Genomic DNA, 115,343 nt, shown 5'->3' on the forward strand with positions numbered 1-115,343 from the left:
AACAAGTGAAAATTCTTGTTTCACCTAAATAATATATAATAGAAGAAAGTAGCCCTTTTCTAGAAATAGAAAAGGGCTACTTTTTTTCTATACTGAAAGGTGATAGACTTTCCTTTAACTAAAGGTATTTTTGTTTGGAAGGGGAAGTCCAATGCTTTCATTTATGTTGACATTGAAACGGATGTTAAGAGCCTGTTTACGAGCATGGAAAGATAAAGAGTTTCAAGTGTTATTCGTATTAACAATTTTGACATTAACATCGGGGACGATTTTTTATAGTACAGTTGAAGGATTACGTCCTCTTGACGCTTTATATTTTAGTGTGGTCACGTTGACGACTGTCGGTGATGGGAATTTTAGTCCGCAAACTGATTTTGGAAAGGTATTTACGATCTTATACATATTTATCGGGATTGGATTAGTGTTTGGATTTATTCATAAATTGGCAGTTAACGTGCAACTGCCAAGTATATTATCGAAAAGAAAAAAAGAGTAGAGCGGTTAATCGCTTTACTCTTTTTTTACATTAGTTTAGAAAATTATTTGCAGTAGCTTAACAATACTTTATTACAATGTAAGTGTATTCATTCATTACATTCACTATGTATAAAGTTATAGTAATATGAACATTTGCATATTTTAATTTATTGATAGAAATTTTGTGAAAGGTGGGATATTCTAGTCATAGGTTAACCGGAAGACATCATAGGATCCTAAAAAAATATGAACAATAATTCAATTATAAAATGGAGGATTTCAGATGAAAAAGAAAGTTCTTGCTTTAGCAGCAGCTATTACGTTAGTAGCGCCATTACAAAGCGTTGCATTTGCTCATGAAAACGATGGAGGACAGAGAGTTGGAGTTATTCCGCGCTGGTCTGCTGAAGATAAGCATAAAGAAGGCGTAAACTCTCATTTATGGATTGTAAACCGTGCAATGGATATTATGTCTCGTAATACAACACTTGTAAAACAAGATCAAGTTGCACTATTAAATGAATGGCGTACGGAGTTAGAGAACGGTATTTATGCTGCTGACTATGAAAATCCTTATTATGATAATAGCACATTTGCTTCACACTTCTATGACCCTGACAATGGAAAAACTTATATTCCATTTGCAAAGCAGGCAAAGGAAACTGGAGCTAAATATTTCAAATTAGCAGGTGAGTCATACAAAAATAAAGATATGAAACAAGCATTCTTCTATTTGGGGTTATCTCTTCATTATTTAGGGGATGTAAATCAACCGATGCATGCAGCAAACTTTACAAATCTTTCGTATCCACAAGGGTTCCATTCTAAATATGAAAACTTTGTAGATACGATAAAAGATAATTATAAAGTAACGGATGGAAATGGATATTGGAACTGGAAAGGTACAAATCCAGAAGATTGGATTCATGGAGCGGCAGTAGTTGCGAAACAAGATTACTCTGGCATTGTAAATGATAATACGAAAGATTGGTTCGTGAAAGCAGCTGTATCACAAGAATATGCAGATAAATGGCGCGCTGAAGTTACACCAATGACAGGTACGCGATTAATGGATGCACAACGTGTTACTGCTGGATACATCCAGCTTTGGTTTGATACGTACGGAAATCGTTAAATATTTGAAAAAGGTCAAATCTCAGAATAGAGTATTTGGCCTTTTTATCACTACACAGTACATGGAGGTATGAAACGTGAAAGGTAAATTGCTAAAAGGTTTACTTAGCTTTGGTATTGGTTTAGGAGCTTTATATAGTGGATCTTCAGCTCAAGCAGAAATGTCTACAAATCAAAATGATACGTTAAAAGTAATGACCCATAATGTATATATGTTATCAACGAATTTATATCCAAACTGGGGACAAAATGAGCGTGCGGATTTAATTGGGGCAGCGGATTATATGAAAAATCAAGATGTTGTTATATTAAATGAAGTATTTGATAATAACGCTTCGAATCATTTGTTAGGGAATTTAAAGAAAGAATATCCAAACCAAACAGCGGTATTAGGTCGTAGTAACGGAAACGAATGGGATAAAACGTTAGGTAACTATTCATCTTCGACCCCTGAAGATGGCGGTGTAGCTATTGTAAGTAAATGGCCAATTGTTGAAAAGATTCAATATGTATTCGAAAAAGGCTGTGGACCAGATAACTTATCAAATAAAGGATTTGTATACACAAAAGTTAAGAAAAATGATCGTTTTGTGCATGTAATTGGGACTCATTTACAAGCTGAAGATAGTATGTGTGGAAAAACTTCGCCAGCATCTGTACGTACAAAACAGCTACAAGAAATTCAAGAGTTTATTAAAAATAAAAATATACCAAATAACGATTATGTGTTAATTGGTGGTGATATGAATGTGAATAAAATAAATGCTGAGAACAATAGTGACTCAGAGTACGCATCCATGTTCAAAACATTGCACGCTTCTATTCCATCTTATACTGGACATACAGCAACTTGGGATGCGACGACAAACAGTATTGCGAAATATAACTTCCCCGATAGCCCTGCCGAGTATTTAGATTATATTATTACAAGTAAGGACCATGCTAATCCATCGTATATAGAGAATAAGGTGTTACAGTCGAAATCGCCACAATGGTCTGTTACGTCATGGTTCAAAAAATATACATATGCTGAGTATTCTGATCATTATCCAGTAGAGGCGACTATTTCTATGAAGTAGAGTTGCCTTAAAAAAGTTTCTTCGTAAAGAAGAAACTTTTTTTATTTGAAAACAGGAAAATCATTCTTTCTTTCCAATATGTATAAGACATATATAGAAGAGGAGAGAAAAATGTGGATAGAGGAATTTTTAAGGAAGTCCCATTACCGTGTGCATTTTTAGATGAAGTGGCTTTAGAGAGGAATATTCAATCGATTATAGAGTTAAGTGGAGATAAGAAGATTCGTATAGCGAGTAAATCATTACGCTCTGTTCCAATTATGAAAAAGATTTTAGCTGCAAATAATCGGTTTCAAGGTATTATGTGTTTTTCTCCTAGAGAAGCTTTGTTTTTAATTGAACAAGGATTTAATGATTTATTGCTCGGATATCCTGCTTATGATGAAAGAGCTTTATATGAAATTAGTTTGCTAACAAAGCAAGGGCTCATTATAACTTGTATGGTGGATTGTGAAGACCATATTACTTATCTAGAAAAAATTGCTGAGAAGTCTAAAGGGTGTTTTCGCGTTTGTTTGGATATTGATATGAGTAGTCGTTTTTTGAAATTTCATTTTGGTGTAAAAAGATCCCCGGTAAAAGATGTGCAGAGCGCTTTGAAAATAGTAGAAAAGGTGAAGGGCTCATCATATTTAATACTAGATGGTGTAATGGGATATGAAGCTCAAATTGCCGGGGTGGGGGATCATATACCGAATCAATGGATGAAAAGTAAAGTGGTTTCGTATTTAAAGAAGAAATCAGTGTTAGAAATTAACGAAAGAAGAGGGAATATCGTAAAAGAAATACACAACTTGGGCATTGAACTAAGGTTTGTAAATGGGGGCGGAACGGGAAGTATAAAAACAACCGTTCAAGATAAATCAGTGACAGAGATTACTGTAGGATCCGCTTTTTACTCTCCTAAACTATTTGATTATTATAAAGAAGTGAAATTTCAGCCAGCCGTTGGATTTGCTTTACCAGTTGTGCGTAAACCGGCTCCGTTTATTTATACTTGCCTAGGTGGCGGATATATTGCCTCAGGTGCAGTTGGTAAAGATAAAGAGCCTGAGGTTTGGCGACCGGGTGGTGCAAAACTATTAGCTTTAGAAGGTGCTGGTGAAGTGCAAACGCCAATTTTTTATAACGGTGAGGAACGAGTGGATATAGGAGATTCTATCTTGTTTCGTCATAGTAAAGCTGGAGAGTTATGTGAGCGTTTTCCTGGTTTGTATCGCATTAAACAAGGGGAAATTGTTGGAGAGTATTCAACATATCGGGGGGATGGACAATGCTTTCTATAAAGGGACAAAAATGGAGAAATTGGACAGGGAATGTAGAAGGAACACCGCATTATACGATGTATCCAAAAAGTATACAAGATGTAGTAGAAGTTGTGGGGCTTGCACGAAAAAAAGGAAAGAAAATTCGTGTTGTCGGTTCAGGGCATTCTTTTACACCTCTCGTGCAAACGGAAGAAATTTTAGTTTCTTTAGATGAATTGAAGGGTATTGGGAATATTGATGCAGAGAAGATGACTGTTGAAGTGTGGGCGGGAACAAAGTTACATGATTTAGGGAAGTTACTTCAGGAAAAAGGTTGTGCGCAAGAAAATTTAGGGGATATTGATTCACAATCTATTGCGGGAGCGATTAGTACGGGAACTCATGGGACGGGTGTTACATTTGGGAGTTTATCAACACAAGTTATAGAGATCACGGCAGTTTTATCAACAGGTGAGAGTATAGTTTGTTCAGAAACCGAAAACGCCGAATATTGGAAAGCATTTCAGTTGTCGCTTGGAATGCTAGGTATTATTGTAAAGATAAAATTGAAGGTTATCCCAGCGTATTCTCTCGTTTATGAAAGCGAAAAACAGTCATTAACTACTGTAATGAACAAGCTAGAAGAATATAAGAAGAATCGTCATTTTGAATTTTTCGTTTTTCCTTATTCAGATGAAGTGCAAGTGAAATTTACAAACGAAACAACGAGTAAAGAAAGTGATTTGAAATGGCATAAACTAAAGGTGGAGTTACTTGAAAATAGGATGTTCTCTTTGTTATCTAAAGGGTGTAAATGGTTTCCTTCTATAAGTAAAGGAGTAAGCCGATTATCAGCTAAGGCTGTACCAAACACGAAAATAATTGGCGTAAGCTATGAAGTGTTCGCTACATCACGTACAGTTCCATTTTATGAAATGGAGTATAGTGTTCCTTCAAAGTATATGAGGACTGTTGTAGAAGAAATTTCAAATCTTATTGAAAAGAAAAAGTATAAGGTACACTTCCCTATTGAATGCCGTTATGTGAAAGGTGATGATATATGGCTCAGTCCAGCGTACGGAAGAGATTCAGCGTATATTGCTGTTCATATGTATAAAGGTATGAAGTATGCCGCTTATTTTGGTGAAGTGGAGAAAATTTTTCTAAAGTATGAAGGGCGCCCACATTGGGGGAAAATGCATACGTTAACGTACGAAAAATTACAAAATATATATCCAGAATTGCATTCGTTTCTAAAAATGAGGAAGTCACTAGATGAAACAGGAATGTTTTTAAGCCCTTATACAGAAAAGTTATTTACGAGTATGAAAAAAAGCTGACAAATTATTATTTGTCAGCTTTTTTAAGTGTAATTGCATTTCTTGTATGACTAATACGCTCGTAAAATAGTAATTTATCACTGCTAAATACATGTAATAAAACATGAATAATAAATAGCCCGTTAATTACAAATTGGAATAACAGTATAACTAGTAATACTAAAGGCTCTGTATGATTTAAAATAGAGCTACTAGAAAGAATGTAATTGATTCCACCTAAAATGAAATAGAATATACCATAACGAATGAATAATTCCTTCATTGTAATATGTTCTGATTTTCCTTTAACGTAAATACGAAGCAATGCTTTCCCAATTGTTTTTCCGTTCGTAAAGTATGGAATGATAATAAAGTAAATTAAGATTGAACATGCAATGAAAAGGAGTTCGTATACATTTGTATAAGATTGGATGTTAGAAATAAATAGTGAGTTCCCTTTGTTTTTAATGAAAGGTACAACGATAGATAAGAAAATCCAATCAATTTGCATAGCAATGAGACGACGAACGAATCCAACTGGTTTCGTTTCTAAATCAATATGACTATCTAACTCGCTCGCTTTCGGAAGGAAGTACGTAAATATTGGTGCGATAATAAAACCAATGATTCCTCCTAATGTATTTAAAAACAAATCGTCTATATCGAATAGGCGATAGGCACAATTATATATACCGTATAATCCAGTCACCTGTGTTAGCTCGAAAAATAGTGAAAGACAAAAAGAAATACAAATAGTCTGTAAGAAACTACGTCGGAAATAATAACGTAAGTAAATACCGAATGGAACGGTTAATAGAACGTTAAAAGCAACTTGTAAAAATGCAGATTCTTTTAATAACAAGAAATAAGTAGTTGGTTTCGTTAAAATTGCCGATGTATGGTTACTAATCTCTTGTATGAAATAAAATGGTGAGAGTTGCATATGCTGTGTATTAGCGGGTTGTAGGCTACAAGTATCATACGTTTGTGGTAACGGCAAAATAACAAGAAAATAGGCATTTAATAAGTAAAGTAATAATGAGTATAAAATAAATGAGCGCCATTTATTTAAATAACCGTATTTTCGATAATTAAATATTAAAAAAGGAATTAATAGAAACATTGCTAAAATAGGAAATAAAATAAAAGCTGTTTTTACTGGAAATAAATATGCAGTCAAAATGAAGCTCCTTTCAATGAAATTTCGTTTATCATTATAGCGCTTAAAAGAATTTAAAACAAAGTTGAAATAGCTCGAAATAGAAAAAATTACAAATTTTATCGAAATTAAGTTATATTAAATCTAATATAAGGATATTGTGATTGTATAAGTTGAGAGAGGGTACTAGATATGCGATATGAGCTTTTTTCGGTAAGCGGGGATCATATTACAACTTTTGAAAGCACATGGCGTTTTCAGGAGGGGGAACAGATTTTTGTTCATGATGATAATACAAAACGAAATTTTATTATTATTCGCTTAACACATGATTTATTTCAAAAAAATACACATGTTATTCGCTTGTATTGTCAGGAAAAGAAAGTTTATGCATAAGGAAAAACCTCTTACTGTATGAGGGCAGTAAGAGGTTTTTTATCCCGCTATTTGTGGGCAGTAAAACTCCCACCTCAAAATTCAGTTGGAGCAAAGAAGTTAGGTGGGAGCCCTGCTGCCCGTAAACGCCCGATTGGTGCGGGCTAATAATCAGTGGGGGATGAACAAAACCCCCACTGATTAAAGTTTCACTTTATAAGAAAATGATAGTTAGCACACCTACGATAATACAGTAGAAAGAGAAATATTTTAAATTTCCTTTTGCCATAATGTTCATAAACCATTTTAATGAAATATATGTCATGACAAATGTTGCGATGAAAGCAACAATATAAGGTACAAATAATGTATCTAAATTTGGATCGTTTGCAATGTCTGTAATACTTAACAATAAACCACCTAAGCTAACAGGAATGTATAGTAAGAATGAGAAGCGAAGAGCTGTTTCTTGCTTCATACCAAGTAACATTGCTGCTACGATTGTAGCACCTGACCTGCTTATACCAGGAATTAGTGCGCAAGCTTGTGCTAATCCGATGATGATTGCATCTTTCATAGAAAGATCGCCATCATTTTTACGTCCACGTAAGTTTCTAATAATCCAAAGGCCGATAGCAGTAATGAGAAGGGAAATCCCAACCATCTTCACACCTTTTAAGTACTGATCGATATAATCTTTAAATAAAATACCAATAACACCTGCTGGAATGGTTGCAATAACAAGGTAAATAATAAAGAAGAAATCTGATTTTGCGTCTTCTGCTCTTGTAAATATATAAGATAGACCATTCTTCGTTAGACGAATTAAATCATTTCTATAAATAAGTAATACAGCTAATAATGAAGCTGAATTAACAAGTAGTTCGAAGCTAAACCCTTCTATTTTTAGTCCTAGCAAATGCTGTGCTAAAACGAGGTGACCGCTTGAAGAAATCGGAATTGGCTCTGTTAGCCCTTGGAACAGACCAAGAATTAAATATTTTAAAATGTAGTAAAATTGTTCCATAATAACCTCCTTGTTTATTAGTCGAAAGAAACAACTTTTCCATTATAGCAAAAGAGAGGATGAATATTGAGAAGAAATAAATATTCGAAATATAATAAAAATCCCTTATACCGGTATAAGGGATTTTTATTATTAATGAGAAGATACTGTTTCTTGAAGACTTTTAGTTAATTGAACATCGACTTTTTCAGCATCATGAATGTGATTCATAATAGTAGTATTTAATTTTTGGAACATTTGCTGTGTATTTGCAAATTCTCGTAATATATCATCATTACAAGATTTTTGGTTTTCGATAGCTTTAATAACATTTGTAGCGCCACTTTGTAATGTTTGAATCATTATTAAAATATTTTCAATTCTAGCGTTAGTATCGGCGCTCATTTCTACACCTTCATCAACTAAATGTAAATTATCTTTTGTATTTTCGTACGCTTTTTCAATTTCCTCTTGGATTTTTTTCGTTAAATTGCCAATGTTTTTTGTACTCTCCGCTGTGCTTTCTGCTAGTTTTCTTACTTCATTGGCAACAACAGCGAATCCTTTTCCATGCTCTCCAGCACGTGCAGCTTCAATACTTGCATTTAACGCTAATAAATTTGTTTGCGCAGCAATGTTTTGAATTACTTCTACAATTTGCTCGATTTCTTTTGAGCGTTCACTTAAATGATTCATACTATTAGACGTGCGCTGAGATTGTTCACCTAATTTATTAATTACAATGAGTAAACGGTGAACAGATTCTTTTCCTTCATTAGAGCAATCGATAATTTCTTCAATAGACTGAATTAAGCTTTGTTCTTTTTGTAACATTTCACTATTTAATTCATTGGAATGTGTCGTACGTGTTGAAACATTTTCAAAACATGAGTTTAATTGTTGAATTAAATTTTGGAGTGTATGGTGCTGGTTATTTACAAGTTGATGCTCTTGAACAACGCTTTTTACACGGTCGTGGATAGAAGAAATAGTCTCTTGGTTTTCAATATCTTTTTGTTTTAATTCTGTTTCTAGCTCTTGTATACGATTTTCTAATTGATCAATTTTATGTTGGAGTGCTTTCTTTTGAGTAAACATGTATTTATCTCAACCGCCTTTAGAAGTTATATTTTCTCTATATTTGGATTTTAGCATCTTTTATAATTTTTAAATATAGGAATTGTTAAATATTTAAGAATCTATTACATTTTATTCATAATTCCCTTTTTTTTGTCATGAAAAATAAACTGTATTTAATGGTTCTGTAAACAAACTGTAAAATAAATCATGTATAACTGTATAAGAAGGGAGTCGGATTATGAACTATTTTAAGCGAATCAGTAGTCTAGTATTAGCAGGAATTATCGTTCTTTCTAGTACAGTCGCTGTAAAAGCAGAGTCAAACGACGAGAAACTTAACAACATGCAACAGCAATTGCAGCAAAACGATGCAGATATGCAGAAGAAAGAGCAAGAGAAGCAAGCTGTTAGTAAAGAAATTCAAGGTATCGAAAATGAACTACATAATTTAAATAATACAATTGCAAAAAATAAAGAGGATCAATCTGCTATTCAACGTAAAATCGATGAAACACATAAGCAGATTGAACAAAAAAAGAACGAAATTGTCGTTTTAGAAGATAAAGTCCTTGCTCGTAAGGATATTATGAAAAAACGTATGGTTTCTGTTCAAAATAGCTCAAATACGAGTTTAGTAGTAGAAGTTGTTGTAGAATCAAAAAACTTTGCTGATTTCATACAACGTATGAATGCGGTATCTACAATTTTAGATGCAGATAAAGAAATTTTACGTCTACAAGAACAAGATCTTCGTCAAATTGAAGAAGATAAAAAAGAGATTGACGAAAAAGAAGCATCTTTAGTAGTAGATAAACAAAAATTAGCAAAAGCACAAGCTGATTTGCAAGATAACTTGAAAAAACGTCAAGATAACTTACAAACAGTTCAAGCTAAATATAATCAGGTTGCAAGCCAACTTAATTTAGCAGCAGAAGAAAAGGCTAAAATTGAATCAAATATGAAGGCAGTACAAGAAACAATCGCTCGTGAACAAGAAGCAGCAAGAATTGCAGCGGAAGAGCGCGCAAAAGCTGAAGCAGCTGCAAAGGCTGAGCAAGAAGCTTTAGCGAAAGCGCAAGCGGAAGTTGCTGAAAAGCAAAAGCAAGAAAAAGCTAATAAACCAGCTGAACCAGTTGCTAATAATAATTCGAAAGTAGAGCCTGAACAACCTAAGGTAACTGCTGGCGGAAAAGAAATGTATGTACACGCAACAGCTTATACAGCAGATCCATCTGAAAATGGTTATGCAGCAGGTCAACAAGTATATTCTGCATGGGGACCGGGCGGTAAGCCTTATAACTTAACTGCAAATCCAGGAATGAAATTAATTGCGGTGGATCCATCTGTTATTCCATTAGGATCTACTGTAAATGTTGAAGGTTATGGAATTGCAATTGCAGCAGATACTGGTGGCGCGATTAAAGGTCACAAAATCGATGTTTTAATGCCGGATAAAGCTTCGTCTAGTAATTGGGGCAGAAAAAATGTTAAAGTTACAATTTTAAACTAAAACGTAATCCAACTTTACAATACGTAAAGTTGGATTTTTTTTGTAAAAATAATGTTAAGTTGAGTTTACATTTTGTTAAGAGTAGCATACAATAATGGTAAGAGGTGGTAAAAATGACCATTTTAAACAGGGTGAAGGAATTAAGAGCTCGCTTTAATTTTTCGCAAAGTGTATTAGCAGAAAAGGTTGGGGTGACGAGACAAACGATCGCTGCAATTGAAAAAGGGGATTACGTTCCTTCATTGTTACTAGCATTGACGATTTGTGATGTATTCGAGTTAAAGATGGAAGATGTGTTTGTTTTAAATAAGGAGGGGGAAGAGGATGAATAGAATTGGTTTTTCTTATATCGTAAATGTACTTTATACGGCGCTAGCATGCTGGACATTTGTTGAACTTTATAATGTGGTCACAGAGCTCGCAGATATAATTAAAAACGAGAAATTCCCATTTGAAGTATGGTTTAATGGAGTACCATTCGTTTTATTATTTATTGGAGCTATTATAGTTACAATTTTTTATAGAATGCAAAAGAAAAAATACAAGAATTTATCCTTTTGGATGTATCCATTATTGTTTCCGTTAGAAGATGAACGTGAAAAAGCGATTACGGAGAAAGCTTGTCGAACAACTTTTGTTTCGTTATGGTATGTGTTACCTTGTGCAGTTGGATTTTTAACTCTTTCTCCTATTGTTAATTTATATATTCCAGGGTATCCGCTATATATTGCATTTGGTATTTTCTTTATTCAAATGACAGTCTTCCACGTATCCCTATACAGAAATAAATTAGTCTAAAAAGAACCCTTCTTGCATTAGCAAGAAGGGTTCTTTTTCAGCTTACACTTGTACATATAGCAATATTGTCTTATCATTTTATATAGAGTAAGATTTTGTAACGGAAAGGAATTGTATATGAATAAGCAAAGAATTTATAGTATAGTAGCAATCCTTCTATTTGTTGTAGGTGGTGTATTAATCGGAAAGCCATTTTATGATGGATATAAGGCAGAGACGAAACAGACAGCGAATGTACAAGCTGTTCAAAAGATGGAATATGAAAAGCACGACACGGAATTTGTAGATGCTTCAAAAATTAATCAACCAGACTTGGCAGAAGTAGCGAGTGCATCGTTAGATAAAAAACAAGTAATCGGTCGTATTTCAATTCCGAGCATCTCATTAGAACTTCCTGTTTTAAAAGCGTCGACTGAAAAGAATTTATTGTCAGGTGCGGCAACTGTAAGAGAAAATCAAGTAATGGGACAGGGGAATTATGCGCTTGCAGGGCATAATATGTCAAAAAAAGGTGTTTTATTTAGTGATGTATCAACTTTAAAGAAGAACGATAAAATTTATTTGTATGACAATGCAAATGAGTATGAGTATACTGTTACCGGTGTATCTGAAGTGACTCCTGATAAATGGGAAGTTGTAGAGGATCATGGGAAAGATGAGATAACACTTATTACATGTGTATCTGTTAAGGATAATTCTAAGCGTTTTGTTATTACGGGTGATCTAGTAGGAACAAAGGCGAAGAAATAAAGAAAAAAGAAGGTTCACTCTTTAAAGAGTGAACCTTCTTTTTTTATCCAATGTTAAGAAACAAAAGAATATTTTAGTTGGTATTTAAGTATTTTTCTATTTTTGTATAATAAAGTAATGATTCTAGATTTTGGGAGGAACAAAAGTGAAACAGCAAGTAAAAAAACTTCTTTTAACAACAAGCGTAGCGTTATTGGTAGCGCCAATTTCTGCTTATGCACATCCAGGACGTACAGATGCTAATGGTGGACATACGTGTCGTACAAATTGTGAAAAATGGGGATTGCAGTACGGGGAATATCATTATCACAATAAACCAGCTTCTAGTAGTGGTACAACGAGTCCAGCCCCTAGCCAAAATAATAATGGTGCTGTAGAAGCTGAAAGACAAGCAGAAGCACAGCACAATGCGGAGGCAGAAAAACAACGTGCTGCAGAAGCACAGCGTAAAGCAGAGGAAGAGAGACAGCGTGCTGCAGAAGAACAACGCAAAGCAGAAGAAGCACGTAAGGCAGAGGAAGCGCAGCGTAAAGCTGAGGCTGAAAAGGGACAAGCTGAAGGGCAAAAAAACGGTGAGACAGATTTTAAAGCAGGAAAAAACAATGCAGAAGGACATGTAGCTGGAAAGTCAGATGCATATAAACAAGTATTTACAACTACTTATGCTGCGGCATGGTCTTTAGAAGAACAGAAAAAAGCACATTTTGAAAAAGGTAAAGATCAAGGGTTAGCACAAGAGGCAATGGACGATAGTCAAATTACTCCTGAGTTTAAGGTGAACTTTGCAGAAGGTTTCCAAGTAGGTAATAAAGAGAGAACCGAAAAGATTGAAAAAGAACAAGCGGAACTTGGTGAAAAGGCTGGTAAAGAATTAGCTGAAAAGAAACCTGGAAATACTGAAAAGGATACATATGTGAAAGCATATGAAACCGCGTATGAAACAGGATATAAGTCTGCCCAAAAAATGGCGAAAAAAGCTGGATATACATATGCATTTGAAAATTATGATTTGAAAGTTCCTGCTAAGTATGAAAAACACGAATCATTAAAGAAATGGTTTACGGAAGGATTTAAATCAAATAAAAAGGCAGCAGAAATCCGAGAAGAAGGATATAAAAAAGGAGATAGCTGGCTTTCATTTTTCTATAAAAACTTCGTGCCAAGTGAATATAAAGAGTACAAAAATCTGTATGAACAAGCAATAGAAAAAGGTAAAAAAGCATAAAAAAAAGATGAGGAATTTTTCCTCATCTTTTTTAATCCATCCATTTCACTAATTTCTTAGAAATTAATAATAAAACACAACCTAAAATAATTGCTGCAGCTCCGATTACTGTAAATACTTCAGCATATCCAAGTGAAGTTGTGAAGCTTGCAAGCTGTCCGCCTATAATGTTGGCGATTCCTGAGCTTGCTAGCCATACTCCCATTAATAAAGAAGCAAGTTTTACTGGAGCAAGTGCGCTAACCATTGATAGTCCAACAGGTGATAAGAATAACTCACCTAACGTATGGAAAAGATACGTAAAGACGATAAATAGTAAGTTTGCTTTTTCTGTAATGTTATGTTCATCACTACCTGTTTTTAATGTAGCGATAACAAGAATGATATAACCGATACCGAGTAGGATCATACCAAGTCCCATTTTTGTTGGGATTTTTAAATCCCCATTTTTTCTAGTTGCAAGTTTTGCCCATAATGTTGAAATGACTGGAGCAAGTAAAATAATAAATAACGGATTGACCGATTGGAACCAAGATGTTGGAACTTCCCATCCGAACACAGAGCGGTCTACAAATTTGTTTGTATATAATGTTAACGAACTACCAGCTTGTTCAAATCCAGCCCAGAAGAAGACAACAAAGCATGTTAAAATGACGATAACTGTTGTACGTTGTTTTTCTTTTTTTGTTAACGGTGTATTTCCTACTGTTTGTTGTCCAGCAGCCGTTTGCAAATCGCGAGTTGGTTTTTTACCGATATCACCAAGGAAGCGATTTGATAGTGTTGTAAATAAAATTTGTCCAATGATCATTCCGATTGAAGCGGCTAAGAAACCGTAACGGAATCCGTAATGAACAACACCGTCCACTGTTGTTTTAAATAAATTTTCTGATAAAAATCCGCAAACGAGTGGAGCTAAAAATGAACCGACGTTAATACCCATATAGAATATTGTAAATGCACTATCACGTTTTGGATCGTGCTCTTCGTATAATTCTCCAACAAGTGTAGAGATATTCGGTTTGAAGAATCCATTACCGATAATAATAAGCGCTAATCCGAGGTATAGACCGGCTTGGTTTTGCAAGGCAAATAGTGTAAGGTTACCGATTGCCATTGTTATACCACCAATTGTGATGGCTTTTCGTTTACCTAGAAAACGGTCTGTTAAGTATCCACCGATCAATGGTGTGAAATAACAAGCACCAGTATAAAATCCGTAAATAGAGAGTGCCCAAGCGGGACTAAACCCAAGACCACCACTTACTAAAGCTGTTGTTAAATATAATGTTAATAATCCTCGTAATCCATAGTAACTAAACCTTTCCCACATTTCTGTAAAGAAGAGTAAGTATAAACCGGGAGGATGTTTCTTTTTTCTTTGTTGTTCTCTTTCTAGTTGCATCGTTGATTCCATGTGATTTTTCCTCCTGACACAAACAAAAAACAAAGTTAATAGTTTTGTATATTTAATATTTTACTTTATTAACTATTAAAAGTCAATAAAGGTTGATTTTTCAGAAGAAATTGGAAAAGGGAAGTAGATATAGAATGGGTGTTTCTTTTGTGGTAGACTATGGACTATGTTTTCTTTGTAAGGAAGCGGATTATCGCGTTTTTCCTACGTGTGGAATAGATCTCATGCGAGATGAAATTGAAGAAGGAGAAAGAAATGAAATTGTTACAGAAAAAAGAAATTTTGCTTATTAGTCTTATGTTATTCTCTATGTTCTTTGGAGCGGGAAATCTTATATTCCCACCTTTCCTTGGATACGAAGCGGGAGAGCATGTGTGGATTGCATTGCTAGGTTTTATTATGTCAGCAACAGGGCTTCCGATATTAGGTGTTATCGCTATTGCGAAAGCAGGGAGCTTTCAAACGTTAGCGGGCAGGGTTCATTCTTCATTTGCAATTATTTTCCCATGTATTGTGTACTTATTTATTGGACCAGGTCTTGGTATACCACGTGCAGGAAGTTTAGCTTTTGAAATGGGACCAGGTCAGTTGTTCCCAGAAGCGGGTAGCGTAGTTTTGTTATTGTACACGGCTATTTTCTTTAGCATTGTTTACTGGTTAAGTTTATCTCCGTCCAAATTAATGGGCTTGTTTGGAAAGGTGTTAAAGCCTTTATTATTATGTATGATTGCCATTATATTTATAAAAAGTATGTTTACATCAGTAGGCGGTGTGAAAGAGCCTACAGGAAATTATGGACAAGCTCCTATGTTTCAAGGATTTTTAGATGGTTATTTAACGATGGATGCATTAGCGGCTTTAATCTTTGGGATTGTTATTGCAAATGCTCTGCGTGCAAAAGGTGTAGAGGATGATAAAGGTTTAGCGAAATATATGAGTATTGCTGGTATTGGAGCAGGGCTTTTATTATCTATTATTTATGTCATTCTTGGATATGTTGGTTCAATTAGTGGTTCATTGGGTACATTTGATAACGGTGCGAAAGTGTTAGCACAAGTTATGACGACATTATTTGGACAAGGTGGGTTAGTTTTATTAGGCCTTATTTTTACTGTCGCTTGTCTATGCGTTTCAATCGGACTTGTTACGTCGTGTAGTCAATTTTTCGCAAGTGTATTTCCGAAAGTATCTTATAAAGCTTGGGCATTTATATTAAGTTTTGTTAGTATGGTTTTAGCTAATTTAGGATTAACGCAAATTTTAAAAGTATCGGTACCGATTCTTGGATTTATTTATCCAGTTGCACTAACGCTTATTATTTTAGGGTTATTCCATAAGTATATTGGGAAGTATGTATACGTATATTCGGTAACGATTGGGCTCGTAGCGGCATTTAGTGCGATTGATGTTTTAAACAAAAGTGTACTGATGAATAAATGGACACCACTACTAAAAATGCTTCCGTTTTATTCAGAAGGTGTAGCTTGGATTGTTCCGGCATTTGTAGGTGTCTGCCTCGGTGTAATTGTTAGTATTGCTATAAATAAGAAGAAATAAGTAAGAGGTGTTTTCCTATTTGGGAAAACACCTTTCTTTTTTGGGAAAAATAGTATTGAAAATGAATAGACTAAGAGTATGATAAAGGTAATTGGTAATATATAGGTCAAGTGAAAAATCGATGATGAGGGGGGATTGTATGAAGGAGGATTTAAATAAGAAAATAGAAGCGCTCGAAACGGCAATTGAAACGATGCAAGAGACACTTTATGAATTGAAAGCGAAACAAAGAAAAATAGAAGTAGATAAAGTTCAACAAAATGTTAATAAGGAAAAGAAAGAATATATTGAAGCAGTAAGTAATGAAAAGTTACAAAAAGATGTTGTTAAGAAGAGGGAGTCCATGCAAGAGCCAGAGGTGAAACAAGTAGATATATCTGTATTTAAACCAGAACCATTTAATATTATAAAGTTTTGTCAAACATGGTTACCACGCATATTTGTCGGTATTATGCTACTTGGCGTTATTTGGTTATTTAAAGCAGGGGTAAATGCCGGATTGTTAACACCAGCGATACGGGTTGTGTTTGGCATCGTACTATCTGCCGGTTTGTATTATGTAGGAGATATACAAATTAAAAGAAAGCGGCAAGCGTTAGGGTTAGTATTAGCTGGAGGAAGTATTACGGGAATTGTTTTAACAACGTTTGCGGCACATTATTTATATGAATTTATTCCTGCAAGTATTGCGTTTATTTGCAACATTATATGGGTTATTTCAGGGATTTATTTAGCGAAAAGATATAGATCGGAATATCTCGCTATTTTCGTGGCGGTAGGAGCATTTTTTGTTCCTTTCTTGTTAAATAGTACGACTCCTAATACGTATATTTTCTTTAGTTATGAGACGATATTAACAATTAGTCTATTATGGTATGCATTGAGAAACCGTTATAAGTACTTGTATATGATTTCTTATGTTGTGGCGGCAATTGTCCTATTTGTCTTCTTTGCTGTTATGTCAATATTAGTAGAGAATGTGCAAGTACAGTTAACAGTTGTATACGGCGTAATTCATTTACTATTATTTTGGCATATGTTTTCGGAGAGAAGTTTTATACAAGAAGCAAGGTTGGCGATATTTAGTGCGAATGCAGTTTTCTTTATTTTAGCCATTTCTCAAATTCCTGAATTTACAACGTGGGGATTAGTTATAAGTGCATTCGTGCATGTTGTTATGTTCGCACTTGAATATAGGAAGAATAAACATTCTGTATTTACAAATCTAATATTTGGCTTTGCAATGGGGTCATTTAGTTTAGCGATTTTATACGAGTACAGTTTGGTGAATGCAGCAATCGTATTATTGTTACAAGGTTTCCTTGGTATGGTTACTGCTATTAAAGTAAAGCAAAATATTAAATTATATGTAAGTGCAACGATTTATGCGATTGGAATGGTGCAGACGATTTTTAGCCCGTTTGATCATTTCATTTCGGCAGGATTTGTCGCTCATATTATTTTGATAGGAACGTTCTATTATTGCATGAGACAAGCGAAAGAAGTGTTAGCGAGTTTTGGTAAATATGTTTATTCGATAGCGCTCTACTCGTTAATGGTCATTGTATTTATTACAATTACTAGAATCGGTGAAGTTCTTTCTACAGATGGAAGTATAATTAGCGTATCTGTATCGTTATTATGGATGGTATATGCGTTATTTGCAGTTTGGTTTGGCCGTTATAGACAGATGAACGAAATATTATATGCTGGATTAGTCGTATTAGTAGTAACAGTAGGGAAGTTATTCCTTCTCGATTTACCAGAGGTGTCGATGATGATTAGGGCGGTGTTATTCTTAATCGTTGGTAGTATAGGTATCGTTATTTCAAGAATGTTTTTCTCAAAAGAAGAGAAGTGAAAAAAAAGGCAATCCATATGTGGATTGCCTTTTACTGTACTTTACTTCTTACCAATCGTTACAGTTTCACTATATTTCGCTGTCGTATTTTGACGTAGACGAAGTGTTGCTTGTCCAGTTGTATTTGGATCAAGTTGTACATTCACAATTTTTTCAGCAGATCCTTGGTTATTTGTGATGAAAGAGAATGCACTGCTATATCCGAAAGAAGATGGCCAAGTGCCATTTGTATTTTGAACTTTTGCCACCTGTGTTCCGCCAGTTGTGAAGATACCTAAAGAATAATTATTGTACGTTGTATTTGGTAATAAGTTATTTACTTGAATCTTCAGTTGGAACACCTCATTGTTTGGTAGAATGCTAGGGTGCGTAATTACGTAATCACTCGTTGTCAATGCACCGTTATAGCCGTATGAACCTGGTTTGAAAGTATTTGTATTGAACCACTGGTAACCTTGACTTGGTGCGCTCCAAGGTTCTGGTTGTGGTTCTGTTGATAAACTTGGTTGTTCAAATGTTTGTAGAGCTGTAGGTGCATCAAGCTGTAAACCACTCACTTGATCTAAGCTTGTAAATGTTTCTTGCTTCGCTAACCAATTCACGATGTTTTCTAATAGAACAGCATCGTTTTCTTCTTTATAACCATCATAAGTTTTCTTTGATTGACCTGAATCTTCACGAACATATTTTGGCGTAGCATCTTCAACAGGAGAAGAATCACCAATAAAGGCTGCTTTTCCAAGGCCAACTTTCGAAATAGCAGCATAAGGACCCTCTGCAACGCCACCACCGTTATAAACGCCGCTATCAACAGCGTTATTCCATTTTGATGGATTTTCTGGAAGATATACAAGGCCTTTCGCTAGTTTTGGATTTGTAATCGCAAGAGTAGAGCCGGCATGCATTGCTACAGATGAAACGCCAGTTGTAATTCCGAATGATTGTGCAGGTGAGACAATATTTTTAGCTGAAACATCACCAAGTGCGTTATAGCGGAAACGAATACCGAAATTATCGGATAGCCAATCAGAGCTTTCGACTCCTTGCATAGCCTGTGAATTTACTTCGTCACTAGACATGCCTTTTGCTGGATTATCCCATGCACCGCGTCTATAGCCATTGAACACTTCTGAGGAGTCCCAGCGGTTTTTATTACGATCTGCATTATAATGATCGGCAATGAAGAAGATACTTCCGCCATTTTTTACGTATTGTAACATTGCATCTTGTTCAGATTTTTTGTAAGGAATATTGGCTTCTGGAACGATAAACACATTGTAGTTTTTTAAATCTTCGTATGTAATAGGTGCTGATTTACGAAGTTCTTTTACATGATATCCGTTTTGGGCAATGCCATTTCCGAAATCAGAAAAACCGCCATCAATAACCCAGTCAGCTGTCCCGGCAGTTTGACCGTGCGTATTATCGAATAATACTTTTTTCCCATTGTTTTGATTTGCAATTTTCGCAGCAATTTCAGGAGCTGGATCTACAGAGCTTTCGGCATAAGTAGATGGAACATAAGCGCTTCCTAAACTGATTGTAATTGCTGTTGCTAAAGAAAATTGAACCCATTTTTTATTCTTCATAGAAGAATCCCCCTAATAATAAATATATGTGCTTTAATAATGTAATTTATTTTTCTGTAAAAATAAAGATAGAAAATATTAAATAGTGTAAAGATAACGTTAATTAGATTGAGAAATATTTGTGTGAATAATGAAAAAATCTCTCCCTAGTAAAGTAGGAAGAGATCGTGGATTTAACTAATTTTTGAATTAGATGATTCATCAAGTTTATGGAACCCTTTCATGTAATACACGATAGCCAAGCCAATAAGCCAAATTGGACCGACGATTAATGCGATTCGTGTATCTTCTGAATAAGCCATTATACCTAGTACAAGTACAAGGAAGCCGAGTGAGAAATATGAACTTAATGGGTGTAAAGGCATTTTATATGTTAGTTTTTCCTTTTTATTAGATTGTAATCCTTTACGGAATTTAATTTGAGCGACTAATATTATACCCCAAGTCCAAATTGCGCCGAAAGTTGAAATACTAGTTAACCATGTAAACACTTTTGCAGGAACAAGATAGTTTAATATAACGCCAACGAGTAACACGATTGCTGTTGCGATAATTCCTTGACTCGGAATACCATTTTTATTTAAACGACCGAATCTTTCGGGTGCTTTCTTTTGTTGTGCTAATGTAAATAGCATACGGCCTGTACTAAACAAACCACCGTTACAAGATGAAAGAGCTGCTGTTAAAACAACAAAGTTAATAATGCCTGCTGCCTTTGCGATACCAATTTGCTGGAATGTTAGCACGAAGGGACTTCCTTTTTCGCCAAGTTCGTTCCAAGGGTAAATTGCCATCATAACGAATAGAGCTCCAACGTAGAATATTAAAATTCTCCAAAATACATTATCAATTGCTTTTGCGAGTGTCTTTTTCGGATTTTGAGCCTCACCAGCTGTAACTCCGATAAGTTCGACTCCTAAATAAGCGAATAATACCATTTGTAAGGAAAGTAATAATCCAGAGAAGCCATTTGGGAACCAGCCCCCATGTTCCCAAAGATTTGAAATACCAGTTGCAACGCCGCCATTTCCAAATCCGAATAGAATAATACCAAAGCCAATCACTATCATACAGATAATTGTGACAATTTTGATGAGAGCAAACCAAAACTCAAGTTCTCCAAATACTTTCACAGATAAGAAGTTGAAAGCACTCATTAATAAAAGAGCTAGTAATGCCCAAGTCCAGCGCGGGATATCAGGGAACCAGTACTGCATGTAAATGCCTGCTGCTGTAATTTCCGCCATACAAGTAACAACCCATAAAAACCAGTAATTCCAGCCTGTAATATACCCAGCTAGTGGGCTGATGTAATCATTTGCATATTTACTAAAAGAGCCAGCAACCGGTTGTTCAATTGCCATTTCTCCGAGTGCGCGCATAATGAAGAAAATAACGAGTCCGGCGATCATATAGCCTAGTAAAATAGATGGGCCAGCTAGTTTAATAGCGGAAGCTGATCCTAAAAATAGTCCAACGCCAATAGCTGAACCGAGAGACATTAAAGTAATATGCCTTTGTTTTAAGCCACGGTTTAAATTTTCAGATTTGTTTGTTTGCTGCATAAGAAGAATACCCCCTGTAGAGTGAACAATATTTGAATGAATCCACTAAATATTTAACTATTTCAAATTATAAAACATTTCTATCTGTTATGCTACAAAAATAATCATAATACACTGTACTACATCTGTATTTGTCAGACTTAAACTTAAAATTCTAACTATTAGAGAATATATTGACTCTTCTTTTTATTGATTGTTAAGATTAAGTATTACATTTTCTCACATACTAATAAGAAAAGAATGTGTGATAATAATTCAAGTGTAGGAAGGGTACATAAGTATGTTTCAATTACAAAAGTATAACACTTCTGTGAAGCAAGAAATTTTAGCTGGCATCACAACTTTTTTTACATTTGCGTATATTCTTGTCATCAATCCGAAAATATTATCTGATGCAGGTGTACCATTTGATCAAGCATTTACAGCAACTATTATTGCGACAGTTGTTGGAACGCTATGTATGGCGTTTTTAGCTAACTATCCAATTGTTATTGCTCCAGCTATGGGAATGAATGCATATTTTGCTTATTCTGTTGTTCAACAGGCAGAGGGGATTACATATGTCATTGCGTTTTCGGCAGTATTTGTAACAGGTATTATTTTTCTTTTATTATCTTTCACCTCGTTTAGGAAAAAGCTAATTGTCGCAATTCCTGACAGTTTAAAACATGCAATTGCAGGTGGAATCGGATTATTTATTGCTTTTATTGGATTGCGACTTTCGGGTATTATCGTTGACCATCCATCTAACTTAGTTACAATCGGAGACTTTCATTCACCGGCTGTTATTTTAACAATAGTTGGTTTAGTGTTAGCGGCGGTATTAATGGTATTACGTGTTAGTGGTGCATTGTTTATTAGTATGATTGTGACAGGGATTATTGCTTTCTTTACAGGGCAATTAAAGTTTGAAAATAACATTGTCGCAATGCCACATTTACCAGAAGGAATTATTGTTTCAAACCCTATCAATGCATTTTCAGATGTAATTCAATACGGTTTATATGGGGTTATTTTTTCATTCTTACTTGTACTTTTATTTGATACAACAGGTGCGTTACTTGGTTTAATTAAACAAGCAGGTTTAAATACAGATAACACTGAAAAGCGCTTTGGTAAGGCGTTCATTGCAGATGCAATTGGAGGGACGACAGGTTCTATCTTTGGGACAAGCCCGACAGCAGCGACAATTGAATCGTCAGCTGGAATTGCGGCAGGTGGTAAAACTGGATTGACAGGTATTGTAGTAGTTTGTTTAACGATTATAACGGCATTCTTTAGCCCTGTTATTGCTTCTTTATCAAATGTAGCGGCTATTACAGCCCCATCACTAATTATAGTAGGGAGTTTAATGGCACAAAGCATTCGTGATATTAATTGGGATGAGTTTGAAGATGCATTACCAGCATTTTTAATTTTCGTTGGTATTCCGTTAACATCTAGTATTGCGAATGGAATTGCAATCGGATTTTTAGTGTATCCAATCTTAAAGATTGTGAAGGGAAAAGGGATGGAAGTACATCCGTTACTATACTTATTTACAATTTTATTTGGATGTCATTTATTCTTATAATATAGATATAGAAAGAGGGCTTCTTATGAGAGGCTCTTTTTTTGTGTATAATAAAGTGAAACTATAAGCAGTGGGGCTTTTGTTTATCCCCACTGCTTATTAGCCTTCACCAATCGGGCGTTTACGGGCAGCAGGGCTCCCACCTAACTTCTTTGCTCCAGCCGAATTTTGAGGTGGGAGTTTTACTGCCCACAAATAGCGGGATAAGGTGAAAATTAAACCGAATTTGTAAAGTATAAATTACTTAATGACATATATATGTTACAATAAAGATAGAGGAGGAACATGAATGGCTGTAAGTAAAATAAAAGTCGCGCGTGTTCAGTTAGATTTAACACAGCAACAATTAGCAGAAAAAGTAGGCGTTACAAGGCAAACGATTAGTTTAATTGAGAAGGGGAAATACAATCCGTCTTTAGATTTATGTATGAAAATTTGTTATGCGGTAGATAAAACATTGAATGATTTGTTTTGGGAGGAAAAGGAGTGATAGGGTGAAAATTGTGAAAGATGAACGTTTAATGATAGAAGGGTTAAAACATATTAGGCTAGCTTTCATCTTACAAAATATCGTCATACTAGGTGTTGTCTTTTACCGTTACGTCTTGCAAGGGGCAGGTTATGAAAGTGTTTCGGATTTATTAATGATATTTATGGGCGGGATAGTAGTTATTAACTTCTTAAATTTAAAACATTCTGTAGAGGTATATGAGCATACGGGGGGGGTATCACGTAGTTACTTCATGAAACTATTATTAATTCCAGTAGGGATTGTTATTGGGATTTTAGCTATTTGTATCATTGTAACACCGGATATTTCGATAAAGGAAATTAGTATAACAGGACTTATTATGTTTGCTTGCTTTTTAATTCCTAGTTTGTTTATATACATATATATGAAAAAAATAAAAAGTGAAGATGAAATATAAGAAAAGCTTTCTGCAATATGCAGAAAGCTTTTCTTATATTTCTTTATACATTACTTTATGGAGTCCTATTGGATCAATCTCGAAGATTTCACCATGCTCATGGAAACCTAATCCTTTGTAATAATCCGCTACGGTAATTCGGGCATTACACCATAGAATATTTGCTTCGCGTTCTTGGAGGACTTGTTCAGCTTTACGGATTAAGGAAGTGCCAGCATGCTGGTTTCGGAAATTAGGTAATGTTGCCATTCCTCGTAGACGATAATGGGTACCAGCTTGTAAGGCAGGGTATAGTTCTTTTGAAAAGGAGGCGATGCTAACAAGTTCATCATGTAGAAATGCACCTAAGTGGAAGGAGTCTATTTCGTAATCTGAATCGTATTTACAATATTCTAATGATTGATTGGGACGCAAAATCTTTTGGCGTAATAAGTATGTTTCAGATGCATCAATATGTTTCACTGTAATCATAATATCATCCTTTCTTATAAGCCTTTTTCTATAAGTTGTAAGAAGAAATATGCGGGTGCGACGAGAAGTCCTAGTATGCTAGCGGTTCCGAGAAGGAGTGAAAGTAAGAGACAAAAGTACTTAATTCCATTCGATTTTTTCCATCCGTAGCTACAAATTTCAATGCTAATACCGATGAGAATAATGGCGACGAGTACTTCTGCTAATAATAAGAGAGCTAAAGTTGAAATAGACATAATGTTATTCATCCCCATAATACGTGATAGTAACATTTTACCATATGAAAATGAAAAAATGCCCCTCATTTATGTGAGGGGCATTTTTCTACTCTAATATATTTTTCATTGTATCAATATGTTCTTTTGAACCCGTTACAAGTAAAGTATCGCCATGTTGTAACTTCGTATCACCATGTGGTATTAAAGCTTTATTACCGCGGTAAATTTGAATGACAAGTACATCACCTAAAAACGGAAGGCGACGAAGTGCTAAGCCGTTATATTTATTACTTCGTAGTTCAACCTCACGTACTGTTTCATTTGCTGTTGTAATTAAGCGAACGAGACTCGGTTTATCAATAAGTGCACGTAATAAAATACGTGTAGAGTTAATAGTCGAGAATACAGCGATATGTTCTTGAGTCGCTTTTTCTTGTAGAAGGGGATCTTCTACACTTGCGATGACGTGTTCAACACCTAATTCTTTCGCGTGTTCTGCTAATAATAAGTTTTGTTCATCATCACTTGTCGCAACAACAATACGGTCTGCTTCGAAAGCTTTTTGCTCCATTAAAGATTGAATAGTAATCTCATCTAATTTTACAATAGGGAAGTCATGAGATTTCGCTTCCTCATCATTTATTTTATTATGACGTATCATATATAGTGTTACGTCATAATCTTCACGTTTTAAATCAAGTGATAGCGGAAGGGTAATTCTGCTTGCACCAATAATAGATACTTTCGGTTTTGGTGTTTCCACTTTTGGAAACATCTTGTTAAATAATATAGGTGCAAAAATACAAGTAATAACTGCGCTTAAAATAAGAGATGCTGATAAACTTGGGCTAATGATGCCTAGCTTTTCACCGATTTGTGCAGCGGCAATAACTAAAGAAAGTGTTGATGTTAACAAAATAGCACTTCCGAGTACGATATTACGTGGGTACCATTTTCGTAAGACGAGTGATGGCAACAGTTTTGAAATAAAGAGTCCCACAATTAGAATTGGAATCATTAGCATACTAGAAGGCTCTTTAAAAATAGACCATACTTCTAGATTTACACCAACCATTACGAAGAAAATAGGGATGAAGAAACCATATCCGATGGAATCAAGCTTTTCAACCATATCTTCATTTGGTGATAATAAAGATACGAGTACACCTGCTAAAAAGGCTCCCAAAATATTTTCTGCCCCAACAGATTCAGATAATCCAACTAATATTAAGATGAGTGCAAAAACAGCTCGTGTATCAATTTGTACACTACCGGCTTTTAGGCTTTCTAGGTATGGAATATTTTTAAAACGTCTTGCGACAAAGTAAATTACAATACCAGCACCGAATAGAAGAAGTAGAAGCCACATGCTTTGGCCACTTTCGGAATTTAATCCGACGAATACAGCGAGTAAAATCATTGTAACTAAGTCTGCAATAACAGCGACTAATAAAATGATTTGCCCGATTGCGGTTTTTCCTAAGTTATTTTCTTTTAATGTTGGTACGACAACACCTAAGGAAATAGTTGAAATAATTAAAGTCATGAACATTGCATTGTCGACGAATCCTAGCCAGACGAATATTAATGATAGGGCATAAGATAAAATGAAAATAAATAAGAAGATAATGCTTGCTGCTTGGAATGTGTTTGGTTCGTTTGTCGTATTCTTTTTCCCTTTTTGCTTAAAGATCGAAAAGTCAATTTCTAAACCACTTAAAAACATTAGGAAGATAAACCCTAGTGTTGATAAGACTTGAAGCCACATATCTGGCTCAATGATGTTAAATCCACTTTTACCTACAAAGATTCCTGCGATAATTTCTGCAACAACGACAGGAAGTGCTTTTAATTTAAAGCGCTGTAACAAAAGGGGAACGAAAAACGCGATTGCGACGACAACCATAAGTGATAGAATAGAAGAATGATGTTCCACTGCGTTCTCTCCCTTCAAATAAATATAGTACCTATTTAGCCATATAATAGGTAGAAAAGCAACGCGTATGGATTCGATTTCATAAAGAAAGAGTTTTCTTAACATTTGTCATAATAAGTATATTTTTCATGATTTTGTTGTTAATTCCGTAATGTGGATGTAATAGGGGAGAGAATAAAAAAAGACTGCTGAGGAATCCCAGCAGTCTTTTCATGCAAATTACATTGAGAAGAAAATCCATACAGTAAGACCAACTGTTGCAATTGCAACGAAGAAACTGTATATCATTGTAAGAATTTGAATGCTTCCTTCTCCTTCTTTTAAGTGCATGAACATAATTAATTGTAATAACGCTTGCGCAACTGCCATGATGATGATAGTTGTTAATATCGTTGAAAGTGGCAGGTTTGTGTAAAGTGCCACGTATAACGCTAGAAACGTTAGTGCAAGCGATAAAATAAATCCGAAAACGTGTGACCATGGGAATCCGCTATGCGCATTTGCTTGATTGTTATTTTGATCCATTTACGCCACCATCCCGTTCAAGTAAACTAGTGTGTAAATAAAGACCCAAACAAGATCAAGGAAATGCCAGTATAAGCTGATAATAAATACTTTACGAGCTGTAACTGGTGTTAAACCTCGTTTTAAAATTTGGATAATAACACAAGTTGCCCAAATGATACCACCTGTTACGTGGGCACCATGCGTTCCAAGAAGAACGAAGAATGCAGATAAGAAAGCACTTGTTTGAATAGTTGCGCCTTCACCAACGTACAAAATGAATTCTTCAATTTCAAAGAATAGGAAGCCTGCACCTAAAAGTAAAGTCAGGATAAACCAAGCTAACATTCCTTTTTGATTGTGTTTACGCATTTCGTGAATTGCGATACCACATGTAAAACTACTTGTTAAAAGTAACAGTGTTTGAATTAAAAGTGTTTTAACTTCAAACAATTGCGCTGGTGTTGGGCCATCAGCCGTACGACCAGCAAGGACTAGATAAGAGGCGAAAAGTGTTGCGAACAGCATAATTTCAGCCCCAAGAAAAATCCAGAATCCTAGGATATTCAATCTGCTTTGTTCAGATTGATATTCCAAAGGTAAGCTTTTATCTAAAGCCGCCATGTCATTTCACCTCTCATGCTATATGTTCTGTTTCTTTAATTTCTTCAATGCTTACGTAGTAGCCATCATCATAATCGAATGAACGATAGATTAAGCAACCTAAAATACCAATACCACCGATTGCTGCAATCCAGAACCAGCTAAATACTAATGCAAAACCTGCAAGACCGAAGAATGCAGACATAATAATAGGCACACCAGAATTACTTGGCATGTGAATTGGTTTTAATTCATCTGCTGTTGGTGTAATTGTTTCTCCGCGTTTTTTCATGAACCAGAAAGCATCAGCTTCTTTAATTTCAGGAAGTTTCGCGAAGTTGTAATGTTGTACAGGAGAGTGAGTTGCCCATTCAAGTGTACGGCCATCCCATGGATCTCCAGTTGTGTCACGTTCACCGTGACGTGCACTCCAAATTACGTTGTAACAAAGAATTACGAATCCGATACCCATCATTACTGCGCCGACAGATGCGATTTGGTTCAACCAACCCCATCCAAGGCTTTCAGAGTAAGTGTACATACGACGAGTCATACCATCTAAACCTAGGAAGTACATTGGGAAGAAACAGATGTTAAATCCGCTCATAAAGATCCAGAATGTCCATTTACCAAGGCGTTCATTTAGCATATGACCTGTCATTTTTGGATACCAGAATGTGAATCCAGCAAGCATAGCGAATACTGTACCTGCGATTAATACGTAGTGGAAATGAGCGACTAGGAAGTAGCTGTTATGGTATTGATAATCAGCTGCTGCCATTCCAAGCATAACCCCTGTAACTCCACCAACTACGAAGTTTGGAATAAATGCCAATGACCAAAGCATTGGAACTGTAAAACGAATACGTCCTTTATACAGCGTAAACAACCAGTTAAATATTTTAACACCGGTTGGAATCGAAATCGCCATTGTCGAAATCGAGAAGAACGAGTTAACCGCTGGACCTGCACCCATCGTGAAGAAGTGATGAAGCCATACGACGAAACTTAGTAAAGAAATTGCAACCATTGAGTATACCATCGCACTGTAACCGAATAGACGTTTACGTGAGAATGTACTAATGATTTCAGAGAAAATACCGAATGCCGGTAAAATAACGATATATACTTCAGGGTGACCCCATACCCAGAACAAGTTGGCCCATAACATTGGCATACCGCCGCTCGCCATCGTAAAGAAGTGAGCATCAAATAGACGGTCAAATGTCATTAATGCAAGAGCTACTGTTAATACTGGGAAAGCGAAAATAATGATTACACATGTAATTAAAATAGACCATGTAAACATTGGCATTTTCATTAATTTCATTCCAGGTGTACGCATTTTTAAAATAGTAACTAGGAAGTTAATACCTGTCATTAACGTACCAAGACCTGAAATCTGTAAGGCGATTGCGTAGAAGTTATTTCCTACACCAGGAGTAAACTCTGTACCCGCCATTGGGAAGTAAGAAGTCCACCCAGCGTCTGGAGAACCACCGATTACGAAAGCGATGTTGAATAACATTGCTCCAATAAAGAATAACCAGAAACTTAAAGCATTTAAGAACGGATATGCAACGTCACGAGCACCAATTTGTAATGGTACAACGACGTTCATTAATCCTAGAACGAATGGCATCGCCATGAAAAGAATCATAACTGTACCATGTGTTGTAAAGATTCCGTTATAGTGTTCAGCGTTTAAATATGTTGTATCTGGGAATGTTAACTGGGCACGAATCATTAAACCGTCCATACCACCACGGAATAACATTATAACGGCAGAGATAATATACATGGTTCCTATTTTTTTATGGTCAACAGTTGTTAACCATTCATCCCAAAGCCATCTCCATTTTTTGTACTTTGTTAGTACGAAAAGAATCGCTAATGTCACAAGAACGATAGATGCGTCAGCTCCGTAAATAATCGGGTCACCTGTGACAAAAAATTCATCAAGCTTCACTGTGTTCACTCCAATCTGTTGGAATAATAGCTATTATTTTTTGTTTTTGTAGTAGTTGTAATCACAATATTCAAGTGATTTTGGATCTACATAACTTAAGTGATGACTAGAGAATGTCATACGACCAACTACACCAGGTTTAACAATATCGTTGTACTTATCTTCTGTTAGTTTAGGAGCAGTTTCTTGTACTTCTTTTACCCACTTGTCATACTTTTCTTTTGTTTTTGCTTCAACTTCGAACTCCATGTGAGTGAATCCTTCACCAGAGAAGTTCGAGCTACGACCTAGGTAAGAACCTGGTTTGTCAGCTTGTAAATATAAGTCCATGATCATGCCATCCATTGTATACTTCATACCACCAAGTTCTGGTACCCAGAAAGCATTCATTGGACCTACAGAAGTCAGTTTAAATTGAATTGGTACACCAGCTGGGATGTTTAAATAGTTAACGGTTTCAATTTTTTCCTCCGGGTAACTAAATAACCATTTCCAGTTTGCAGATGTAACATAAATTTCAACTGGTTTAATATGTTTGGACTCTTGCGGAACCTCTTCCGAAGCATAAGTTGCTTTAACTGTTGGAATCGATAATGCGATAACGATAATAACAGGAATAATCGTCCAAATGATTTCTAATAATGTGTTACCGTGTTGATCAGGTGGCTCATAGTCCATATTCTCTGGTTTTTCACGATAACGAATCAAGATGACTGTAAACAAGATGAATACAATTGCGATAATTAATGACATAAGCAAGAATGACCAAACAATTAAATCATACTGTGCCTTTGCAACAGGTCCTTGCGGGTTTAATACTGCTAGTTTTTTATCACAGCCACCGAGGAACAGAACTAATGATAACGGAAGAAGCGAAGCCAACTTCCAAAATGCTTTCTTTAGTTGCACGATTGAAAATCTCCTTTCTCCTTGGATTGAAACTATGCCAATAAAACAATATAAACCTATTAATTTATAGTTGGCAATAGTTTTTATTATATTGTTAAAAAATAGACACAAATGCACGCTTTTTAAGGTGAATATCATTTGTAACTTGATAACATTGTAAACTATTTTCCAGATAAAAACGTTATTGTGAGAATTTTAAGATAAATAAAGTTATACCAACATATCCAATAAATAGAAAAAAATTATCTTATCATAAGGAAGATTACTGAATTTTTAGTATATTCAACTTGTTACCTAGGTTATATTTCTTTTTTGTTCAAATGTGACAACTTTCCGAATGTTTAATTTGGTATAAAATGTAGCAAATGATTATAAATGGAATCCCGCAAGACAGAGAAATTCTCTGATCTGGAATAAAGGCTAAACTAACAAATGTAAGGAAATTGAATGAGAAAGCTACGATTGGAACTATTGGATAAAGTGGTGTACGGTATTTTAAATCTGCTTGTTCTACTTGTTGATTCATATGCCCCTCCCCCCATATTTTTTTGTATGTGTTAATTAGATTTCATTCGGTACTTTTAATCATTAGCGGGGTGAAAAACATACTCGGTTTATTTTGTTGTGAACTGAGTATGTAAAGGAAAAACTAACTATGACTAAATACCTTAGAATGTTTATTAACATAGTGAAGGAAACGCGATTCTTTCACTATGTTAATAATTTTGTTGTTAGTAAAACGTTCTGAAAAAGCATATCATTTTTTCTTTTTATCGAAAAAATTAGAATTTTACGATGATATTTGTGAATAATAATTCACAGAATCTTTCTAGCAAACTAGTAAGAAGAAAGGTACAATGATAGAAGTTGCGCCTTTAAATAATTGATATAATGGAGTTTGGTTTATGATGAAAAAGTTAAAATATATTTTTATTTTCGGTATTATATTTGCTGTCGTGTTTTTTTTCGAGAAAGATAAAATTATGAGAAAGGCACAAGAATTACGGTTAGACCTTTTCTCTGAGATGAAAGAAAGTGCAATGATTACAGAGGTTCCGTTTATTAGACAGTTACCTGAATTACCTAGAGGTTGTGAAGTGACAAGTTTAGCTATGCTACTGCAACATAAAGGTGTACAAGTAGATAAGATGCAACTTGCTAGTGAGATTCATCGCGTCCCATTTGAACAAAATGGTTTGCATGGAAATCCTTATGAGGGATTCGTTGGAAATATTTATACGAAAGCTGAGCGAGGATACGGTGTATACAATCAACCAATTTTTAATTTAGCAGAAAAATATGTTCCTGAAAAAGTAATTAATTTAACGGGCAGAGACGTGCAAGATCTATATAAAGTAATTAGTTCTGGTTCTCCGATATGGGTAATTATTAATACAACGTTTAAACCATTAGCTGAAAGTAGTTTTGAAACATGGAATACGAGTTCAGGTGAAGTGAAAATTACATATTATGAGCATAGTGTTGTAGTAATTGGATATGATCAAAACTTTGTATACGTAAATGATCCTCTTGCAAACAATCCACGAAAAGCTGTTCCTCGTGCTGAATTTGAAAAGGCGTGGGAGCAAATGGGGAAACAAGCGATTACTATTTTATAAAGTGAAAAGTCATCTTGAGATGGCTTTTTATTTTTGAATATTTATTATAGAAAATTCTGAAGATTCTTTTAAAAGTTAACGGTTCACGCTATAATAACATTTAACTTGGTGAAGAAGGGGAGAAGAGAAATGGATGTCGCAAAGGAACTTGTTTTATCAAAGGATCAGTTGATTGAGTGGAGAAGGCATTTTCATAAGTATCCAGAGTTATCTTTTCAAGAGGAAAAAACATCTCAATTTGTATTCGACATACTTCGGAAAATCCCGTATTTAGAAGTCTCAAGGCCTACTAAATATAGTGTAATGGCAAGGCTAATTGGTAAGCATCCTGGTAAAACCATCGCGGTTCGTGCTGATATGGATGCTCTTCCTATTCATGAAGAAAATAAGTTTGATTTTATTTCTACATATCCAGGTGTGATGCATGCGTGTGGTCACGATGGTCACATTGCAATATTGCTTGGTGTAGTACATAAGTTGGTAGAGGAAAGAGAGAAAGTTAAAGGAGAGATTCGCTTTTTATTTCAACATGCAGAAGAAAACTTTCCGGGCGGTGCAGAGGAAATGGTCACAGCGGGAGTGATGGAAGGTGTGGATTACATTATTGGTGCTCATCTTTGGGCGTCATTAGAGGTTGGAAAAGTAGGGGTAATTTATGGTCCGGCGATGGCGGCACCGGACGTTTTTAAAATTACGATAGAGGGAAAAGGTGGGCATGCTGGAATTCCGCACGAAACAGTTGATAGTATCGCTATTGGTGCACAAGTTGTTTCGCAAATCCAGCAAATTGTATCTCGCCTCACGAATCCGTTAGATTCTCTCGTAGTATCTGTTACGCAATTTCATTCTGGGACAACCCATAATGTTATTCCGGAACAAGCGGAGATTGAAGGGACAGTGAGAAGTTTAAGGCATGAATTAAGAGAAGAAACAAGGAAAAAACTTGAAAGGATTGTAAAACATATTACAGAATCCTACGGTGCTAAGTATACATTTTCTTATGAGTATGGATACCGACCAGTTGTGAACGATTATGAAGTTACAGAGATTATTGAACATACGGCATTACAGCTGTATGGAAGAGAAAAGGTTGTTCGTTTACAACCAACGATGGCAGGAGAAGATTTTTCAGCATTTTTACAAAAGGCACCAGGGACATTCTTTTTTATAGGGGCAGGCAATGAAGAGAAGGGAATTATATATCCGCATCACCATCCTCGTTTTACAATTGACGAAGACGCATTACCAATTGGAGTGGAAGTCTTTGTATCATCCATTATGAATTTTATAAGTAAAGGAGAATGAGATGAAGAAAATACACGTGCTAGTACTTATTCCAGTTTTTTGTTTAGTGATTGGACCAGTATTTGCAAATTCGGTCACTCCTTACGTGCTTGGGATGCCATTTCTATTATTTTGGGTACTATTATCAGTGCTCATTACGTCTCTTTGTATGGGTCTTGTGTACGTATTCGACCCTGCTAATAAGGGGGATGTAAAATGACAGCATTACTTATCATTATTTTCTTCTTATTTCTAGCACTATTTTTAGGAATTCGAGCACAACGTGGGAAAGATATGAATTTAGAGCAATGGTCAGTTGGAGGAAGAGGGTTTGGAACTATTTTCGTTTTTCTCCTTATGGCAGGCGAAATTTATACGACATTCACATTTTTAGGAGGAAGTGGCTGGGCGTATAGTAAAGGAGCTCCTACTTTTTATATTTTAGGGTATGGTGCATTAGCTTATATTTTATCGTATTTCTTATTGCCTCCAATTTGGAAATATGCAAAAGAGCATAACCTCGTTTCGCAGTCCGATTTTTTTGCGAAGAAATATAGAAGTAAGACGCTTGGGATAATTGTTTCAATTATTGGTGTTATTTCTATCATCCCATATCTCGTTTTACAGCTAAAGGGGTTAGGGATCATCGTTTCGGAAGCTTCCTATGGAAGAGTGTCACCTGTTATTGCGGTATGGATTGGCGCTATTGTTATAACTATATATGTAATGGTTTCAGGTATACATGGTTCGGCTTGGACAGCTGCTTTGAAGGATATTATGATACTATTCATCGTTATGTTTTTAGGTATATATTTACCGTATCATTATTATGGAGGATTTCAGCCGATGTTCGAAGCTGTAGAAGCTGCGAAACCAGGGTTTTTATCTTTACCTGAAGAAGGAATGAGTATTTCTTGGTTTGTTTCTACTATTATATTAACGGCCCTCGGTTTCTACATGTGGCCTCATACATTTGCCTCTGCTTTCTCTGCAAAAAATGAAAAAGTATTTCGTAAAAATGCGGCAATCATGCCACTGTATTCTTTAGTTTTGCTTTTCGTATTCTTTGCAGGGTTTGCTGCTATATTACAAGTTCCAGGATTAAAGGGAGCGGATGTAGACCTTTCGTTATTCCGTCTTGCTCTTCAAACTTTTGATCCTTGGTTTATTGGGATTATTGGTAGTGCGGGGGTATTAACGGCGTTAGTTCCAGGTTCCATGCTTGTTATGGCCGCTTCCACACTATTGGCAAAAAATATTTATCGAACAATGGTGCCATCTGCTTCAGATAGACAAGTTGCTAAAGCTGCAAAATTATTTGTGCCTGTAGTAACGCTCGTAGCAGTATTGTTTACATTTAAAGGAGGAGAAACGATAGGTGCTCTTCTTTTAATGGGATACAGTATAGTTACGCAACTTTTCCCTGCACTTGTATGTAGTTTGTTTCCACGGCAGATTATTACGAAGCAAGGAGCGATTGCAGGAATGGGGATTGGGTTGTTAATTGTCGCATATATTACCTTATCTGGTTCAACTATAGCTACGATGTTTCCGAGTTTTCCGCAATATATAAAAGATTTAAATGTAGGTATAGTCGCATTGTTAATGAATATGATTGTGATGTTTATCGTTAGTGGATTCACGAAAAGTGTATCTATAAAGAAAGACAATATAATAGTAGAAAAGTAACCCGCGTGTTAGAGCTATCTTCGAAAAGAGATAGCTCTTTTTTGTATATATTTTCTTCTATTAGCGGAATCTAACTAAAAACTTGTTGAAAAGGAAGTTAGGTGGGGAAATTGTTAGAGCTAAAAGGTAACTTGTTTGAAGTTATGAAGGAAATTAGAGATGAGTTAGGTTCACCTAATGATTTAACAATTAGAGAAGTTGCTCTTGCTGGTAGCATTACACGTTGTGCGGTTGTTTTTTTATGTGGATTGACAGATAAGGATAATGTTTATAAATACGTAGTTCGTACACTTCAATATGAAGAAATACCAAATGAAGCAGCTGTGGTTCAGACATTGTTGGATCGTTTTATTTCTATTGCAGAAGTCGGTATGAAGACAACTTTTCCAGACATTATAAATGCGGTTTTAGCAGGAGATACAGTCATATTAATTGATAATATTCAAACGGCTATTGTTGTTAACAGTAGGGCTTGGGAGAAAAGAAGTCTAGAACCGCCAGTGACAGAAGATTTAATACGTGGACCGAGAGTTGGATTAAATGAAGATATTAATGTGAATAAAATGTTAATTCGCCGTGGTTTACGTGATCCGAAGTTACGGTTTCAATCTTATATTATGGGGAAGCGATCGCAGAAAGAAGTAACCCTAGTATATATAGAAGATATTATTAACCCTTACATCGTAAAAGAGCTAGATCGGCGTCTTCAATCAATAGTGACAGATGTCATTTTTGAGACAGGAACGATTGAGCAATTAATTCAAGATAATAATTTGTCTCCATTTCCGCAGTTTTTAAATACAGAAAGACCAGATAATATAGTGGCTGCATTGGCGAAAGGGAAAGCGGCCATTTTAGTAGATGGGTCACCATTTGCTCTTATAGCTCCACTAGTGTTTGTTGATATTTTTCAATCTGTAGAAGATCATTATGAGCGTTGGGTAATTGGAACGTTATTAAGAATTTTACGTATGGGATCAGGTATCGCTGCTGTTTTATTACCTGCCATGTACGTAGCGCTTGTATCGTATCATCAAGGGCTCATCCCATCTAAACTAGCTTATTCTATTGCGGGAGCGAGAGAAGGGGTGCCATTTCCTGCTTATATTGAAACCCTAATGATGGCATTAACGATGGAATTAATACGAGAAGCCGGGATTAGGCTTCCGAAACCGATGGGGCAAACAATTGGTATCGTAGGTGGTCTTGTAATTGGAGAAGCGGCAGTAAATGCGGGGATTGTAAATCCGTTTTTAGTAATTATTATTGCGGTTACCGCAATTGCTACATTTTCACTTCCTGTATATAGCATTACGATTACATTTCGAATTTTACTTTTCGTCTTCGTGTTAGCTGCAACTGCTTTTGGGTTGTACGGAATCATTTTAGCTCTTATTGCACTTGCGGTTCATATTACAAATTTAAAGAGTGTTGGGGTTCCGTATACAACACCTATTGCTCCTGCTTTTTATAAAGATTGGGAAGAAGAATTGGTTCGCCTACCAAAATCAATGTTAAAAGAGAGACCGGAATATTTACAAACAAAAGATTCTACAATACGTCCAAAGGAGCGAAAATAATTGAAACCATTTGAGTATGGCGATGAAGAGATTGGATCTCGGGAAATTGGCTTTGCGGTATCGTCAACCATTATTGGTATAGGGGCATTGTCTATGCCGAGAGATATTGCCGATCAAACTTTATTTTCGGACGGTTGGATTATTTTACTTTTGGGTGGATTGATATGTGCGGTTTTAGGTTGGTTTGTAACGAGGGTAGCTATTTTATTCCCAAAACAAAACTTTGTTCAATATACAAGTGCGCATTTGACGAAACCTGTTGCGTACACAATTAGTAGTATTTTAGTATTAACGTTTGCAGCTTTGACAGCATATGAATCGCGAATGATTGCGGTTATTTCACAAACATATTTATTTAGTGATACACCAATACAGCTATTGTCTTTCTTCTTCTTATTAGTTGTTATTTATGGAGTAGCAGGATCGAGAGCGGCTTTATTAAGGTTAAATGTTCTATTCTTACCAATTGTTTTAATTGCGATAGTGCTTCTTTCTTTATTGAATGTGAACTTAATGGAAATAGATAATTTACTACCGGCTTTTCAAACGAATGTCAGTCAGTATGCTGTAGGAGTTAAGAATTCTATTTTTACATTCATCGGATTTGAGGTAGCTCTGTTTTATGCTGTGTTGTTGAACGATAAGACAGCGAAAAAAGCGCCAATGGCAGTTGCAAAAGCGGTGATAGTAAACGTGTTGTCATACATTTTAATTTATGTAACTTGTATTAGTGTTTTTACGTATATGACAACACGTGGATTGACATATCCAACAATTGAATTAGGGAAAGAAATTGAAATTGGTGGAGGGTTTTTAGAAAGATTTGATGCGATTTTTTTTACTACTTGGATTATTACTATTTATAACACTACAGCAATGTATTATGACGTCGCATCTTTATTATTTTGTGCTATGTTTCCGAAAGTGAAGAAACATATTTTCATTTTTGTAAGTGCCCCGATTATTTTTATGGTGAATATGATACCTAGTAATTCGAAAGAATTGTCAAATTACGGGACTTATTTAGCTTGGATAGATATGGGGTTTGTCGTGCTAGCGCCTTTGTTAGTTTTTATTGTATATAAAATAAAAAGAAGGAATGGTAGAAATGAAACACCTTCTTAAAATTATAATGGTTATGGTTTTAGCTGGATCTATAAGTGGGTGCTCTGAGTTAGAAGAAATAGAAGAAAGAGGATTTGTAGTAGGTGCAGCTTACGATATTGTAAAGGCAAAGAAAGCAAATCCAATTATGAAAGGGACGTATCAGATGGTACTTCCCAGTAAGTTAGCGCAGCAAGGTGGACAAGGTGATGGAGATGGCGAAAATTATATTAATGTTAGTGCGAAAGCAGATAGTGTGTTTGAACAAATAAGAATTATTGCTAAAAAGATTAGTCGTACATTATTTTTTCCGCATATACAAGTAATTATTTTCTCTGAAGAATTACTATCGAAACCGTATATTTTACAAAATACGTTGGATGTATATATTCGTGATCATGAGATGAGAAGAAATATTCGTTTGTTTGTTTCTAAGAAAAATGCAGAAGCTATTTTAAAACAAAGTGCAAAGCCTGAAAATTTACCAGCGCAATACATTGATATGTTAGCTGAGCATCCTCCGAAAAATGCTCAAATGATCGAGGCTGCAAGAATTGGTGAGGTACAGCAAAAAATGATTGCTAACCAAAGTTTCGTATTACCTATTCTCGAACTAACAAAACAAGGGGTACAAATGAATGGGGCAGCGCTGTTTCGTGGGAAGGATAATAAGTGTGTAGGCAGTTTAAGTGGAGAACAAACATTAGGAATGAATTATATAATAGGTAAAAAAATTGGAGGTTTTTTTACTATCCGCAAAAAAGACCAGCTTATTACATATGAAATTCATAAGATGCACCGAAAGATTAAAGTATCTACGGAAAATGCTACAAAACCAAAGTTTAATATTCACTTATCTCTGGAAGGTACATTGGCTGAGTTGCACTTTAGTGATCATAAAAAGGTTTTGAATGAAAAGCGTTTAGAGAAGGATATTTCAGAGGAAATGGAGAAACGCATCCAAAAATCGATTAAGCTTGTTCAAAAAAAATATAAGGTAGATGTATTAGCATTAGGGGAAGTATATAAGCGACATAATTATAAAGAGTGGAAAAAGATAAGTAAGAATTGGGATCAAGGCGAAAATTACTTTAGTAATGCTGAAATTACTGTTCATGTTCATCCAACAATTGCACATTCAGGTTCAGCTTTACCGAAGAGAGTGAAATAAGGTGGTGGAAGTTGTTTACTGGATTGGGAATTAGTTGCACTATATTAATGGCGGTTCTTCCAGGGACTATATATTTTATTCATAAAAAACTTACAACGTATGGTGCCCAGCCGTGGAAAAAGGATGCGCAAAAAAAGAAACCTGAATAAGTTTCAGGTTTCTTTTTTGCACAAAGCATATGTTGAAGGGGGATACCTTCTATGTATACTTTGCTTATACAAGCCCTAACCAATGTACCAATTGTGTAGAGAGGAATGTAACAACAATGGCAATAACGGTAGGGATTGCGAACGATAAGAATGTCCATTTTGCACTTTTTGTTTCTTTATATATGTTAACTAGTGTTGTTCCGCATGGGAAATGAAGGAGTGAGAACAACATTGTGTTTAGCGCAGTTAACCAAGTCCAACCGTGTTCTAAGAATAGATTTTTAATTTGATTAAAATCATCTATTTCAGTTAAAGAACCAGTTGATAAGTAAGACATTAATAAAATTGGAATAACAATTTCATTAGCTGGTAGCCCAAGAATGAATGCAGCTAGAATAAAACCGTCAAGTCCTAGTAATTTAGCAAATGGATCTAGGAAGTTTACGAAATGCATAAGTAAGCTTGTGTCACCGACGAAAATATTAGCAAGTATCCAAGTTAATACAGCGGCAGGTGCAGCTACAATTACAGCTCGTTTTAAAACATATATTGATTTATCAAGCGTTGAACGTACAATTGTATTCCAAATTTTTGGTTTACGGTATGGTGGTAACTCTAACGTATAGTGAGTTGGAACGCCTTTTAGAGCAGTTTTTGATAAAACCCAAGAAACAGTTAAAGTTACAATAACGCCAATTACAACCATTCCAACGACAACGCCGGCAGTAACAAGTGTTTGCATGCTGCCTGTATATCCAGCAGCCATAAATAATGAAGCCATTAAGATTAATGTAGGCCAGCGTCCATTACATGGGACGAAGTTGTTTGTTAAAATGGCAAGCATACGCTCACGTGGTGATTCGATAATACGTGTTGACATAATAGCGGCAGCGTTACATCCGAACCCCATTGCCATAGTTAAAGATTGTTTCCCATGCGCGCCAGAGCGTTTAAATAAACGATCCATGTTAAACGCAACGCGTGGTAGATATCCATAGTTTTCTAATAGGGCAAACATAGGGAAGAAGATTGCCATAGGTGGTAACATAACGCTAATAACGGCTCCGGTACCACGGAATAAACCAAGTATTAAAACACCATGTAGCCATTCTGGTGCATGCATTGCTTGGAACCAAGATGTTAAATATCCTTCGACCCAGCCAAAAAATTCAGCAATCATCTCGGATGGCACGTTAGCACCGGCGATTGTAAGATAAAAAATAATAGATAAAATACCGAGCATAATTGGAAATCCCCAAATAGGAGAAGTGAAAATCTTATCTAATCTTTCTGAACGATATAATTTGTCAGTATTCGTATATTGGACAGCTTCTTTACATATACTTGCGGAGGTTCGATAAATATCTCCGACAATGTCATCTCGTATGTCCTCTTTTGAAAGTGTTTGTGCATGTTGAACAATATAGTCCAGCGGAAGAGCTTTACTGGCTGAGTGAGATTCCATTTATTATGACCTCCCTTACAAGTGGTTCGTTATGATGTTTTTGAAGTGCAGTTAAGAAATTTTTATCTCCATCTAAAATACGTAGCGCAATCCAACGTGCTGGATACGTATTGCCGAACACTTTATAAATTTGTGGTTCTAATTCTTGAATCATATTTTCGATTTTTTCATTATAAGTAATTTTAATTGGTGTTGGAATGATTTTTTTATTTGCTACTTTAGCAACGACGCTTAGTAAATGTCCGATACCAACTCGGTTTCGGGCTGAAATTTTAACTACCGGTACACCGAGTGATTTTGCTAATTTCTTTTCGTCAATAATGATTCCTTTTTTCTCCGCTTCATCAATTAAGTTAATACAAATGACCACATCGTTTGTCATTTCCATCACTTGGAGTGCTAAATTTAAATTTCGTTCCATTGCAGTTGCGTCTATAACAACTACAGTTACTTCTGGTTTTTCAAATATAATATAATCTCGTGCGACTTCTTCATCTGCCGAATTTGAATACAGTGAGTAAGTTCCAGGTAAATCTATTATTGTATATATATTTCCGCCATGCTTATATTCCCCTTCAGCCTTTAAAACAGTTTTCCCCGTCCAGTTTCCAGTATGTTGTTTTAAGCCTGTTAAAGTATTAAATAATGTACTTTTCCCGGTATTCGGGTTACCAGCTAACGCAATGCGATGGTTACTCATCTGAAATCATCTCCTATTAATACCCCGAAAATAAGGGAGCTTTCTTCACTACGCAGTGCAATAGTTGTGTTGCTTACTTGATAAGCGACTGGGTCTCCAAGTGGGCTGCGTTGTAATACTTTAATTGTCGCTCCAGGAAAAAAGCCTAAATCTAATAAACGTCGTTTCATAGTTCCTTCTAATTGTATCTTCTCAATTTGTACAAATTCCCCTGTTCTGAATTCGGAAAGGGGTTTAGTATTAGCCGATACCATAAAAGTTACCTCATCTCTATATTTTTAGTTTTAGTTTAAAAAGTTTCCTTAGGTAAACTTTTTGATACTAATATAGTAGACTACATTTAATGATGCTGTCAATTAGTACTTTAAAAATATTCAAATATTTTTAGAATTGTTCCAATTTATTGAGTTGTACCGAAAAATATTACTGAAATTCTTCTTAATGTAAATAAAGTAAGAGTGTAAACTTTTAAAAATATAGTGGATTTGTAAATATAGCTTTAACTTAAAGGGCAAAATAAAGAAAAATATTTACATTGGATTTACATTGTTAAGAATAAATTTACAATACTGCGTGTTTAGTGTGGGTTTTGTTGGCTTTTTTAACTCTAAATGTTGGGATGTCTAGCTTTTATGGGATGTTATCTCTATTTACTTAAACTTAAAAATTGCTTAACACTCACATAATATTGTTGTCCTACAATGAATTTGTGTTCGAAAGAAGATGAATTCGAAAAGTGATAATCCAAATGGGGGTACAAGACATGATTATGAAAAAGGGTATTAAATTTTCTTTAGCGGCTTTAGTTGTTGCAGGTGCATTAGTTGGATGTGGAAAAGCAGAAAGTACGGATAATAAGGAAGCTGCTAAAGGTAGCGATGCAAAACAAGAATTATCAGGTACGATTGCAGCGGCTGGCTCTACAGCTCTTCAACCTCTTGCGGAGGAAGCTGGAAAGAAATTCATGGAGAAAAATTCAAAAGTTTCTATTCAAGTTCAAGGTGGCGGTAGTGGAACTGGGATTAACCAAGTAGCATCTGGTGCAGTACAAATTGGTAATTCGGATGTTCCGGCTTCAGATAAAATAAAAGATGCTGAAAAAGCGAAAGAATTAGTAGATAACAAGGTAGCGGGTATCGCATTCGCGCTTGTCGTAAATAAAGATGTAAAAGTTGATAACTTAACAGCAAAACAAGTACAAGATATCTTCACTGGAAAAGTGACGAACTGGAAAGAGTTAGGCGGAAAAGATGAGAAAATCAATGTAATTAATCGTCCAGCTTCATCTGGTACACGTGCTACATTTGAAAAAACAGTTATGAAAGAAGCTAAAATTAATGATGGAACTGGTACAACACAAGATTCTAACGGTGCAGTAGAGCAAGCAATTAACTCTACTCCAGGTTCAATCAGCTATTTAGCAATGTCTTACATGGTTGGCGATAAAAAAGGTGCATTGCAAACTGTGAAAATTGATGGTGCTGAACCGAAAGTTGAAAACATCTCTGCTGGTAAATATCCATTCTGGTCTTACGAGTACATGGTAACTAAAGGTGAGGCAAAAGAAGCGACAAAAGCTTACATTGACTATGTAAAAGGTAAAGATTTCGAAAAACAAGTAGAAGATATGGGTTACATCCCAATGTCTAAATTAAATAAGTAATAAAATTTTATGGGGCTGGCTGCAAGGCCAGTCCTGTTCATTTCAATCTATGAAGTGGGGTCTGTCCTGTGATGAAGGGGAAAAAACAAATTAATTACGTAAAGAGTGAATATATAGGTAGATCACTTGTTACGTTTTGCGGTATCTTTATTGTTTTAATTACATTAGCTATTATTGCGTTTATTTGCGGCAAAGGAATTCAATCTTTCACGCAAAGTGGTATCTCATTTTCTGAGGTGTTAACTTCGACAAAATGGAATCCAAATGCTGATCAAGGTACGTATGGTGCTGTAATCTTTATTGTCGGTTCGACGCTTGTGTCGCTAGGTGCTGTTGTCATTAGTGCACCAATTGCTATAGCTCTTGCTATATTCATGAATTTAATTTCGCCGAAGTTTGGGAATAAAGTATTAAAGCCTGTTTTAGAATTATTAGTTGGTATTCCATCAGTTGTATACGGATTATTAGGGGTTACGATCTTGGTTCCTCTATTACGTGATTCGTTTGGTGGAGTGGGCTTTAGTTTAATTGCGGGTATTATTGTCCTGAGTATTATGATTTTACCTACTATTGCTAGTATTGCCTCTGATGCAATACGCTCTGTTCCGTTTGATTACTTGGAAGCTTCTTACGGTCTAGGATCGACGAAATGGCAAGCGATTAGCCGAGTTATTGTTCCTGCTGCAAAACAAGGGATTTTAACAGGTATAGTTTTAGGGTTAGCGCGTGCTTTTGGTGAAGCGTTAGCGGTTCAAATGGTAATCGGGAACACGATTAAATTACCGGAAGGAATATATAGTCCAACAGCAACGTTAACTGGTATTCTGACAATGGATATGACGAATACATTGAACGGAACAGCTTGGAACAATGCGCTATGGACGTTAGCAATGATTTTACTTGTTATTTCATTCCTGTTTATTTTAGTAATTCGAGCGATTGGTCAAAGAGGTGAGCGATAATAATGAATGCAAGAACGGTAAATAAAGTTTGGACAGGTATCTTTTATGCGGTTGCAGCTTTAGTTGTAGCTTTGCTGGCTTTTTTAATGTACGAAATTCTGCAAAAGGGATGGGGATTTTGGGATCCTAGTTTCTTATTCGGAGAACCAAGCAATACAAGAGCTGGTGGGGGAATTGGTCCACAGTTATTCAATTCTTTCTACATGCTTGTTATAACACTTATTATATCTATTCCTCTTGGATTAGGGGCTGGAATATATTTAGCGGAGTATGCAAAACAAGGTCGTTTTTTAAGTTTTGTTCGTTTATGTATTGAAACAATGGCGTCTTTACCTTCTATTGTTGTTGGACTATTTGGCTTATTAGTATTTGTTACAATGACAGGCTGGGGATATACAGTAATGGGTGGAGCTCTTGCTTTAACTATTTTGAATTTACCTGGTTTAACACGTGTTTGTGAAAATGCGATTTCTGAAGTTCCTCATAATGTAAAAGAGGCGAGTCTTGGACTAGGTGCAACGAAATGGCAAACAATTGCCCGTATCATTATTCCGTCGTCGTTACCACAAATCATTACAGGTATTATTTTAGCGGCAGGCCGTATATTCGGTGAAGCTGCGGCGTTAATTTATACAGCGGGTTTAACATCACCTATTTTAAATTCAGCAGCGGACTTCTCGAGCCCCTCGCATCCTTTAAATCCATTTAGACCAGCTGAAACGTTAGCTGTTCACATTTGGAAATTAAACTCTGAAGGGATTATCCCAGATGCGAAGTTAATTGCAACAAAATCTGCAGCTGTATTAATTATTATGGTATTACTCTTTAATATCATTTCTCGTTTCGTAGCATCTGTATTACACAAGCGTTTTACAGGAACGAAAAGAAAAAGTAAAACGACAAAGAAGGTAAAAGCGGCATAAATTGAAGGTAAGAACTCTCTGTTTATAAACAGGGAGTTTTTTTACGGCCATTTTGATGTTAGTAGGAAAAGAAGGAGAGTTGGTGAATAGGCAACTTGATATACGGATGTTGGGATGAAAGTGTTCTTTCTGCAAATGTCGGGATTTCCTGGATCAGGTAAATCGACACTTTCTAAGTATAGCGCTAAGTTAACAGGTGCAGTTATTGTAGGTCATGACCTCGTGAAATCAGCATTATTAAAATCATTAACGGCAAAAGGAAGTGAATCAACAGTTGTTGGGGGAGTCTCCTATTATATTGAGTGGGAACTGATAGGTTTTTTGTTAGAACAAGAACATAGTGTTATATTAGATAGTCCATGTCTCTATGATGGGATGGTTGAAAAGGGAATAGGTTTATATCGGAAGTATGGTGCTACATATAAATATATTGAATGTTATCTTAATAATATAGAAGAAATTAATCGTAGGTTACAAACACGTGAATATAAGATAAGTCAGTAGAATCAGAAGTAGCGTTTGAAAAAAGTGGCTAGATGGCAGTAAGAGACCCTCGAATGATGAATATCTTCTTGTAGATTCTGGTAAGCTACTAGAGCAATATGCCCCGAAAATAATGAGTTATATCGGTAGATAAATAAAAAGGCGTTATCTTCATTCGAGAAGATAACGCCTTTTAGTTTAAATATCAGGTGTTTCTGTAGAAGTACTTATTTTTCTGCGGGAGCGTCTTTTTCGCCCGATTTTATCTAATAGTTCATACATAACGGGAACGACTACTAATGTAAGAACGGTTGAGACTGCCAAACCACCGATTACAACGACGGCCAGACTTTTGGATACCATACTTCCTGCTTGAGATTGACCGAATAGGAGTGGTAGCATAGCGACGATTGTTGTTATAGCTGTCATAATAATTGGGCGTAATCTAGTAGATCCTGCTTCTAGTAAGGCTTCTCTTGTTTCCATACCGTTTTCCCGATTTTGTTGCACTCTTTCTATTAATACAATAGCATTTGTAACGACAATCCCGATTAACATTAATGCGCCAATCAATGAATTTACATCAACAGGTGTTTTTGAAATGATTAATCCTAAAATACCGCCGACAGCAGCTAATGGTAAAGAGAATAAAATCGCGAAAGGAGCACGTGCTTGCCCGAATGTGATAACCATAATTAAATATACAATTCCAATTGCAATCCCCATAATTTTGAATAAATCTGTGAAGTTCTCTTGCATAGACTCGGTAGCACCTGCGATATTTACTTTTGCTCCGGTAGGTAAATCTAAGTCGGCTATAGCTTTGTTTACTTCCTCGCTTACTTTACTTAAATCTTCACTTGAAGCTGCTGCAGTAATTTGTATCGTTTCTTTCCCATCTTTATGGAAGATTTCCGTTTGAAGTTGTTTTTCTGAAATAGTTGCAATGTCTTTTAAAGGAATTGGTCCGTTAATAGGTGAGAGTATGTTTGTGTTTAAAATATCTTCTTGTTTGTTAATGGATGCCTTTTTATGTTCTATCATAATAGTTGTCTTTTCATTATTGATTGAGATTTCCCCAATAGGAGATTTCTTCATAAGGAATGATACTTGTTGTGCTGCTAATTCTGGTGTTAAACCGAGTTGTTCCGCCTTTGTTTGATCGATATGAATTTGCCATTCTTTTTTAGAGTCTTCAATATTTGTTTTTACTTTAGAGAGAGCCTCGATACTTTTTAGTTTTGTTTCGACGATGTTAGCGGCCTTTTTTAAATTTGTTTCGTTAGTAGCGGTTACGTTAAATTGTAAGTTGTTTCCACCTCCGGAGTCAGAGTAACTAGTTTTTATATAATCGAGTTCAGCTGGTTCAAAAGCATTATGCTCTTTTTTTAATTCTTTAATATATTGGTCGATATCAGATCCTTTTTTAAAGACTACAAATATAGTTGCAAGATTGTTTTTAGTTGTCTGTCCCCATTGTGCATCTTCTGCGCTAGATCCCATTCGCAAAATAACATCTGTTACATCAGAATTAGAGAGTAGTTTCTTTTCGAAATCAAAGGCTTTTTGTTTTTTAGCTTCAGAATCATAATCGGTTGGAAATGTCATGTTAACGGATAGCATTGTATCGTCCTCAGACTTTATGTTCGCTTTCGGTAGTAATATGTAGGCTGCAATGGATCCTGCAAACAATAAAAAAGAAGTGAGTAGAATGATAAACTTATGAGAAAGAGCCCACTTTAATGTAGCGACATATCGCGGTGAAGAATGAGAATTGCGACGTTTTGTTTTTTTGAGTAGTAAAAAAGCCATAAGTGGAACAACTGTTAACGCAACGATTAAAGAAGAAAGGATAGAATATACAACTGCTAATACCATAGGTAACATTAGTTTTCCAATTACTCCCGATACGAGACCGATAGGTAAAAAAACGGCGACTGTTGTTAAAGTAGAAGAGGTAATTGCGACTGCGACCTCTTTCGTTGCTTCAAGAATAATATTTTTAGAGAAGGTTTCTTTTTGTAAACGCCGGAAAATGTTCTCGATGACAACGATACTATCATCGACGAGACGTCCCACAGCAACGGCTAAGCCACCAAGAGTTAGAATGTTAAGTGTGATGTTGGATTGATGGAGTAAAAATAGTGTTAATAAAATAGATAGCGGAATACTAACGACAGCGATGAGTGTTGTTCGGAAGCTGCGTAAAAAGATTAAGATAATGAGAGTTGCAGCAATTGCCCCAAGGATTACTTCTTTTCCCATACTAGTAACAGCATTTTCAACTTGTTCATGAGTTGAAGCTAGAAGTTTAATAGAAAACTGATCTTTATATTGCTTGCTTATATCTTTAATCTTTTTATCAATCTCTTTTCCAATTGCAACCGCGTTTTTACTCGGCTCTTTCATGATGACTAATCCTGTTCCTTCTTCTCCGTTTATGTGCGAGATTGTATCATGATGTTGTTTTAGTTCAATTTGAGCGATATCTTGTAACTTTACTTGAGGTGTAACGGTAATATTTTTAATGTCGTTTACATTTTTTATATCTCCGATGACCCGAAGGTTGTATTCTTCCTTATTAACGGTAATTGCTCCGGCCGGAGTGGAAGTTTCTTTTCCTTGTAAAACTTTTAATACTTGCTCTGATGTTACGTTTTTATCTTTTAGTTGGTTAGGGTCAAGTACGATGGATAATTCGGAAGTTGATTTTCCGAAAAACATAACATTGGCAACACCATCAATGCTTTCGAGTTGTGGTACGATTTCTTTCTCGATTTGTTTTTCGTCAGCTTTTGAAAATCCGTTCTGCTTTTGGATGGTAATTTGAGCGAGTGGAATCATAGAAGTATTTAATTGGCTAACTACAGGCTTAGTTACATCTTTAGGTAATTTAATTGTATTAATTGTTTTTTCGACTTCGCGTGCCGCGTCTTTCATATTTGCCTTTGATGTATATGCAATGTCGATGCGTGATAATCCCTCGTTTGTGGAAGAAGTGATGCCATCGATATGTTCTAAACTACGAAATTGTTTTTCAAGGGGATCAGTTACGTCCTTGGTCATCGTTTCAGCATCGAGCCCTTGAGATAATGTCGTGACAGTTATTGCGGGGTTATCGATGCTTGGTAAAAATTCCATAGGTAATTTAGAGCCGGAATAAACGCCAAGTATGGAAATGAGAAAAACCATGATAATAATAGCGGCTCGGTTTTTTAATGAAAATTTTGTTAACCTATCCATAAGATAATTCCTCCATTAGTTTATTTATAGTTTTGTGGGCACTTTCTTACTATATAACAAAAATTGGATATCTTTCATTAATTAAATGTAAAAAAATTCTAACAATAATCTTAAGTTAATATTTCGAGGGGAAGTTCGTTATTTGTGGAAGTAAAGTTCCTGATTGGCGAGAAAAAGCATTAATTAAAGTTTTGCTTTAGTATAGTGGTCTCGTTTTTTGTTACTCTATATTTAAATGGTTATTTGTCCTTCTTAAGTAGAACTGTGGTAATTGTAAAATTTAAAAAGGAGAGGACTAAAGGTTAGGAACTTATTGTGAAATACCGCCTGGTTGATGATAGTGTATAGTAACTTGTATACAATCAAAATGAATGTTTTCAGTAGAAAGGATAATGGTTCTTTCTATAGAAGAAAGTAGGATAGATAACTTTTTGTATTTTTTTTATAAAAAATACTTGTTATTTAAAAACCATGATGGTATATTAATAAACGTCGCTGATGCGGAAACGCAGAAAACGACAAAAAAGAAATTAAAAAACATAGTTGACATCGAAAAATGAAGATGTTAATATGATGAAGTCGCTTCTGAAGCGGCGGACAAGTTCTTTGAAAACTGAACGAAACAAACAACGTGAACGTCAATTTTTATTTTTAGATGCTAGACAAACTAACTTTATTGGAGAGTTTGATCCTGGCTCAGGATGAACGCTGGCGGCGTGCCTAATACATGCAAGTCGAGCGAATGGATTAAGAGCTTGCTCTTATGAAGTTAGCGGCGGACGGGTGAGTAACACGTGGGTAACCTACCCATAAGACTGGGATAACTCCGGGAAACCGGGGCTAATACCGGATAATATTTTGAACTGCATAGTTCGAAATTGAAAGGCGGCTTCGGCTGTCACTTATGGATGGACCCGCGTCGCATTAGCTAGTTGGTGAGGTAACGGCTCACCAAGGCAACGATGCGTAGCCGACCTGAGAGGGTGATCGGCCACACTGGGACTGAGACACGGCCCAGACTCCTACGGGAGGCAGCAGTAGGGAATCTTCCGCAATGGACGAAAGTCTGACGGAGCAACGCCGCGTGAGTGATGAAGGCTTTCGGGTCGTAAAACTCTGTTGTTAGGGAAGAACAAGTGCTAGTTGAATAAGCTGGCACCTTGACGGTACCTAACCAGAAAGCCACGGCTAACTACGTGCCAGCAGCCGCGGTAATACGTAGGTGGCAAGCGTTATCCGGAATTATTGGGCGTAAAGCGCGCGCAGGTGGTTTCTTAAGTCTGATGTGAAAGCCCACGGCTCAACCGTGGAGGGTCATTGGAAACTGGGAGACTTGAGTGCAGAAGAGGAAAGTGGAATTCCATGTGTAGCGGTGAAATGCGTAGAGATATGGAGGAACACCAGTGGCGAAGGCGACTTTCTGGTCTGTAACTGACACTGAGGCGCGAAAGCGTGGGGAGCAAACAGGATTAGATACCCTGGTAGTCCACGCCGTAAACGATGAGTGCTAAGTGTTAGAGGGTTTCCGCCCTTTAGTGCTGAAGTTAACGCATTAAGCACTCCGCCTGGGGAGTACGGCCGCAAGGCTGAAACTCAAAGGAATTGACGGGGGCCCGCACAAGCGGTGGAGCATGTGGTTTAATTCGAAGCAACGCGAAGAACCTTACCAGGTCTTGACATCCTCTGAAAACTCTAGAGATAGAGCTTCTCCTTCGGGAGCAGAGTGACAGGTGGTGCATGGTTGTCGTCAGCTCGTGTCGTGAGATGTTGGGTTAAGTCCCGCAACGAGCGCAACCCTTGATCTTAGTTGCCATCATTAAGTTGGGCACTCTAAGGTGACTGCCGGTGACAAACCGGAGGAAGGTGGGGATGACGTCAAATCATCATGCCCCTTATGACCTGGGCTACACACGTGCTACAATGGACGGTACAAAGAGCTGCAAGACCGCGAGGTGGAGCTAATCTCATAAAACCGTTCTCAGTTCGGATTGTAGGCTGCAACTCGCCTACATGAAGCTGGAATCGCTAGTAATCGCGGATCAGCATGCCGCGGTGAATACGTTCCCGGGCCTTGTACACACCGCCCGTCACACCACGAGAGTTTGTAACACCCGAAGTCGGTGGGGTAACCTTTATGGAGCCAGCCGCCTAAGGTGGGACAGATGATTGGGGTGAAGTCGTAACAAGGTAGCCGTATCGGAAGGTGCGGCTGGATCACCTCCTTTCTATGGAGAATTGATGAACGCAGTTCATCAATAAACGTTGACTTGTTTTGTTTCGTTCAGTTTTGAGAGAACTATCTCTCAAGTTTAAATGTATGTTCTTTGAAAACTAGATAACAGTGTAGCTCATATTTTTTTAATTTTAGTTTGGTTAAGTTAGAAAGGGCGCACGGTGGATGCCTTGACACTAGGAGTCGATGAAGGACGGGACTAACGCCGATATGCTTCGGGGAGCTGTAAGTAAGCTTTGATCCGAAGATTTCCGAATGGGGAAACCCACTATACGTAATGGTATGGTATCCTTACCTGAATACATAGGGTATGGAAGACAGACCCAGGGAACTGAAACATCTAAGTACCTGGAGGAAGAGAAAGCAAATGCGATTTCCTGAGTAGCGGCGAGCGAAACGGAATCTAGCCCAAACCAAGAGGCTTGCCTCTTGGGGTTGTAGGACATTCTATACGGAGTTACAAAGGAACGAGGTAGACGAAGCGACCTGGAAAGGTCCGTCACAGAGGGTAATAACCCCGTAGTCGAAACTTCGTTCTCTCTTGAATGTATCCTGAGTACGGCGGAACACGTGAAATTCCGTCGGAATCTGGGAGGACCATCTCCCAAGGCTAAATACTCCCTAGTGATCGATAGTGAACCAGTACCGTGAGGGAAAGGTGAAAAGCACCCCGGAAGGGGAGTGAAAGAGATCCTGAAACCGTGTGCCTACAAATAGTCAGAGCCCGTTAATGGGTGATGGCGTGCCTTTTGTAGAATGAACCGGCGAGTTACGATCCCGTGCAAGGTTAAGCTGAAGAGGCGGAGCCGCAGCGAAAGCGAGTCTGAATAGGGCGTTTAGTACGTGGTCGTAGACCCGAAACCAGGTGATCTACCCATGTCCAGGGTGAAGTTCAGGTAACACTGAATGGAGGCCCGAACCCACGCACGTTGAAAAGTGCGGGGATGAGGTGTGGGTAGCGGAGAAATTCCAATCGAACCTGGAGATAGCTGGTTCTCCCCGAAATAGCTTTAGGGCTAGCCTTAAGTGTAAGAGTCTTGGAGGTAGAGCACTGATTGAACTAGGGGTCCTCATCGGATTACCGAATTCAGTCAAACTCCGAATGCCAATGACTTATCCTTAGGAGTCAGACTGCGAGTGATAAGATCCGTAGTCAAGAGGGAAACAGCCCAGATCGCCAGCTAAGGTCCCAAAGTGTGTATTAAGTGGAAAAGGATGTGGAGTTGCTTAGACAACTAGGATGTTGGCTCAGAAGCAGCCACCATTTAAAGAGTGCGTAATAGCTCACTAGTCGAGTGACTCTGCGCCGAAAATGTACCGGGGCTAAATACACCACCGAAGCTGCGAATTGATACCAATGGTATCAGTGGTAGGGGAGCGTTCTAAGTGCAGTGAAGTCAGACCGGAAGGACTGGTGGAGCGCTTAGAAGTGAGAATGCCGGTATGAGTAGCGAAAGACGGGTGAGAATCCCGTCCACCGAATGCCTAAGGTTTCCTGAGGAAGGCTCGTCCGCTCAGGGTTAGTCAGGACCTAAGCCGAGGCCGACAGGCGTAGGCGATGGACAACAGGTTGATATTCCTGTACCACCTCTTTATCGTTTGAGCAATGGAGGGACGCAGAAGGATAGAAGAAGCGTGCGATTGGTTGTGCACGTCCAAGCAGTTAGGCTGATAAGTAGGCAAATCCGCTTATCGTGAAGGCTGAGCTGTGATGGGGAAGCTCCTTATGGAGCGAAGTCTTTGATTCCCCGCTGCCAAGAAAAGCTTCTAGCGAGATAAAAGGTGCCTGTACCGCAAACCGACACAGGTAGGCGAGGAGAGAATCCTAAGGTGTGCGAGAGAACTCTGGTTAAGGAACTCGGCAAAATGACCCCGTAACTTCGGGAGAAGGGGTGCTTTCTTAACGGAAAGCCGCAGTGAATAGGCCCAAGCGACTGTTTAGCAAAAACACAGGTCTCTGCGAAGCCGTAAGGCGAAGTATAGGGGCTGACACCTGCCCGGTGCTGGAAGGTTAAGGAGAGGGGTTAGCGTAAGCGAAGCTCTGAACTGAAGCCCCAGTAAACGGCGGCCGTAACTATAACGGTCCTAAGGTAGCGAAATTCCTTGTCGGGTAAGTTCCGACCCGCACGAAAGGTGTAACGATTTGGGCACTGTCTCAACCAGAGACTCGGTGAAATTATAGTACCTGTGAAGATGCAGGTTACCCGCGACAGGACGGAAAGACCCCGTGGAGCTTTACTGTAGCCTGATATTGAATTTTGGTACAGTTTGTACAGGATAGGCGGGAGCCATTGAAACCGGAGCGCTAGCTTCGGTGGAGGCGCTGGTGGGATACCGCCCTGACTGTATTGAAATTCTAACCTACGGGTCTTATCGACCCGGGAGACAGTGTCAGGTGGGCAGTTTGACTGGGGCGGTCGCCTCCTAAAGTGTAACGGAGGCGCCCAAAGGTTCCCTCAGAATGGTTGGAAATCATTCGTAGAGTGCAAAGGCATAAGGGAGCTTGACTGCGAGACCTACAAGTCGAGCAGGGACGAAAGTCGGGCTTAGTGATCCGGTGGTTCCGCATGGAAGGGCCATCGCTCAACGGATAAAAGCTACCCCGGGGATAACAGGCTTATCTCCCCCAAGAGTCCACATCGACGGGGAGGTTTGGCACCTCGATGTCGGCTCATCGCATCCTGGGGCTGTAGTCGGTCCCAAGGGTTGGGCTGTTCGCCCATTAAAGCGGTACGCGAGCTGGGTTCAGAACGTCGTGAGACAGTTCGGTCCCTATCCGTCGTGGGCGCAGGAAATTTGAGAGGAGCTGTCCTTAGTACGAGAGGACCGGGATGGACGCACCGCTGGTGTACCAGTTGTTCTGCCAAGGGCATAGCTGGGTAGCTATGTGCGGAAGGGATAAGTGCTGAAAGCATCTAAGCATGAAGCCCCCCTCAAGATGAGATTTCCCATAGCGTAAGCTAGTAAGATCCCTGAAAGATGATCAGGTTGATAGGTTCGAGGTGGAAGCATGGTGACATGTGGAGCTGACGAATACTAATAGATCGAGGACTTAACCATATAATATGAAGCAAATGTTATCTAGTTTTGAAGGAATATACCTTCAATAGTTTGGTGATGATGGCAGAGAGGTCACACCCGTTCCCATACCGAACACGGAAGTTAAGCTCTCTAGCGCCGATGGTAGTTGGGACCTTGTCCCTGTGAGAGTAGGACGTCGCCAAGCAAAAACGAGAGAATATAAAAAACTTATTGACTTTCTAAGTGAATCAAGTATAGTAATGTTTCTCTCGAATGAATATAGTCTGGTAATGATGGCAGAGAGGTCACACCCGTTCCCATACCGAACACGGAAGTTAAGCTCTCTAGCGCCGATGGTAGTTGGGACCTTGTCCCTGTGAGAGTAGGACGTTGCCAGGCAAAATGGAGGATTAGCTCAGCTGGGAGAGCACCTGCCTTACAAGCAGGGGGTCGGCGGTTCGATCCCGTCATCCTCCACCATATATGTCGGAGGGGTAGCGAAGTGGCTAAACGCGGCGGACTGTAAATCCGCTCCTTTGGGTTCGGCAGTTCGAATCTGCCCCCCTCCACCATTTCTTAATTATTGGGCTATAGCCAAGCGGTAAGGCAACGGACTTTGACTCCGTCATGCGCTGGTTCGAATCCAGCTAGCCCAGCCATTAAGAGCCATTAGCTCAGTTGGTAGAGCATCTGACTTTTAATCAGAGGGTCGAAGGTTCGAATCCTTCATGGCTCACCATTTTCTTAAAAAAATATGCGGGTGTGGCGGAATTGGCAGACGCACCAGACTTAGGATCTGGCGCCTTTGGCGTGGGGGTTCGACTCCCTTCACCCGCACTTTTAATAAAATATCTCATACATGTCTTGCGGAAGTAGTTCAGTGGTAGAATACAACCTTGCCAAGGTTGGGGTCGCGGGTTCGAATCCCGTCTTCCGCTCCAATTTTCAATATGACATGCCGGGGTGGCGGAACAGGCAGACGCACAGGACTTAAAATCCTGCGGTGGGTGACCACCGTGCGGGTTCGACCCCCGCCCTCGGCACCATATGCGCCCGTAGCTCAATTGGATAGAGCGTTTGACTACGGATCAAGAGGTTAGGGGTTCGACTCCTCTCGGGCGCGCTTTTATTAACGGGAAGTGGCTCAGCTTGGTAGAGCACCTGGTTTGGGACCAGGGGGTCGCAGGTTCAAATCCTGTCTTCCCGATTTTCCCAAAAATATGGGGCCTTAGCTCAGCTGGGAGAGCGCCTGCCTTGCACGCAGGAGGTCAGCGGTTCGATCCCGCTAGGCTCCACTTTATTTTTTATATGTCGGAGGTATACCCAAGTTCGGCTGAAGGGATCGGTCTTGAAAACCGACAGGCGGCGAGAGTCGCGCGGGGGTTCGAATCCCTCTACCTCCTCCATTTTTTTAAAAAAGTGGTTTAGTTACATATAAAAATGAATAAGATATTAATTTTTTCCTTCATGGAGGTATACCCAAGTTCGGCTGAAGGGATCGGTCTTGAAAACCGACAGGCGGCGAGAGTCGCGCGGGGGTTCGAATCCCTCTACCTCCTCCATTTATTTTTAAAACATAATATCGTCGCGGGGTGGAGCAGTACGGTAGCTCGTCGGGCTCATAACCCGAAGGTCGCAGGTTCAAATCCTGTCCCCGCAACCAATGGTCCCGTGGTGTAGTGGTTAACATGCCTGCCTGTCACGCAGGAGATCGCCGGTTCGACCCCGGTCGGGACCGCCATTTTATGTTGGCTCGGTAGCTCAGTCGGTAGAGCAGAGGACTGAAAATCCTCGTGTCGGCGGTTCGATTCCGTCCCGAGCCACCATTTTTTTATTTTTTTTATTTATGCCGGCTTAGCTCAATTGGTAGAGCAACTGACTTGTAATCAGTAGGTTGGGGGTTCAAGTCCTCTAGCCGGCATCATTTAGGGGCATAGTTTAAAGGTAGAACTGAGGTCTCCAAAACCTCCAGTGTGGGTTCAATTCCTACTGCCCCTGTAAATTATATGGGCCTATAGCTCAGCTGGTTAGAGCGCACGCCTGATAAGCGTGAGGTCGATGGTTCGAGTCCATTTAGGCCCACCATATATTCCGCAGTAGCTCAGTGGTAGAGCTATCGGCTGTTAACCGATCGGTCGTAGGTTCGAGTCCTACCTGCGGAGCCATGGCCCGTTGGTCAAGTGGTTAAGACACCGCCCTTTCACGGCGGTAACACGGGTTCGAATCCCGTACGGGTCATAAAAAAAGAGTCAGCATATTGCTGACTCTTTTTTATTATGTATAAGCCTCTTTTTATCACCTTATTTTCCTGAAATAAATAAAGGGATTTAGGAAAAGCTATGGTATGTATTAAAAGGAGGAGATGAAAAATGACACAAGTTAGAGAACTTATGAGTACTCATATCGTACATTGTACCCCATTAGACAATGTATATGAGGCGGCTGTAAAAATGAAGGAAGAATCGGTTGGATTGATTCCTGTTATTGAAAATAAACAAGTTGTTGGGCTTGTTACTGATCGAGACTTAGTTGTTCGTGGGATTGCTGAAAAACATCCTGGATCTAATCAAATTACAAATGTAATGACAACAAACATTGTTTCAGTTTCTCCAGATGATTCTATTGAAAAAGCTACAGAGTTAATGGCACAATATCAAATTAGACGATTACCGGTAGTTGAGAGCGGTCAACTTGTTGGGATGCTAGCACTAGGTGATTTAGCTATAAGACAATCAGTAGATGATCAAGCAGGGTTTGCTTTAAGTGAAATCTCGGAGCATACGGAATAAATTATGTATAAAGATCAGATACATTATTCTAGTATATATGGATTAAACTAATATGTTAGCGTGATGTATCTGAGACATTATATAATAAGTATAGAGTCAATATTTTTGACAGTTTTTTTAAATTTGTCATTCCTAATTTTTAATAAGAGAAAAAATGATATACTGAGAGATATAAGTATTATGAGAGATTTTGAATATAACAATATTTATTATTAATAATGTAATAATGAATTAATATTTCCTACATAGATAAAAAGGGAAGGGGAATTATATGAGGGCTGTACAGGGCGATCCAAATTGGAATTTGGTTACAGATACATATATAGAACCAAATAATTTCGCTGAGTTATTTTCTTTGCTTGTACCTTGTCATCCAAAAGGTGAAGGGAAAGAGCGAACTATATTAGTATGGAAAGAAAAAGAATTTTATAAAGAAGAAAATTTAGCTGCATTTATCGTATATGGCATGAATAAAGTAAAGAATTTACCGCAGTTTCATAAAGATGAAATTCCAACTCTAGTACGTATTCTTCGTTTATGTCAAGAGATTGGTTGGTATGAAGAGGCAAATGCTTTTATGATAGCCCAAGGACTAGATGAATTTGTCAAAACTTCATTGGAGTATGAAACATGGGATCTTTTGACGAAAGCAGTTGCTTTAAACTATTTAATTATTAAATATCGTATTGGTGAATTAACAGCTGAGGATGTAGAAATTTGGGATCGAGTTAAATTTAATGAGAAATGTATAACAAATTGTAAACATCTATTATCTCATAAAGAAGTATTGGAATTTACATTCTTTTATATGTGTAAGCGAGCGAAAACACTATCAAAAGAGCAATTAAATAGTGATATGATGAGTCTAGCAATGTATTGTAATACTTTTGTGTATGATTTATATACACATGACTTATTACGAAAGTATCGTAAGTGTACAGACTTCCTATCATATTATGGACCTAGTCAGGCAGTTTTAGCTTGTCAAAGAGCTGTACTTTCTCAAATTTCCGATCGATTAGACCCTTTAAAGACAACTCATGTAGATGATTATTTATATGTGATGAAAGAAATGATGGAGCATATGACGATAGGGGTAATGGATCGGTATGGTCATTTTATTGGAAAGTTACTATCATATGTACCGTTTTTCGAAATGATCCAAGTTCCACAGCATGCATATTATTGTGAAGAATTACTGTATATTTGTAAGGGAATTGAATACAAAGAAGAAATACTACGCAATTATATATTTATACAATTACATGATTGTTTACCATCATTCTTTAAACTATTTCTTAAAAATAAGCGTTATGCAACGATTCATGATATTCTTTTCTATTGGTGCGACGATGAACAAAGAATGAGCTTAGAGAAAAAATATAATCTTAGTTTTATTTATGAAAAATATGCTTGTGGATAAACCATATTTTACATATTAAAAATTAATATAAATTAAAAAGGATCTCAAGTTTATGTGAGATCCTTTTTTGTTAGGAAAGCAAGGAGAAAGTAACTAAGATAAGAAATAACATTCCATAAAGGAGAAGTTGTGCAGTATAACTTCCTTGTATACCAAAAAAAGTATTCATTTTTTCATATAAATTCAATATATATTTCATTGGATTATCTTTGAAAGATGGGTACACAGTGTCTCCTCTTTCTAAGCTTCTTGTTCATGTTTTTGGTTATTAGGAACATGAACGTATCTAGCTATGAATAATAAAACACCTATAAAGAATACAGGAAGTACGGTAGATAAATAAAAACCATTATTAATTATATTTGTTATAAGAGCACTCAAAAGAAAAATTGCATTATAAATATGGGCAATTTTTTGTTTTAGCCGCATTTGTAATGCTTCCATAATGATTTCTAAAGCAACAAAAGCAATAATAATAGATAAGAATACAGTGTTCGTATTATAAATGATTAAACAACAGATTAAACCTAAAAAGGCCAGGTATTCAATAAAGAGAGGTATATTGCGTGGCATATAATTTACCTAACTAAATATGGCAGTGGGTTTACTGCATTTGTTTTTTCAAAATTCCATTCCCCATTATGTAATTCAAAATGGAGATGTTGCCCATATGAATGACCTGTGTTTCCCATATGACCTACTAATTGTCCAGTTTGTACTTGATCACCAGCTTGTACAGTGCGATCCTTCATATGAGCATAAACTGTTGTATATAATTTCCCATTTATTTGATGGGCGATGAACACGACATTGCCGTAGCTAGCCGAATAATAAGATTTCACAACCTTACCCGCAGCAGCAGCTTGAATAGAGACATTTCCTTGTGCTGCTATATCTATACCATAATGCATTTGCTCCCAGCGCATATCAAAAGTAGAGCTGATTTTCCCTTGAGTAGGGAATTTGAAAACTGCTGGAATTGATGCAGGTTGAGCTGTTTTAGCTTGTGCTTGACTTTGATTTTGCACTACATAGTGTTTCGCTACATATCCGTATCCTGTGCCAAAACGAATTTTATACCAAGTACCTACCGTTTCTACTACTTGTACTTGTGTACCATTTTGTAATGAGCCAAGTAGAGTGCTACTTGTACTAGCATTGCTACGTACATTTAATTTTGGTGTTGCAACAGTATAAGAAGGAGAACCTTGTACTGTTACACCTTTTACTAGAGGTGTGGATCCATTAGATACAAATGTTTTTTGTACGTATCCAATTTGACCGTTATGTAATATTTTGTACCAATCCCCTTGTTCACCTTGAATGGTAATGAATTGACCATTTGGTAATATATCTAGAATAGAAGACTCTGTATTAGGTTCAGAACGAACGTTTAATGCGTTTGCATTTACGATATATTGATTTTTTGGTTGAACATTTTTTTTGAATAGAATTGCATCCTTTTTCATATAGCCTGTTTTGTTGTTAACAGATACTTTATACCAATCTTGAGTTGTCTCAAGAATAGTAACAGGGCTATTAAATCGAATGTTATCAATTATTGCACTGTCTGCATGGTTATTTTGATGTAGTGCAACGTTGTCAATTTTTACATATCCAGTTTTTACTGTAGATGGTTGCTTAGCAGCCGCTGTTTGTATATCGGATTCTCCCATAGAAGGAAGTAAAGAAGCAATTGCGATAGTAGTTGCTGTTAAAGCTGTAGCTTTCATATTCATGTAATAAAGACCTCCTCTAGTTGTATAGTTGTAATTTTATTATAGTATAAAGATATAATATATTGGTCGTATTCACATAAATGTAATATGAAATCAATAAAAATAATGTTAGAAGAGAGATTCGTATATAAATATTGTATATATCATTTGTGGGGTCGCATTTATATTTGTTTAACACATTAAGATTTAATTCGCAATTAAGAAAATTAAAACAGTTGATGATGTCTTATGGCGGTGTTATACTGACAGTGATAATTTTATAGTTTGCTAGGAGGGCTGGTGTTGCCAGCTGAGAGTAGGGCCGTAAGCCTTTGATCCTTTTTATTACCTGATCTAGATTATGCTAGCGTAGGGAAGCAATTCGGACACTAACAATGAGTCCCCGTTTCTTTGCGTATAGAAACGGGGCTTTTTTATTTGAAAATTTCATATTAACACCACTAGGGGTGCTTTTCGTGCTGAGAGAGGAATAATCCTTAACCCTTACAACACCTGATCTAGATAATACTAGCGAAGGGAAGTGGAACAACGAATAAATTATAATTTTATTTGCTGTAACCACTTCTTATATACAGAAGTGGTTTTTTTATTGAGATAAATAGATATATAGGAAGGGGAATTATTAATGAAATTTTGTGAAAGATTATTTGATACGGTGCAGCCTGTTTGGGAGAAAAGTCATAATCATCCGTTTGTAGTAGGTATGGGGGATGGTACGTTGGAAAAAGACAAATTCCAGTACTATATTATTCAAGATTATTTATATTTGTTAGATTATGCAAAGCTATATGCAATTGGGGTTGTAAAGGCAACGAATCCACAAGTGATGGCAAAATTTGCAGAGCAAATTGATGGGATTTTAAATGGTGAAATGACGATTCATAAACAATATGCAAAAAGACTTGGCATTTCTGCACAAGAGATGGAATCTGCGAAACCATCTGCTAAAAATTTAGCCTATACAAATTACATGATGTCTGTATCTCAAAATGGCACACTTGCAGAATTAATATCAGCTTTACTTCCATGTATGTGGAGCTATTGGGAGATTGGAAAGCGTTTAAATGATATTCCTGGAGCAAGAGATCATGAGTTCTTTGGAGAGTGGATTCAAGGATATAGTTCTGAAGAATACGGTAACCTTTGTATTTGGTTAATAGATTTATTAAATGAAATGGCAGTTGGAAAGTCAGAGAAAGAGCTAGATCGATTAGAGGAGATTTTCTTATATTCCAGCCGATTTGAATATTTATTCTGGGATATGGCTTATCGTAAGGAGATGTGGGGTTTTGAGGAGCAAGAACATACTACAGTTTCATAATGTTTCCTTTCATTATGATGAGAAACCAATCATCGATGAATTAAATGCTTCTATACAAGATAAAGAGTTTGTAAGTATTATCGGACCGAGTGGGTGCGGGAAAAGTACTTTGTTTCGCCTTATTACAGGCTTAGAAGAGGCAAGTACTGGACAGATAGAGCTGACAGAAACAAAGAGTCATTCTGTAGGGTATATGCCCCAAAAAGATATGCTCTTGCCGTGGAGGACGATTATTGAGAATGCGGCTTTACCGCTAGAGTGCCAAGGTGTGGAGAAGAAAGAAGCACAAGTAAAAGCGAAAGAACTGTTACATAAATTTGGTTTACAAGGGTACGAGAAAAAATATCCGAAAGATTTATCTGGTGGTATGAGGCAACGCGTATCTTTTATCCGAACTTTATTAACAGGCGGGAAGATATTATTGTTAGATGAACCTTTTAGTGCATTGGACGCTTTAACGAAGGCATCTTTGCAAGAATGGTTGTTTGAACAATGGAAAGAGTGGGAAAAAACAATTTTATTTATCACTCATGATGTTGAAGAAGCATTGTTTCTTTCTAATCGAATTTTGGTTGTAGAAAATCAACCGATAGCAACTTTAACTGAGCGAATTGTGCCGCTTGATCGTAACCGAACAAGAAAAGATTTATATAAGCCTGAAGTGTTAGCGCTTAAAGAAGAGATCCTTAGTATGTTACAAAGGCAGGTACTCGTATGATGAATCGCTTGAAGGAGTTATTACCTGCCCTCATATTAAGTGGAATTTTACTTGCTCTATGGGAAGTAGGCGCAAGAATTGTAGATGAGATGTACATTTTGCCATCACCTTCTGCAATTGTAATGAAGATATGGGCGCTGAAAGATATATTATTTACCGTTCATTTACCTGCAACGTTGTACGTCGTTTTAATAGGCGTTGTTATTTCTATCGTACTGGGCGTAGGGCTAGCAATGTTAATGAATGCGAGTACGTGGATGGAAAGAGCATTTTATCCATTATTAGTAGCTTCTCAAACAATCCCGATTACAGCACTTGCGCCACTATTTGTTTTATGGTTTGGATATACCATTTGGAGCAAGGTTGTTGTCACTGTCTTAATTACGTTTTTCCCAATTGCGGTAAATACGTATGATGGACTGCGTAGTACGAAGAAAGAATGGGAGGAGCTCTTAGTTACGTATGGTGCAACAAAAAAAGATATTTTTCTAAAGCTAAAGTTGCCATCTGCTCTTCCTTACTTTTTCTCAGCGTTAAAAATTGCAGTTCCGCTTAGTGTTATCGGGGCAGCAATTGGAGAATGGCTCGGTGCACAAGCTGGGCTTGGATATTTCAGTAAAAGGATGATGACGCAGTTAGACGGAGCTGGTGTATTTGCACCAATTGTATTGCTATCATTGTTAGCTATTTTTTTCGTCATACTTATTTCTATATTAGAAAAGAAATTCATTAGTTGGAGGAAATATTCATGAAATTATTAAAACGCATCTTTGTGTTTACATTATTAGTTGCAATGATTGCAGGGTGCTCGAGTAATTCAGCATCAGATAAGAGTAAAAAAGAGAAAGAAATAACGGTCATGCTTGATTGGTATCCAAATGCGGTGCATAGCTTTATTTATGCAGCCATTGAAAAAGGCTACTTTAAAGAAGAAGGAGTAAAGGTAAATATTAAATTCCCTTCTAATCCGACTGATCCATTAACGTTAGCTGCAGCAGGAAAAGTGACAGTTGGCTTGTATTATCAGCCAGATGTTGTTATGGCTAGAGCAAATGAACAAATTCCAGTGAAATCAATTGGAGCTGTCGTGCGTTCACCGTTAAATCATGTCGTATCGCTGAAATCAGCAGGCATTCAATCACCGAAAGATTTAGAAGGAAAAACAGTTGGATATTCTGGAACACCTTTAAGTGAGATGTATTTAAAAACGATGGTAAAAGAAGCTGGTGGTAATCCAGATACAGTGAAAGTAGTTGATGTAGGCTTTGATTTAGTGCCAGCGTTAATTACGAAAAAAGTAGATGCTGTAACAGGAGCATACATTAACCATGAAGTACCTGTTATGCGTCATGAGGGTCATGAGCCGGCGTACTTTAATCCAGCTGATTACGGTGTACCGAATTATCATGAACTTGTATTTGTAACAGGTGATAAAACTTTGAAAAAGGATAAAGAAGCATTACAGGCCTTTTTACGTGGTGCGAAAAAAGGATATGATTTCATGAAGAAAAATCCGGATGAAGCATTAAATATTTTATTAAATCACCAAGAAAAAGAAAACTTCCCGCTTGTGCCAGAAGTTGAAAAAGAAAGTATGAAAATTTTATTAGAGAAGATGGAAACGAAAGATGAGCCATTCTTATCAGATTCAAAAGAGTCTTGGGAGAAACAAAATAAATGGCTGAAAGACAAAGGAATGACGAAAGAAAGTGTTCCAGCTGATGAGTTATTCGAAAATATTTTAAAGTAGGCGAATGAATATGAAAAATGAGCTCCACGTAATCTCAAATGGCCATATGCCGTTCGAAGAGTTAGTGAATGTAGCGATGCAAATTGAGAGTGAGATTGATTATTTGCATATTCGTGAGCGTGAGAAAAGTACGAAGGAATTATATGAAGGGGTGGAAAGCCTTTTAAAAAAAGGCTTTCCGGCATCTAAACTTGTTATAAATGACCGAATTGATATTGCTGTTTTATTAAATGTCCCGCGTGTACAGCTAGGGTATCGAAGTACAGATGTAAGGTCAGTGAAAGAAAAGTTTTCGTATTTGCATGTTGGTTATTCCGTACATTCTTTAGAAGAAGCGATAGAGGCTTTTAAGAATGGGGCTGATTCGCTCGTTTATGGTCATGTATTCCCAACAGAGTGCAAAAAAGGTGTGCCGGCGAGAGGGTTAGAGGAAATTTCGGACATTGCAAAGAGCTTATCGATACCGATTATAGCTATTGGAGGAATTACTCCTGAAAATACAATGGATGTTCTTGCAAGTAAAGTAAGTGGAATTGCTGTTATGTCTGGAATTGTAAGTAGTAGTAACCCGTATAGCAGAGCAAAATCTTATAAGGAATCAATAAGAAAGTGGGCGGAAAAACATGTGTAAGAAGTATGATGTAGCGATTATTGGCGGAGGTGTAATTGGTAGCTCAGTTGCACACTTTCTAGCAGAAAGAGGGCATAAAGTAGCGATTATAGAGAAACAAAGAATCGCATCTGAAGCTTCGAAAGCAGCTGCTGGTTTGCTCGGTGTGCAGGCAGAATGGGATGAATATGATCCGCTGTTTGAGCTTGCTAGAGAAAGCCGTGCTATATTTCCACAACTTGCAGAAGTTTTACGTGAAAAGACAGGCATCGATATTGGGTATGAGGAAAAAGGCATTTATCGCATTGCCCAAAATGAAGATGAGAAGGAAAGAATTCTTCATATTATGGATTGGCAACAGAAAACAGGTGAAGATTCCTATTTTCTAACGGGGGACCATTTACGGGAAAAAGAGCCGTTTCTATCCGAGTCAATTATAGGAGCGGTATATTATCCGAAAGATGGTCACGTTATTGCACCAGAGCTTACGAAAGCATTCGCGCATTCCGCGGCATTTTCTGGAGCTGACATATATGAACAAACAGAAGTGTTTGATATTCGTATTGAGAATAATAAAGTGACTGGGATTGTTACGAGTGAAGGTGTAATCACATGCGAAAAAGTCGTTATCGCTGGAGGGTCATGGAGTACGAAATTACTACATTATTTCCATAGTGATTGGGGTACATATCCTGTTAAGGGAGAGGTTGTTGCAGTAAGAAGCAGGAAACCTCTCTTGAAAGCTCCTATTTTCCAAGAGCGGTTTTATATTACGCCGAAGCGCGGTGGCCGTTATGTGATTGGGGCAACGATGAAGCCTCATACGTTCAATAAATCTGTACAACCAGAAAGTATTACTTCCATATTAGAGCGTGCTTATACGATATTGCCTGCTTTAAAAGAAGCAGAGTGGGAAAGTACATGGGCAGGATTAAGGCCACAATCGAATCATGAAGCTCCTTATATGGGAGAGCATGAAGAAATAAAAGGTTTATATGCTTGTACTGGACATTATCGAAACGGTATTTTATTAAGTCCTGTTTCTGGTCAGTATATGGCTGATTTAATAGAAGGAAAGCAGGAGAATCATCTGCTAGATTCATTGCTTTCTAAATCGGTTTAGAAAGGGGATGGAAGTTTGAATTTAAAAATTAATGGTAATCAAATTGAAGTACCAGTGAGTGTGGAAACAGTAGCTGAGCTACTTACACATTTAGAATTAGATAACAGAATTGTTGTAGTAGAGCGTAATAAAGATATTTTACAAAAAGATGATCATAAAGATACATCAGTTTTTGATGGAGACCAAATTGAGATTGTAACTTTCGTAGGAGGCGGTTGATTATGTTAAACATTGGACCATTTTCATTTCATTCTAGACTTTTATTAGGAACAGGGAAATTCTCTGATTTTGATGTACAGCAAAAAGCAATTGACGTTTCTGAGGCTGAAATTTTAACGTTCGCAGTACGTCGCATGGATATATTTGATGCGAAGCAACCTAATTTATTAGAGAAACTTGATGTGAAAAAATATACGTTATTACCAAATACAGCAGGAGCAAAAAATGCTGAAGAAGCTGTTCGAATTGCGAAATTAGCAAAAGCTTCTGGACTTTGTGACATGATAAAAGTAGAAGTTATTGGTGATGATAGAACGTTATTACCTGATCCGGTAGAAACGTTAAAAGCATCTGAAATGTTACTTGAAGAAGGATTTATCGTTCTACCGTACACATCTGATGATGTTGTATTAGCGCGTAAATTACAAGAACTTGGCGTGCATGCCATTATGCCAGGTGCATCACCGATTGGTTCAGGACTTGGTATTGTAAATCCATTAAATTTAAGTTTCATTATTGAACAAGCGACAGTACCAGTTATCGTGGATGCTGGTATTGGTAGCCCAGCTGATGCGGCATTTGCGATGGAATTAGGAGCAGATGGTGTTTTATTAAATACGGCTGTGTCGGGGGCAAAAGATCCTATTAAAATGGCATACGCAATGAAATTAGGTATTGAGGCAGGGCGGATAGGCTTTGAAGCAGGCCGTATTGCACGTAAACGTTGTGCAACGGCAAGTAGTCCTTTAGAAGGAATGAGCGTAGTTGAATAATCGATATTCTCGCCAAGAACTATTTTCTCCAATTGGGGGAGAAGGACAACAAAAGATAAGAGAAAAGCATGTACTTATTATCGGTGCAGGTGCATTAGGTAGTGCAAATGCAGAGATGTTTGTAAGAGCTGGCGTTGGTAAGGTGACAATTGTTGACCGCGATTATGTGGATTGGAGTAATTTACAAAGACAGCAATTGTATGCAGAGAGTGATGTAGAGAATAACCTTCCGAAGGCTGTGGCGGCAAAAAAACGTCTAAAAGAGATTAATAGTGAAGTAAGAGTAGAAGCTCTCGTTCAAGATGTAACGGCTGAAGAGTTAGAAGAACTCGTTACAAATGTTGATGTAATTATCGATGCGACTGATAATTTCGAAACGCGTTTCATTGTGAATGATATATCGCAAAAATATTCTATTCCATGGGTTTACGGGGCATGTGTAGGAAGTTACGGTCTTTCTTATACTATTATTCCAGGCAAAACGCCATGTTTATCTTGTTTATTACAATCGATTCCGCTTGGTGGAGCGACATGTGATACAGCGGGGATTATATCACCTGCTGTATCTCTTGTCGTTTCTCATCAAGTAACGGAAACACTTAAACTGTTAGTAGAAGATTATGACTCGCTTCGAGAGGGGCTTGTATCATTTGATGTATGGAAAAATGAGTATTCATGTATGAATGTGCAAAAGCTTCGTAAACATAATTGTCTATCATGTGGTGAGCAAGCATTATATCCGTATTTAAATAAAGAAAACACTTCAAAAACAGCGGTGTTATGCGGGAGAAATACAGTTCAAATTAGACCACCTCATAAAGAGGAAATGGATTTTGAACAATATAAAAAATTGCTGAATGATCGTGTGAATGATTTGAATGTAAATCCATATTTACTATCATTTTCGGTTGGAGAAAAGAGATTAGTTGCTTTCAAAGATGGCCGTGTACTTGTACATGGAACGAAAGATATAAGCGAAGCGAAAATAATTTATCATCGCTATTTTGGATAGAAAAGGATGAGTGGGATGAAAGTGAATAAAGCTTTAACGATTGCAGGATCTGATAGCGGAGGCGGCGCTGGAATTCAAGCAGATTTAAAAACATTCCAAGAGCTTGGTGTGTATGGAATGACGGCTATTACAGCAATTACTGCTCAAAATACGCTTGGCGTTCAAGGGGTATATCCTGTTTCTTTAGAAGGAATTACGGAACAGCTGAATTCAATTGGTACGGATTTAACACCAGATGCGGTGAAACTAGGGATGCTATTTAGTAGTGAAATTATTCAAATCGTTGCAGAACATATTAAGAAATTTGGCTGGAATAATATTGTACTAGATCCTGTTATGATTGCAAAAGGCGGAGCATCATTATTACAACAAGAAGCAGTACAAGCATTAAAGGAATATTTATTACCAGTAGCAACTGTTGTAACACCGAATGTTCCGGAAGCAGAAGTGTTAACTGGGATGGAGATTCAAAATATAGAAGATAGTAAAGAAGCTGCGAAAGTATTGCACGAATTAGGTGCTAAATATGTGCTTATGAAGGGCGGACATGCAGAATATCAAGGTAATGAAGTAATTGATTTACTCTTTGATGGAGAAGAGTTTATTGAATTTAGAAGTGAACGAATTCCTTCGAAGCAAACGCACGGAAGCGGATGTACATTCGCGTCTGCAGTTACAGCAGGACTTGCTAAAGGGTATTCAATTGAAGAGGCAGTTCAAGAGGCAAAACGATTTATTAGTATAGCGATTGAAGAGCCGTTGAATATTGGTAGTGGTCATGGACCGACGAATCATTTTGCGTACAAATTGAATAAAGCATAAGCATAAAGAATGGAAAAGCCAGTTTTACAACTGGCTTTTTTCTGTTTACTTTTTCCAAACACAGGAGTAATATATCAGCCAGAATACATTTTTGTAATATGCTGAGTCCAAATTTATGGAGCGGAGGAACCAATTTGTGCGTTGTCACTAGGGGTGAATCTTTCAATTTTGAAAGTAGGGCTACTCTCAAAGTCCGAATCCGACAGCTAACTTCGTAAGCGTCTTGAGAGAGGGCGGTGCCATGATGGATATATCACTTCGTCGGTCTGATTAGTATAGGAGAATATCAATCTATGTTTGAGTTCTTTTATGCTAAGGAGGATGAGGTACATGGAATTAACGCTTATTTGTGTTGGAGAAGAAAATAAGATAAAGAGTTTAAGAGAGCTAGTAGCATTTCAGCATGAGTTAATTATTTTTACAGCAAATGAAGAGATAGCAGCTGAAGTTAGGAATTGTGGATTTGATTCGACTTATAGCTGTAATAAGGAGCAGGATTTTACTAGTATTTGCGAGCGGATTAAGAAAGTAATTTTACTAGGAGATGAGCTTCCGATAGTTAGCTTTTTCACAGAACGCATTCGTTTCTCTTTTCAAGCGCCTATTACTGTTGTTACAAAGAATAAACGCTATCCAGCCAGGCTCTATGAAACAATTGGAGCTAAATTTGTAGTGTTTACGAACTGTGATAATATTTCTTTTTTATTTTTTGAATAGAGCGGGGGAAACGAAGATGAAGGTATTGTTACTAGGAGATATAGCGAATCGTTGGGTGGCATCGGTAGAGCGAGTTCAAGAATTGGTGGCGCTCGATCCTATTTTTCCAAGGCCATATATAATATTGCCATCGAAAGATGCCTTATATTTAAAAACAGATATTATCGAATATGAGCAGCTAAATGCAGAACTGTCGCAAGTTTATATTCGGGGAAGAAATTTACGTGCATTTTTACGAGGAGAATAAAGGTTGAATGAAAAAAGAGCGAATACTGAGTGCAGCAAGCTATGCACTTCATGTAATTCGCTCTTTCTATTTCATATTTAAAGGATCATTTTTATGAAAAAGAAAGAAAAGACAAGAAAACAGATGAAAGAATATTAATAACACGTAATGTAAGCGTTTAAAAGATGGAATATTTTCTTATTTTCAGTAATTTGCCCCTTTACAAGTTAAATATAGAGGAGTATATTTACTCTCATAAATCATTTATGAAATTTCCAAAAAAAACCTAAAATCGCTGAGTTCCAGAAATGGAGCGGGGGAACCAATTTTGTGCATCGTCACTTGGGGTGAATCTTTCAATTTTGAAAGTAGGGCTACTCTTTAGGCCCGAATCCGACAGCTAACCTCGTAAGCGTTTAGAGAGGAGGTTTACTTTGTGTTGTTCGTTTCGAACACTAAGTAGAGCTTAGTGTTCTTTTTTTGATAACCTGATGGTAAATTTTAACAAAAAGCGAGGGGTAGTTATGTTAGATGTTGTAATGATCGGGATTTTTGTTGGGTTAGTCGCATCGATGGCAAGTCTTGCAAGTTGGTCAGATAAAGTTGTGAAAGAAGGGAAGCAATCATGATGATTGCCTTATCGGTTATTGTTGCAGCGATTACGGTGTACTTAGTATACGCATTATTAAATCCAGAAAAGTTTTAATTAGGGGGAATCATTCATTATGATTTGGGTTGCAGTCGTTATTACAATGCTCTTGTTTATTTTAGTAGCAAAGCCAACGGGGATTTATTTAGAGAAAGCCTTTCAAGGTAGCAAAACGCTAGATAAAGTATTCGGGCCTTTTGAAAAACTTATTTTTAAAATTACGGGTGTAAAAGCATACAATCAAACGTGGAAACAGTACGCATTATCATTAGTTTTACTCAATGGATTCATGATTGTTGTCGTATATTTCATTTTCAGATTACAAGGTGTGCTGCCGCTAAATCCAGCACATATTGAAGGAATGGAGCCTACGCTCGCTTTTAATACAGCGATTAGTTTTATGGCTGATACAAACTTACAGCATTATAGCGGTGAAAATGGTTTATCTTATTTATCACAATTAATCGGGATTACATTTTTAATGTTTGCGGCACCAGCAACGACGTTAGCACTTGTTATGGCTTTTATTAGAGGACTCGCTGGAAAAGAACTCGGTAACTTTTTCGTTGATTTTACGAGAGCATTAACGAGAGTTTTTCTTCCTATCGCATTTATTGCAGCGCTAGTCTTTGTCGCACTTGGTGTACCACAAACGTTAGACGGGGCAGTTACAGCACAAACAATTGATGGTGCGAAGCAAAGTATTTTGCGTGGTCCAGTTGCATCATTCGTTTCCATTAAGGAACTTGGAAATAACGGCGGTGGATTTTTCGGGGCAAATTCTACACATCCTTTCGAAAATCCAGGACAAATGAGTAATATTTTACAAATGATGCTTATGATGTTATTGCCAACAGCACTACCATTTACGTACGGACGAATGGTAGGAAATAAAAAACAAGGACGTATCCTTTTCGTTTCACTATTTATGGTGTTTTTACTAGGGTTTATAACGATTACTACAGCGGAATTAAATGGGAATCCAGCGTTAAATGGAATGGGTATTGAACATGTACAAGGAAGTACAGAAGGAAAAGAAGTACGATTTGGAACAGTATTTTCTTCACTATACGCAACAGTAACGACAGCTGCTGAAACAGGGGCCGTTAATACGATGCATGATACATTAACACCGATTGGCGGTTTAGTACCACTCGTAAATATGATGTTAAATACAGTATACGGTGGTGTTGGAGCAGGCTTTGTTAACATTATTATGTATGCAATTATTGCAGTCTTCATATCTGGGTTAATGGTTGGACGGACACCAGAGTTTTTAGGTAAGAAAATTGAAGGGAAGGAAATGAAATTAATTGCGGTAACGATTTTATTTCATCCATTGCTTATTTTAGGATTTTCAGCATTAGCTCTTTCGACAAGTTTAGGAACGGATGCAATTTCTCATTCAGGTTTCCACGGTTTAACGCAAGTTGTATATGAGTATACATCGTCAGCTGCGAATAACGGATCTGGATTTGAAGGATTAGCAGATAATACACCGTTTTGGAATATTACGACTGGTTTAGTTATGTTTTTAGGACGCTATTTCAGTTTAATTACGATGCTAGCTGTGGCAGCTTCGTTGAAAGAGAAGACGGTCGTACCAGAAACAGTCGGAACGTTCCGTACAGATAATGGTTTATTTGGAGGGATTTTTATCGGAACGATTGTAATTGTTGGTGCGTTAACATTTTTCCCGATGTTAGTACTCGGCCCAATTGCAGAATTTCTTACATTGAAGTAATGGAGGGTAAATGATGAGACCGGTAGTGGTAAAAGAAAAACAAATAAATCAGTCACAAATACATGCTGTAGAAGATGAGGTTAGACAAGCGAAAACGTTGGATCGTGATATCGTGACGCATGCGATGAAACAATCCTTTGCGAAATTGAATCCGAAAGTAATGATAAAGAATCCGATTATGTTCATTGTGGAAATTGGCTTTATAATTACGTTCATTTTATCCTTTCTTCCAAGTAGTTCTAATAGTGTACCAGGATGGTTTAATATAACAGTTTCTCTCATTCTATTATTTACAGTTTTATTTGCCAACTTTGCAGAAGCGTTAGCTGAAGGTCGTGGTAAAGCACAAGCAGATTCTTTAAAACAATCGAAGAAAGATGTGTTTGCAAATGTTGTAAAAGAAAATGGAGATATTGTTCAAGTTTCAGCAACTGATCTGAGAAAAGGTGACGTTGTTATTGTAAAACAAGGAGAAATGATTCCGAATGATGGTGAAGTAATTAAAGGATTAGCGTCTGTAGATGAATCTGCAATTACAGGGGAATCAGCTCCTGTAATAAAAGAGGCGGGCGGTGATTTTTGTTCAGTAACAGGTGGAACGATGGTCGTAAGTGATGAGATTACAATTATAATTACGAGCAATCCTGGTGAATCATTTATTGATAAAATGATTTCATTAGTAGAAGGCGCTGCTCGTCAAAAAACGCCGAATGAGATTGCTTTAAATACAGTATTAACGAGTTTAACTCTTATTTTCTTAATCGTTGTTGTGACGTTGCCGATTTTCACAAATTATTTAGGGTTTCAAATTGATACAGCTGTACTTGTAGCGTTGTTAGTTTGTTTAATTCCAACGACAATTGGTGGGTTATTATCAGCGATTGGTATTGCTGGGATGGACCGTGTGACAAAATTTAATGTGCTAGCAATGTCAGGGAAAGCAGTAGAAGCTGCGGGTGATATTAATACAATTATTTTAGATAAAACAGGTACGATTACTTTCGGGAACCGGATGGCACATACACTGCTACCTGTAGGAAATGAAACGATTGAGCAAGTAGGAAAATGGGCTGCCATTAGCTCAGTTTTAGACGAAACGCCAGAAGGTCGATCAGTTATAGAATATGTACAAACGAAATCTATATCATATAATAGAGAATTTGCAGAACAAGGTGAATTTGTTCCATTTAAAGCAGAAACGAGAATGAGTGGTGTTGATTTAAAAGACGGAACGAAAGTGAGAAAAGGTGCTGTAGGTAGCGTGATTGAATGGGTTCAATCACAAGGCGGAACGATTCCGAAAGATGTAAATCAAAAAGCAGATTTAATTTCAAAAGAGGGCGGAACACCGCTTGTAGTTGCAGTAGATGATCGTATTTACGGTTTAATTTATTTAAAGGATACAGTAAAACCTGGTATGCGTGAGCGTTTTGAACAATTGCGCCAAATGGGGATTAAAACGGTTATGTGTACAGGAGATAACCCATTAACAGCAGCAACAATTGCCAAAGAAGCAGGAGTAGATGAATTCGTTGCGGAGTGTAAGCCAGAAGATAAAATTGCGGTTATTAAAGCAGAGCAAGATAAAGGGAAACTTGTGGCAATGACAGGTGATGGTACAAATGATGCTCCGGCATTAGCGCAAGCTGATGTTGGATTGGCGATGAATAGTGGTACCACAGCTGCGAAAGAAGCGGCCAATATGATCGATTTAGATTCGAATCCAACTAAAATTATTGAGGTTGTAGGAATCGGTAAGCAATTGTTAATGACACGTGGTGCGTTAACGACGTTTAGTATTGCGAATGATATTGCAAAATATTTTGCAATCATTCCAGCGATGTTTACACTTGCGATTCCGCAAATGGAAGCATTAAACATTATGAAATTAACATCACCGCTTTCAGCAATCTTATCAGCATTAATATTTAATGCAGTTATTATTCCGTTACTAATTCCGCTAGCGATGAAAGGTATCGCATATAAACCGATGAGTTCTAATGCGCTGCTTAGCCGAAACTTACTCATTTACGGGCTTGGCGGAGTTATCGTTCCGTTCATTGGAATTAAAGTAATTGATATGATTGTCGGCGTGTTCATATAGGGAAGAGGGGAAAAAAGATGGCGAAAAAACAAAGTATACTTTCACCAATTATTCGTATTACTTTTACGTTCTTAGTGTTGTGTGGACTTGTATACCCGCTTATTGTAACTGGTATTGCGCAAGCGGTAATGAAGGATAATGCGGATGGAAGTCTTATATATAATGATAAAGATGAAGTAATTGGTTCGAAATTAATCGGTCAAAATTTCACAGACCCACGTTATTTTCATGGACGTGTCTCTAGTATAGAATATAAAGCAGAAGCATCTGGTTCAAATAACTATGCACCGTCTAATCCAGATTTAGAGAAACGAGTAGAGAAAAGTATTACAGATTGGAAGGAAAAAAATCCAACTGTTCCAGTTACAGAAGTACCGATAGATTTAGTGACGAATTCAGGTTCAGGGCTTGATCCTGACATTAGTCCGAAGGCGGCTTCCGTACAGGTAGATCGCATCTCGAAATTAACGAATATTCCGAAAGAAAAGCTTGATCAATTGATTAAGGATCAAACGGAAGGCGCTGCACTCGGTTTATTTGGAGAAGATCGAGTGAACGTCTTAAAGTTAAATTTAGAATTACAGAAACTAATGAAATAGAAACAACGCTACCTCAATCTAAAGGATTGAGGTAGTGTTGTTTCGAAAGAAAGGGTGTGAGTATTTTGTATGCGGATGACTATAAACCGACGTTTCAAAGGCGAACGCCAGAAGAGTATTTAGAATATATTCGTCAGCAAAATCGCGGGAAGTTAAAGCTATACGTAGGGGCTGCTCCAGGGGTGGGGAAAAGTTATAAGATGCTATTTGATGCTAGAGAAATGAAAAAAGATGGTATTGATATTATAATTGGTTTAATTGAAACGCATGGAAGAAAAGAAACAGAAGAAGCAATTGCTGATTTAGAAAAAGTTCCTTTAAAAGAAATACAGTATAAAGGAAAGGGATTTTATGAGCTTGATGTGGAAGAAATTATAAAACGTGCACCGCAAGTAGTTGTAGTGGATGAACTTGCGCATAGTAACATTCCTGGATCCAAAAATAAGAAACGTTATATGGATGTGCAAGAATTGCTAGAGGCTGGCATATCGGTATTATCAGCATTTAATATTCAACATTTAGAGAGTGTTCATGACATTGTAGCTCAAATTACGAATGTAAAAGTAAGAGAGCGTATTCCAGATTTTATTTTGCAAAAAGCAAATGAAATTCAACTCGTTGATGCAACACCTGAGGTATTAAGGAAGAGATTAATAGATGGAAAGATATATAAGAAAGAAAAAATTCAACAAAGCTTACAAAATTTCTTTACGCTTAATAATTTAGGAGCACTCAGAGAATTATCGCTTCGCGAAGTTGCAGATGATATGGATGAGAAAATTAGTCAAACCGTTATAGAACCGATTGGTGTAAAGGAAAAAATTCTCGTTTGTGTGCAATATAGTTCGACAGCGGAGAAATTGATAAGACGGGGATGGCGCATGGCTGATCGGTTAAACGCTGAATTGTATGTGTTAAACGTAGAAAGGGAAAATATAGATTCCCTTTCAGCAGGGAAAAAGCAAACAATTGAAGAGTGGAAATCGCTAACGAATCAATTTGAGGCGAGCTTTGTATTAGAAGAAGCGAAAGGAAGAAAGCCAGCTGATGTTATTATTGAAGTTGCGAAAAGACTACAGGTGACACAAGTTTTACTTGGGCAATCGGCGAGAACACGGTGGGAAGAAATACGAAAAGGTTCTATTGTAAATGAAATTATGAGACAAACGAAGTATATTGATATTCATATCGTTGCGGATCAAAGAGCTTAAAATAGAGACTGGATTGTTGAGGAGTCTCTATTTTTCTTTTTTCAAGCCTTTTGAATATAATTTCTGAAAGAACTCATATATAATAGAAAAAGATACTTAACATAGTGAATAATTAAAGAGTCAATGTATATAAAGAGGAGAGAATAACATGCTTGAAAATACGGGGTTAGTATTAGAAGGAGGCGGTATGCGTGGTGTATATACTGGTGGGATACTAGAATACTTTATGGAACAAGATTTATATTTTCCATATGTAGTCGGTGTATCAGCTGGTGCTTGTCATGCAGCGTCGTATCTTTCCAGACAAAGAAATAGAAATAAAACAGTAAATATTGATTATGCATCACATCCGAAGTATTTATCGTATAAAAACTTGTGGAAAAAACGCCAGCTATTTGATATGGAATTCATTTTTCATGAAATTCCAGAAAAGCATGTCCCATTTGATTTTGACACATACTTTAATAGTCCGGAGCGCTTCCTTATAGGAACAACGGATTGTGAAACAGGACAATCTGTTTATTTTGAAAAAGAGGGAACGAATGATGATGCACTAAATTTATTACAAGCATCTAGTTCATTACCATTTATTGCACCAGTAGTAAATTACCGTGGTAAGCAATTGTTAGATGGCGGGATTTCTGATCCGATTCCAGTTCGTAAAGCACAGGAGGATGGATTTAAAAAATCAGTCGTTATTTTGACGAGAAACCATGGTTACGCAAAGAAAAAATCAAAATTTGGCTGGATTGCAACGAAAGCTTATAAAAAATACCCGAACCTTGTTAACACGATGCTAGCCCGTTATGAAGTGTATAATGAAACACTTCACTACATTGAAAAAGAAGAACAAGCTGGTAATTTATTTGTTATTCGCCCAGAAGTGCCGCTTCAAGTAGATCGTATGGAAAAGGATACGGCTAAATTACAAAATCTATATGAGCAAGGCTATGAAGATGCGAAGAGACAGTTTGCAGATTTACAGGCGTTTTTGCAAAAATAATAATTAGGCTGTGGAGAAGGAGTTCTCTGCAGCCTTTTTTGTATTGCTACTTATACGTTACTTTTTAAAAATGTATTAATGTTTAAGTGTTTAAAGAGTTTGTAAAACATATGGGTTTATTATTGAGAAAAATTGGCTTGAAGGGTATTATGACGATGTAGCGCTACTAAACTATTTAATTTATGAGGTGATTGTTAATGAAAGGAAAGGTTTTTTCAATTACGACTTTAGTATTATTAGCAACATCAATCTCAACAAGTGCATTCTATCCAACTTTAAGTGGTCACAAAAGCGGTAATCTACTATCTTACAGAGCTCAAACGACTACGAATCAAAATGCATCTCGCTGTTCAGTAGCAATTTCTTTTATTAATTCAAATGGAAATAATTCATATATTGAAAGCGCTTCGGATAAATTAGGATCCCATGAATCTGGAAGAGCATTAAATGCTACTGTGAGTAATGGTGCATATAACGCCTTTGGTGCAAAAGGACTATACTCTGAGCATTATGCTAATGAGGATAATGACTATCAAGAAGAGATTCGCAAAGGTAATTTTGATAGTAATGGAAACTTACGATTACAAAGGTACCTTTAATAGTAATAGGAACTTACGATTACAGTAATAAAAAATATTAAACAGTTGTCTTTATAAATATTTGGATAAGGAGAAGGGGATGTATATCATCTCCTTCTTATTTAAAAGGAGCCGAGTCATGTATTTAGCTTTTAAAAATATAAAAAGCAACAAACTGTTTTCCGTAATTCTTCTTATGTCATTTTTTATTTCTTTTCTTTCTATATCAGTTGCCGCGCTTTTAACAGAGTCTAAACGAAATTTTATATCTGCTTTTCAAATCGGTTTCCCAGAAAAAAATCAAATTTTAACTGTTCCGATAGCGAATGCAACTGAATTGGAAGCGATAATTCCTTTCATACAAGATACTTTTGTGAAAAGTGATATTTACGTAGAGCATTTAAAAGCATTAAATAGTTCAGGAGCAACAAAGATCATAGCTGTGAACTTAAAAGATGAGTATTATTGGACGCCATATATTTCTGAAGGGCAATATTTTCATCGTGAAAATGTAAATGATATGGTTGTTGGTGATCAAACGAATGTAGAGGAATTATATGAATTTGATGATACATATAAAAAAATAGGAACTATATCGAGAAAAGACAGTGACGTCGGCGTAGCAGGCATATACGTTCCACTTCAAAACTTACCTACTATATCTAAAAAAGGTATTATCGCGAGTAAACAATTACAATTAACAGTTGTTAACCCTACATCATCTATCCATAACGAAATAAAAACTTTTATGAATAAGAGCAAAGAAGTAATTTCGGGTGAGGTTCAAATACTGAATGAAAGAGATCTTCAGGAACTAAATGTAACATATATAGATCCAGCAAATAAGTATTATTATAAATTCATTCTTGTTGCAATTGCTTCTGGCATTTCTGCGGTTTTATTTTGGATTTATAAAAAAGAAAGAGAGATTGCATTAAAAAAAGCAGTAGGTGCTTCTAATATGTCTATTTACTGCGAACTATATATTCAAATTTTGTTTATTTCTCTAGCAGCGATGTTGTTGGTTTTTCTTACGTTAGAAATATTTTCTGGAACAATTCATACGTATTTTCAGACATACTTATTAAAACCATTAACACTATATGTATTGATATGTAATGTTGTTTTTAAAATTTTTCTTACAATGTTTGTTACTATAATTCCAATCAAGCACATTATAAATATATATCCCGGAAAACATTTAAGAACGTAGGAGGTCGTCATGTTTTTTATATTTGATTCTATACGGTCTGTGAAAAAACGGTTGTTACCAAGTTTGATTATAGTAATTTCTTTAATTATTGCATTTTCTTCAGCAATAGAATTTATTAGTAATCTTTCGGGATATCGAAAAATGATGACAGTAGCAAATAATTTATCGACTCATAAAAATTTCTATGAACTTTATGCGACGCAAGATATAACGTTGTTTAGCGAAGAAAAAGCGAAAAGTGATTATCAACATTTCATTCAAGCGTTATCTAATACGATATCAATCACAAATACAACAAATTATTTGTTCCGTAACTATTCACTTAGCTTAAAAAAAGAAAATGGAACGATAAAGACTCTTATTATTGATAAAGATATTAATAAATACTTTCATATACGACTTTCACAAGGAAGATATTTTGAGGAATCGGAATTTCATAAATCAGTATTTGATATTAGACCTGTTATATTAGGTGCTAATTATAAAGAAAAGGTATCTATTGGTGATGTCGTACCATCTGGAAAAATGAAGCTAAAAGTAATCGGTTTTTTAGAAAAAAATTCACCATTTACATATCCTCGAAGCGGTGAAATATCGGATAATCGTATTACATTATTAGATGACATGGCTATTTTACCAATTGGAACAGAAGAAATAGAATTTTATAGTGTAGAACTTTTATACAATGGGCTGATTATAGAAACAAATGGAAAAGTGGATATAAATGAATTTCAAAAGAAAGTATTAAAGGTAACAGAAGGCAAGGGGTATTCGTATTATATTACAAATCCGAATAAATTGTTAGAAAATGAAAAGCAAGGCATTGATAATATGTCATACCCCTTATTATTAAGCGGTACAGTTTTATTTTTTTCATTTATATCTATTTTATTAACATCAATGGCAGCGCTTTATATGGAGCGTAAAAATATTTCTATTAAATCAGCATTAGGAGCAAGTACTTTTCAACTATGTCTTACGTTTGTTATTGAGTATATGTTGTTATTCATTTTATCTATATGTATAGGAATTATGTATTTTCAATGGGAGAATAGCGGAGTAATTGAAATTCAGAAAGGGCTAGAAAATAGTACAGTATCTTTCTTTGGAACGTTACAAGTCTCTATAGAATCATTGATTGTTATAGGTGCTCTATCAATTGTAATGATCCTCATTATATATGCAATCATTTACTTCAATGTACTAAAAATAAAAAATACATATATGAAAGAGGTGTTATAGATGATTCAGCTCGCAAATGTGGCTAAGGGATACGGAAAGAGTAATTTTAGTGCTTTAAAAGATATTAATCTTACAATAGAAAAAGGCGAAATGATAGCTATTATGGGGCCATCTGGTTCGGGGAAATCAACCTTACTTAACATTATTGGCTTAATTGATAGCCCCTCTACTGGAAAGTATTTTTTAGATGGCATGGATACGAGTACATTAAAGTCAAACTATCATAAGTATAGAAATAAGGAAGTTGGATTTGTGTTTCAGAACTTTTCGCTACTAGATGATTATACAGTTATTGAAAATGTAATGCTTCCACTTATATATAGAAGAATTTCTCATAAGAAACGTATACAAATATCAAAAGAAATGCTGGAAATGGTAGGGCTTGAGAGGCATATTAACAAATATCCTTACGAGTTATCAGGTGGAGAACAGCAAAGAACAGCAATAGCAAGGGCTTTAGCACAAGATACAAAAATTATACTTGCTGATGAACCGACTGGTGCTCTCGATCAAGAAAACGGGGAAAAAATTATGAGCATTTTAAAAGAAATTAATAAACAAGGAAAAACGGTACTAGTTGTAACACACGATCAAAAGGTGGCTGAATATTGCCAGAGGACGATACGTTTACTTGATGGCAATATTCAATAAACGTTATGGTGTAATGTGGATAAAAGTATGTGATGATACATATGGAAAATGTATATAAAGGGCTTAGACATACTGGATTTACTGCAATGCTTATTTTTGGCGGTGCATTTCTGCTGCGCTGGTTGATTTATGATGAAATGCTACTAAATCAGCTTATTGGGTTTAGTGTAGGAATGATGATGGTTATTTCATCAGTTTTCATTCAAAAGTATAGTAAAGAATTACAGGTAGCTGAGAGGTATTAGAAATTGTGAGCTCCCTTTATATTTGGAGGGGGTTTTTATAGTTAAGTAGTTTGGCTGAAGAGGAGGCGTTTGTATGATTTTCTTATTTGCCGTATATTTTGTTTTCATTATGACATTAGTAATTACATTTCTTCTTTCTAAAAAATCATATAAGAAGCCTTTTATTAAATACATACCAACGTTAATACTGTTTGCTTTAGCTTTTATGTCTTTCGTTATGTTTTTAGTAAATAACGGAATGGGAGAGCTGATGATAGCAGTCTTCTTAGGACTTGTAGCAGTAGCAAACTTGCTCTTACTGCTTGCGCTAAAAGTGGTTCGTGTGATTGTTGCAAAAGAAAAGTAGAGCATCGGAATTCGATGCTCTACTTTTTTATTTATGAAAAAAATCCCTCTTTATGAGGGATTTTAATGTGGTAAGAAAACTAATTGATAAGCGAACAAGATCCCGAATAAATACACAAGTGGGTGAACAGCACGGAATTGTCCTTTTGCCACTTTCATAAGTGGGTATGAAATAAATCCAAGTGCGATACCTGTTGAGATACTTGATGTAAGTGGCATGCTTAAGATTACTAAAAATGCTGGGAATGCTTCATCGAACGTATCCCAATCGATATATCGAACTGAACCCATCATAAGGCTACCAACGATAATTAATGATGGTGCTGTAATAGCTGAAACGCCAGAAACAGCGCTCACTAACGGTCCGAAGAATGCTGCTAATGCAAATAGAACAGCTACTGTAACAGTTGTTAAACCAGTACGACCACCAGCTGCGACACCAGCAGATGATTCAATGTAAGCTGTTGATGGTGTTGTTCCGAACATAGCTCCAATTGTTGCTGAGAATGAGTCAGATAGAAGAGCTCGTCCTGCTTTTGGAAGCTTTCCGTCTTTCATAAATCCACCTTGTTGTGCTACACCAAGTAATGTTCCGGTTGTATCAAATAGTGTAACAAGGAAGAATGAGAACACAACGCCGTATAATCCGTAGTTAATTACATCAGATACAGCAGTAATTGGATTTGAAACGATAATTCCTTCTGGTAATCCAGGCATTGATGTAACGCCGTTTGAGAATGTTAATTGACCTGTGAAGTAAGCGATAATACCAGTTAATAACATTCCGATAAATAGTGCCCCGTTTATATTTAAAGACATAAGGATAATTGTAATTCCAAGGCCAGCTAATGCTAGTAGAACTGGAGGAGAGTGAAGATCGCCAAGCCCAACTAAGTTTGCATCATTTTTTGTAACAATTCCTGTTAAGCGCAAACCGATAAAAGCAATAAAAAGACCGATACCAGCAGTCAGTGCATGTTTTAAGTTTTCAGGAATTACTTCCATTAATTTCGTACGGAAAGATGTGAATGATAACAAAATCAAAATCATACCTGCTACGAATACAGCAGAGAATGCAATCGCGAAAGTCATGCCTTCATGAGCTTTTACAACAGAATAAGAGAAGTAAGCATTTAATCCCATACCCGGTGCAATTGCGATTGGTAAGTTTGTAAAGATCGCCATAAATAATGTTCCGACAACAGCTGCAATGATTGTCGCTGTAAATGCTTGTTCAAATGGAACGCCTGCATCCCCAAGGATGACAGGGTTTACGACAATGATATATGCCATTGTTAAAAAGGTAATAATACCTGCCATAATTTCAGTTTTAATAGAAGTTTTATGTTTTGAAAGGTTAAACATATAAACATCCTTTCTTTTTACGAATAATTTTCACAACAGTTATATATAATATTCGCTTTTTAACTATTTTGCAATAGTTTTGCATAAAAACTTTAGAACAATTCATATTTTATGTCGTAAATTCGAATATTAACCGTGAAAATGAGCGTGAATTGCGGTTTTTTAATGTGTAAGTAGTTTTTAATATTGTGTACATTATAAGGGGAAAGGAGTTGAAGGAAGTTATGCCACAGCAAAAAAACTTTTTAACGATGCCAGCGCAACATCAAAATAAACAGCCTGGTATTGAATCGTTAATGAATCCTCGTCCAAAGTTTGAAGATCCTAATTATAAAGGAAGCGAAAAGTTAAAAGGAAAGAATGTATTAATTACAGGGGGAGATAGCGGGATTGGACGAGCTGTGTCCATCGCTTTTGCAAAAGAGGGAGCAAATATTGCGATTGCTTATTTAGATGAGGACGAAGATGCGAATGAGACGAAACAACTTGTTGAGAAAGAAGGCGTGAATTGTGTATTGCTGCCGGGGGATTTAAGTAATGAGCAACATTGTAAAGATATTGTGGAAGAGACCGCCCGGCAGCTGGGGAGTTTAAATGTTCTTGTGAATAACGTCGCACAGCAATATCCGCAGCAAGGGCTAGAGTATATTACAGCGGAACAGTTAGAAAAAACGTTCCGTATTAATATTTTTTCTTATTTTCATGTTACAAAAGCAGCGCTCTCTCATTTAAAGCAAGGGGATGTAATTATAAACACGGCATCTATCGTTGCGTATGAAGGAAATGAAACGTTGATTGATTATTCTGCAACGAAAGGAGCGATTGTCGCTTTTACAAGATCGCTATCTCAGTCGTTAGTACAAAAAGGAATTCGTGTAAATGGGGTTGCACCAGGCCCAATTTGGACACCGCTTATTCCATCCAGTTTTGATGAGAAAAAAGTATCACAGTTTGGGAGCAATGTTCCTATGCAAAGGCCTGGTCAGCCGTATGAATTAGCGCCTGCATATGTATATTTGGCGTCTAGTGATTCGGCATATGTGACAGGGCAAATGATGCATGTAAATGGTGGAGTAATTGTGAATGGATAGTTTTCATTTATAAGAGCAAAGTAAAGTTAATTGCATTTATCCCGCATTAACGGGCAGTAAAATTCCACCTCAAAATTCAGGTGGAGCACAGAAGTTAGGTGGGAGATAACAGCCCGCAAATAGCGGGAGTGGTGAAGGCTAATACTTAGTGGGGGATGGACAAAACCCCCCACCGAGTAAAGTTTCACTTTATTATGATGTTAGTGCTAGGGAGGATTTAAATGAAGAAAGTATGGTTTATCGTAATCCTATTTTTCTGCCTGCCAGCTAGCGTTTTTGCTAATACAGATCATTTAATATTAGTTAACCTTACGACGAATCAGCTGTCTTTTTTTGAAGAGGGAAACTATACTAGAACATTTCCGATAACGACAGGAAGAGATAGCACCCCGACGCCTGAAGGGAATTTTTGTATTATAACTAAATATAAAAATAAAGAATACCATCGTAAAAAAATACCTGGGGGTGCACCGAATAATCCTCTCGGTACGAGATGGCTAGGTCTGGATAAAAAGGAATATGCCATTCACGGGACAAATCGTGAAGGAACGATTGGAAGCCGGGAATCGAATGGTTGTATTCGCATGCACGATCGGGACATACAATGGTTATACGACCGGGTACAATTACAGACAAAAGTAATTATTTCTCGTTTTCATACGAGTCCCGAATATGAAGCTTATAAGCTTGGTTATCGTGTTGTGAGTTGGAATGGTCGTAAAGTAGAAGAAGAACAAATTGGAATGCTTACGTTAGTAGATCGTGTAAATATATATTGGCAAGAACCAAATGGACAATTAACGAAAGTAAAAACGGTATTGCCAAATGAAAAATACGCAGTGTATTCCAAACGAAAAGATGGAACCTATTATATAGGAAACAATTTGTATATTGTAGAGGAAACGGGAGAAAAAATTCGTTATGAGCAATTACCTTATTCGATTTTAAGTAACATATATAAAAGGAAATATAATGTTCCATAATAGCTACCGTGTATAGGCGGTAGCTTATTTGTGATGAAGTTTAGTTGTTTTTAATGATTTCATATCAATCGCGTGCCTACAAATAGTGAGATGAAAAAATTGAAACAGCAACTATTATGTTTTGCTGAATATAATACAGTACAGATTGGGGAGGCGGTTACATTATGAAAAGTGAATTTGCATTTAAAATTTTCTTAGTAACGACCTGTTTATTTATCGTGTATTTGTATGCGTTTCTCGTCTTTTCTTTTTATGTTCCATATGTTGATTTAATATTGTTCGTCGGATTTATTTGGGCATTTGTTAAAGCGAGGGAAGGGGAGAAGAGTGTATATCGACGCATTACTTTATGCGGGACGGTCCTTCTCGTTATTTTGTACTTCTTTATGATGCATGATTTTTGGAGGGGAATGTAAAAAAGCATACGACTAATCGTATGCTTTTACGTTTAATATTTCGGTTTAAATGTATGACAACAAGTCTCTACACTCGTTGTTACAGAGCTTTCTAGCGTCTCGTTTGTTAAAGCAGCGCTTGTATACGAACTGTTTTCAATTTGACCTGCTTCTTGTGCATCAGGTTGAACAACGATTGCACTTGCTTGACAAAGGTTACCTTGTCCCCAAAATGAGCAATTGGAAACAGAGCATTTCACTTCTGGCATAAAATCCCCTCCTTATACATTAGTGTGGGATTTTACACGCATTTCATGTATAGAAGGAGTTTCCTTTTCTTATTATTTTTTCGTTTGCTCAAGCCACTCTTTTAATTTGTCTTCCGGTTGTTCGCCGCTAATACGGCTCACTTCTTTACCATCTTTAAAATGAATGATTGTTGGAGTACCTTTAATTTTATATTCATCCCAAGGAGCATCTAATTTTTCAATATCCATAACTTTCATATCAATATTCAAGCCTTTAGCCATTGGTACTACGATAGGAGATAATTTTTGGCAATGAACGCAAGATGTTTGATAAAAGTATACTGTTTCTTCTTTTTTCTCTTTTAAATTCTTTTGGAGATCTGAAAGAGAAATTTTGTTTGTGTAGTAGTCAGGACCATCTGATTGACTAGTAGCATTATCAATTTTTTGGCTTGTTGAAGCATTTTTTTCTTCCATTTGTGTTACAGCGAAAATTGCTGCAAACAAGGCGATAATAATACCACCAAATATAAGCATTTTTTTCATTCTTTCATCTCCTTATTTGTTTTTAATTACAATAAAGCTGCAAATAGCGATTGTGATAAAGCCAATAAGAGCTAAAAACGGGATTGTCACAAAGCCGAACCAGTTTATGTATTCTCCCGTACAAGGTACGCGTCCGCAAGCTGCTCCTGCAGCTGATAGTGCTGAAAGTTTTTGAATTGCATAATGATATAAAGAAATACAAGCACCAATACTTGCAATTGGTAAGGAATAACTTGCAATGCGATAATCTTTTTTTACTACAGCAATGCCGAGCCATAAAACGAATGGATACATAAAGATACGTTGATACCAGCAAAGGACACAAGGCTCAAATTTCATGATTTCGGAAAAGTATAGGCTACCTAGCGTAGCAATAAAAGAAGCTCCCCATGCAGTAAATAAAGCATACTCTTGCTTTTTTTCTCGTCCCATATTTTATACCTCACTTATAATAGTTACATACTAAATTATAGTATGAAGTAGTACAGAAAAGAAAGAGAAAATATGTTTATCAATAAAAGTTTTGTAAAAGGAAACTTTTATTGATATAAAAATGTTCAAAAAAGCGCCATTCTCTAAGAGAGAATAGCGCTATATTTTACATTTGAATTTGCTCTACTACTTCTTCTACATGTGACTTCTGGGATGCATGGTCAATATATTGAAATAGGAGCTGCAATTGTTTGTCAACTTCTGGTAATTCTTTACTGTATTGATAAGCGTGTAAAAAGTGTTCAATACGCTTAGAAAATAGTTGGTCATTCGTTTGAACCATTAAAACGAGTAGTTTATCCCAATTACAGCAATACGTGTAATAGAGAGCTTTGTCATAGTCGTTATATGTTTGCACTGTGTTACCCTCCTTACCGAAGAGTTATATATAGTGTGTGACAAGCGAGGAGAAATACACTTGAAAGAATTTGTTAAGAAAAAAAGTGAATGAAAAGAAAAAAAACGAGGAGTCTCCTCGTTTTTTAAACTTTTGGCATTGGCGTAGGTGTTGGTTTCCCATATCCTTCTTTGTATTTATTATCAATATAATTACGAATTTCAAGCGTTGATTTTCCTTTTTGTTTCATCGAAGCAGATTCAACTGCGATTTCTAAGCAATTTACACAAGTTGTTGCATGGGAATCCCAAACAACTTCACCATTCTTTTTGATTTCACGAATAAAGCAATTTTTATTATTTTTATGTCCTACACTTTCACCACACCCGCAGTAACAAGGAATCCAATCTAATAGTTCAGCATTTTGTCCAGCGACAGTATAGATGTCTTTCATTTGTGGATCAAGTTTGTCTAGGAAGGCCGGAAGTGTGTCGACTCCTTTTGTCTTTTCTTGAATGTCAGCTTGCTGAGTATGTGATGCGTGGTCATGCTCTTCTTTTGATTCAGAAGATTTTTTTTCATTTGTACCAGTACTCCCGCATCCAGTAAGAATTAAGCTCAGTACTACAAGTAAAGAAAATACATATTTCTTCATAGGCTTGTCCCCTTTGCAAATGTATTAATCAAATTGTATCAAATATCATGGTGTGTCGGGTGAAGATTCTTTCGACTTATTTTTGAAGCGCCATCGTAGTGAATGGAATAGAAATAAGATTGGAATATAAGCGTATACAATATATAAGCCGGCCTGAGAAAGTACGGTATTTAATGTATTGATGCTTTCCCTGTTTGTGAAAAACAAAGATGAAACAAATATAGTCGCGATAAACAATGGCAATGTAATGTTAAATGGTATGTGAAAAGAGTATTTACTAATACGACAAGAAGACCAAATGGTTAAACAAAGATTAGGTAAAATAATAAGAAACCATAAGAAAATAATAATGTATTCAAATCGCTGAATGAATGGGACTTTAATAATTTTTAGCATTGTTAAAGTAGGCCAAATTGTATGATGCAGTTGGCCCTGACTATAGTACATAAGGGAAACGATTGCTAGTACTACATATAAAATAGTTGTGAAAGCAATCCCGCCATGTGCCCATTTATGTAGTGATTTTCCCTTTTTAATAAGTGGGTAAAAGATAAGGATTGCTTCAAATCCAAGAAACTCTAATGCAGATGCTTTCGCTGAATATAGAATGTCTGCAGGTGAATGGGTGAAAATAGGTAAAATATTACGGACATGTGCGTATTTCATAGGGAAAACTAAGAAGAATAGTACGAAAATCGGTATTATGACGCCCCAAAAACACATTCCTGTTACAGAGCGGAAGCCGCCTTTTATTACGTAATACGTCACGAGTAAAAATAATAATGTTAATTTCCATGGCTTAATTGTAGGAAAAACCCAAACTTGAATGACTTCAATATATGTACGAAGCACAGTAAGGCAAAATAAGAGAAGATATGCGGCAAAGCACATAGAGAAAAAGGTTCCAATCCATTTTCCGAAACATGTCGTATGAATGGTCATCAAATCATTGTCTTTTTCTAACATTTTTAACATACAAAACAGTACGATATGAGTTAAGACACCCGCAACAATAAGGGAAATCCAAGCATCATAACCAGCATATTGTGCAATAACTCGTTGGTATCCTAACACGCCTACTCCAATTTGAAGAGAGTGTAATAAAAGAAATGTGAAATAAGGGGAAACAGTCATTGTTTTATTTTGCTCAGCCATTGTAACACCTCACTATTCTCCGATACCAGATTGTACGATATTAACTTGCACATTAACCGCAACGTCTACGCTAGGGTACATTTCTTGAATTTGTTTCATACTCCATTTTCTCGAGTGACTACGAATTTCTTCACGTATACCTACTGGATCAATATCTTTTTCTTGGAATTGTTTTATTAATTCGTTTAAATGTTTTTCAATTGTTTTTTCTACATGTTTTTTTACGTAAGTTATATTCTCCTTTTTAGATAAATCAAGCCAATCAGGAGTGTTTTTTATGAGTCCATTTAGTTTTAAGTGGATGTGAACTTTTGGAAGACTACCGTTTTGAGAAACGTCACAGACACTTTTTCCAGATAAGTTTTGAGTAGCGATTAATCCTTTATGTTTACCTTGACGTATCGGAACTTCGTAACGTCCATTTTTAGTTGGATTAATGAGTAATTTTAATAAAAAAGAGCCTTTTTTATCTGTATACATAGCCACTTTATCTTTTTTTAAAAAAGCGATGCCTTTAATAGAAGCTGATTTGTCTTCGTCAACTTCAATATAGGGAAGAAAGGGATCGCCTCCTGATGAGTAAAAGTTATACAAAAAAATATTTAAAGCGGTCCGAGGAATTGTTTCAGTTTCTATATTTTGCTCAAGTAAATCAGCAAGATAGAGCGATCCATTTGTTTTAACATGCTTGAGAAGTTCTTCTGTTGATCCGTCTACAAGTGCTAGCTGTACGTCTCGGCCAATGTTAGGGTCACGTTGTAAGTTGTTAATAACATCCCCAATTCCACGTTCACCAAATGCTTTTCCAAATAAGACAACACGCATTTGACCTACAGCGATCGTATGTGGCGATTTGGCGTTTAGCTGTGAAGAGATTGTTTCAAGTGTACTTGCAGTAGTTGACTGAGTTTCTGGTTTAGATTGTACGCCCTTTGTATAATCTGGATAGAGAATTGTCCCGCGAAATTTTTTATCTTTCGTTATATCAAATCCACCTACATGAATAATTCGCTGTGTGTCTACTATATTTGGTTGTGTACAGCCTGATTGGAAAATTAAAATGATAATGGAAAAGCATAATAAAATATTTTTCATTTCTCCTCACCATCATGTTTTTCTTTCGCTTTGTTTGGATCATAGCGCCATTTCTTTTTTGGTCTTAGAACAGAAGCACGCTGTGCAGTTTGGCTAAATGGTAAGCGTAGAAAGCCTTCCGCTGTCCCTAAACCGCGAAATGGATATAAAGGTAATAAATAAGGCGATCCAAGTGATTTTAAACGAATTAAATGAGCTAATATGAATACGAATCCTACAATGAGACCTAAGCCCCCAAATGCACCAGCTAAAAGAATAAGCGGAAATCGTAGTATCCGGATAGTAGAAGACATTTTTACAGTTGGTGTTGTAAAAGAAGCGAGTGCTGATAAAGCGACCGCAATTAATAAAATTGTACTTGTTAAAGCAGCTTGAACAGATGCTTGGCCAATTACAATCCCACCAACGATACCGATTGTTTGTCCAACTTTTGTCGGTAATCGTGCCCCAGCTTCGCGAAGTAATTCAATTGTAATTTCTAAAAAAAGTGCCTCTAAAACAGGTGGGAAAGGTACATTAGCTCTAGAATAAATAATAGGGCCAAGTAAATCAGCTGGAATCATTTGATAGTGATATGTTAATACAGCTGTATAAATGGCTGACGAAAATAAAGAGAATGCAGCTCCAAAAAAACGAACCATCCGAAGAAATGAGCCCGCTACCCATGGTAAATAATAATCTTCTGGGGAGACGAAGAAATCTAGTAACGTCGCCGGGCCGGCTAATGCATAAGGCGAACCGTCTGTTAAAATAACAACACCTCCATTAATGAGTGCATAAACAGAACGATCTAAGCGCTCTGTAGGTAATAAGACAGGGAAGGGCGAGTTACTGTTATCGCTAATAAACTGTTCAATCATAGTTGCATCAAAAGGAACATCATAGTCAATGTCTTGTAGGCGCTGCATCGCAGTATTAACGTGCTGCTCATTCGTAATGTCTTCGATGTAAGCAACTACGACTTTTGTTTTTGATATAGAACCAACTATAACTTCTTTGAAAACTAATTGTTCTGTTACGATATTTCGCCGAAGTAAGTGTATGTTTGTATCGATATTCTCAACGAACCCGACTTTTGGACCGATGACACTATATTCATTCTCTGTATCGTTATATAAACGTGTACCTAAAACCGAACTTTCAGCACGAATAAGTGCATATTCTGCGATTTGAGAATCATTTTTTAGCTGAACAAGTACATACCCACTTAATAATTTTTCACGAATATCATCAATAGAAGGGGCGGTGATAATCTCCTCGAGTGTGACGATATTTGCTATATCGCTTATATTTTCAATGTGATCTAATTCTCTTTTTATAGGTGTTAAAATGAATCGATTAATGAGGAGTGATTCGGCTGTAGATTTATAATAAAACAAACATAACGTCCCATCTTCTACGATGTTATAAGAAACGAAATCACTAGACCCTTTCATAGTTTGAATAAATTCTGGAATGGAACAGATTGTTTTTTTATTCTTTTTAGACGAAAAACGAAACATTTTCTCCCCCCTTACCTACATTATTTACTTATGTTAGTTTTTGGGAAAGACGGGAATTTATACTTGAAAATTGAAAGTTCATAAAGAAAAGGAAGAGTATTGAATATCTCTTCCTTTTTGGCAGGCTAATTTGTTTTCTTTTCTTTAATAGACTTCACTAATTTAATCATTTCTGCCCGTATATCTTCTTTTTTAACATTTAATTTTTCCGCAATTTGTTTAATATCCATCCCATCTTTTTTCATTTTCAGTACATCATCGAGAGAAGTATTACTTTTTTGAGCGATGATTGTTAATACCGTGAGCTGACGTAAGCTGATATTATACTCTTTCATTTTTTGTTTTAGTCCATCTGGTGTGGACTTTTGCATATTTGCTAATTCTTGCAGTAGTGCTTTTTTCGTTTCTTTATTCATATGATGCTTTTTCAATTTACTTGGATCTACACCGAAATGCTGTGCTGTTTTCTCCCAAGATTTATTTTGCTTATAGTAAGCTAAAACGTCTTTAATTTCCTTTTTACTGATTCTTGCAATGTGGGCAGCTTTCCAAATTTCATGTTTGTTATAGCCGAGTTTTTCGAGAGACTGCATTTCTTCCTCTGAGATTGGCTTATGATGGTGCATTGTTACTTCTTTTGGCGAGGCAGCGGAAGCAGGGAAAACAGACACCCCGCATAATAATGCTGCCATAGTCATACTTACTGCGATTTTCTTATACATGTAAACTCCTCCTAGATGGGTAATGTGGAAAACTCACACATATCATTTCCATAAAATGTGAAAAACTTGTGAACAAGTTAAGTTTTTTTATTCACAGTATGAAAAGGAGTTTTTATAAGTTTTCCAACATAAAACATTGATTAATAGTGAAAAACTAGGTTATAATCGAAATTGAAAATCAATATCAATAACAAACTTATACATATAGATAAAAATAAGGGAGAGAAAAATATGACTACATATACTTCCATCGCAAATGTGATTAAAGAAAGACGTTCTGTTCGTACATTTACAGATAAAGCAGTAGACAAAGAGCTATTAATTGAACTATTAAACGACGCAACATGGGCACCGAATCATAAAAACCGTGAACCATGGAATTGTAAATTATACATTGGAGAAGGCCGTCAGAAATTAGTAGACGCAGTATTAAACTCTTTCACAGAAGAAGAAAGAGTGAAACGCGGCAAAATTTTATCTGACCGTTTCTTAAGCACACCTGCACAAATCGTTGTATATATGAATGAAGATCCGCGTCAAATTCCACGTGACGAAGATTACGCTGCAACATGTGCATTTATGCAAAACTTCCAATTACTTGCTTGGGAACGCGGCTTAGGATGTGTTTGGAAATCAGGTGGATTAAACTACAATCCACTATTTATAGAAGGAATCGGTTTAACAAGAGGCCAACGCATCGTTGGAATTCTTCATATCGGCTATTTTGATAAAGCGCCAGAAGGAAAAGCTCGTACGCCGATTACGGAGAAGATGGAGATTATTGAGGGTTAATTAGAAAGAGGCATTCTCGTTTTTTCGGGGGTGTCTTTTTATTATGCAATCAATCCTCATGAAAGCTTGTTCCTCATCATACACTTTCTTAAGGGAAAGTGTAAGGAGGGAAAATAATGAGAGCAAGTGAAGATAAAGCATTGCAATATGCGATTGCGGAAATTACGGAAATTGCGACTGGATTTGGGCTTGATTTTTATCCGATGCGTTATGAAGTATGTCCAGCGGAAATTATTTATACATTTGGTGCATATGGGATGCCGACGAGGTTTTCACATTGGAGTTTTGGAAAGCAATTTTTCAGAATGAAATTACAATACGATTTAGGACTTAGTAAAATTTATGAACTCGTTATTAACTCTGATCCATGTTACGCCTTTTTATTAGATACGAATTCTTTAATTCAAAATAAACTAATCGTAGCGCACGTTTTAGCGCACTGTGATTTCTTTAAAAATAATATTCGTTTTTCGAATACGAAGCGAGACATGGTAGAAAGTATGGCTGCAACAGCGGATCGTGTGAAAGCATATGAGCATAAGTACGGAAAGGCAGAGGTAGAAACATTTTTAGATGCCGTACTTGCCATTCAAGAACATATTGACCCGTCACTTATGCGCCCGAAACTTGCATGGAGTATTGAAGATTTAGAAGAGGATGTAGAGAAGAAAAAGATATCACAGTACGATGATTTATGGAATTTAGATGATCGAAATAAAACACGAGAACGACCTAATATGCATAAAAAGAAGAAAATCCCTCCGCAACCAGAAAAAGATTTACTCCTCTTTATTGAAGAATACAGCCGTGAGCTAGAAGAGTGGCAGCGCGACATATTAACGATGATGCGTGAGGAAATGTTATATTTTTGGCCGCAGCTTGAAACGAAGATCATGAATGAAGGCTGGGCTTCGTATTGGCATCAACGCATACTTCGTGAAATGGACTTAACATCTGGTGAAGCAATTGAATTTGCGAAATTAAATGCAGGTGTCGTACAGCCATCAAAAACAAGTATTAATCCATACTACCTCGGTATTAAAATGTTTGAAGATATTGAAGAACGCTACAACAATCCGACAGAAGAAATGAAAAGGCGCGGTGTGAAGCCTGGTTCTGGTCGTGAGAAAATGTTTGAAGTACGGGAAATTGAATGGGACGTATCGTTCCTAAGAAACTACTTAAATAAAGAACTCGTAATGAGAGAAGATATGTACTTATTCCAGCGCCAAGGGAAAGAATATAAAGTAATTGATAAAGAGTGGGAACAAGTACGAGATCAACTCGTAAATATGCGTACAAATGGAGGTTTCCCGTACTTAGTAGTGGAAGATGGAGACTACTTAAAGAATGGGGAATTGTACATTAAACATAGTTACGAAGGAATTGAGCTAGACTTAAAATACTTAGAAAAAGTATTACCTTATCTTCATCAGTTATGGGGAAGAACGGTGCATATGGAGTCGATTGTGGAGAGTAAGGGCGTTGTGTTTTCTTATGATGGGAAGATGGTGCATCGGAAGTATGTGTGATAAAAAGAACGGACATAGAATTTCTTGTCCGTTCTTTTTATTATATGGAGTTTTTGTTTACCAAACAGGTCGTATACTTGATGAAAATCTACCTGTATTTTCTTTAGTAACGAATGTTGTTAAATCCTCTTTAAGCATTTGCATTCGTTCTGCACCTATGTTTGCAATCCATCGTTGTTCTATTTCAGCTACTATTTCTTCTTTTGCTTTCATTACTGCTAAACCACGCTCGGTTAAAACAATAATTTTACCTCTTTTATCAGTAGGATGCGTTTGGCGCGTGACATAACCACTGTTCTCAAGAGAATCTACCATTTTACTTATGGCTTGTTTTGAAACCCCTAAATATTCAGCAAGTTCTATACCTGTTGCTCCATTAGGAAGGATGCGTTTGAACATAAAACCATGCGCTGGCCTAATATCTTCAAATCCCAATTCACTTAATTTGTCATGTAGTTCAGTAATTAGTGTGCTGAACGATAATGATAAAAGTGAAGTGAGATCTAATTCGTTAAATGTTTGATGATCCATGTATATAACCTCCGCACTTGTAGTCAATTAAGTTGACTATCGGTAAGGTCTATTGTACTATACACAATATAGTCAATCAAATTGACTATATTGTGTTGGTAGAACAAATAATGATTTATATAAATAGAATCAATGGAGGTTTCACATGGTTAATATCGTTAAAATTAGAGGAAGTGTATTTGCACCATATGCATCGCTGGAACCTATTAAGGATCCTGCAACAGGAAGAGCGTTTGAATATGCTGGAGATGCACGTGAGTTTACACCATACGCTGTGAACACAAAGCGTTCAAGATTAGAACAAGAAGTGAATATTGATTTTTATAAAAGAGAAATTTTCACATATGCAGATGCTTGTATCGTCACTGTGAAGATTACAAATCCAGATGGCTCAATTGAGTATCAAAAAGGAGAAACAAGTACAGAGAACATTACATGTACAAATATTGTATGGAGTGAAGATGAAGTTTCATTTGAGATGAGAGCAAGTGCAAGTAATCCGTTAAACGCGGCAGCACCTGCAGCTGATTATTTTTTGACTATACGAGCTAATGAAAGTGGTACTGTGCATGTTGAAGGTGTACATGATGGTTTCCCTTGCTATGAATTTTATAAACAAATAGACTTTGGTTCATTTGAATTAATATATACACATGATTTTAGAGAAACGAATGATACCCCAGCGGCACTAGCTGGAGAAATGGAATATAGCTTTAAAACGACAATCTAGATATAAATATAGCGCTATTTTTCAGAAGGAAGTAGCAAACGTAAAAGAGAAAGCTATTGATTATGGGAGCAAAATTGTGGTTTGTTTTACTCAATATTATGCAGTATTTAAAATAATATTATAGAGGTGTTTCTTATGACTAATATCGTTAAAATTAGAGCCAACGTATTTATTCCAATGTCTTGGACAGAACCAAGGAAGGGTGTACAAACAGGGAAAGTAATCCAATTCGAAGGTGATTCACGTGAATTTACACCACATGCGGTAAATACTATGCGCTCTAGAGTTGAGCAAGAGGTAGTAGTAGATTTTTATAAAGAAGAAGTGTTTTCATATGCGAACACGGGGATTACGACAGAGAAGGTTACAAATCCAGATGGTTCGGTGAATAAAAGAACAGGAAAAGCGAGTACCGAAAATATTGTGTGTTCCGATATTATGTGGAATTCTGAGGGTGTGCAATTCAAAATGAGTGCAAGTGCTAGTAATCCGTTAAATGTGTATGCCCCTCCTGTGGACTATTTATTAACTGTATGTGTGAAAAAGGATGGCAGTATCGATATTCAAGGAGAACATGATGGATTTCCCTGTTTCGAATTTTATAAGCAAGTAGATTTCGGTTTATTTGAACAAATTTATACACATGATTTTAGAGAAACTGGTGATACAGCTGCAGCGTTAGGTGGAGATATGGATTATAGTTTTGCAAAGAGATTATAGGAAGTATGACAATGGAACGAGGGGTTACTTCATTCGTAAATGAAATGAATTTTTTGTAGTAGATATATTGTATTAGTCATATTATCCCCATGTTTGAAGCTCGTATAGTTACAAATATGGGATAAAAAGAAATGTGAGGAATGTATATGACAGTGAAAATTAGAGTTTATTCTGATTTTATTTGTCCATTTTGTTTTTTAGCTACTGCCCCTTTAGATGGGGTGCAAAGGAAAAAGATGTAGAAATAGAATGGATGCCACTTGAATTACGCCCTATCCCGCATCTTAAAGTTAAACCATGGAAATTGCCTTATGTGGTAGAAGCTTGGAGCTCGTTCATTCATCCTACTGCTAAAAAATTAGGAATAGAAATGAAATTACCTCGTTTATCGCGTCCGTATACTCATTTGCGATATTTACGTACCATGAAACAACTAATTACACTGTCTACAACTGAAATTCTCTTTGATTTCGAATGCCTTACAAACAAAATATTAGCACAAATGTTCGTGTGACGGTATAATTATAAGTATCTTAAAATTAAAGGAGGTCTTGCCTTATGAGTCAAAGAATTTCCTACTATGATGTTGCACCTGATGGCATGAAAATTATGATGGATATGGAGAAGTACACTAAGAAGTCTACAATTAATCGAATTACTAGAGAACTTATAAAGATTAGAGCCTCTCAAATTAACGGTTGTGCTTTCTGCATAGATATGCATACATCCGATGCTCGTAAGATGGGTGAAACCGAACAACGAATTTATTGTTTGAATGCTTGGAATGAATGTGATTTTTATACACCTGAAGAGAAAGTTGCTCTTGAACTATCTGAGCATATTACTCTAATTCCTACTAAAAGAGTTCCTGAAGACCTATATAAGCGAGTACGTGAACACTATGACGAGAAACAATATGTTGACCTTGTTTTGGTAATCAATCAAATCAACAGTTGGAATAGAATTTCTATTGCAATGGGAAATACAGCAACTAAAAAATAATTGCTCTCAACGAACGGAAAATAAGAATAAAATTAAAGATGTTTAAAAAATCACAATACGGTCGTTTCATTTTTCTTTATTATGCAGTTATCATAAACTGTGACATAACCAAATTTATAAAAGTTATTGTTTCATCCTTTATAACTTTTATCATAATATTATCTTGAAACACGAAGGGACTGAACTATGCGCAGATATCAATATCTTGACCCCAAAATAAAAACATAATGGAGGTAAAAATATTGATTACAGAACTACAAACCGAAAGATTAGTTTTAAGAAAAATGAAAGCATCAGACTCAGCTAGCATGTTTACAATTTGGTCTGATCCAGAAGTTACAAAATTTATGAATATCAATAGTTTTACTGATGAAAGCCAAGCGGTAGATATGATTGAAATGCTTGATAAGCTATCTCGGGAAAACAGAGCTATTCGTTATTCGATAATTGAATTAGAATCAAATGAAATTATCGGTTCTTGTGGTTATAATTCATTTGATTTCAAAAACGCCAAAGCAGAAATTGGTTACGATATTAGTAAAGCTTTTTGGGGTAAGGGATATGCGCCAGAAGCCATTCTCTCTTTAATGGATTATGCGTTTAGTACTTTAGAATTCAATAGAATAGAAGCAAAAGTTGAATCTGAAAACATTAATTCAATAAAAGTCTTACAAAAGTTAAACTTTACATTCGAAGGGACAATGAGAAAGTGTGAAAAATCTAATGAAAAGTTTATTGATCTAAGTATTTATTCAAAATTAATAACAGATTAACTTATATTGCTTAGCCTATATTCCTTAAAATGTAGGCTATTCTTATATCTTCTATTTCAAAGTTTAAATAATTTAATAAGTCGAACAGTATTTGTTTACACTTCATTATAAACTATACACTACCGTATTTTTAAACAACTTTGTTATTGAAATGGAACAGTTTAACAACGTAGCAATGCGGATTCACGCCCTCAAAATTAAACAACTTTATTATTATTAGTCAGTAAAGGCTGTCGATTAAGAGTTAGAAAAGGGTAAAGAGAATAAATTAGATGGACTACAATGCAGTGCATTTTTACTATACCCTAGAAGGTTTGACAAAAAAACAAACCGCTTTACAATATACCCTTCAGGGTATATGATATTATACAAAGTTACAAAGTAATGTATAATATAGTTATAATTACGGAGGTGGTTTACAGTGGAATATAATCAAGATATGAAAAATAGATTGAAACGTATTGAAGGTCAAGTTCGTGGTGTGCTTCGCATGATGGAAGAGGGAAAAGATTGCCGAGATGTTATTACACAGTTAACTGCATCCCGTTCTGCGCTAGATCGTACAATTGGACTCGTTGTGGGAACAAATTTAGAGCAATGTTTGCGCGAGCAGTTTGAAACAGGTAATGGCTCAAATGAAGAGTTAATTAAAGAAGCTGTTCAATTACTTGTAAAAAGCCGATAATCTGTCAAACGTATGTGTTGACAGATTTTTAAAAACATTTTAATATACCCCTATAGGTATAAGTGTATAAGTTATGGAGGAATCGACAATGAGTATAAAAGTTGATACGAGTTTAGACTGTAAAGGATTGGCTTGTCCGATGCCAATTGTGAAGACGAAAAAGGCGATGGAAGGGTTGGCAGCAGGGAAAGTTATTGAAATAGAGGCGACGGATAAGGGATCGACGTTAGATATACAAAGTTGGTCAAGTAAAGTAGGGCATCAATATATCGGAACGAAACAAGAGGGAAATGTATTAAAGCATTATGTACGAAAATCACACGAACATGAAGTGAATGAAGTTGTGAAATATCCTCATACAATTACGAATGGGGAATTGCAAGATATATTATTAAGTGGTGAAGAGTGCACTGTATTAGATGTTCGTGAAGCGGCGGAATTCGCCTTTGGTCATATTCCATCCGCAATTTCGGTGCCATTAGGCGAATTAGAGAGTGCAGCGTTAGATCAGACGAAGCAAATTTATGTTGTTTGCCGAACTGGTAATCGTAGTGATATAGCTTGTCAAACGTTGAAAGAAAAAGGTTTTTCAAATGTGAAAAATGTCATTCCAGGTATGTTAGAGTGGCAAGGGAATATGGAAAAATAAAATTTTTTAAATGAAAATATACCTATGGGGGTAATTGCGTGGTCGCTAAGATGTTACAAGCAAAAGATGTTGCAGAGAAAGTTTTATTCGGGGAGTTATTTATTTTAGATGTTCGGAATGAAGCGGATTATGAAGAATGGAAAATTGAAGGGAAACAAATTTCTTCATTGAATAAACCGTATTTTGATTTATTAGATGGTGTAGAACATATTGTAGATGAATTACCGAGGGAGAAAGAGATTTTAGTTGTATGTGCGAAAGAGGGTTCTTCTCAGTTTGTTGCAGAGCAATTGTTAGATGAGGGTTTCAATAATATTTATTATTTAGCTGGCGGTATGAAAGCTTGGAGTGAGTATGTGAAGCCGGTAAAGGTAGGGGATGTACAGGGCGGGGGAAGTATATATCAATTTAATCGTCTTGGAAAAGGATGCTTGTCTTATATGGTAGTTTCAAACGGTGAAGCAGCAGTCATTGATGCGGTGAGAACGATTGAGGCGTACGAAGAGTTTGCAAAAGAGCACGGAGTTACTATTACTAACGTAATGGATACACATTTACATGCAGATCATATTTCAGGTGGACGTAAATTAGCTGAAAAAGTAGGCGGTACGTATTGGTTACCTCCAAAAGATGGGGAGGAAGTTGTTTTCTCTTACGAACCGCTAGTAGAAGGCACTGTTATTACGGTGGGGGGTACCCTAATTAACATTGATGCACTATACTCACCAGGGCATACGATTGGGAGTACATCATTTATTATCGATGAGACGTATTTATTATCAGGAGATATTTTATTTGTAGATTCAATCGGGCGTCCAGATCTTGCTGGAAAGGCTGAAGATTGGGTGAGTGATTTACGAAATACGTTATATAAACTTTATAAGGAACTGTCTCAAGATTTAATTGTTTTACCAGCTCATTATTCAAAAATGAGTGAAATGGATGAGAAAGGTATTGTGCGTGCGAACCTACAAAATCTATTTAAGGAGAATGTAGGATTAAATATTGCCGATGAGGTAGAGTTTCGTAAAACGGTGACAGAGAATCTACCACCTCAGCCGAATGCTTATCAAGAAATTCGTCAAACGAATATGGGAAAAATTCATCCGAATGTGGAAGAAGAGCGTGAAATGGAGATTGGTCCAAATCGCTGTGCAGTGCATGATTCATTATAAAAATAACAAACTGGAGGTATAGATGATGAATATAAAACAAGTATTAGATGCGAAAGGTTTAGCATGTCCGATGCCGATTGTAAGAACGAAGAGAGCGATGGATACTTTACAATCTGGAGAAGTGTTAGAAGTACATGTAACGGATAAAGGGTCAGTTAAGGATATTCCAGCATGGTCAAAAACAGGTGGTCATGAAATAGTAAAGCATAATATAGAAGACGATGTGCTGAAGTTTTGGATTAAGAAGGCGTAGTGAAGAACTAGTTTTGTAAATGCGGAGAGGGTGGTTATATGAATACAATATTAAGTACGCTTTTCATTGTACTTGCTGCATGGTTTGTTATTTCACGTTTTTTACCGGTGAAAGGTGTTCAAAATATAAATGGAAAAGAATTAAAGGGTATAGTGGGAAAAAAGGAGAAACAATTTATCGATGTTCGTACAGTAGGTGAATATAGAGGAAATCATATGAAGGGATTTCAGAATATCCCGCTAAATGAGTTAGCTAGTAAAGTAAATCAGTTAGATAAAAATAAGGAAGTAATTGTTATTTGTCAGAGCGGGATGAGAAGTAAGCAAGCAGCAAAAGTATTAAAGAAATTAGGATTTCAGCGCGTTATAAATGTTTCAGGCGGTATGAACGCTTTGTAAGGGGAAAATAGTATCGGGTGTAGCTAGATAATTGGAGCCTTTTTACAATTTTTAAAATACCCCTATAGGTAATTAAGAGGAGGACAACATGGAACAACAGAAGAAAACGACGATTGTTTTATTTAGTGGAGATTATGATAAAGCGATGGCAGCTTATATTATTGCAAATGGTGCAGCGGCGTACGATCAAGAGGTGACTATTTTTCATACTTTCTGGGGCTTAAATGCCCTTAGGAAAGATGAGCATGTGAAAGTAAAGAAAACGTTTATAGAGAAAGTGTTTGGAAAAATGATGCCGCGCGGCGCTGATAAGATGGGATTATCAAAAATGAATTTTGCTGGTATGGGGCCAAAGATGATTAAAGGTATTATGAAGAAGCATAATGCGATGCCTTTGCCTGATTTAATTGATATGGCGAAAGAACAGGGAGTTAAGCTTGTAGCTTGTCAAATGACAGTAGATTTATTAGGGTTAAAAGAGGAAGAGATTATGGAAGGGGTAGAGTTTGCAGGAGTAGGTGTATATTTAGCAGATGCTTCGGATGGGAATGTGAATTTATTTATTTAAATCACCTTCTTTTTAGAAGGCGGGGGATACAATATGAGTTTAACAGTGCTACTTTTTATTATTGGGTTTATAGGGTCGTTTATTTCAGGAATGGTTGGGATTGGCGGTGCAATTATTAATTATCCGATGATCTTATACATTCCAGTATTGCTAGGATTTGCTGGATATACATCACATGAAGTGAGTGGTATTACAGCGATTCAAGTATTCTTTGCAACTTTTGCAGGCGCGTGGGCGTATAGGAAAAGTAACGATATGGATAAAACGTTAGTTGTGTATATGGGAGCTAGTATATTAATAGGAAGCTTTGTAGGTAGCTTTAGTGCGAATTTATTAAATGAGCATGCTGTAAATGTTGTTTACACATTACTAGCTACTATTGCGGCTATTATGATGTTTATACCAAAGCGAAGCAATCGTAAGGGGACAGAAGGAATTACGTACAATAAGTGGCTCGCTAGTTTGCTAGCCTTTATTGTAGGAAGTGTTTCCGGCATTATTGGGGCTGGTGGTGCGTTTCTTTTAGTCCCGATTATGCTAGTTGTTTTAAAACTACCGATACGTACAACAATAGCAACATCTATCGCTATTACTTTTATTTCCTCGATAGGAATTACTACTGGGAAAGTGATTACTGGACAAATAGTTGTTATTCCGGCTCTTATCGTTGCGATAGCAAGTTTATTTGCCGCTCCTCTTGGAGTGAGAGTAGGGAAGAGAGTGAATCAAAAAGTTTTGCAGTATGTATTGTCTACTTTAATTGTAGGAACTGCGATAAAGATGTGGGTTGATATGATATCGAAATAAAAAGATGGTGCTCTTGTAGCACCATCTTTTTATTTACGCCCAAATAACTTTCATTAAGTTCTTATATTCATCGTTTGCCAGTTTATATAGCATTCTCGTATGTTCAAAGACAAGTGCGGGATTAAAGTTTGGTTCTGAGAATGCAAGAGATGTTGAAATATCAATTGCATTTTGTTTGTTTAGCGTGAATTTTGCAAATCGATAAGATGTGTTTAATTCATTGATGACATGTAAAATGTCATTTGTTGATGTTGAATCAGGTACAAGAGCAACATTGAAGCAGTATATATCCACAGCAGGATGTTCGCTTTGGAAAGCAGCAATAAGTTGAATTTTTGCGCCAGCTTCTGTTTCTAATCCTACTGAAAAATGTACCGAACCATCATTTTCATCTATATTTTCTTCCATATATATATCGTTTGATTTTAAGTACTCTTTAAAATCTGAAATGTTATGTTTTACTGCAGCTTTCATATGTATGAGCCCCCTGATAATTGGAATAGATTACTATTATTTATTATAATTTAAAAATATTAAAAAAGATAGTTGGAAAGTTCTGATTTTTCATTTTAAAATAATTAAAAAGAAACAGTGCTCTACCTCCATAGAGCACTGCTTCACTTTATTCATTGTCATTAGACGATGTTTCTGTATCTTCACTGTTATTTTTATTCTTATCTTTAGTTTCATTGTTACTTGATTCGCGTTCACTCGTATTTTCAGACTTAGATTCTTTTGTTTTCTCTGAGCTTGTTTTTTTCGAATCAGAATCAGAATCAGATTTTGTATAGGCAGGTAGTCCAAGGTGACTACGAAGTTCGTTTGTAACATTAGCTAATTCTTTTTTATCTGGATTGTAGTAGTAAGTTCGGCCACCACCAGCTGACTTACTACATGTATCATCACCTTTTGCCATGTAACAGTCTTCACCTTGAATTTGTAATTTCTCAATTGAAGAATCTGCTCCGTATTTATAGAATGAAAGCATATCATCGAATGTTAAGTTCGTAACGAATTGGCCATTAATGTCATCAATGATGTTACCAACTTTTGTTACTGATCCAACGCTCGTTAGTTTCTTTAAAATGGCTTCAATAACGAGTTGCTGACGTTGACCACGCATCGCATCACTATCGATGTGCCTTGTTCTAGCAAGAGCAAGAGCTTCTTCGCCATTTAACTTTTGAACACCTTTTTGCAGATGAATTGCCTCAGCAGTATCATTGCTATCTTGCTCAGTAAATTCAACTGGTACATCAACTTCAATTCCGCCCAAATCATCGACGATTTTTATAAATGATTTAAAGTTGAATTTTACAAAGTAATCGACAGGAACATTCGTTAATTTTTCAACTGCATCAATACTTGCTTGTGGTCCACCATCTTTTCCATTTTTGGTAGAACCGAATGCATGAGCGTGTGTAATTTTATCTTTTTTCTTTTCTACTGGAATATAAGTATATGTGTCTCGTGGAATACTTAATAGTTTTACCGTTTTGCTATCTTTATTAAACGTTGCAAGTAATAATGCATCCGTTCTTATAGCTTCACCATATTCTTTCCCGCGGACATCGCTTTCATCAACACCCATGATTAAGACAGAAACATTGTTTGTAATAGGTTTTACAGCCTTATCACGTAAATCAGATTTATCACCGCGCGCTAAATCGTGTGCGGCATTTCGAATAGCAGAAGATGCTTTATTTACTAAAAACCAAGTATAACCGCCACCTATTATTAAAAAGAATAAAATAACGCTTATAATAATTTTTGTTTTTTTCTTACTATTTTTCGGTTTACTTCGTGTATTTTCTTGCAAAGATGGGTTTTGCTCCATTTCTTGTACTCCTTCATTTGGATTGAAATACGACACTCATATCCACTTATTATAATGAAATTTAGCGAAAAAAAACATTACAAATCATTTACATTTCGTAAAAATTCAATTTATTTATAAAAAGTCAGATTTTCTATATTTTATTTTTGAAATGTAGGATAAGTATATGTTGTTTTAGTAGAAATGAAAATATGTATTGTGAGAAAGTGATAGAGAAGTAAGATTTGTTGAAATATAGCCAAGAAGAAGCGATTAGCTTTACATTCATTTTTTATATAATAAAGAAGTATTCTACGGATGAAGGAGAGAGCGTAATGAATCATACATCATTCCGAGCAATTGTCGTGAAAGAAAAGGAAAATAATCTATTTGAAAGAACGCTTGTTGAGAGAGAAGTAAATAGTTTACCTGAAGGAGACGTATTAATACGTGTTCATTATTCTTCATTAAATTATAAAGATGCCCTTTCAGCTACTGGTAATAAAGGTGTAACGAGAACATACCCTCATACACCAGGCATCGATGCAGCGGGAGAGGTAGTTAGTAGTGGAAATAACGCCTTTCAGGAAGGCGATCAAGTTATTGTAACTGGATATGATTTAGGTATGAATACTTCTGGTGGTTTCGGAGAATATATTCGCGTGCCATCCTCTTGGGTTGTTCCTTTACCAAAAGAAATGTCTTTGAAGGAAAGTATGATGTACGGGACAGCAGGTTTTACAGCTGCCTTATCGGTATATAAGCTCATTAGAGCGGGAATTACGCCTAGTACGGGAGATATTTTAGTAACGGGTGCTACGGGAGGAGTAGGCAGTGTAGCAGTTAGTATTTTAGGAAAGCTAGGATATAGCGTAGTAGGGGCAACAGGGAAAATGGAAGAGAAAGAGATGTTGCTACGTTTAGGTGCAAAAAAGATGATTCGCCGCGCGGAATTGAGTGATGAATCAGGAAGACCGATGCTTAAAGGAATATACGCTGGGGTTGTCGATACTGTAGGCGGAAACATGTTAGAAAGTTCTTTAAAGGTAGTTAAGTATGGAGGCTGTGTAACAACGTGTGGTAACGTAGCAGGGCATGAATTAAATACAACTGTATACCCATTCATATTACGAGGGATTAGCCTTTTAGGAATAGATTCAGTTCAATGTCCAGTAGATGTGAGAAGAGAAGTGTGGGCATTGCTAGCAGATGAGTGGAAAAATTCAGAGCTATTATCTTATACAGAAGAATGTACATTAAAAGAATTAGATGAGAAGTTTGCACTTATACTGCAAGGAAAGTTAAAAGGGAGAACGGTTGTAAAGATGAAATGAAAAAAAGAGACGCTCATTTGAGCGTCTCTTTTCCTATTATAATGATTGTTTTAAATTTACTTTTCCTTGTTCACCTAAAACGCCATCAGCAATATTTACAGCGTGATCACCGATACGCTCTAAGTTACTTACCATATCAACGAAAATGATGCTTGCATCACCTGAACAGCTACGTTCGTTCAGACGTAACACATGACGTTTACGAAGAACACGTTCCATTTGGTCAATTTTACGTTCTTTTGCAATAACCGTTTGGGCTAGTTCAGTGTCGAAGTTTGTTAAAGCATTGATTGCATCTTGTAATGTCGAAATTGTTAATTCAAGCATTTCATTTAATTCAGTTAGTGCTTCATCTGATAGTGAAACGCGGTTTGAAATTTGGAAATCTACAAGTTCTACTAAGTTTTCTACATGATCACCAACACGTTCAATATCTCCAACAACACCTGCTAGAACTGAATGCTTTTCAGAGTCTGTATGTGAAAGTGGTTTTTCTGATAGTAAAACTAAATACTCGGTAATTTTTTTATCTAAATTGTTAATAGCTGCTTCTAATTGCGTAGCCATATCAGCGTGTTTCTTTTCTTGTGTATTTAAAAATTGGTTTGCTTCTTTTAATCCTTGTAAAGAAAACTCAGCCATGCGAACAATTTCTTTTTGCGCTTCTGTTAGTGCGATAGCAGGAGATTGTTCAATAAAGATTGGATTTAAATGTTGCGGTTTGAAATCAATAGCAGAATCTTCGCCGCGAATAAGTTTTGTTACAATCCATGCTAATACAGCGATGAATGGGAATTGAATAAGTGCATTTGTTACGTTAAATGTTCCGTGGGCAAATGCGATTGTCATTTCTGGATTTAAGTTTAAAGATGTTTGGAAATATTGAATTAAACTTGTAAATGGTACTAATAAAATCGTAAAGATAATTGTACCGACGATATTAAAGATAACGTGAACTAATGCTGCACGTCTTGCTGCAATAGAAGTACCAATTGCTGCTAATACAGCTGTAATTGTTGTACCGATGTTATCACCGAATAATACAGGAAGGGAAGCTTGTAAATCGATTGCACCCTGGCCGAATAGTTCTTGCAAAATACCGATTGTCGCACTTGAACTTTGTACGATTAAAGTGAAGACTGTACCAACAACGATTCCTAAGATTGGGTTATCACTCATGCTAACCATTAATTCTTGGAATGATTCTAAAGAACGAAGAGGTTTCATACCTGCGCTCATCAATTCTAAACCGAAGAATAACATACCAAATCCGAATACGACTTGACCTAAAGACTGTACTTTTTTATTTTTAAAGAAGAATAATAAGATTGCTCCGACTGCCATAATTGGAAGAGCGTATTCTCCGATTTTAATTCCGATAATAAATGCAGTAACTGTCGTTCCGATGTTCGCACCCATAATAACACCAATTGCTTGTCTTAATGTCATAAATCCGGCACTTACAAGTCCGACTGTTAAAGCGGTTGTTCCTGAACTGGATTGAATTAATACTGTAACTAACATACCTGCTAGTACACCCATAAGAGGGTTTGTTGTAAAACGATCTAGAATATCGCGAAGACGATCTCCGGCTGCTTGTTGCAGTCCATCGCCCATGTATTTAATCCCGAATAAGAAAATACCTAATCCACCAATGAACTGGAAGATCATATCTTGAATATTGTATTCCACGCATTCCACTCCTTAAATTTCATGTACGATGTAATTATTAACTAAACCTTGAGGCACTGTAAACGGTTTGTCTATAATTTTTACACTAAATTTACAAAGTACTAAAAAGTTTACAATTCTTTAAAGAAACTCCTGGATTTAATTGGTTTTCATGCATGGTATCTGACTATTTCGTAAAGAAGTCACATTTATCACACTATTTATTGATAGTAAAAATAAGAGAGATAAACTATCCAAATTGGGTGTGCTAAGTAAAGTTTCACTTTATTTATAATGGTTCTTTGCATATTTTTTAATCAAAGTTAGAAAAATATGTAGAGGAAATGGGGAGGTTTGAAATGAGTGTACTGATGAAAGTGAAAAAATGATTGAAGTATATTAATCCACTTCTTTGGAGTGCTTGCAACATTAAAAAAGAGCAATTCGCATATGAATTTGCCCTGTTTTTTTATGTTAAAAAAGTTTGAGTACTTCGTATTGTAAAAACTGTGTGCAGTATGCTTGTTTATCCTGCTATTTGTGGGAGATAAAGCTACCCACTGATTAAAGTTTCACTTTATTAGGAGTTGTCGTTATGTTTCAAGTTTATGACGACATTTCCCTTTTTGTGTCCTTTTTCAACATATATGTGAGCTTCAACAATTTCCTCAAAAGTGTATTGCCTATCAATGATCACTTTTATTTTACCGTTCTCAACTAGTTCTTTAAGGAAATTTAATGCTTCGGAAGTTTCAGGTGCGTTTTGACTTAATATGAGTTTCATGCGACTTGTCAATTTAGTCCAGAGCATTTGAGCACTTGGTAACGGTTCAACGATATTTATATAGGTACCATCTTCCTTTAACATTTTAATACAATCTGAAAAGGTACTCTTATTTACGGCTTCAAAGATAACATCATAAGCTCCGTCTATAGTAGAAAAATCGCTTGCGGTGTAATCAATTACTTCGTCAGCTCCTAGGGACTTTACTAATTCTAAATTTGAGCTACTGCACACCCCTGTAACTTTTGCGCCGAAATACTTGGAAATTTGCACTGCATAACTTCCGACACTTCCAGAAGCTCCGTAAATAAGAATGTTTTGACCGCTTCGAACGTTAGCTTTCCTAAGGAAAAACAAGGCTGTACGTGCTCCAATTGGGATGGCTGCGGCTTCTTCATAGGATATATTGGAGGGCTTCATGCACACTGCTCCATCTTCAGGTATACAAATGTACTCAGCATAAGAACCGAAATTTGCTTGGGTAGCAGCAAAAACTGGATCTCCTACTTTAAAACGCGTAACGTCTTTTCCTACTGATTCAACCTCACCAGCCAATTCCATTCCAAGTATTTGTTTTTTCGGTTGTTTAAAGCCAAGTGCAATTCGAGCGGGTAGCCAAACCGAAGAGGGAACTGTAAAACTTCTTGAACGAATATCTCCTGCTGTTACGGTTGTCGCATTAATTTTTATTAGTATTTCATTGTCTTTAGGTGTAGGTTTTTCAACTTCTTTCAATTGAAGTACGTCGGGGGGACCATATTTTGTATACAATATTGCTTTCATTAATGTTTCCTCCAATTCGTTCTATATATTAATATCATACGAACAACATGAATAAATAGAACAGCGGTTCACCTTTCAATACAATGCAAAAAGCAGTGCGATTTTTTTGGAATCCACTGCTTTTTTGCATTTGTGTATATATAATTTTTTTAGTGTAAGTACTTTGAAATGGAGCGAGTTAACATTACCCAACGGCTTTTTCGTTTATTTTATCTTTCTGTTTTTGTTTCCGTAAGCTTGTAATGTAAATGAACAGGAAAGCAATAAGTAATAGAGAGGAATAACGATATACAGTTGCATAGTTGGTAAAGTGTGCAATGAATCCAAAAATAATCGCTCCAGCACCAATTCCAAGATCAAATGCTGAGAAGAATGTTGCTGTTGCTACTCCTCTCCGGTGCGGTGCTACTCGGTCAATCATCCATGCTTGTAGTGCCGGTTGAATTGCTCCGAAACCACTGCCGTAGCATGCTGCGGCAATAATTAAACTCGGAATTGTAGTTGTATACGACAGCAAGATAATACCTGTAAACGTAATAATAACTCCTGGAATGATGACAAATGTATGACCTTTCGTATCATATAATCTTCCAGAAAACGGACGAGTTACAGCGATTGCAAGTGCGTTAAATAAAAAGAAGAGACTAATATCAGCAATCCCGACTTCTGTAGCAAATAATGTGATAAAGCTCCCAATTCCCCCGTACATTAACGTAATACATAATATTAATAATGAAGGTAGTAAAGCTTTACGCTCAATAAACCCATCGAGAAAGGTACCAGATGTTTGCTGTGGTGGTTGCGGCGATTTTTTGATTTGAAGTAGTTTCGTTAATATTAATGAAACTATTGTGCATGAAAGTGCACATAAAAAAAGAATCGTGAAGTTATATGCTTGCATAAGCCAAAGTCCAATAAGCGGACCGAGCGCCATGGCGATAGTTCCAGAAAGACCGAAATACCCCATGCCTTCACCGCGGCGAGCTTGCGGAATTAAATCTGAAACGACAGTTCCGTATGTAGTCGTTGTAATACCAAAACCAGCTCCGTGTAAAATTCGAACGGCAAGTAATAGGAAAACGGTTGAAGCGAAAAGATAACTGCCCATAGCGAGTAAACAAATAGCGGTACCGATCATTAAAATGATTTTTTTGTTGAATTTTTGCAAGGCATTTCCAGTTAGCGGCCTAATAAAAAGTGCTGCAACGGTAAACATGCCGACAACGAATCCGATATTTGAACTTGTGCCCCCAATTTCTTTCACATAAACAGGTAAAGTTGGAATTAACATTTGAAATCCTAAAAACATACATAAGTTTGCTAGAATTAGCGCAATAAACTCTTTTGTCCATAACGGTTCTCGTTTTACGAGTACTGCCTCTCCCATATATTCATCCCCTATATAAAAGTTTTCCCGCATTAACGGGCAGTAAAACTCCCACCTTAAAATCCGGCTGGAGCAAAGAAGTTAGGTGGGAGATCAACTGCCCGTAAAAGCCCGATTGGTTCAACTAATAATCAGTGGGGGATGAACAAAACCCCCACTGATTAAAGTTTCACTTTATCTCTGTTCTTTCGAGTATATGTATTGGTCAACGTAACAGTCAAGGAAGGTGCCTTGAAAACGTATAACAATTTTCAAGGCGAAAAAACTGACAAATTTGTGGAAAGACTACACAATTTTGAAAAAAAGATGTAAAGTATAGATGTATAGACTAGTGGTTGTTATGAATGATAGAAATTGTTTTTTCTTTAAAGAAAGCGGATTCAAATGGTAGTGGATGAGAAGGGGATACATACTTTTTCACTACATATATTTGAAAAGGTTTACAATATGATGAAGAAAGAGGCGTGTACATATGAGACGATTAGGTATTTCTATTTATCCAGAACATTCGACAGTAGAGGAAGATAAAGAGTATGTAACATTAGCAAGTAAATACGGATTTACACGTGTATTCACATGTTTATTATCTGTAGATGGCGAAAAAGAGACAATTATAGAAGAGTTTAAGGAAACGATCTCTCATGCGAATGCATTAGGGTTTCAAGTATTAGTTGATATTAGTCCAGCTGTTTTTGAACAACTAGGTATTTCGTATAATGATTTATCGTTCTTCCATGAACTAGGTGCTTATGGTATTCGTTTAGATGTCGGTTTCTCAGGTTTAGAAGAATCAATTATGACGTACAATCCATACGGCTTAAAAATTGAAATTAATATGAGTAACGGTACGAAGTATGTAGATAACATTATGAGCCATAGACCAAATCGTGAAAATTTAATTGGCTGTCATAATTTCTATCCACATCGTTATTCAGGATTATCATACGATCATTTCATTAAATGCTCGAAACAATTTAAAGATTACGGTATGAGAACCGCTGCTTTTATTTCATCATTCGATGCAACATATGGGCCTTGGCCAGTAACGGAAGGCTTATGTACGTTAGAGCAGCATCGTGAATTACCGATGACAACACAAGCGAAGCATTTATTTGCGACAGAATTAATTGATGATGTTATTATTGCGAACGCCTATGCTTCAGAGGAAGAATTACAAGCACTAGGTGCATTAAATAAAGAGAAACAAACATTTGATATAGGACTATATGATACAACAACAGAATTAGAAAGAATTATTGTATTAGACGAACCGCATTTTTATCGCGGAGATGTATCTGAATATATGATTCGTTCTACACAGAGTCGTGTGAAATATAAAAAAGAAGAGTTCAAACCACATAATACGCGCGAAATTAAGCGCGGTGATCTTTTAATTGATAATGAACAGTATGGTCAATATAAAGGTGAATTGCAAATTGCTTTAAAAGATATGGTGAATACAGGAAAAACAAATGTAGTTGGCCGAGTGGTAGAGGAAGAAATCTTCTTATTAGATTATTTACAAGCTTGGGATAAGTTTGGATTTACATTAAAGAAATAGAGAAAATGAAAAAGGAAAAAACTACTGATTTCAGCAGCTTTTTCCTTTTTATCCCGCATTAACGGGCAGTAAAACTCCACCTTAAAATTCAGCTGGTGCAAAGAAGCTAGGTGGAAGATTAACTGCCCGTAAACGCCCGATTGGTGAAGGCTAATAATCAGTGGGGGATGAACAAAACCCCCACTGATTAAAGTTTCACTTTATATAAAGAGCGAGAGGAAGAGCTATGACAAAAGTGCATCAGCGATTAATTTCCATTTTAGAGGAGTTTTTAGAAGAGAAATCGATGTTAAATCGAGCTTTTTTAGCGAGCCGTTTACATGTATCAACGAAGACGATTCAAAAGGATATAAAATTATTAAATGATATATTGGAAGAACACGGAGCGAAAATTGAATCACAAAGGGGGAATGGGTACGAACTAGAAATTATACAAACTAAGAAGTTTGAAGATTTTTGCTTAAATGTATTTCAAAAACAGACGGAAAAGATTCCCACTTCTTATGAAGAAAGAGTAGCTTATATTTTACAACGTATTTTAACGACAGATGGGTATATGAAGCTTTCACAGCTAGCGGAAGAGATTTATGTGAGTAAATCGACTGTAAACTTAATTATGAAAGATGTTACGGATATTTGTAGTCGCTATGAGTTACAAATTGAAAAAAGACCATATTATGGTATACGTATTGTGGGAGAAGAATTTAATATTCGTTCTTGTTTATCACAATATGGTTTACCGCGGTATGACCATACTCCGTTTCATGAGAACTATGAGCAGACGGACACGTATTTATCGTTACCCCATATTTCTCTCATCCGCTCAGTTATACTAAAGTATATCGAGGGAGGAACGATATATTTATCAGATATAGAAATTGATAATTTATCAATTCATATTGCGATTGCTTTAAAGAGATGCAGGGATGATCATTACATTCAAGCACTGCATGTAGAGGAATCTGAACTTATAATAAAGAAAGAATATAAAATTGCGAAACAGATTTTAGGGAATTTAGGGGAAGAGCTAAAACTTCAATTTCCAGAAGAAGAAATTTTATATGTGACGATGCATTTATTAAGTACTGCTGTTACAGCAAGAGATCGCTATGAAAATGTGGAAGAGCTATTAGGGAAAGACGTATATGCATTCATGCAGCATATTCTTTTCAAAGTAGCGGAAGAACGGAATCTTACTTTTTATTATGATGAAGAATTATTATTTGGTTTTGGTGTTCATTTAAAAACGTTATTAAATCGTTTGAAATATAAATTAAATACGAGAAATCCTCTTTTAGCAGAAGTGAAAAAAAATTATCCATATGCTTTTGAAATTGCAGTTCTCGTTGGAGATATAATTGGTGAATACACGGGTGAATCCATTCCAGAGAGTGAAATTGGTTATATTGCCATTCACTTTGGAGGAGCGATGAGCCGTTTACAAGAAAATAATCAAAAGAAAAGATGTTTATTAGTTTGTGCGACTGGTCAAGGGAGTGCACAGCTACTGAAATATAAAATTCTATCACATTTTCGAGATAAATTAGAGATTGTAGGTATTACAGGCTATTATCAATTGAAGGTAGAAGAACTTTATAAGGATAAAATAGATTGTATTATTAGTACGATTCATATACCGAGTGGTTTGCCTGTGCCAGTTATAAAAGTGAATTCAATATTTGATGATAAAGAGATTAAATCGATTGGTCAGCAGTTATTTACGCATGTGAATAATAGTGTGCAGCAATATGTTAAGGAAGATTTGATCTTCTTACATCGTAGTGCTTCTACGAAAGAAGAGGTTATCCAGTTTTTATGTGAGAAAGCTGCTGCGAAAAGTTATGTACCCGCAAACTTTTATGCTTCTGTTATGGAGAGAGAGAACACATCTCCTACAGCGGTTGGGAATTTAGTTGCGATTCCACACCCGATGCAGTTATTAAGTGAGCAAACATTTTTGATGTTTTGTACACTTGAAAAGGCTGTTGACTGGGGAAATAAGAAAGTACAAGTTATTATTTTATTTAGTGTGAAGCGCAATAATAATGAAGATTTACAAAAGCTTTATGATTTTTTATATGATATTATGTCTAGCCAGAATACGATAGAGAAATTAACTCAGGCTGAAGTAATTGAAGATTTACAAGAGATATTATTATCTTTATAAGAAAAGTATATAAAAACTTCCGTTACATAACGGAAGTTTTTTATGTTTAATTGTATGCGTTTTCATAATAAGATAAAAATATAGAAAAAACATAGCTTGGAGGAATTTAAAATGACTGATATGCAAACTCCATTTGCGTTAATTTTACATGGTGGTAACGCGAGAAGCGCGGCACTTGAAGCAATTGCTTTTGCAAGACAAGGAGATTTTCAAAATGCGAGTGAAAAGATGGAACTTGCTAGTGAGGAAATATCATCCGCTCATCGTATTCAAACGGATTTAATTCAAGAGGAAGCAAGGGGAAATCATGCAGAAATAAGTTTATTATTAGTGCATGCACAAGATCATTTAATGAATGCCATTACAGTGAAAGAACTTGCTGAGGAATTTATTACTCTTCATAAACGAGTGGAAGAGAAAGTGACAGTATAATATGTACATTTTATTATGTTGTGCAGCAGGCATGTCAACGAGTATGGTTGTAAGAAAAATGCAAGAAGAGGCAAAGAAACAAGGGAAGGATTATAAAATTAAAGCAGTTGATTCGGTACTTGTGAAACTGGAAATAAAAAATGCTGATGTTGTTTTAATCGGACCACAGGTGAAGTATTTGTTTCCAGCGATAGAGTTTCTTGCGAAGTCATACGATATACCAGTTGCAATTATAGAGCAACGAGATTATGGCATGTGTGATGGTTTGAAAGTACTTAAGAAAGCTGAACAGTTAGTTTTAGCGTAATTATATTTTTTTAAATATAAACATTATAATGTTATAACTTTTGTTTTCGACAGATTGAACATAGGGAGGGTTATCGATGAATGGTTTTATGAGTTTTATGGAACAGAAGATTATGCCGACAACGCAAAAGATTGCGGGGCAACGACATTTATTAGCAATTCGGAATGGTGTTATTTCTACATTACCGTTAACGATTGTCGGGTCATTTTTCGTTATCTTTTTAAATTTACCAATTGATGCATATATGGAGTGGATTGCACCGTTTCGCCATATTTTAGATATTCCATTCCGATTTACAGTAGGTTTAATGGCTTTATACGCAGCATTTGGGGTAGGGGCCTCACTCGCGAACTTTTATCAGCTCAATCAGTTAAGTGCAGGATTATTATCTGTACTCGCCTTTTTACTAGCATCAGTTGAACCTATTCAAATAACAAAAGCTGTACCAGGTGTTATTGATGCAGGAAGATATATTTCAGTAGGGACATTAAGTGCTACGTCTTTATTTGGAGCTATTGTGACAGCATTAATTGCAGTTGAAATTTATCATTTCATGATTAAGCATAATATTTCGATTAAATTACCAGACAGTGTACCACCAGCAGTTGCAAATTCATTTGCAGCATTAATTCCAACTTTAGTAGTTATTCTTTTATTCTGGGGCATTCGTTACGGTTTGAAATTTGATGTAAATACAACGATCACATATTTAATTGCACCATTAAAGTCAGTATTAGTAGGTAATAATTTATTCGGTGGTTTATTAACAGTATTCCTAATCGTATTCTTCTGGTCGTTCGGTATACATGGTCCAGCGATTTTAGGACCAATCATTCGTCCAATGTGGGATTCAGCAATTCTTGAAAATATGGAAGTATTCACGGCTACAGGAAATGCACATCAATTACCAAACTTATTTACAGAGCAATTTATTCAATGGTTCGTATGGATTGGTGGATCAGGCTCAACGTTAGCTTTAGTAATTATGTTTATGTTCTCTAAATCTAAGTTCCTAAAAGAGTTAGGTAGATTATCATTCGTACCAGGTTTATTCAATATTAACGAGCCAATTATTTTCGGGGCACCAATTGTAATGAATCCAATTTTAATTATTCCGTTCGTTATTACACCGTTAGTTACAACGACAGTATCATATTTCGCAGTTGTTTCAGGTATGATTCCATTGATGATGGCGAAGCTGCCATTTACGATGTTAGCGCCAATTGCAGCTATTATTAGTACGGACTGGACAATTATGGCTGGTGTACTTGTACTTGTTAACTTTGTTATCTCATTCGTTATTTACTACCCATTCTTCAAAATGTATGAGAAACAACAATTAGCAGGAGAGGAGAAATCAGAATGCTCGGAGCAATTATCATCTTAATTACATTCGTAGCGGGGCAGTGTATTGCGCATTATTCAAAGTGGGTACAAAGTAAATCGTTATTAGTTTTACTACTTGTGTCGATATTATTTATCGGATGTTCAATGGGAGCTTATGTAGCATTTAGCTTACAATCAC

At 36.4% G+C, this 115,343-nt stretch carries 112 protein-coding genes, 20 tRNA genes, 4 rRNA genes, 4 pseudogenes and 4 riboswitches (2 of these 144 cut by a window edge); of the genes and pseudogenes, 104 read left to right on the plus strand and 36 right to left on the minus strand.

The window, feature by feature from the left end; translation table 11 throughout:
- The 6 genes from bdhA to NSQ47_RS24025 all read left to right on the plus strand — a co-directional run.
- Positions 1-32 carry the 3' end of a (R,R)-butanediol dehydrogenase gene (gene bdhA / locus NSQ47_RS24000; RefSeq protein ID WP_341038117.1) on the plus strand. The gene continues 1,021 nt to the left of window position 1, outside the view, so 32 of the gene's 1,053 nt are visible here — the last part of the coding sequence; its start codon lies off the left edge, out of view; its stop codon occupies positions 30-32.
- A 119-nt stretch (positions 33-151) separates the two neighbouring features.
- Entirely contained in the window at positions 152-496 is a 345-nt protein-coding gene (locus tag NSQ47_RS24005; protein WP_002114144.1) for a potassium channel family protein, read from the plus strand.
- 264 nt (positions 497-760) lie between these two features.
- On the plus strand, positions 761-1,612 hold the full coding sequence (cerA, locus tag NSQ47_RS24010; RefSeq protein WP_002114146.1) for a phospholipase CerA: 852 nt from the start codon (positions 761-763) through the stop codon (positions 1,610-1,612).
- Between the two features lie 76 nt (positions 1,613-1,688).
- Complete coding sequence (gene sph, locus NSQ47_RS24015) at positions 1,689-2,690, plus strand: sphingomyelin phosphodiesterase (RefSeq protein ID WP_341038119.1); 1,002 nt, start codon at positions 1,689-1,691, stop codon at positions 2,688-2,690.
- A gap of 113 nt (positions 2,691-2,803) precedes the next feature.
- Positions 2,804-3,976 (plus strand): amino acid deaminase/aldolase, encoded by a 1,173-nt coding sequence (locus tag NSQ47_RS24020; protein WP_341038120.1) that lies wholly within the window; start codon positions 2,804-2,806, stop codon positions 3,974-3,976.
- Complete coding sequence (locus tag NSQ47_RS24025; RefSeq protein WP_341038121.1) at positions 3,964-5,277, plus strand: D-arabinono-1,4-lactone oxidase; 1,314 nt, start codon at positions 3,964-3,966, stop codon at positions 5,275-5,277. The genes NSQ47_RS24020 and NSQ47_RS24025 overlap by 13 nt, the downstream gene beginning before the upstream one ends.
- Positions 5,278-5,284: 7 nt before the next feature.
- Here NSQ47_RS24025 and NSQ47_RS24030 read toward each other — a convergent pair whose 3' ends face one another.
- Positions 5,285-6,436 (minus strand): VanZ family protein, encoded by a 1,152-nt coding sequence (locus tag NSQ47_RS24030; RefSeq protein ID WP_078173817.1) that lies wholly within the window; start codon positions 6,434-6,436, stop codon positions 5,285-5,287.
- A 171-nt stretch (positions 6,437-6,607) separates the two neighbouring features.
- On the opposite strand from NSQ47_RS24030, the gene NSQ47_RS24035 reads away from it, so the two are divergent.
- Positions 6,608-6,811 (plus strand): hypothetical protein, encoded by a 204-nt coding sequence (locus NSQ47_RS24035; RefSeq protein WP_016103553.1) that lies wholly within the window; start codon positions 6,608-6,610, stop codon positions 6,809-6,811.
- A 193-nt stretch (positions 6,812-7,004) separates the two neighbouring features.
- On the opposite strand, the gene NSQ47_RS24040 is transcribed toward NSQ47_RS24035, so the two are convergent.
- Positions 7,005-7,817 carry an undecaprenyl-diphosphate phosphatase gene (locus NSQ47_RS24040; protein WP_078180765.1) on the minus strand — a complete coding sequence of 271 codons (813 nt, stop codon included), beginning with the start codon at positions 7,815-7,817 and terminating at the stop codon, positions 7,005-7,007.
- Positions 7,818-7,949: 132 nt separating this feature from the next.
- Positions 7,950-8,468: pseudogene (locus NSQ47_RS28280) on the minus strand (methyl-accepting chemotaxis protein); the annotation flags it as partial.
- A gap of 646 nt (positions 8,469-9,114) precedes the next feature.
- Between NSQ47_RS28280 and NSQ47_RS24050 the strand changes: the two are divergent.
- The 5 genes from NSQ47_RS24050 to NSQ47_RS24070 all read left to right on the plus strand — a co-directional run bounded on the left by NSQ47_RS24050 (position 9,115) and on the right by NSQ47_RS24070 (position 13,159).
- Complete coding sequence (locus NSQ47_RS24050) at positions 9,115-10,386, plus strand: 3D domain-containing protein (RefSeq protein ID WP_341038123.1); 1,272 nt, start codon at positions 9,115-9,117, stop codon at positions 10,384-10,386.
- A gap of 113 nt (positions 10,387-10,499) precedes the next feature.
- Positions 10,500-10,718: a helix-turn-helix transcriptional regulator gene (locus tag NSQ47_RS24055; protein WP_000154009.1), complete on the plus strand. Its 219-nt coding sequence runs from the start codon at positions 10,500-10,502 to the stop codon at positions 10,716-10,718.
- Positions 10,711-11,184 carry a DUF2178 domain-containing protein gene (locus NSQ47_RS24060; RefSeq protein ID WP_131231994.1) on the plus strand — a complete coding sequence of 158 codons (474 nt, stop codon included), beginning with the start codon at positions 10,711-10,713 and terminating at the stop codon, positions 11,182-11,184. Before NSQ47_RS24055 ends, NSQ47_RS24060 begins: the two co-directional genes overlap by 8 nt.
- Positions 11,185-11,301: 117 nt before the next feature.
- A complete protein-coding gene (locus tag NSQ47_RS24065; RefSeq protein WP_131231995.1) occupies positions 11,302-11,934 on the plus strand; it encodes a class A sortase in 633 nt (210 codons plus the stop codon).
- Between the two features lie 145 nt (positions 11,935-12,079).
- Positions 12,080-13,159, plus strand: coding sequence for a YHYH domain-containing protein (locus NSQ47_RS24070; RefSeq protein WP_341038124.1), 1,080 nt, complete (start codon positions 12,080-12,082; stop codon positions 13,157-13,159).
- 31 nt (positions 13,160-13,190) lie between these two features.
- On the opposite strand, the gene NSQ47_RS24075 is transcribed toward NSQ47_RS24070, so the two are convergent.
- A complete protein-coding gene (locus tag NSQ47_RS24075; RefSeq protein ID WP_078173811.1) occupies positions 13,191-14,576 on the minus strand; it encodes a peptide MFS transporter in 1,386 nt (461 codons plus the stop codon).
- A 255-nt stretch (positions 14,577-14,831) separates the two neighbouring features.
- Between NSQ47_RS24075 and brnQ1 the strand changes: the two genes are divergently transcribed.
- Together brnQ1 and NSQ47_RS24085 are read left to right on the plus strand one after the other, a co-directional pair.
- Positions 14,832-16,133, plus strand: a complete 1,302-nt coding sequence (brnQ1, locus tag NSQ47_RS24080; RefSeq protein ID WP_341038125.1) for a branched-chain amino acid transport system II carrier protein BrnQ1 — start codon at positions 14,832-14,834, stop codon at positions 16,131-16,133.
- Between the two features lie 139 nt (positions 16,134-16,272).
- Positions 16,273-17,994 carry a DUF2339 domain-containing protein gene (locus NSQ47_RS24085; RefSeq protein ID WP_341038126.1) on the plus strand — a complete coding sequence of 574 codons (1,722 nt, stop codon included), beginning with the start codon at positions 16,273-16,275 and terminating at the stop codon, positions 17,992-17,994.
- A 41-nt stretch (positions 17,995-18,035) separates the two neighbouring features.
- Here the strand turns inward: NSQ47_RS24085 and NSQ47_RS24090 are convergent, their stop codons facing one another.
- Both NSQ47_RS24090 and NSQ47_RS24095 read right to left on the minus strand, forming a co-directional pair.
- Positions 18,036-19,583 carry a DNA-binding protein gene (locus tag NSQ47_RS24090; protein ID WP_341038127.1) on the minus strand — a complete coding sequence of 516 codons (1,548 nt, stop codon included), beginning with the start codon at positions 19,581-19,583 and terminating at the stop codon, positions 18,036-18,038.
- 173 nt (positions 19,584-19,756) lie between these two features.
- Positions 19,757-21,148: an amino acid permease gene (locus NSQ47_RS24095; RefSeq protein ID WP_078173807.1), complete on the minus strand. Its 1,392-nt coding sequence runs from the start codon at positions 21,146-21,148 to the stop codon at positions 19,757-19,759.
- Between the two features lie 280 nt (positions 21,149-21,428).
- On the opposite strand from NSQ47_RS24095, the gene NSQ47_RS24100 reads away from it, so the two are divergent.
- The 3 genes from NSQ47_RS24100 (at position 21,429) to NSQ47_RS24110 (ending at position 23,650) form a co-directional block, all read left to right on the plus strand.
- On the plus strand, positions 21,429-22,721 hold the full coding sequence (locus NSQ47_RS24100) for an NCS2 family permease (protein WP_341038128.1): 1,293 nt from the start codon (positions 21,429-21,431) through the stop codon (positions 22,719-22,721).
- A 289-nt stretch (positions 22,722-23,010) separates the two neighbouring features.
- On the plus strand, positions 23,011-23,211 hold the full coding sequence (locus NSQ47_RS24105) for a helix-turn-helix transcriptional regulator (protein WP_016103563.1): 201 nt from the start codon (positions 23,011-23,013) through the stop codon (positions 23,209-23,211).
- Between the two features lie 4 nt (positions 23,212-23,215).
- Positions 23,216-23,650, plus strand: a complete 435-nt coding sequence (locus NSQ47_RS24110) for a hypothetical protein (RefSeq protein ID WP_341038129.1) — start codon at positions 23,216-23,218, stop codon at positions 23,648-23,650.
- 33 nt (positions 23,651-23,683) lie between these two features.
- On the opposite strand, the gene NSQ47_RS24115 is transcribed toward NSQ47_RS24110, so the two are convergent.
- The 8 genes and pseudogenes from NSQ47_RS24115 to NSQ47_RS24150 all read right to left on the minus strand — a co-directional run.
- Entirely contained in the window at positions 23,684-24,121 is a 438-nt protein-coding gene (locus tag NSQ47_RS24115) for a GNAT family N-acetyltransferase (RefSeq protein ID WP_341038131.1), read from the minus strand.
- A gap of 14 nt (positions 24,122-24,135) precedes the next feature.
- Entirely contained in the window at positions 24,136-24,426 is a 291-nt protein-coding gene (locus NSQ47_RS24120; RefSeq protein WP_016103565.1) for a DUF4022 family protein, read from the minus strand.
- 19 nt (positions 24,427-24,445) lie between these two features.
- Entirely contained in the window at positions 24,446-26,275 is a 1,830-nt protein-coding gene (locus NSQ47_RS24125; protein WP_341038132.1) for a monovalent cation:proton antiporter family protein, read from the minus strand.
- 219 nt (positions 26,276-26,494) lie between these two features.
- Positions 26,495-26,800, minus strand: a complete 306-nt coding sequence (gene qoxD / locus NSQ47_RS24130) for a cytochrome aa3 quinol oxidase subunit IV (protein WP_002159260.1) — start codon at positions 26,798-26,800, stop codon at positions 26,495-26,497.
- A complete protein-coding gene (gene qoxC, locus NSQ47_RS24135; RefSeq protein WP_002029841.1) occupies positions 26,801-27,403 on the minus strand; it encodes a cytochrome aa3 quinol oxidase subunit III in 603 nt (200 codons plus the stop codon). It abuts the gene before it with no gap.
- Positions 27,404-27,416: 13 nt separating this feature from the next.
- Positions 27,417-29,351, minus strand: a complete 1,935-nt coding sequence (qoxB, locus tag NSQ47_RS24140) for a cytochrome aa3 quinol oxidase subunit I (protein ID WP_002159259.1) — start codon at positions 29,349-29,351, stop codon at positions 27,417-27,419.
- 33 nt (positions 29,352-29,384) lie between these two features.
- On the minus strand, positions 29,385-30,260 hold the full coding sequence (locus NSQ47_RS24145; RefSeq protein ID WP_002159258.1) for a cytochrome aa3 quinol oxidase subunit II: 876 nt from the start codon (positions 30,258-30,260) through the stop codon (positions 29,385-29,387).
- A 294-nt stretch (positions 30,261-30,554) separates the two neighbouring features.
- Positions 30,555-30,762: pseudogene (locus NSQ47_RS24150) on the minus strand (amino acid permease); the annotation flags it as partial.
- A gap of 406 nt (positions 30,763-31,168) precedes the next feature.
- On the opposite strand from NSQ47_RS24150, the gene NSQ47_RS24155 reads away from it, so the two are divergent.
- From NSQ47_RS24155 to NSQ47_RS24190, 8 genes are all read left to right on the plus strand, one after another.
- Positions 31,169-31,879 (plus strand): C39 family peptidase, encoded by a 711-nt coding sequence (locus NSQ47_RS24155; RefSeq protein WP_341038257.1) that lies wholly within the window; start codon positions 31,169-31,171, stop codon positions 31,877-31,879.
- 129 nt (positions 31,880-32,008) lie between these two features.
- Positions 32,009-33,184: an amidohydrolase gene (locus NSQ47_RS24160; RefSeq protein WP_341038133.1), complete on the plus strand. Its 1,176-nt coding sequence runs from the start codon at positions 32,009-32,011 to the stop codon at positions 33,182-33,184.
- Position 33,185: 1 nt separating this feature from the next.
- Positions 33,186-33,383: a DUF3311 domain-containing protein gene (locus NSQ47_RS24165; protein ID WP_002114225.1), complete on the plus strand. Its 198-nt coding sequence runs from the start codon at positions 33,186-33,188 to the stop codon at positions 33,381-33,383.
- The gene (locus NSQ47_RS24170) at positions 33,380-34,852 is read left to right on the plus strand and encodes a sodium:solute symporter family protein (RefSeq protein ID WP_002114228.1); all 1,473 of its coding nucleotides are present in this window, start codon (positions 33,380-33,382) and stop codon (positions 34,850-34,852) included. The genes NSQ47_RS24165 and NSQ47_RS24170 overlap by 4 nt, the downstream gene beginning before the upstream one ends.
- 101 nt (positions 34,853-34,953) lie before the next feature.
- Positions 34,954-36,432: a spore germination protein GerLA gene (gene gerLA, locus NSQ47_RS24175; RefSeq protein ID WP_078181719.1), complete on the plus strand. Its 1,479-nt coding sequence runs from the start codon at positions 34,954-34,956 to the stop codon at positions 36,430-36,432.
- Entirely contained in the window at positions 36,433-37,557 is a 1,125-nt protein-coding gene (gerLB, locus tag NSQ47_RS24180; protein ID WP_002159253.1) for a spore germination protein GerLB, read from the plus strand.
- On the plus strand, positions 37,541-38,707 hold the full coding sequence (locus tag NSQ47_RS24185; protein WP_002116283.1) for a Ger(x)C family spore germination protein: 1,167 nt from the start codon (positions 37,541-37,543) through the stop codon (positions 38,705-38,707). The genes gerLB and NSQ47_RS24185 overlap by 17 nt, the downstream gene beginning before the upstream one ends.
- 11 nt (positions 38,708-38,718) lie before the next feature.
- The gene (locus tag NSQ47_RS24190) at positions 38,719-38,856 is read left to right on the plus strand and encodes a hypothetical protein (RefSeq protein WP_087945977.1); all 138 of its coding nucleotides are present in this window, start codon (positions 38,719-38,721) and stop codon (positions 38,854-38,856) included.
- A gap of 64 nt (positions 38,857-38,920) precedes the next feature.
- On the opposite strand, the gene NSQ47_RS24195 is transcribed toward NSQ47_RS24190, so the two are convergent.
- From NSQ47_RS24195 to NSQ47_RS24205, 3 genes are read right to left on the minus strand one after another with little or no spacing between them, the layout of a single operon-like run.
- Positions 38,921-40,321 carry a nucleoside recognition domain-containing protein gene (locus tag NSQ47_RS24195; RefSeq protein WP_078181720.1) on the minus strand — a complete coding sequence of 467 codons (1,401 nt, stop codon included), beginning with the start codon at positions 40,319-40,321 and terminating at the stop codon, positions 38,921-38,923.
- Positions 40,299-41,021: a FeoB small GTPase domain-containing protein gene (locus NSQ47_RS24200; protein WP_002159251.1), complete on the minus strand. Its 723-nt coding sequence runs from the start codon at positions 41,019-41,021 to the stop codon at positions 40,299-40,301. Before NSQ47_RS24200 ends, NSQ47_RS24195 begins: the two co-directional genes overlap by 23 nt.
- Positions 41,018-41,275 (minus strand): FeoA family protein, encoded by a 258-nt coding sequence (locus NSQ47_RS24205; RefSeq protein WP_002090873.1) that lies wholly within the window; start codon positions 41,273-41,275, stop codon positions 41,018-41,020. The genes NSQ47_RS24200 and NSQ47_RS24205 overlap by 4 nt, the downstream gene beginning before the upstream one ends.
- 509 nt (positions 41,276-41,784) lie before the next feature.
- On the opposite strand from NSQ47_RS24205, the gene NSQ47_RS24210 reads away from it, so the two are divergent.
- The 4 genes and pseudogenes from NSQ47_RS24210 (at position 41,785) to NSQ47_RS24225 (ending at position 45,206) form a co-directional block, all read left to right on the plus strand.
- Entirely contained in the window at positions 41,785-42,684 is a 900-nt protein-coding gene (locus NSQ47_RS24210) for a phosphate ABC transporter substrate-binding protein PstS family protein (protein ID WP_002114243.1), read from the plus strand.
- A gap of 71 nt (positions 42,685-42,755) precedes the next feature.
- A complete protein-coding gene (gene pstC, locus NSQ47_RS24215; RefSeq protein ID WP_002159250.1) occupies positions 42,756-43,646 on the plus strand; it encodes a phosphate ABC transporter permease subunit PstC in 891 nt (296 codons plus the stop codon).
- Between the two features lie 2 nt (positions 43,647-43,648).
- Positions 43,649-44,569, plus strand: coding sequence for a phosphate ABC transporter permease PstA (gene pstA / locus NSQ47_RS24220; RefSeq protein ID WP_016103572.1), 921 nt, complete (start codon positions 43,649-43,651; stop codon positions 44,567-44,569).
- A 120-nt stretch (positions 44,570-44,689) separates the two neighbouring features.
- Positions 44,690-45,206, plus strand: a pseudogene (locus tag NSQ47_RS24225) (AAA family ATPase).
- A 44-nt stretch (positions 45,207-45,250) separates the two neighbouring features.
- On the opposite strand, the gene NSQ47_RS24230 reads toward NSQ47_RS24225, so the two are convergent.
- Positions 45,251-48,295, minus strand: a complete 3,045-nt coding sequence (locus tag NSQ47_RS24230; protein WP_341038134.1) for an efflux RND transporter permease subunit — start codon at positions 48,293-48,295, stop codon at positions 45,251-45,253.
- Between the two features lie 673 nt (positions 48,296-48,968).
- Here NSQ47_RS24230 and NSQ47_RS24235 point away from each other — a divergent pair.
- From NSQ47_RS24235 to NSQ47_RS24360, 26 genes are all read left to right on the plus strand, one after another.
- A 16S ribosomal RNA gene (locus NSQ47_RS24235) occupies positions 48,969-50,520 on the plus strand.
- A 146-nt stretch (positions 50,521-50,666) separates the two neighbouring features.
- Positions 50,667-53,588: ribosomal RNA gene (locus NSQ47_RS24240) — 23S ribosomal RNA — on the plus strand.
- A gap of 50 nt (positions 53,589-53,638) precedes the next feature.
- Positions 53,639-53,754: ribosomal RNA gene (rrf, locus tag NSQ47_RS24245) — 5S ribosomal RNA — on the plus strand.
- A 78-nt stretch (positions 53,755-53,832) separates the two neighbouring features.
- A 5S ribosomal RNA gene (rrf, locus tag NSQ47_RS24250) occupies positions 53,833-53,948 on the plus strand.
- Together the 16S, 23S and 5S rRNA genes with 20 tRNA genes alongside form the textbook arrangement of a ribosomal RNA operon.
- 5 nt (positions 53,949-53,953) lie before the next feature.
- Positions 53,954-54,029, plus strand: a tRNA-Val gene (locus NSQ47_RS24255).
- A gap of 8 nt (positions 54,030-54,037) precedes the next feature.
- Positions 54,038-54,121, plus strand: a tRNA-Tyr gene (locus NSQ47_RS24260).
- A 12-nt stretch (positions 54,122-54,133) separates the two neighbouring features.
- Positions 54,134-54,208: transfer RNA gene (locus NSQ47_RS24265), tRNA-Gln, on the plus strand.
- Between the two features lie 4 nt (positions 54,209-54,212).
- A tRNA-Lys gene (locus tag NSQ47_RS24270) sits at positions 54,213-54,288 on the plus strand.
- Positions 54,289-54,305: 17 nt separating this feature from the next.
- A tRNA-Leu gene (locus NSQ47_RS24275) sits at positions 54,306-54,386 on the plus strand.
- Between the two features lie 29 nt (positions 54,387-54,415).
- A tRNA-Gly gene (locus NSQ47_RS24280) sits at positions 54,416-54,490 on the plus strand.
- A gap of 16 nt (positions 54,491-54,506) precedes the next feature.
- Positions 54,507-54,595 (plus strand) — tRNA-Leu (locus NSQ47_RS24285).
- A 3-nt stretch (positions 54,596-54,598) separates the two neighbouring features.
- Positions 54,599-54,672 (plus strand) — tRNA-Arg (locus tag NSQ47_RS24290).
- A gap of 10 nt (positions 54,673-54,682) precedes the next feature.
- Positions 54,683-54,756 (plus strand) — tRNA-Pro (locus NSQ47_RS24295).
- Positions 54,757-54,771: 15 nt separating this feature from the next.
- A tRNA-Ala gene (locus tag NSQ47_RS24300) sits at positions 54,772-54,844 on the plus strand.
- Positions 54,845-54,862: 18 nt separating this feature from the next.
- A tRNA-Ser gene (locus NSQ47_RS24305) sits at positions 54,863-54,955 on the plus strand.
- Positions 54,956-55,018: 63 nt separating this feature from the next.
- Positions 55,019-55,111: transfer RNA gene (locus NSQ47_RS24310), tRNA-Ser, on the plus strand.
- A 24-nt stretch (positions 55,112-55,135) separates the two neighbouring features.
- Positions 55,136-55,212: transfer RNA gene (locus NSQ47_RS24315), tRNA-Met, on the plus strand.
- A 2-nt stretch (positions 55,213-55,214) separates the two neighbouring features.
- Positions 55,215-55,290, plus strand: a tRNA-Asp gene (locus NSQ47_RS24320).
- Between the two features lie 9 nt (positions 55,291-55,299).
- Positions 55,300-55,375 (plus strand) — tRNA-Phe (locus NSQ47_RS24325).
- 22 nt (positions 55,376-55,397) lie between these two features.
- Positions 55,398-55,470: transfer RNA gene (locus tag NSQ47_RS24330), tRNA-Thr, on the plus strand.
- 6 nt (positions 55,471-55,476) lie between these two features.
- Positions 55,477-55,547, plus strand: a tRNA-Trp gene (locus NSQ47_RS24335).
- 10 nt (positions 55,548-55,557) lie between these two features.
- Positions 55,558-55,634: transfer RNA gene (locus NSQ47_RS24340), tRNA-Ile, on the plus strand.
- A 5-nt stretch (positions 55,635-55,639) separates the two neighbouring features.
- A tRNA-Asn gene (locus tag NSQ47_RS24345) sits at positions 55,640-55,714 on the plus strand.
- Position 55,715: 1 nt separating this feature from the next.
- Positions 55,716-55,787: transfer RNA gene (locus NSQ47_RS24350), tRNA-Glu, on the plus strand.
- 131 nt (positions 55,788-55,918) lie between these two features.
- Complete coding sequence (locus NSQ47_RS24355) at positions 55,919-56,338, plus strand: CBS domain-containing protein (protein WP_341038135.1); 420 nt, start codon at positions 55,919-55,921, stop codon at positions 56,336-56,338.
- 271 nt (positions 56,339-56,609) lie between these two features.
- Positions 56,610-57,761, plus strand: a complete 1,152-nt coding sequence (locus NSQ47_RS24360; RefSeq protein ID WP_341038136.1) for a DUF3965 domain-containing protein — start codon at positions 56,610-56,612, stop codon at positions 57,759-57,761.
- 240 nt (positions 57,762-58,001) lie between these two features.
- Here NSQ47_RS24360 and NSQ47_RS24365 read toward each other — a convergent pair whose 3' ends face one another.
- Positions 58,002-58,334 carry a hypothetical protein gene (locus tag NSQ47_RS24365; RefSeq protein WP_002159243.1) on the minus strand — a complete coding sequence of 111 codons (333 nt, stop codon included), beginning with the start codon at positions 58,332-58,334 and terminating at the stop codon, positions 58,002-58,004.
- Between the two features lie 5 nt (positions 58,335-58,339).
- Positions 58,340-59,500 carry an SH3 domain-containing protein gene (locus tag NSQ47_RS24370; protein WP_002159242.1) on the minus strand — a complete coding sequence of 387 codons (1,161 nt, stop codon included), beginning with the start codon at positions 59,498-59,500 and terminating at the stop codon, positions 58,340-58,342.
- Positions 59,501-59,759: 259 nt separating this feature from the next.
- A riboswitch (TPP riboswitch) is annotated at positions 59,760-59,872 on the plus strand.
- A gap of 60 nt (positions 59,873-59,932) precedes the next feature.
- Positions 59,933-60,036, plus strand: a riboswitch (TPP riboswitch).
- Between the two features lie 89 nt (positions 60,037-60,125).
- On the opposite strand from NSQ47_RS24370, the gene tenA reads away from it, so the two are divergent.
- The 25 genes from tenA (at position 60,126) to NSQ47_RS24495 (ending at position 80,376) form a co-directional block, all read left to right on the plus strand.
- Entirely contained in the window at positions 60,126-60,821 is a 696-nt protein-coding gene (gene tenA / locus NSQ47_RS24375) for a thiaminase II (RefSeq protein ID WP_002159241.1), read from the plus strand.
- Positions 60,790-61,539: an ABC transporter ATP-binding protein gene (locus NSQ47_RS24380; protein WP_341038137.1), complete on the plus strand. Its 750-nt coding sequence runs from the start codon at positions 60,790-60,792 to the stop codon at positions 61,537-61,539. Before tenA ends, NSQ47_RS24380 begins: the two co-directional genes overlap by 32 nt.
- The gene (locus NSQ47_RS24385; protein ID WP_016103756.1) at positions 61,539-62,291 is read left to right on the plus strand and encodes an ABC transporter permease; all 753 of its coding nucleotides are present in this window, start codon (positions 61,539-61,541) and stop codon (positions 62,289-62,291) included. The genes NSQ47_RS24380 and NSQ47_RS24385 overlap by 1 nt, the downstream gene beginning before the upstream one ends.
- Entirely contained in the window at positions 62,288-63,289 is a 1,002-nt protein-coding gene (locus NSQ47_RS24390; protein WP_002159238.1) for an ABC transporter substrate-binding protein, read from the plus strand. The genes NSQ47_RS24385 and NSQ47_RS24390 overlap by 4 nt, the downstream gene beginning before the upstream one ends.
- 10 nt (positions 63,290-63,299) lie before the next feature.
- Positions 63,300-63,920 (plus strand): thiazole tautomerase TenI, encoded by a 621-nt coding sequence (gene tenI / locus NSQ47_RS24395; RefSeq protein ID WP_341038138.1) that lies wholly within the window; start codon positions 63,300-63,302, stop codon positions 63,918-63,920.
- Positions 63,913-65,022 carry a glycine oxidase ThiO gene (gene thiO, locus NSQ47_RS24400; protein WP_002201726.1) on the plus strand — a complete coding sequence of 370 codons (1,110 nt, stop codon included), beginning with the start codon at positions 63,913-63,915 and terminating at the stop codon, positions 65,020-65,022. The genes tenI and thiO overlap by 8 nt, the downstream gene beginning before the upstream one ends.
- Positions 65,023-65,037: 15 nt before the next feature.
- A complete protein-coding gene (thiS, locus tag NSQ47_RS24405; protein ID WP_002201725.1) occupies positions 65,038-65,241 on the plus strand; it encodes a sulfur carrier protein ThiS in 204 nt (67 codons plus the stop codon).
- A gap of 2 nt (positions 65,242-65,243) precedes the next feature.
- Entirely contained in the window at positions 65,244-66,014 is a 771-nt protein-coding gene (gene thiG, locus NSQ47_RS24410) for a thiazole synthase (RefSeq protein WP_002201724.1), read from the plus strand.
- Positions 66,007-67,026: a thiazole biosynthesis adenylyltransferase ThiF gene (locus tag NSQ47_RS24415; RefSeq protein ID WP_341038139.1), complete on the plus strand. Its 1,020-nt coding sequence runs from the start codon at positions 66,007-66,009 to the stop codon at positions 67,024-67,026. The genes thiG and NSQ47_RS24415 overlap by 8 nt, the downstream gene beginning before the upstream one ends.
- 6 nt (positions 67,027-67,032) lie before the next feature.
- Positions 67,033-67,848, plus strand: coding sequence for a bifunctional hydroxymethylpyrimidine kinase/phosphomethylpyrimidine kinase (gene thiD / locus NSQ47_RS24420; RefSeq protein WP_078174074.1), 816 nt, complete (start codon positions 67,033-67,035; stop codon positions 67,846-67,848).
- Positions 67,849-67,937: 89 nt separating this feature from the next.
- A riboswitch (cyclic di-AMP (ydaO/yuaA leader) is annotated at positions 67,938-68,085 on the plus strand.
- A gap of 93 nt (positions 68,086-68,178) precedes the next feature.
- The gene (locus NSQ47_RS24425) at positions 68,179-68,565 is read left to right on the plus strand and encodes a hypothetical protein (RefSeq protein WP_002159231.1); all 387 of its coding nucleotides are present in this window, start codon (positions 68,179-68,181) and stop codon (positions 68,563-68,565) included.
- Between the two features lie 16 nt (positions 68,566-68,581).
- Positions 68,582-68,812, plus strand: coding sequence for a hypothetical protein (locus tag NSQ47_RS24430; protein WP_340822005.1), 231 nt, complete (start codon positions 68,582-68,584; stop codon positions 68,810-68,812).
- Positions 68,813-69,074: 262 nt separating this feature from the next.
- Positions 69,075-69,220: riboswitch (cyclic di-AMP (ydaO/yuaA leader) on the plus strand.
- Between the two features lie 95 nt (positions 69,221-69,315).
- Positions 69,316-69,420 (plus strand): SipW-dependent-type signal peptide-containing protein, encoded by a 105-nt coding sequence (locus NSQ47_RS24435; protein WP_000887888.1) that lies wholly within the window; start codon positions 69,316-69,318, stop codon positions 69,418-69,420.
- Positions 69,417-69,497 (plus strand): K(+)-transporting ATPase subunit F, encoded by an 81-nt coding sequence (kdpF, locus tag NSQ47_RS24440; protein WP_000972378.1) that lies wholly within the window; start codon positions 69,417-69,419, stop codon positions 69,495-69,497. The genes NSQ47_RS24435 and kdpF overlap by 4 nt, the downstream gene beginning before the upstream one ends.
- Positions 69,498-69,516: 19 nt before the next feature.
- Entirely contained in the window at positions 69,517-71,184 is a 1,668-nt protein-coding gene (kdpA, locus tag NSQ47_RS24445) for a potassium-transporting ATPase subunit KdpA (RefSeq protein WP_002159229.1), read from the plus strand.
- Positions 71,185-71,197: 13 nt separating this feature from the next.
- Entirely contained in the window at positions 71,198-73,288 is a 2,091-nt protein-coding gene (gene kdpB / locus NSQ47_RS24450) for a potassium-transporting ATPase subunit KdpB (RefSeq protein WP_341038142.1), read from the plus strand.
- A gap of 17 nt (positions 73,289-73,305) precedes the next feature.
- Positions 73,306-73,887 carry a K(+)-transporting ATPase subunit C gene (gene kdpC / locus NSQ47_RS24455; protein WP_002203384.1) on the plus strand — a complete coding sequence of 194 codons (582 nt, stop codon included), beginning with the start codon at positions 73,306-73,308 and terminating at the stop codon, positions 73,885-73,887.
- A gap of 56 nt (positions 73,888-73,943) precedes the next feature.
- Entirely contained in the window at positions 73,944-75,098 is a 1,155-nt protein-coding gene (gene kdpDN, locus NSQ47_RS24460) for a KdpD-like non-kinase potassium sensor (protein WP_341038143.1), read from the plus strand.
- A gap of 148 nt (positions 75,099-75,246) precedes the next feature.
- Positions 75,247-76,101, plus strand: coding sequence for a patatin-like phospholipase family protein (locus NSQ47_RS24465; RefSeq protein ID WP_341038144.1), 855 nt, complete (start codon positions 75,247-75,249; stop codon positions 76,099-76,101).
- 197 nt (positions 76,102-76,298) lie between these two features.
- On the plus strand, positions 76,299-76,700 hold the full coding sequence (locus NSQ47_RS24470; protein ID WP_002159224.1) for a hypothetical protein: 402 nt from the start codon (positions 76,299-76,301) through the stop codon (positions 76,698-76,700).
- A 118-nt stretch (positions 76,701-76,818) separates the two neighbouring features.
- Positions 76,819-77,892 (plus strand): ABC transporter permease, encoded by a 1,074-nt coding sequence (locus NSQ47_RS24475; RefSeq protein ID WP_341038145.1) that lies wholly within the window; start codon positions 76,819-76,821, stop codon positions 77,890-77,892.
- Positions 77,893-77,901: 9 nt separating this feature from the next.
- Positions 77,902-79,134 carry an ABC transporter permease gene (locus NSQ47_RS24480; RefSeq protein ID WP_341038146.1) on the plus strand — a complete coding sequence of 411 codons (1,233 nt, stop codon included), beginning with the start codon at positions 77,902-77,904 and terminating at the stop codon, positions 79,132-79,134.
- Entirely contained in the window at positions 79,135-79,785 is a 651-nt protein-coding gene (locus NSQ47_RS24485; RefSeq protein ID WP_002159221.1) for an ABC transporter ATP-binding protein, read from the plus strand.
- A 32-nt stretch (positions 79,786-79,817) separates the two neighbouring features.
- Entirely contained in the window at positions 79,818-80,030 is a 213-nt protein-coding gene (locus NSQ47_RS24490; RefSeq protein WP_002159220.1) for a hypothetical protein, read from the plus strand.
- 73 nt (positions 80,031-80,103) lie between these two features.
- Complete coding sequence (locus NSQ47_RS24495; RefSeq protein ID WP_002159219.1) at positions 80,104-80,376, plus strand: hypothetical protein; 273 nt, start codon at positions 80,104-80,106, stop codon at positions 80,374-80,376.
- A gap of 62 nt (positions 80,377-80,438) precedes the next feature.
- On the opposite strand, the gene NSQ47_RS24500 is transcribed toward NSQ47_RS24495, so the two are convergent.
- Positions 80,439-81,740, minus strand: a complete 1,302-nt coding sequence (locus NSQ47_RS24500) for an NCS2 family permease (protein ID WP_078174069.1) — start codon at positions 81,738-81,740, stop codon at positions 80,439-80,441.
- 224 nt (positions 81,741-81,964) lie between these two features.
- On the opposite strand from NSQ47_RS24500, the gene NSQ47_RS24505 reads away from it, so the two are divergent.
- The 3 genes from NSQ47_RS24505 (at position 81,965) to NSQ47_RS24515 (ending at position 84,230) form a co-directional block, all read left to right on the plus strand.
- Positions 81,965-82,831: an SDR family oxidoreductase gene (locus NSQ47_RS24505; RefSeq protein ID WP_215557974.1), complete on the plus strand. Its 867-nt coding sequence runs from the start codon at positions 81,965-81,967 to the stop codon at positions 82,829-82,831.
- A 221-nt stretch (positions 82,832-83,052) separates the two neighbouring features.
- Positions 83,053-83,814, plus strand: a complete 762-nt coding sequence (locus NSQ47_RS24510; protein ID WP_002159216.1) for a L,D-transpeptidase — start codon at positions 83,053-83,055, stop codon at positions 83,812-83,814.
- Between the two features lie 164 nt (positions 83,815-83,978).
- Complete coding sequence (locus NSQ47_RS24515) at positions 83,979-84,230, plus strand: hypothetical protein (RefSeq protein ID WP_016103774.1); 252 nt, start codon at positions 83,979-83,981, stop codon at positions 84,228-84,230.
- 32 nt (positions 84,231-84,262) lie between these two features.
- Here the strand turns inward: NSQ47_RS24515 and NSQ47_RS24520 are convergent, their stop codons facing one another.
- The 9 genes from NSQ47_RS24520 to NSQ47_RS24560 all read right to left on the minus strand — a co-directional run bounded on the left by NSQ47_RS24520 (position 84,263) and on the right by NSQ47_RS24560 (position 90,961).
- Positions 84,263-84,478 carry a DUF1540 domain-containing protein gene (locus NSQ47_RS24520; protein WP_002150465.1) on the minus strand — a complete coding sequence of 72 codons (216 nt, stop codon included), beginning with the start codon at positions 84,476-84,478 and terminating at the stop codon, positions 84,263-84,265.
- 72 nt (positions 84,479-84,550) lie between these two features.
- Positions 84,551-85,003, minus strand: a complete 453-nt coding sequence (locus NSQ47_RS24525) for a thioredoxin family protein (protein ID WP_002159214.1) — start codon at positions 85,001-85,003, stop codon at positions 84,551-84,553.
- Between the two features lie 12 nt (positions 85,004-85,015).
- Positions 85,016-85,435 (minus strand): disulfide formation protein C, encoded by a 420-nt coding sequence (locus NSQ47_RS24530; RefSeq protein ID WP_002159213.1) that lies wholly within the window; start codon positions 85,433-85,435, stop codon positions 85,016-85,018.
- Positions 85,436-85,601: 166 nt separating this feature from the next.
- Positions 85,602-85,853 carry a YhdB family protein gene (locus NSQ47_RS24535; protein WP_002150460.1) on the minus strand — a complete coding sequence of 84 codons (252 nt, stop codon included), beginning with the start codon at positions 85,851-85,853 and terminating at the stop codon, positions 85,602-85,604.
- 124 nt (positions 85,854-85,977) lie between these two features.
- Positions 85,978-86,487, minus strand: coding sequence for a PCYCGC motif-containing (lipo)protein (locus NSQ47_RS24540; RefSeq protein WP_341038147.1), 510 nt, complete (start codon positions 86,485-86,487; stop codon positions 85,978-85,980).
- A 45-nt stretch (positions 86,488-86,532) separates the two neighbouring features.
- A complete protein-coding gene (locus tag NSQ47_RS24545) occupies positions 86,533-87,642 on the minus strand; it encodes a GerAB/ArcD/ProY family transporter (protein WP_341038148.1) in 1,110 nt (369 codons plus the stop codon).
- Positions 87,643-87,654: 12 nt separating this feature from the next.
- Positions 87,655-88,737, minus strand: coding sequence for a spore germination protein GerYC (gene gerYC / locus NSQ47_RS24550; RefSeq protein ID WP_078174064.1), 1,083 nt, complete (start codon positions 88,735-88,737; stop codon positions 87,655-87,657).
- Positions 88,734-90,239, minus strand: a complete 1,506-nt coding sequence (locus NSQ47_RS24555; protein WP_078179824.1) for a spore germination protein — start codon at positions 90,237-90,239, stop codon at positions 88,734-88,736. Before NSQ47_RS24555 ends, gerYC begins: the two co-directional genes overlap by 4 nt.
- Positions 90,240-90,364: 125 nt before the next feature.
- Positions 90,365-90,961, minus strand: coding sequence for a hypothetical protein (locus tag NSQ47_RS24560; RefSeq protein WP_078174062.1), 597 nt, complete (start codon positions 90,959-90,961; stop codon positions 90,365-90,367).
- Positions 90,962-91,192: 231 nt separating this feature from the next.
- Here NSQ47_RS24560 and NSQ47_RS24565 point away from each other — a divergent pair, with 231 nt between their 5' ends.
- Positions 91,193-91,753 (plus strand): nitroreductase family protein, encoded by a 561-nt coding sequence (locus NSQ47_RS24565; protein WP_002159207.1) that lies wholly within the window; start codon positions 91,193-91,195, stop codon positions 91,751-91,753.
- A gap of 116 nt (positions 91,754-91,869) precedes the next feature.
- Positions 91,870-93,285 carry a stage V sporulation protein SpoVR gene (gene spoVR / locus NSQ47_RS24570; RefSeq protein WP_341038149.1) on the plus strand — a complete coding sequence of 472 codons (1,416 nt, stop codon included), beginning with the start codon at positions 91,870-91,872 and terminating at the stop codon, positions 93,283-93,285.
- A 57-nt stretch (positions 93,286-93,342) separates the two neighbouring features.
- Here the strand turns inward: spoVR and NSQ47_RS24575 are convergent, their stop codons facing one another.
- Positions 93,343-93,816, minus strand: coding sequence for a MarR family winged helix-turn-helix transcriptional regulator (locus NSQ47_RS24575; protein ID WP_341038151.1), 474 nt, complete (start codon positions 93,814-93,816; stop codon positions 93,343-93,345).
- 145 nt (positions 93,817-93,961) lie between these two features.
- Between NSQ47_RS24575 and NSQ47_RS24580 the strand changes: the two genes are divergently transcribed.
- From NSQ47_RS24580 to NSQ47_RS24635, 12 genes and pseudogenes are all read left to right on the plus strand, one after another.
- Positions 93,962-94,546 carry a DUF3238 domain-containing protein gene (locus tag NSQ47_RS24580; protein WP_341038152.1) on the plus strand — a complete coding sequence of 195 codons (585 nt, stop codon included), beginning with the start codon at positions 93,962-93,964 and terminating at the stop codon, positions 94,544-94,546.
- A gap of 135 nt (positions 94,547-94,681) precedes the next feature.
- Positions 94,682-95,266: a DUF3238 domain-containing protein gene (locus tag NSQ47_RS24585; RefSeq protein ID WP_341038154.1), complete on the plus strand. Its 585-nt coding sequence runs from the start codon at positions 94,682-94,684 to the stop codon at positions 95,264-95,266.
- 146 nt (positions 95,267-95,412) lie between these two features.
- Positions 95,413-95,681: pseudogene (locus NSQ47_RS24590) on the plus strand (DsbA family oxidoreductase); the annotation flags it as partial.
- 143 nt (positions 95,682-95,824) lie between these two features.
- Positions 95,825-96,268 (plus strand): carboxymuconolactone decarboxylase family protein, encoded by a 444-nt coding sequence (locus NSQ47_RS24595; protein WP_341038155.1) that lies wholly within the window; start codon positions 95,825-95,827, stop codon positions 96,266-96,268.
- Positions 96,269-96,510: 242 nt separating this feature from the next.
- On the plus strand, positions 96,511-97,041 hold the full coding sequence (locus tag NSQ47_RS24600; protein ID WP_002159200.1) for a GNAT family N-acetyltransferase: 531 nt from the start codon (positions 96,511-96,513) through the stop codon (positions 97,039-97,041).
- 421 nt (positions 97,042-97,462) lie between these two features.
- Positions 97,463-97,726, plus strand: coding sequence for a metal-sensitive transcriptional regulator (locus NSQ47_RS24605; RefSeq protein WP_000456201.1), 264 nt, complete (start codon positions 97,463-97,465; stop codon positions 97,724-97,726).
- Between the two features lie 88 nt (positions 97,727-97,814).
- Positions 97,815-98,375 (plus strand): sulfurtransferase TusA family protein, encoded by a 561-nt coding sequence (locus NSQ47_RS24610; RefSeq protein WP_341038156.1) that lies wholly within the window; start codon positions 97,815-97,817, stop codon positions 98,373-98,375.
- Between the two features lie 38 nt (positions 98,376-98,413).
- Entirely contained in the window at positions 98,414-99,550 is a 1,137-nt protein-coding gene (locus NSQ47_RS24615) for an MBL fold metallo-hydrolase (protein ID WP_341038158.1), read from the plus strand.
- Positions 99,551-99,572: 22 nt separating this feature from the next.
- On the plus strand, positions 99,573-99,803 hold the full coding sequence (locus NSQ47_RS24620) for a sulfurtransferase TusA family protein (protein ID WP_002150428.1): 231 nt from the start codon (positions 99,573-99,575) through the stop codon (positions 99,801-99,803).
- 38 nt (positions 99,804-99,841) lie between these two features.
- A complete protein-coding gene (locus NSQ47_RS24625) occupies positions 99,842-100,201 on the plus strand; it encodes a rhodanese-like domain-containing protein (RefSeq protein ID WP_002159192.1) in 360 nt (119 codons plus the stop codon).
- Between the two features lie 88 nt (positions 100,202-100,289).
- Entirely contained in the window at positions 100,290-100,769 is a 480-nt protein-coding gene (locus tag NSQ47_RS24630) for a DsrE/DsrF/DrsH-like family protein (protein WP_002159190.1), read from the plus strand.
- 33 nt (positions 100,770-100,802) lie between these two features.
- Positions 100,803-101,576: a sulfite exporter TauE/SafE family protein gene (locus NSQ47_RS24635; RefSeq protein WP_002029911.1), complete on the plus strand. Its 774-nt coding sequence runs from the start codon at positions 100,803-100,805 to the stop codon at positions 101,574-101,576.
- 33 nt (positions 101,577-101,609) lie between these two features.
- On the opposite strand, the gene NSQ47_RS24640 is transcribed toward NSQ47_RS24635, so the two are convergent.
- Both NSQ47_RS24640 and NSQ47_RS24645 read right to left on the minus strand, forming a co-directional pair.
- Positions 101,610-102,050, minus strand: a complete 441-nt coding sequence (locus NSQ47_RS24640; RefSeq protein ID WP_002029912.1) for a hypothetical protein — start codon at positions 102,048-102,050, stop codon at positions 101,610-101,612.
- Positions 102,051-102,198: 148 nt separating this feature from the next.
- Entirely contained in the window at positions 102,199-103,413 is a 1,215-nt protein-coding gene (locus NSQ47_RS24645; RefSeq protein WP_002159188.1) for an LCP family protein, read from the minus strand.
- 314 nt (positions 103,414-103,727) lie between these two features.
- On the opposite strand from NSQ47_RS24645, the gene NSQ47_RS24650 reads away from it, so the two are divergent.
- Positions 103,728-104,726 carry a YhdH/YhfP family quinone oxidoreductase gene (locus NSQ47_RS24650; RefSeq protein WP_341038160.1) on the plus strand — a complete coding sequence of 333 codons (999 nt, stop codon included), beginning with the start codon at positions 103,728-103,730 and terminating at the stop codon, positions 104,724-104,726.
- Positions 104,727-104,762: 36 nt separating this feature from the next.
- Here NSQ47_RS24650 and NSQ47_RS24655 read toward each other — a convergent pair whose 3' ends face one another.
- The 3 genes from NSQ47_RS24655 to NSQ47_RS24665 form a co-directional block, all read right to left on the minus strand.
- Positions 104,763-106,418 (minus strand): Na/Pi cotransporter family protein, encoded by a 1,656-nt coding sequence (locus NSQ47_RS24655; protein ID WP_002159186.1) that lies wholly within the window; start codon positions 106,416-106,418, stop codon positions 104,763-104,765.
- Positions 106,419-106,977: 559 nt separating this feature from the next.
- The gene (locus tag NSQ47_RS24660; RefSeq protein WP_341038161.1) at positions 106,978-107,964 is read right to left on the minus strand and encodes an NAD(P)-dependent alcohol dehydrogenase; all 987 of its coding nucleotides are present in this window, start codon (positions 107,962-107,964) and stop codon (positions 106,978-106,980) included.
- 184 nt (positions 107,965-108,148) lie between these two features.
- Positions 108,149-109,351 carry an MFS transporter gene (locus NSQ47_RS24665; protein ID WP_016103796.1) on the minus strand — a complete coding sequence of 401 codons (1,203 nt, stop codon included), beginning with the start codon at positions 109,349-109,351 and terminating at the stop codon, positions 108,149-108,151.
- Between the two features lie 472 nt (positions 109,352-109,823).
- Here NSQ47_RS24665 and NSQ47_RS24670 point away from each other — a divergent pair, with 472 nt between their 5' ends.
- The 6 genes from NSQ47_RS24670 to NSQ47_RS24695 all read left to right on the plus strand — a co-directional run.
- Entirely contained in the window at positions 109,824-110,912 is a 1,089-nt protein-coding gene (locus tag NSQ47_RS24670; protein ID WP_078174047.1) for a DUF871 domain-containing protein, read from the plus strand.
- A 226-nt stretch (positions 110,913-111,138) separates the two neighbouring features.
- Positions 111,139-113,079, plus strand: coding sequence for a BglG family transcription antiterminator (locus tag NSQ47_RS24675; protein ID WP_341038162.1), 1,941 nt, complete (start codon positions 111,139-111,141; stop codon positions 113,077-113,079).
- A 111-nt stretch (positions 113,080-113,190) separates the two neighbouring features.
- The gene (locus tag NSQ47_RS24680) at positions 113,191-113,511 is read left to right on the plus strand and encodes a PTS lactose/cellobiose transporter subunit IIA (protein ID WP_002125414.1); all 321 of its coding nucleotides are present in this window, start codon (positions 113,191-113,193) and stop codon (positions 113,509-113,511) included.
- A 1-nt stretch (position 113,512) separates the two neighbouring features.
- On the plus strand, positions 113,513-113,818 hold the full coding sequence (locus NSQ47_RS24685; RefSeq protein WP_341038163.1) for a PTS sugar transporter subunit IIB: 306 nt from the start codon (positions 113,513-113,515) through the stop codon (positions 113,816-113,818).
- A 76-nt stretch (positions 113,819-113,894) separates the two neighbouring features.
- The gene (locus NSQ47_RS24690) at positions 113,895-115,205 is read left to right on the plus strand and encodes a PTS sugar transporter subunit IIC (RefSeq protein ID WP_002201677.1); all 1,311 of its coding nucleotides are present in this window, start codon (positions 113,895-113,897) and stop codon (positions 115,203-115,205) included.
- Positions 115,181-115,343, plus strand: partial view of a hypothetical protein gene (locus NSQ47_RS24695; protein WP_002150399.1) — the 5' portion only. It continues 116 nt past the right edge of the window; the window shows 163 of its 279 coding nt (coding positions 1-163); its start codon is at positions 115,181-115,183; the stop codon falls past the right edge of the window. The genes NSQ47_RS24690 and NSQ47_RS24695 overlap by 25 nt, the downstream gene beginning before the upstream one ends.

Origin of the sequence: Bacillus sp. FSL R10-2780, assembly GCF_038006125.1 — a bacterium.
Classification (GTDB): domain Bacteria; phylum Bacillota; class Bacilli; order Bacillales; family Bacillaceae_G; genus Bacillus_A; species Bacillus_A cereus_U.

Bases quoted from the DNA above. Each gene is read 5' to 3' on its own strand.
- thiD (WP_078174074.1), top strand. From the start codon at position 67,033: ATGAGTGGGATGAAAGTGAATAAAGCTTTAACGATTGCAGGATCTGAT.
- gerYC (WP_078174064.1), bottom strand. From the start codon at position 88,737: ATGAAAAATATTTTATTATGCTTTTCCATTATCATTTTAATTTTCCAA.
- NSQ47_RS24430 (WP_340822005.1), top strand. From the start codon at position 68,582: ATGAAGGTATTGTTACTAGGAGATATAGCGAATCGTTGGGTGGCATCG.
- NSQ47_RS24370 (WP_002159242.1), bottom strand. From the start codon at position 59,500: ATGAATATGAAAGCTACAGCTTTAACAGCAACTACTATCGCAATTGCT.
- NSQ47_RS24690 (WP_002201677.1), top strand. From the start codon at position 113,895: ATGAATGGTTTTATGAGTTTTATGGAACAGAAGATTATGCCGACAACG.
- NSQ47_RS24540 (WP_341038147.1), bottom strand. From the start codon at position 86,487: ATGAAGAAATATGTATTTTCTTTACTTGTAGTACTGAGCTTAATTCTT.
- NSQ47_RS24005 (WP_002114144.1), top strand. From the start codon at position 152: ATGCTTTCATTTATGTTGACATTGAAACGGATGTTAAGAGCCTGTTTA.
- NSQ47_RS24355 (WP_341038135.1), top strand. From the start codon at position 55,919: ATGACACAAGTTAGAGAACTTATGAGTACTCATATCGTACATTGTACC.
- NSQ47_RS24595 (WP_341038155.1), top strand. From the start codon at position 95,825: ATGAGTCAAAGAATTTCCTACTATGATGTTGCACCTGATGGCATGAAA.
- NSQ47_RS24665 (WP_016103796.1), bottom strand. From the start codon at position 109,351: ATGGGAGAGGCAGTACTCGTAAAACGAGAACCGTTATGGACAAAAGAG.
- brnQ1 (WP_341038125.1), top strand. From the start codon at position 14,832: ATGAAATTGTTACAGAAAAAAGAAATTTTGCTTATTAGTCTTATGTTA.
- qoxD (WP_002159260.1), bottom strand. From the start codon at position 26,800: ATGGATCAAAATAACAATCAAGCAAATGCGCATAGCGGATTCCCATGG.
- NSQ47_RS24385 (WP_016103756.1), top strand. From the start codon at position 61,539: ATGAATCGCTTGAAGGAGTTATTACCTGCCCTCATATTAAGTGGAATT.
- kdpA (WP_002159229.1), top strand. From the start codon at position 69,517: ATGATTTGGGTTGCAGTCGTTATTACAATGCTCTTGTTTATTTTAGTA.
- NSQ47_RS24115 (WP_341038131.1), bottom strand. From the start codon at position 24,121: ATGATTACAGTGAAACATATTGATGCATCTGAAACATACTTATTACGC.
- NSQ47_RS24065 (WP_131231995.1), top strand. From the start codon at position 11,302: ATGAATAAGCAAAGAATTTATAGTATAGTAGCAATCCTTCTATTTGTT.
- NSQ47_RS24210 (WP_002114243.1), top strand. From the start codon at position 41,785: ATGATTATGAAAAAGGGTATTAAATTTTCTTTAGCGGCTTTAGTTGTT.
- NSQ47_RS24680 (WP_002125414.1), top strand. From the start codon at position 113,191: ATGACTGATATGCAAACTCCATTTGCGTTAATTTTACATGGTGGTAAC.
- NSQ47_RS24515 (WP_016103774.1), top strand. From the start codon at position 83,979: ATGAAAAGTGAATTTGCATTTAAAATTTTCTTAGTAACGACCTGTTTA.
- NSQ47_RS24520 (WP_002150465.1), bottom strand. From the start codon at position 84,478: ATGCCAGAAGTGAAATGCTCTGTTTCCAATTGCTCATTTTGGGGACAA.
- thiO (WP_002201726.1), top strand. From the start codon at position 63,913: ATGTGTAAGAAGTATGATGTAGCGATTATTGGCGGAGGTGTAATTGGT.
- NSQ47_RS24025 (WP_341038121.1), top strand. From the start codon at position 3,964: ATGCTTTCTATAAAGGGACAAAAATGGAGAAATTGGACAGGGAATGTA.
- NSQ47_RS24050 (WP_341038123.1), top strand. From the start codon at position 9,115: ATGAACTATTTTAAGCGAATCAGTAGTCTAGTATTAGCAGGAATTATC.
- kdpF (WP_000972378.1), top strand. From the start codon at position 69,417: ATGATGATTGCCTTATCGGTTATTGTTGCAGCGATTACGGTGTACTTA.
- NSQ47_RS24185 (WP_002116283.1), top strand. From the start codon at position 37,541: ATGAAACACCTTCTTAAAATTATAATGGTTATGGTTTTAGCTGGATCT.
- NSQ47_RS24200 (WP_002159251.1), bottom strand. From the start codon at position 41,021: ATGAGTAACCATCGCATTGCGTTAGCTGGTAACCCGAATACCGGGAAA.
- NSQ47_RS24495 (WP_002159219.1), top strand. From the start codon at position 80,104: ATGATTTTCTTATTTGCCGTATATTTTGTTTTCATTATGACATTAGTA.
- NSQ47_RS24545 (WP_341038148.1), bottom strand. From the start codon at position 87,642: ATGGCTGAGCAAAATAAAACAATGACTGTTTCCCCTTATTTCACATTT.
- NSQ47_RS24645 (WP_002159188.1), bottom strand. From the start codon at position 103,413: ATGGAGCAAAACCCATCTTTGCAAGAAAATACACGAAGTAAACCGAAA.
- qoxC (WP_002029841.1), bottom strand. From the start codon at position 27,403: ATGGCGGCTTTAGATAAAAGCTTACCTTTGGAATATCAATCTGAACAA.
- NSQ47_RS24635 (WP_002029911.1), top strand. From the start codon at position 100,803: ATGAGTTTAACAGTGCTACTTTTTATTATTGGGTTTATAGGGTCGTTT.
- NSQ47_RS24475 (WP_341038145.1), top strand. From the start codon at position 76,819: ATGTATTTAGCTTTTAAAAATATAAAAAGCAACAAACTGTTTTCCGTA.
- NSQ47_RS24505 (WP_215557974.1), top strand. From the start codon at position 81,965: ATGCCACAGCAAAAAAACTTTTTAACGATGCCAGCGCAACATCAAAAT.
- NSQ47_RS24390 (WP_002159238.1), top strand. From the start codon at position 62,288: ATGAAATTATTAAAACGCATCTTTGTGTTTACATTATTAGTTGCAATG.
- cerA (WP_002114146.1), top strand. From the start codon at position 761: ATGAAAAAGAAAGTTCTTGCTTTAGCAGCAGCTATTACGTTAGTAGCG.
- NSQ47_RS24565 (WP_002159207.1), top strand. From the start codon at position 91,193: ATGACTACATATACTTCCATCGCAAATGTGATTAAAGAAAGACGTTCT.
- NSQ47_RS24425 (WP_002159231.1), top strand. From the start codon at position 68,179: ATGGAATTAACGCTTATTTGTGTTGGAGAAGAAAATAAGATAAAGAGT.
- NSQ47_RS24610 (WP_341038156.1), top strand. From the start codon at position 97,815: ATGAGTATAAAAGTTGATACGAGTTTAGACTGTAAAGGATTGGCTTGT.
- NSQ47_RS24630 (WP_002159190.1), top strand. From the start codon at position 100,290: ATGGAACAACAGAAGAAAACGACGATTGTTTTATTTAGTGGAGATTAT.
- NSQ47_RS24060 (WP_131231994.1), top strand. From the start codon at position 10,711: ATGAATAGAATTGGTTTTTCTTATATCGTAAATGTACTTTATACGGCG.
- NSQ47_RS24670 (WP_078174047.1), top strand. From the start codon at position 109,824: ATGAGACGATTAGGTATTTCTATTTATCCAGAACATTCGACAGTAGAG.
- NSQ47_RS24105 (WP_016103563.1), top strand. From the start codon at position 23,011: ATGGCTGTAAGTAAAATAAAAGTCGCGCGTGTTCAGTTAGATTTAACA.
- NSQ47_RS24365 (WP_002159243.1), bottom strand. From the start codon at position 58,334: ATGCCACGCAATATACCTCTCTTTATTGAATACCTGGCCTTTTTAGGT.
- NSQ47_RS24120 (WP_016103565.1), bottom strand. From the start codon at position 24,426: ATGAGGGGCATTTTTTCATTTTCATATGGTAAAATGTTACTATCACGT.
- NSQ47_RS24100 (WP_341038128.1), top strand. From the start codon at position 21,429: ATGTTTCAATTACAAAAGTATAACACTTCTGTGAAGCAAGAAATTTTA.
- NSQ47_RS24585 (WP_341038154.1), top strand. From the start codon at position 94,682: ATGACTAATATCGTTAAAATTAGAGCCAACGTATTTATTCCAATGTCT.
- NSQ47_RS24485 (WP_002159221.1), top strand. From the start codon at position 79,135: ATGATTCAGCTCGCAAATGTGGCTAAGGGATACGGAAAGAGTAATTTT.
- NSQ47_RS24195 (WP_078181720.1), bottom strand. From the start codon at position 40,321: ATGGAATCTCACTCAGCCAGTAAAGCTCTTCCGCTGGACTATATTGTT.
- spoVR (WP_341038149.1), top strand. From the start codon at position 91,870: ATGAGAGCAAGTGAAGATAAAGCATTGCAATATGCGATTGCGGAAATT.
- NSQ47_RS24510 (WP_002159216.1), top strand. From the start codon at position 83,053: ATGAAGAAAGTATGGTTTATCGTAATCCTATTTTTCTGCCTGCCAGCT.
- tenA (WP_002159241.1), top strand. From the start codon at position 60,126: ATGAAATTTTGTGAAAGATTATTTGATACGGTGCAGCCTGTTTGGGAG.
- NSQ47_RS24530 (WP_002159213.1), bottom strand. From the start codon at position 85,435: ATGGGACGAGAAAAAAAGCAAGAGTATGCTTTATTTACTGCATGGGGA.
- NSQ47_RS24465 (WP_341038144.1), top strand. From the start codon at position 75,247: ATGCTTGAAAATACGGGGTTAGTATTAGAAGGAGGCGGTATGCGTGGT.
- NSQ47_RS24075 (WP_078173811.1), bottom strand. From the start codon at position 14,576: ATGGAATCAACGATGCAACTAGAAAGAGAACAACAAAGAAAAAAGAAA.
- NSQ47_RS24160 (WP_341038133.1), top strand. From the start codon at position 32,009: ATGGATGTCGCAAAGGAACTTGTTTTATCAAAGGATCAGTTGATTGAG.
- NSQ47_RS24640 (WP_002029912.1), bottom strand. From the start codon at position 102,050: ATGAAAGCTGCAGTAAAACATAACATTTCAGATTTTAAAGAGTACTTA.
- NSQ47_RS24230 (WP_341038134.1), bottom strand. From the start codon at position 48,295: ATGGATAGGTTAACAAAATTTTCATTAAAAAACCGAGCCGCTATTATT.
- NSQ47_RS24165 (WP_002114225.1), top strand. From the start codon at position 33,186: ATGAAGAAAATACACGTGCTAGTACTTATTCCAGTTTTTTGTTTAGTG.
- NSQ47_RS24580 (WP_341038152.1), top strand. From the start codon at position 93,962: ATGGTTAATATCGTTAAAATTAGAGGAAGTGTATTTGCACCATATGCA.
- NSQ47_RS24095 (WP_078173807.1), bottom strand. From the start codon at position 21,148: ATGCAGCAAACAAACAAATCTGAAAATTTAAACCGTGGCTTAAAACAA.
- NSQ47_RS24480 (WP_341038146.1), top strand. From the start codon at position 77,902: ATGTTTTTTATATTTGATTCTATACGGTCTGTGAAAAAACGGTTGTTA.
- NSQ47_RS24660 (WP_341038161.1), bottom strand. From the start codon at position 107,964: ATGAAAGCAATATTGTATACAAAATATGGTCCCCCCGACGTACTTCAA.
- NSQ47_RS24470 (WP_002159224.1), top strand. From the start codon at position 76,299: ATGAAAGGAAAGGTTTTTTCAATTACGACTTTAGTATTATTAGCAACA.
- NSQ47_RS24055 (WP_000154009.1), top strand. From the start codon at position 10,500: ATGACCATTTTAAACAGGGTGAAGGAATTAAGAGCTCGCTTTAATTTT.
- NSQ47_RS24360 (WP_341038136.1), top strand. From the start codon at position 56,610: ATGAGGGCTGTACAGGGCGATCCAAATTGGAATTTGGTTACAGATACA.
- NSQ47_RS24575 (WP_341038151.1), bottom strand. From the start codon at position 93,816: ATGGATCATCAAACATTTAACGAATTAGATCTCACTTCACTTTTATCA.
- NSQ47_RS24650 (WP_341038160.1), top strand. From the start codon at position 103,728: ATGAATCATACATCATTCCGAGCAATTGTCGTGAAAGAAAAGGAAAAT.
- NSQ47_RS24525 (WP_002159214.1), bottom strand. From the start codon at position 85,003: ATGAAAAAAATGCTTATATTTGGTGGTATTATTATCGCCTTGTTTGCA.
- NSQ47_RS24685 (WP_341038163.1), top strand. From the start codon at position 113,513: ATGTACATTTTATTATGTTGTGCAGCAGGCATGTCAACGAGTATGGTT.
- pstA (WP_016103572.1), top strand. From the start codon at position 43,649: ATGAATGCAAGAACGGTAAATAAAGTTTGGACAGGTATCTTTTATGCG.
- NSQ47_RS24085 (WP_341038126.1), top strand. From the start codon at position 16,273: ATGAAGGAGGATTTAAATAAGAAAATAGAAGCGCTCGAAACGGCAATT.
- kdpB (WP_341038142.1), top strand. From the start codon at position 71,198: ATGAGACCGGTAGTGGTAAAAGAAAAACAAATAAATCAGTCACAAATA.
- NSQ47_RS24675 (WP_341038162.1), top strand. From the start codon at position 111,139: ATGACAAAAGTGCATCAGCGATTAATTTCCATTTTAGAGGAGTTTTTA.
- NSQ47_RS24620 (WP_002150428.1), top strand. From the start codon at position 99,573: ATGATGAATATAAAACAAGTATTAGATGCGAAAGGTTTAGCATGTCCG.
- NSQ47_RS24625 (WP_002159192.1), top strand. From the start codon at position 99,842: ATGAATACAATATTAAGTACGCTTTTCATTGTACTTGCTGCATGGTTT.
- tenI (WP_341038138.1), top strand. From the start codon at position 63,300: ATGAAAAATGAGCTCCACGTAATCTCAAATGGCCATATGCCGTTCGAA.
- NSQ47_RS24205 (WP_002090873.1), bottom strand. From the start codon at position 41,275: ATGGTATCGGCTAATACTAAACCCCTTTCCGAATTCAGAACAGGGGAA.
- NSQ47_RS24155 (WP_341038257.1), top strand. From the start codon at position 31,169: ATGAAAAAGTTAAAATATATTTTTATTTTCGGTATTATATTTGCTGTC.
- thiG (WP_002201724.1), top strand. From the start codon at position 65,244: ATGTTAAACATTGGACCATTTTCATTTCATTCTAGACTTTTATTAGGA.
- NSQ47_RS24035 (WP_016103553.1), top strand. From the start codon at position 6,608: ATGCGATATGAGCTTTTTTCGGTAAGCGGGGATCATATTACAACTTTT.
- NSQ47_RS24490 (WP_002159220.1), top strand. From the start codon at position 79,818: ATGATACATATGGAAAATGTATATAAAGGGCTTAGACATACTGGATTT.
- NSQ47_RS24170 (WP_002114228.1), top strand. From the start codon at position 33,380: ATGACAGCATTACTTATCATTATTTTCTTCTTATTTCTAGCACTATTT.
- NSQ47_RS24090 (WP_341038127.1), bottom strand. From the start codon at position 19,583: ATGAAGAATAAAAAATGGGTTCAATTTTCTTTAGCAACAGCAATTACA.
- NSQ47_RS24435 (WP_000887888.1), top strand. From the start codon at position 69,316: ATGTTAGATGTTGTAATGATCGGGATTTTTGTTGGGTTAGTCGCATCG.
- pstC (WP_002159250.1), top strand. From the start codon at position 42,756: ATGAAGGGGAAAAAACAAATTAATTACGTAAAGAGTGAATATATAGGT.
- NSQ47_RS24560 (WP_078174062.1), bottom strand. From the start codon at position 90,961: ATGTATAAGAAAATCGCAGTAAGTATGACTATGGCAGCATTATTATGC.
- NSQ47_RS24040 (WP_078180765.1), bottom strand. From the start codon at position 7,817: ATGGAACAATTTTACTACATTTTAAAATATTTAATTCTTGGTCTGTTC.
- NSQ47_RS24555 (WP_078179824.1), bottom strand. From the start codon at position 90,239: ATGTTTCGTTTTTCGTCTAAAAAGAATAAAAAAACAATCTGTTCCATT.
- kdpC (WP_002203384.1), top strand. From the start codon at position 73,306: ATGGCGAAAAAACAAAGTATACTTTCACCAATTATTCGTATTACTTTT.
- NSQ47_RS24500 (WP_078174069.1), bottom strand. From the start codon at position 81,740: ATGTTTAACCTTTCAAAACATAAAACTTCTATTAAAACTGAAATTATG.